Genomic DNA, 108,268 nt, shown 5'->3' with positions numbered 1-108,268 from the left:
GCGCATGCGGGGGGCCAGGAGCAAGAAGTCATGGCTACTGAAGTCAAAGTCCCCACGCTGGGCGAATCCGTTACCGAGGCAACCGTCGGCGCATGGCTGAAAAAGCCGGGTGATGCCGTCGCGCTCGATGAGCCCATTGCGAGCCTTGAGACAGATAAGGTCGCGGTGGATGTACCCTCGCCGGTCGCAGGTGTTCTGGGCCAGCAGCTTGTGAAGGAAGGCGATACCGTCAACGTTGGCGCGATCATCGCGACGGTGGAGGCGGGTGGCGTTGCTAGTGCTCCGGCACCTGCGGCGGCTTCGGCTGCTTCTGCTCCAGTGGCAGCGTCGGTGCCGGCGCCGGCGCCTGTTTCCTCCAACACCGAAGATGCATCTTCTGTCACCCTCTCACCCGCTGTGCGCCGCCTGGTGCTGGAGCATGGGCTTGACCCCAGCAGCATCAAGGGAACGGGCCGTGATGGCCGCCTGACTAAGGACGATGTGATGGCTGCGGTCGCCGCTGGCACCGCAAAGGCACAGGGGGCTGCTCCGGCTGCCCCCGTTGCGGCAGCCCCAACATCAGCCCCGACCTCATCCGCCCGCGCAGAAGAGCGGGTGAAGATGACCCGTCTGCGCCAGACTGTCGCCAAGCGCCTCAAGAGCGCGCAGGAAACCGCCGCACTGCTCACCACCTTCAACGATGTCGATATGTCGGCCGTGATCGAGGCGCGTAACACGTACAAGGATTTGTTCGAGAAAAAGCACGGTGTGCGCCTTGGCTTCATGGGCTTTTTCACCAAGGCGGTTTGCATGGCGCTGCGTGATATTCCCGCCGTCAACGCGCAAATCGAAGGCGATGAGATCGTCTATCATAATTACGCCGACATCTCGGTCGCGGTGTCCGCACCCAATGGGCTGGTCGTGCCGGTCATCCGCAATGCCGAAACCATGAGCGTCGCCCAGATCGAAAAAACCATCGGCGACTTCGGCAAGAAGGCCAAGGATGGCGCTTTAACAATGGAAGACATGAAGGGCGGCACCTTCACAATTTCCAACGGTGGCGTGTTCGGCAGCCTGATGTCCACCCCCATCATCAACCCGCCGCAGAGCGCAGTGCTGGGCCTTCACCGTATCGAGGATCGACCGGTCGTGCGCGATGGTCAGATCGTGATCCGCCCAATGATGTATCTGGCGCTGAGTTACGACCATCGTCTGATTGACGGGCGCGAGGCTGTGACGTTCCTTGTCGCGGTCAAGAACGCGATCGAGGATCCAACCCGCCTGCTGATTGATCTTTAAGATACGGAGAGCCTGACATGGCCGACTTTGATTATGATGTGTTGGTGATTGGCGCTGGCCCCGGCGGTTATGTCGCGGCGATCCGCGCGGCGCAGCTTGGCCTCAAGACCGCTTGCGTCGAAAGCCGCGAGACGCTGGGCGGCACCTGCCTCAATGTCGGCTGCATCCCTTCCAAGGCGCTGCTGCACGCATCCGAGAAGTTCGAGGAGGTCAACTCCGGCATGCTTGCCAAATTTGGCGTAAAGGTGTCCGGCGCATCGCTCGATCTACCTGTGATGCTGAAGGAAAAGGACAAGGTCGTCTCCGGCCTCACCGGCGGCATCGCGTTTCTGTTCAAGAAGAACAAGGTCGATTGGCTGAAGGGCCACGCCAGCTTCAAGGACGCGCACAGTGTCGAGGTGGCGGGCAAGACCGTGACCGCCAAAAACATCGTCATCGCCACCGGCTCGTCTGTCACGCCGCTGCCGGGCGTGGAGATCGACAACGCCAAGGGCATAATCGTTGACTCCACAGGCGCGCTCGATCTGGCCAAGGTGCCGGGGCACATGGTCGTGATCGGCGGCGGGGTGATCGGGCTGGAGCTGGGCAGCGTGTGGCGCAGGCTTGGCGCGAAAGTGACGGTGGTCGAATATCTCGACCAGATCCTGCCCGGCATGGATGATGATGTCCGCAAGGAAGCGGCGAAGATCTTCAAGAAGCAGGGCTTTGACATCAAGACCAGCACCAAGGTGACGGGCGTTGCCGTGAAGGGCAAGAAGGCGACTGTCAGTGTAGAACCCGCATCTGGTGGAGCGGGGGAGAGCATCGAGGCAGACGTTGTGCTTGTCGCGATTGGCCGCAAGCCGAATACAGACGGCCTCGCCCTCGACACAATCGGCCTCGTCCCCAATGCGCGCGGGCAGATTGAAACCGATCATGAATTCGCGACATCCGTTTCAGGCGTCTGGGCCATTGGCGACGTGATCCCCGGCCCGATGCTGGCGCACAAGGCCGAGGACGAGGGCATCGCGGTGGCGGAGAACATTGCGGGCCTTACCGGCATCGTCAATCATGACGTTATCCCGGCGGTTGTCTATACCCACCCGGAGATCGCCAGCGTCGGCCTCACAGAGGAACAGGCAAAAGCTAAGGGCGCGATCAAGATCGGCAAGTTCCCGATGATGGCGAATAGCCGCGCCAAGGCGAATGACGATACTGACGGCTTCGTCAAGATCATCTCAGAGGCGGACACGGACCGGGTGCTGGGCGTTCATATCGTCGCGTCGCTCGCGGGCACGATGATCGCTCAGGCGGCTCAGGCGATGGAGTTCGGCGCATCGAGCGAGGATATCGCCTATACGTGCCACGCTCATCCCACGCACAGCGAGGCGATGAAAGAGGCGGCGATGGCGGTACAGGGCAAGCCCATCCATATGTAAGGCAGGCGCGGTAGCGCCTCTCAACTTATTGCATCAGCTTGGCGATCAGAGTCATGACGCCTGTGTTCTCATGTGCTGCGGGCGAGGGTGGGGTAAATGCCCCACATTCCAGACACCTGGCCTGAACAGAGCTGCCTTCCGCCATCATCCGCGCGTCTGAGAGGATGCGTAGCAGCATCGCCCGTTGCATCGCCGCCTGATGGCCGAGTAGATCGCGCGCGCCGGAGCGGTAGACTGCTCTCGCCTCGCTCTCGCCAGTCATCCGCGCGAAAAAGGCGGTAAAGGGGTCTGGCTCCGGGTCGATATAAAGCGGGCGGGCCATTTCGGGGTCGATCTTGGCGAGGCGCGCTGCCTCGGCAATCGCGTCCTCCAGCCCGCCAAAGCGATCAATCAGCCCAATCTGCCGCGCGCTGCCGCCATCCCACACCCGTCCCTGTGCTATGCGGTCTATCTCAGCAGGGCTTTTGCCGCGTGCGTCCGCCACCAGCTTCAGAAATCGGCGGTATATGTCTTCCACACCGAGCTGTGTGATCCGGTTGAACTCTGGGCCGATTCCGCCCAACACGTCTGGCTCACCTGTGAGCGGGGTTGTTTTCACCGCGCTGGTGGTGATACCGATCTTGCTCAGCATGCCCTCAAAGCTCGGCAAAATGCCGAATACGCCGATGGAGCCGGTGACGGTAGATGGCTCGGCCAGCACTGTGTCCGCCGCACTCGCCACCCAATAGCCTCCGCTGGCCGCGACATTACCCATAGACGCGACGACTGGAATACCCTTTGCGCGTGCGGCGCCCAGCGCGGCGCGGATCTGCTCAGAGGCCAGTACGGAGCCGCCGGGGGAGTCAATGCGCACCACCAGCGCCTTGATGTCATCGTTCGCCAGCGCGTCCTCGATCAGCATGGCGATGCTATCTCCGCCGGCCGTGCCGGGGCCAGCCTCGCCATCCATGATCGCGCCAGCCACCGTGACGACGCCGATCTGGCCATCGCCTGCAGGGCGGTGGGCGCGGGTGTAATCGTGCAGTGCAATTGCCGCGAACGCCGGGCCATTCTGACCGGATGGTGCCTCCCCCGCCAGCGCAGTTACCCGTTCGTCAAACGCGCGGATGTCGCCCAGCTTGTCCACCAGCCCGGCAGAGAGCGCGGCCTGCGATAGATTGCCCTTTGCCGCCTCAATTTGTTGCACCGGCTTGGTCGCGTAGGTCGCGATTTTCGCGCGCGGGCGCGCCTTGGCCACATCATCCAGCCAATTAGACCAGAGTGTGTTGACCAGCGCCTGGCTCGCGGCCTGCGCCTCTGGCGAGGGACCGCTGAGCATGAATGGCTCGACCGCGCTCTTATATGTCCCGACCCGATAGATGTGTGCCGTTACGCCCAATTTGTCGATCAAGCCCTTGAAATAGGGCATCGAGCCACCGGGGCCGCTGAATACTACGCCTCCGAGCGGATTGAGCCAGACTTCGCTTGCGTGGGCGGCGAGCATATAGCTGTCATCCGTATACAGTGTGGCATAGGCAAGCACAGGCTTTTTCGAAGCGCGCACGCTATCCAGCGCCTTGCCAACGCGCATCAGCGCCACCTGCCCGCCGCCCGCGAAGCCATCAAGATTGAGGACTACGGCTTTGACCTTCGGGTCCGTGCGCGCATTTTCCAGCGCGTGAACGACATCGCGCAACCGATATTCATATAACGGGGCTTCGCTGCCCATCAGCGCAGAAAACGGGTCCGTCTCCTGCGGTTGTTCAACGAGCGTGCCATCCATGTCGATCAGCAGCGCGCCTTCGTGCGTGTGCAGCGGACGCTCACCGGGCGCCATACTGAGCACCGCGTAAAGCCCCCCGAAGAACAGCAGCAGGAAGCACAGCACCAGCACATCCTTTACGCCGATGATGATGCGCCAGATGGCTTTGAGGAAGGTCATGCGGTGGCTCCGGCCGTGATTGAAGTCGGTTGGTCAGGGCTTACCGCGTTGCCACGCCCACGGCAAAGGAAAACCCGCCGACGCCAAGGCGATAACCTTGGGCATCGGCGGGTTTTGAAAGACTGTTTGCGCTGTTTAGAAGCGATAGCCAATTGTGAGCTGCAGGATCGGATAGACCTTGAAGCCGTCGATATCGTCCTGAATTTCCTGGCGTTCGCGCTCAAGATCTGCCGCGATCGTGCCGATCGGGGCAGTACCCGTGTAGGTCAGCGGCTTGATCTTCATCTTGCCCTGAAACATCGCGCCGCCCTCGATGCCGAAGGTGAGGCCCTTGGAGAGGCCACCGCCATAGCCCAGCGTCAGGGTGGGGGCGAGGTTCTTGAGGTCGGTCTCAGTGCGCAGTGTGCCGATGTCCGTTGGTGTGTAGGTGTTGTTGCCAACCTGCACATTCTGGGTCGGGCGGGCCACCACGCGCGCTTCGTTACCGTTGATGCGCAGGCCACCAGACAGGCGGAAGCCGCCGCCGAACGGGTAGACGTCGACCATAACGCCGCCGGACTTCAGCTTGGCCTTGCCGTCATAGTTGATGCCAGACGAGTCGATATCGCGGCTGATGCTGAGGAACGTTGCGTTTGCGCGAACGCCGAACATCTCGGATACGCGATAGCCAACTTCCGGGCCGATGCCCAGTGTGCCGCCGGTGATGCCGACGCTGAGGCGGGCGTTGTCGTCCTCTGCGGCATAGGCCGCAACGGAGGTGGTCGCCGCCAGCGTGGTGACGATAAGCGCAAATGATTTCTTCATGATTTACCCCTTGTTCAAAATATAACGCGGACATTTATTATATTGTGCGCCCCGGCAGGGGAGATAACCGCTGATAGGCCAAAGGTCAAGCGCAGTTTTTAGTACATTTTCGTGACGCAAAACAGTAATATTGCTGTTTTTAATCATATTATTAGATGGGCAGGGTTGCTCACGTCGCTGCCCAAGAAAAAATCATGCCGATCCCCTTGATAGCCCAATAATCGGTCCCATATACGGGCCGCTGGCACTCTCAGGCCGAGAGTGCTGATCGCAGTTTGTCTGGGGGTCCGCTCCGCCCGGCACCGCCAATCGTGCGGGTGAATGGGTTATGGGGGTACGGATCTCCGTTGGAAAGGGAAAGGCAATTATATGGGATTTCGTCCTTTGCATGACCGCGTTCTCGTGCGCCGCGTAGAAGCGGAAGAGAAAACCGCCGGTGGCATCATCATTCCGGATAGCGCCAAGGAAAAGCCGCAGGAAGGTGAAGTCGTCTCCGTTGGTTCGGGCGCCAAGTCCGAAGACGGCAAGGTTACTCCGCTCGACGTGAAGGCGGGCGATCGCATCCTGTTCGGCAAGTGGTCCGGCACCGAGGTTAAGGTCGATGGCGAAGACCTGCTCATCATGAAAGAATCGGATATTCTCGGTATTGTTGGCTAATCAGCCGCACCGGAATTTCCTCCACCCCAAATCAGTTTTCAGAAAGCAGAGGTTATAACCATGGCTGCAAAAGACGTAAAATTTTCGCGTGACGCCCGTGAGCGCATCCTGCGCGGTGTCGATATCCTCGCCGATGCGGTGAAGGTCACGCTTGGCCCCAAAGGCCGCAATGTCGTTATCGACAAGAGCTTCGGTGCTCCCCGCATCACCAAGGACGGCGTCACCGTCGCCAAGGAAATCGAGCTGAAGGACAAGTTCGAGAACATGGGCGCGCAGATGATCCGCGAAGTTGCCAGCAAGGCGAACGACGCGGCAGGCGATGGCACCACCACCGCGACCGTTCTGGCGCAGGCCATTGTCCGCGAGGGCATGAAGTCGGTCGCTGCCGGCATGAACCCGATGGACCTTAAGCGCGGCATCGACCTCGCGGTCAACAAGGTCGTTGAAGACCTCAAGGCCCGTTCGAAGCCCGTTGCCGGCACCAGCGAAATCGCGCAGGTTGGTATCATTTCGGCCAATGGCGACCGTGAAGTCGGCGAGAAGATCGCTGAAGCCATGGAAAAGGTCGGCAAGGAAGGCGTCATCACCGTCGAGGAGGCCAAGGGTCTGGATTTCGAGCTGGATGTCGTTGAGGGCATGCAGTTCGATCGTGGCTATCTCAGCCCCTATTTCATCACCAATCCTGAGAAGATGCAGGTTGAGCTGACGGATCCTTTCATCCTGATCCACGAGAAGAAGCTCTCCAACCTCCAGTCGATGCTGCCGATTTTGGAAGCCGTTGTGCAGTCGGGCCGTCCGCTGCTCATCATCGCTGAAGACATTGAGGGCGAGGCTCTGGCCACGCTCGTCGTCAACAAGCTGCGCGGCGGCCTCAAGGTTGCTGCGGTCAAGGCGCCTGGCTTTGGCGATCGTCGCAAGGCGATGCTGGAAGACATCGCGATCCTCACCAAGGGCGAGATGATCTCTGAAGATCTCGGCATCAAGCTGGAGAACGTTACTGTCGGCATGCTCGGCACCGCCAAGCGCGTCAGCATCGACAAGGACAACACGGTCATCGTCGATGGCGCCGGTGATGCCGCCGCGATCAAGGGCCGCGTTGAAGCGATCCGTGCGCAGATCGAGAACACCACTTCGGACTATGACAAGGAAAAGCTGCAAGAGCGCCTTGCCAAGCTCGCCGGTGGCGTTGCGGTCATCAAGGTTGGCGGTTCGACCGAGGTTGAGGTGAAGGAGCGCAAGGATCGCGTTGACGATGCGCTGCATGCTACCCGCGCTGCGGTTGAGGAAGGCATCGTCCCCGGCGGCGGCACAGCGCTGCTCTATGCCACCAAGGCTCTCGAAGGCCTGAAGGGCGCGAACGACGACCAGACCCGTGGTATCGACATCATCCGCAAGGCGATCACCGCTCCGGTGCGCCAGATCGCGGCAAACGCTGGCCATGACGGCGCGGTCGTTTCGGGCAACCTGCTGCGTGAAGGCGATGAGACCAAGGGTTTCAATGCCGCGACCGACACCTATGAAAACCTCGTCACCGCCGGCGTGATCGACCCGACCAAGGTGGTTCGCACTGCTCTGCAGGATGCGGCATCGGTTGCTGGCCTGCTCATCACCACCGAGGCAGCGATTTCCGAAATGCCGGAAGACAAGGCTGCTGGCGGCATGGGCGGTATGCCCGGCGGCATGGGTGGAATGGGCGGCATGGGCGGCATGGACTTCTGATCCACACCCATTCGCTATAGGTTACAGGAGCCGGGGGCGTTTCATGCGCCTCCGGCTTCTTTTTGTCGGGCTACGCGCCTATCGGCATTGACTGTGCTGCTCTGCTCTCGCATCAGCAAATCGGCAGCCTGCAGGAGTGCGCCATATGAGCCGTCGTTTTGAGGACCGGATGTTTCTCGCGCTGATTGCGGGTGCAACGCTGTTGTTCCTATGGCTGATCGCAACGTTTTTTGATGCGATTTTGTGGGCGGTGGTGGCCGCGATCATTTTTGCTCCGTTGCAGCGAGCCCTGATGCGTTGGCGGCCCGATCATCCCAACAGCATGGCGGTGCTCAGTTTGCTGACGCTCATTGCCGTCGTGATCATACCGCTGATGATCTTGTCCAGCTTTCTGCTGCAGGAAGCCGCACTTCTTTATCAGGGTATCCAGACAGGCAAGATCGATTTTACTCAGTATTTCGATCAGATACGCCATGCATTGCCGCGCTGGGCGCGCCTTCAGCTCAACCGGGTGGGATGGGGCAATCTGGATGGCGTCCGCGAGCAGCTCGGCAGTCTGCTCTCCAGCAGCTTTCAGACACTGGCGGCACATGCGCTTAGCCTGGGTCAACGTGCGGCGTCCTTTCTACTGTCGCTGACGGTAATGCTCTATCTGAGCTATTTCATGATGCGCGACGGGCCTCGTTTGTCTTCCATGGTCATTGGCGCCGTTCCTTTGCATCCTGCCCGCCGTGTCGCGCTGGCAGAGAAATTCGCTGCGGTGGTCCGTGCCACTATCAAGGGCAACATGGTGGTTGCGGTGGTGCAAGGTGCGCTGGGAGGGGCGATATTCTGGGCGCTCGGCATCGGCGGCGCGCTGCTCTGGGGCGTATTAATGGCGTTTCTTTCACTGATACCTGCGGTGGGCACGGGCTTGGTGTGGGTTCCTGTTGCAATTTATCTTTTTGCGTCAGGGGCGGTCGTCAAGGGAGGTATCCTTGTATTTTGCGGCTTCTTTGTGATTGGGCTGGTGGATAATTTCCTCCGCCCGATACTGGTTGGCCGCGATACGCGGATGCCAGACTATATGGTACTGATCTCGACGCTGGGCGGGCTGGAGCTGTTCGGCATGTCCGGGCTGATCGTAGGGCCTGTCATCGCCGCGTTTTTCCTTTCGGTATGGGAAATATTCATCACTGATCGCGCAAGGCTGTCTGCTCCGGCAGTACGGGAGGAGGAGGTCAAACCATGAAGACGGTGTGGGTGCGTATGCTCTCCCCCGTGCTGGCGCTTGGCCTTATCGGTGGCGCAGTTAAGGCACAGACGCCTACAGTTCCTTCACCCACAGTCGCGGCTCCGGCGCAACAGCCCAAACCCGCCACCGTTCGTGTCGTGTTACAAACCAGCGAAGGCGCAATCGTGCTGGAGCTTGAGAAAGATCGGGCCCCCATCACCACCCGCAATTTCCTGCGCTATGTCGACGAGCGGCGTTATGATAATCAGACCTTTTATCGTGCGCTCGACATGGCCGAAAATTTCGGACTGATTCAGGCGGGCGTTACCGTGATGAAGCCGGGGCAAAAGCCCATCCCGCCGATTGCGCATGAACCGACGACGCTCACCGGCCTGTCGCATCAGACCGGCACCGTCTCTATGGCGCGGCGCGCGCTGGGTACGGCGCAGTCAGACTTCTTCATCGCTGTGGGCGATATGTCCAGCCTGGATGCCCAGCCGGACAAGCCGGGTGACAATCAGGGCTTCGCCGCCTTTGGCCGGGTGACGGAAGGACTGGATGTCGTTATGAAGATCATGCGCGGGCCGATCAACCCCGCGCTTGGCGCCAAGGATGGCATGGCGGGGCAGATGCTGGCCAACCCGGTTCGTATTCTTTCCGCGCGGCGCATGGAGCAGAGTGGGAAATGACGGAAAAGTGGCGCACCCAAGAGGATTCGAACCTCTGGCCTCTGCCTTCGGAGGGCAGCGCTCTATCCAGCTGAGCTATGGGTGCATATGCGTCTGTTCTAGGGGCGCTTAGCAAAGCGCAAAGGGGAGCGCCAGACGCAACTGCGGATCGGCGCGCTTTTTATTCGATACGCATCGGCGCGTCTACTTCTTGGCCTTTTCCATTTTCTGGAACTTGCCGAGGCCGCAGCTTGGCCCCTGGCTCAGCCCGCCACCGAAGGATTGCAGCACAGTGATGATGTCGACCGAGCAGAGCTGACTTGTGGAGAGCTTGTAAGAAAAGCGTTCCTCGAAACCGAGGCCGGAGCATTTATAAGGCAGGGTGTTGCGATAGATGGTGTTGCCGTTCATCTCGAAGTCGATCGTCTGGTCATCGCGCACATGCGTGCTGCGGATGAGGCGCGGGTTGATGCAGTCGATGGGCTCGCCAACGGCGACGAGATTGTCGGGCTTTTTATCCTTGGCGATGGCGGGGGTCGCGGCGATCAACAGGGCTGCTGCCGAGGCGGCAAGGCGGGATGGTCTCATGGGCAGGCTCCTTTCCTTTGGTAAATCTAACATCCGCAGCATGAACGCCAGATGACGGGAATCAGGCCGGCGCTGGCGTCTTGGGCTTGAACCGGCACAGATCAGCGACCGGGCAGCGCCAACATTCGGGCCGCCGCGCCTTGCAGATATAGCGGCCGTGCAGGATCAGCCAGTGATGCGCATCGCGGCGGAAGGGGGCGGGGGTGTTTTTCTCTAAGGCTTTTTCCACGTGGAGAGGCGTTTTGCCAGGGGCCAGGCCGGTGCGGTTTCCAACACGGAAGATGTGGGTGTCGACCGCGAAGGTCTCCGCGCCGTAGGCGGTGTTCATCACCACATTGGCGGTTTTCCGCCCGACTCCGGGCAGGGTCGTGAGCACATCCCGGTCTTGCGGCACCTGCCCGCCGAAATCCTGCACCAAAATCTCGGACAGTGCGATCACGTTCTTCGCCTTGGCGTTGAACAGGCCGATGGTCTTGATGTGTTGCTTCAATCCCTCCTCACCGAGCGCGACCATCTGTGCGGGGGTTGTGACGTCGCGGAAGAGGGCGCGGGTGGCCTTGTTGACGCCAATATCGGTCGCCTGGGCGGACAGCACCACGGCGACCAGCAGCTGATAGTCATTGCCATAGTCTAGTTCGGTGCGCGGATCGGGGTTCAGCTCCGCCAGCCTCCGGTAAAACTCGAATATATCAGGCTTTTTCATTGTTGGTCTTTCCGCTGCGCGGAAAGCGCCGCTCCAGCCCACTCCCCCACCCGACCTCCCATAAGAATACCCTGTTGGGAGGTCGGGTGGGGGAGTGGGCCGGCGCCGAAAAGTTTCAGTGAAACTGAAACAGACATCAAAGCCCTAAAACATTTTTCATGTCATAACGCCCCGCGCTTTGCGCCCCAAGCCACAGCGCCGCCTTCACAGCGCCGCGCGCGAAGATGGCGCGGTTTTCGGCGCGATGGCCGATCTCGATGCGCTCGTCATCGGTCGCGAAGATCACCTGATGATCCCCCGCCACAGAGCCACCGCGCAGCGCCGCGAAGCCGATCGCCCCGCGCGCCCGCGCGCCGGTGATACCATCACGCCCGCTCTCCTTATGTTCGGCCAGCGCGATCCCCCGCCCGCGCGCCGCCGCTTCGCCCAGCAACAATGCTGTGCCCGATGGTGCATCGACCTTGTGGCGGTGATGCATCTCGACAATCTCGATGTCCCAGTCATCCCCCAGCCGCGCGGCGGCGCTTTCCACCAGCGCGGCGAGCAGATTGACGCCCAAAGACATATTGCCGGTCTGGAGCACGGGAATGGTGTGGGACGCGGCGTCGATCAGATGATGATGCGCCTCCTCCAGCCCGGTGGTGCCGATGACGACCGGCTTCTTCGCCAGCATGCAGTCCTCCAGCGTGTCTTTCAGCGCAGCGGGCGTGGAGAAATCGATCAGCACGTCGCTGCGCTGGATGAGCGCGGAAAGATCCCCTTCGCCCTTGTCCACACCGCCGGCATATGGAAGGCCTTTTGCCTCCAGCTCCGTGCGGATGGCCCGGCCCATCCGCCCGTTGCACCCGATGATCCCGATTGCCGTCATGGCTTGCGTCCTTCCCCTTCGCGCTGCATCAGTTTCTGATCTGAAATTCCGTTGTTGCGGAATTTCAGGGGTCGGTCCCGGCCCTCTCCCCCTCCCAACCTCCCGATATGGTATCCTATGGGAGGTTGGGAGGGGGAGAGGGCTGGTGCGGCTCTCAAAATTCGCGGTAAAGCGAATTTTGAATCAGAAGTAGGACACGCCGATGCCAGACTATCGCTCGATTGTCATCCTCACAGGCGCGGGAATTTCCGCCGAGAGTGGGCTTGCCACCTTTCGCGGGCCGGATGGTCTATGGGAGGGGCACCGGGTCGAGGATGTGTGCACGCCAGAGGCGCTGGCGCGCAACCCGGCGCTGGTCCACCGCTTTTACGACGAACGGCGGGCGAAGCTGGCCGAGGTAAAGCCCAACCCGGCGCATGCGGCGCTGGCCCGGCTGGAGCGGGAATGGAACGGCGATTTGTTGCTCGTCACGCAGAATGTCGATGATCTGCATGAGCGGGCAGGGTGCAGCCAGGTGCTGCATATGCATGGCGAGCTGTTGTCCGCCCTGTGCGCGCGCTGCGGCGAGAGCTGGCGCTGGGGGACAAGCCTGCCGCCGGGCAGCGTCTGTCCCGCCTGCGGGTCTGGCGCGCTCAGGCCCGACATCGTGTTCTTCGGCGAAATGCCTTATGAGATGGAGCGGATCGACGCGGCGCTGCGCAACTGCGACCTGTTCGTCTCGATCGGCACCTCAGGCGCGGTCTATCCCGCCGCCGGTTTCGTCCAGACCGCGCGCTATGTTGGGGCCGACACGCTGGAGCTGAACCTCGATCCTTCGGCGGGCAGCGTGTATTTTAGCGAGAGCAGGATGGGCAGGGCGGGGGAGCTGGTGCCGCAGTGGGTGGAGGAAGTTTTGGGGGGATGAAAGAACGACTGACGATTAACGGCGGTAGAATAGGTTGATCGTTGCGTTTGGACATGATAGCTGATTTCTATGTGGACTTGGACTATAGCCGCGTTGATCGCTTGTGCTTATTGCATTGCGAAAGCAGTAATTGATATTAGAGCTCGCAGGTTTATTTGGGGAATTGTCGGCTTGGTTAGTGCGGCGATATTTATGTTGTGGCCGACTCAAACTCACGTGGTTAAGGTAGATCTACCTACAACGAACCAATGACTTCTTGCTAAATTGCTTTCTTAATCCCGGTCAATCAAACTTGCCACCTTGGTCTCGCTCATCGCTATGTAGGTGAGCAGCGATACGCCGCAGAGCGCCGAGACATACCAGTAAAACCAGCCTTCCACGCCCAATGTCTTGAGCTGGAGCGCGACATATTCGGCGCTGCCGCCGAACAGCGCGTTGGCGATGGCGTAGGGCAGGGCGACGCCGAGCGCGCGGATGTGGGCGGGGAACAGCTCTGCCTTCACCACCGCGTTGATCGAGGTATAGCCGCTCACGGCAATGAGCGCCGCCATCACGAGGGCGAAGGCGCTGATCGGATCATGCGCTTGTTCGAGCGCGCGGAACAGCGGCACCGTGCCGAATGTGCCCGCCAGCCCGAAGCCGATCATCAACGGCTTCCTGCCGATCCTGTCAGACAGGGCGCCAAAAGCAGGTTGCAGCGCCATGAACACAAACAGCGCCCCGGCCATGATCCAGCTCGCCTGCTGCCGGTCAAAACCCGCTGAATTGACGAGATATTTCTGCATATAGGTGGAGTAGGTATAGAAAGCGAGCGTGCCGCCTGCGGTGAGCGCCACCACCAGCCCCGCCGCGCCGGGGTGGTCCTTCATCAGCGTCAGCACACCGGAGCGGGGCACGTCGGTGCGCTCCTTCGCGGCGAGATAATGCTCCGTCTCCAGCAGGCGTCTGCGCAGCACCAGCACGATGAGCGCCAGCACCGCGCCGAGCACAAACGGGATGCGCCAGCCCCAGCTTTCGAGCGCCGTCTCGCTCATGACCGCCTGCAGCAGCAGCAACAGCGCCAGCGCGACAAGCTGACCCATGATCAGCGTGACATATTGAAAGCTGGACCAGAATCCGCGCCGCTGTACCCCCGCCATTTCGGAGAGATAGGTCGCGCTCGCGCCATATTCGCCGCCGACGGAGAGGCCCTGAATCAGCCGCGCCACCACCAGCAGCGCGGGCGCAGCGACCCCTATCGCGTCATAGCCCGGCGTGACCGCGATCAGCAGCGAACCGGCGCTCATCATCAAAATCGAGAGGGTCAACCCCGCCTTGCGGCCGCGCCGGTCGGCATAGACGCCCATGATCCACGCGCCGATGGGGCGCATCAGGAAGCCGACGGCGAAGATCGCGCCTGCACTCAGGAGCTGTGCGGTCTGATCCTGCGCGGGGAAGAAAACCGGCGCGAAATAGAGGGTGAAGGCGGCATAAGCATACCAGTCATACCATTCGACCAGATTGCCCGCCGAGCCGCCCAGGATGGAGAGCAGGCGGGAGCGGGCGCTGACGTCTCTGCCTGCCTGCGCGCCTTCCCCCGCCGCGCTCATGCGCTCAGCGCCCCTTCCAGACGCCCGCGCGCTTTTCGACAAAGGCGGCCATGCCTTCCTTCTTGTCCTCGGTCGCGGTGAGGATCTGGAACATGCGGCGCTCAGCCACCAGGCCCTGCGTCAGCGTCGATTCGAACGCGAGGTTAACCATTTCCTTGTTAATCATCGCGGCCATCGGTGGCATGGCTGCGATGGTGGCGGCGGTCTTCAAGGCCTCATCCAGCAGATCGGAGGCAGGCACGATCCGCGCGACAAGGCCCGCGCTTTCCGCCTCGGTCGCGTCCATCATCCGCCCGGTGAGGCACATTTCCATCGCCTTCGCCTTGCCGACGGCGCGGGTGAGCCGCTGTGACCCGCCCATGCCGGGGGCAACGCCGAGCTTGATTTCGGGCTGGCCGAACTTGGCCGTATCCGCCGCGATGATGAAATCCGCCATCATCGCCAGTTCGCACCCGCCGCCCAGCGCAAAGCCCGCCACGGCGGCGATCCATGGCTTGCGCGTGGCAGCGACATGGCTGGTCCAGCCGGAGAAAAAATCCTCAAGGAAGAAATCGGCCGCTTCCTTGTCTGCCATCTGCTTGATGTCCGCCCCGGCGGCGAAGGCTTTTTCGCTGCCGGTCACCACCGCGCAATGCTGGGTCGGGTCGGCATCATAGGCGGCGAGCGCGGCGCTCATATCGGCCAGAACCTGCGCGTTCAGGGCGTTGAGTGCCTGCGGGCGGTTGATGGTGATGAGCGTGACGGCGCCACGCTGTTCGACGAGAAGGGTTTCGTAGGACATGAAAGCAGGCTCCTGCATTGGGGCGTGAGATGTGCGCACCGGTAGCCACGCTTTGCCCTGCTTGGCAAGCGATGGATGCGCCCTCAGCTTTTGCAGCGCGAGTAGTGATAGAGCGCAGGTGCGCCCTCTTCGGGCTGCTTGTCCTGACGGATCAGGGTTGTGCCATTATCCTGCACGGTGAGCGTGATATCGTTCTCCCATGTCATTCCTTCGCCTTCAAAGCTAAAATCCGCGCGGATGCGGGTCGGCTCCCGCTCCAATATGCGCTTCAATGTGCCGCGCGATTCGAAGAACATCAGCGTGTTTGGAGAGATTTCGAGCAGGCCCTTCGCGTCGCCATGCAGGCTGGTGCAGTCTTTTGCGGTCAACCCCCAGCGCCCGCGCAGGGCAGGGGGGATGCGCGTTGCGTCGGCTTGCGCAGGAGCCGCAGCGACGGGGGGCGCGCCTGTCGTGTCGTTGGTCGCGGCATTGTCTGGCGCGGCGGGGATGCTCTCGGCATCGGTGATCATCCCGCCATTGTCCGCCATGGATGAGGCATTTTCCTGCCCGCCCGGCGAACAGGCAGCCAGTGCGATCAGCAGGCCAAGAGACAAGAGAGAGGGTCCGCGCACTGTCATGCTCCTTTTACAAGCCCGACCGGCGTTCATGCTATCAATCTCAGCCCGGCGCGGCCAGTGCTGAAACGCCCGACCGGCCCTTTTGTCTCTTAATATCTTGTGTTCCGCGCGCTTCGCCTCCACAAGATCGCAAACCATAATCGGCTCAAAGAGACACGCACCTGATGAACCCAAGACCCAAGCCCGCACGCATCATGGCCCTGCCGAAAAAGGCGGATTTTGCAGAGGCCGCGCGCGAGAATATCGAGTTTTTCAAGGGTTGGCTGCGCAAACCCCGGCAAACGGCGGCTATCGTGCCCTCCAGCCGCTTTCTCGCGCGGGAAATGGTGGCGGGGATAGACCCCGATGCCGGGCGGGTGCTGGAGCTGGGCGGAGGCACAGGCGCCTTCACCCGCGCCATTCTTTCCACGGGTTTGTCGGCGGATAAGCTGGAGGTTGCGGAGATCAACCCGGTGTTCGCGCACGGGCTGGAGCGGCAGTTTCCCGATGTGAGCATCCTGCGCCACCGCGCCGAGACGATCAGCGCCCATGTGGCAGGCGAGGCAGGCACGTATCAGTGCGTGGTGAGCGGCCTGCCGATGCTGGCCTTCAACCAGAATACGCAGAAAGCGATTCTTGAGGATGCCTTCCGGCTGCTGATGCCCGGTGGCGTATTCGTGCAGTTCACCTATTCCGCGCTGTCTCCGGTTGGCAAGCCGGTGCTGGATCAGGCGGGGCTGGTGGCGGTGCCGGCGGGCCGGGTGCTGCTCAATATCCCGCCCGCAACCGTGTTTCACTTCAGGCGACGCGAGGAATAGCGCATAGGGTTAACGCCCCATAAGGGGACGGTTGCATTTTAACCATCTATTTACCTTCTCCACCGGTAAACAAAACGTTAACCGGAGGGGATGAAGCGCAGAGCCCTTGTCCTCACCAGCGAATCCGCCCGGCATCCGTTCCGGCAGACTCTGCCGCCGCATGTGCTGAAGCCGCTGCCCGATCCGGCCAAGCGCAACGACGAGGATATAAGGCTGTTCTTCACCAGCTTTGCCGCGTTCTTCGTTGCGACATACAGCTTTATTGCGTGACAGTTTGATCCGAAACAGGTCGCTTTGCGACGTTTCGGATTTCTACAAATCAGTCACACGCCAGATGCAGCTTCTGCGCCAGCCAGGCGGAGAGCAGCGACATAGAGGCGGTGAACAGCAGCTGATTGACGACATTCACCCCCGCAGCGCTCATCCCCAATGTAATCAGCGCGCCGATCACCATCGCGCCGGCGTTGACGATATTGTTCGCGGCAACGGTGCGCGCGGCCTGAGACTTGTCGACCGTGGTGGTGAGGAAGGCATAGAGCGGCACCACGAACATGCCGCCAGACACCGCAATGCCCAGCAGCGAGAGCACCAGAATGAACGCGTGATCGTGCGCGATGAAATCGGCCATCGACATGAACTGGCCCGGCGGCATGCCGCTATCCCACATGCGACAGATGAAGTGGAAGGCGACGACAAACCCGCCCATCGCCAGCACAGAGGAGGGCGCGAACTTTGCCGAGACTTTGCCCTGCAACAGCCGGTTGATAACGATAGACCCTATCGCGACACCAACAGAGAAAATAGCCAGAAACAGGCTGGCGATCGCTTTATCCGCGCTCAGCACATTTTTTACCAGCGGCGGGAACTGGATGAACAGCACCGTGCCGATCGTCCAGAAAAAGCTGATCGAAACGATGGCAAGGAACAGGCGCGGGATGTGCATGGTCGCGCTCACGAGGTTGACCGACGCGCGTATGATGTGGAAATCGAGCTTGGCGGGTGGGCCTATCGGCGGGGCGGGCGGCACCATCCGCCCGGTGATATAGCCAAGGCACGCTATCGCCAGCACCGCAACCGCCGCCACCTGAACCGAGATCAGCCCGGCGAGGATCGTGCCGGCGAGGATCGCGATATAGGTGCCCGCCTCCACGAGGCCGGTGCCGCCCAATATCTCGTCATCTTCCAGATGCTGCGGCAGGATCGCGTATTTGATCGGCCCGAAAAAAGTGGAGTGGATGCCCATCGCCAGCATCGCCAGCATCATCAGCGGGATCGCGACGATCTCGACCGCATAGCCCTGCCACGCCATCAACAGCCCCGCCGCGCCCGCAATCATGATCGGGATCTCGGCGAGCTTGACGAGGCGGATGATCCCCGCCTTGTCGCGCTGATCCGCGAGCTGGCCCGATAGCGCGGAGAGCAGAAAGAACGGCACCGTCGCCGCCGCCGTCGCCAGCGCGCTGAACCAGGTTTCGGCTTTCGGGTCGCTATAGACGCTGAACACCACGAACAGCACCATCGCGTTTTTGAACAGATTGTCGTTGAAGGCACCAAGAAGCTGGGTGACGAACAGCGGCGCGAAACGTCGCTTCGTCAGCAGGCGCAGCGAGGCTTTCATATGGAGCGGAAGATTCCCGTTGTTGTCGACTGGACTGCGCTTTAGCGGGTGCGCGGGGGTGTGTCCAACAGGGAAAGCAGCCGAGATGTAAAACCCTCTGGCCCGCCATGCCATCCCGCCGCTCGGCTCTTGCCAGCGCGGGTGCGCTATGGCAGGCGGAAAACCATGCTGACGCTGCCCAATCTGCTGACCCTGTCGCGCATCTTCGCGGTGCCGATCCTCGTCGCGCTGCTGTGGCCGGCAGAGCAGGGGCATGAGTGGCGCACCGGCTACAGCCTCGCGTTTCTGCTCTATTGCCTGATGGGCATCACGGACTATTTCGATGGTTATCTGGCGCGGGCCAAGGGAACAGTGTCGCGCCTCGGTGTCTTCCTTGATCCGATAGCCGACAAGATCATGGTCGGCGCCGTCATTTTGATGCTGGCCGCCACGCACGATATCGAGGGGGTGCACATCATCGCCGCGATGGTGATATTGCTGCGTGAAATTGCGGTGTCCGGCTTGCGCGAGTTTCTGGCCGGCATCCAGGTGTCGGTCCCCGTCTCGCGCCTTGCCAAGTGGAAGACGACGTTTCAGCTGGTTGCGCTCGGCGCGCTGATATTGGGTGGTGCGCTTCCCCACTGGGCGTTCGTGCATCAGGTCGGGCTGATAACCCTGTGGGCGGCGGCGATTTTGACGCTGCTGACCGGGTGGGATTATCTGCGCGTCGGCCTCAAGCATATGGATTAGGCGGATGGTGGCGCTCGATATCCTCTATTTCGCGTGGGTGCGCGAAGGCGTCGGCAAGGATGGCGAGACGATCGACCATCCCGGTGCCGAGATGACAGTGGCAGAACTGATCGGTCAATTGGCGGAGCGCGGTGGCGGCTATGCGCAGGCCTTCGCGGAGACGGGGCGGCTGCGCGCCGCGCTGGATCAGAATTTCGTTTCGCTCGACACAAAGCTCGGCGAGGCGAGGGAGCTGGCGCTGTTTCCGCCGGTTACGGGCGGATGACCGAAGCGCATATCGCGGTAGGTGAGGCGGATTTCGACCCCGCAGCGCAGCTCTCGCGGCTCGAAGCCCTGGGCGGCGGCGCGGTGGCGAGCTTCACCGGCATCGTGCGCGGCGGAGACGGGCTGCAGGCGATGCGGCTCGATCATTATCCCGCGATGACGCAGGCGCAGATCGCGCGGATCGTGGCGGAGGCGCAAGCCCGCTGGCCGCTGCTTGGCGTGGTGGTGATCCACCGCGTAGGGGACCTTACGCCGGGAGAGCGCATCGTCTTCGTCGGCACAGCCTCGTCCCATCGGGCCGCCGCGCTGGAAAGCTGCGCCTTCCTCATCGACTGGCTCAAGACCTCCGCGCCGTTCTGGAAAAAGGAGCGGTTTGCCGATGGCCGCGCGGAATGGGTGGAGGCGCGGGCCGAGGACGATGCCGCGCGGGAGCGGTGGGGGTAGGGCTATTCCGCTGCGACGGGCGCCATATCCTGAGACAGGTCCCTAAGAATATCTGACAACATGTTGAATTCCTTGTCACGCGGGCTGCCCTTGCGCCATACCAGCGCGATTTCGCGCGCGGCATTAATGGCAGAAAGCGGGCGGGCGCTTATCTGCGTATGCTCCAATATCCCGCCCATTATCGCCATCTCAGGCAGGATCGTCAGGCCCAGCCCGTTATCGACCATCTGCACCAGCGTATGGAGCGATGTGCCCATCATCGTCGCCTCGGCGCGCAGCTCCGGCCGGTTGCAGGCGGCGAGCGCGTGGTCCTTGAGGCAGTGTCCGTCCTCCAGCAGCAGCAGCCGCGCCTCATCGATCATTTCCGGGCGGATGCTGGGCGGCGGATCGCGCGGGTCGTCTTTCGGGAAGGCGACATAGAGCCGGTCGTCAAACAGGTGCGCGCGCTCCACCTCGCCGGTGGCATAGGGCAGGGCCATCAGCACGCAATCGACATGCCCGTGGCGCAGCGATTCCATCGCGGACTGGCTGGTTTCCTCGCGCAGATAGAGCTTCAGCTCCGGCTTCTCCCGCCGCAGATGGGGCAGCAGGCGCGGCAGCAAGAACGGCGCGATCGTAGGGATCACGCTCATGCGCAGATCGCCGGTCAGCGGCTTGCCCGATGCCTGCGCCAGCGCCGCCAGCTCCTCCGCCTCGCGCAGCACACGGTATGCCTTCTCGACGATGCGGTCGCCCAGCGCCGTAAAGCGCACGACGCGACGGGTGCGCTCCACCAGCGTCACGCCGATCAGGCTCTCCAGCTCGCGGATGCCAGCGGAGAGGGTGGACTGCGTGACGTAGCAGCTATCCGCCGCGCGGCCGAAATGCCCCTGCTCCTTGAGGCTGACAAGGTAGTGGAGCTGCTTGAGGGTAGGGATATGAGCCGACAATGATCGCTCCTTCAGATTACAGGATCGATATTAATCGCTTCGGGCGATTTTTCAATCGAACGACACTCTACCGCGCCCCTGCTTCACAGAGGAGCGCGCCTTTTTGGCGTCCACCCGCCGCGCCTTGGCCGCCTTGCCCGGTTTGGTGGGGATGCGCCGGGCGTCGCGCTGGTGCGCCTTTTCGAGGAGGTCCATCAGGCGGGCACGGGCATCCTGCCGGTTGGCGTCCTGTGTGCGATAATTTTGCGCTAGGATGAGCAGCACGCCGTCCGCCGTCATGCGCGATCCGGCCAGCGCGCGCAGCTTGCGATAGGCATAGAGCGGCAGACCGAGGCGGGTGGCGTCGATGCGCAATTGCACTGCGGTCGCGACCTTGTTGACATTTTGCCCGCCCGGCCCGCTCGCGGTGATGAACCGCTCCTCCAGCGCATCGGCCGGGATTACGAAGCTGTCCCGATCAAAGCCCGGCATTATCTGTTCCGTCGGCGGCGGTTCCGGCCCACTCCCCCTCCCAACCTCCCGATATGGTATCCTATGGGAGGTTGGGAGGGGGAGTGGGCTGGCACCGCACATCCAAAACGCAGCGAAGCTGCCTGTTTTGGATCAGACATTGAGCAAGCCTTCTGTAAACCCCGCCGTAGCAAACCGTTCCGGCAGCGGCGCGGTCGCTTCCACTGGCGGTTTGCCGGTGCGGGGCATGGAAAGGCTGCGCGCGTGGAGCAGCATCGGCACGCCCGGCGCTATCGCCTCTGCGCCATAAACCGGATCGCCGATGATCCCCAGGCCCAGCCCCTCGGCCAGATGGACGCGGATCTGATGCGTGCGCCCGGTTTCGGGGAAGCAGGCGATCAGCGAGCGTCCATGCTTCACCGCGATCAGTCGCCAGCGGGTCAGCGCCGCCTTGCCCTTGGGGCTGACGACCATGCGCCAGCCCTGCTCCGCGCTGCTCGTCTTGGCGAGGGGCAGATCGATCACGCCCTCGCGCGCCTGCGGCTCGCCCGCCACCACCGCGACATAGACCTTCTCAACCGTCCCGGCCTCGAACGCGGCGGTAAAGCGCTTGTGCGCCTTGGGATTGCGCGCCAGCAGCAGGCAGCCGGACGTGTCTCGATCCAGCCGATGCACCGCGAGCGGCCAGCGCTGAAAGCCGAAAGTGAGCGAGGCGAGATGGTTCTCAAGGCTCAGCGACCCGTCGCGCGGCGCATCGACCGGCAGGCCGGCGGGCTTGTCGAGGATGATCGCCTCGCCGTCGATCATCAGCACGCGCTCGGTCAAAGGGGAAATCGTTGGGGTTTTCACAGTTGTCTCTTGCGCGAGGGGTAAGGATGGGGATGCTATAGGCGTATACATCCGGGGGGCAAGCATAATGGAAAAGCGGGCAGGCGGCAGGATGGAATGGCTCGATGCCGCCAAGGGCATCGGCATTGTGCTGGTGGTCATCGGCCACGCATGGAAAAGCATTGCGGTGCGCGATCCGATCTACGCCTTCCACATGCCGTTCTTCTTCATCGCGGCGGGTTATGTGGCAAAGCCCGCGCCGCTCCGGGACTTCGCGGTGAAGCAATGGCGCGCGCTGGGCGTGCCCTATATCGCGTTCCTCGTCTGCCTGATGGCCGCGGACCCTCTGATCGAGGGCGCGCGCGGCTGGCGGCCGATGTTCCGGGATTGGGGCAGCGCGGTGCAGGCCGGGCTGATGGGCGGCACATCGCTGCACGGGCCGCTGACCGTCTTCTGGTTCGTGCCCTGTCTGATGATCGCGCGGCTGGCGCAGGTGATGCTCTATAAGCTGTGGCCCGATGCGCGGGACTGGCGCTGGGCCTTGAGCATGGCGGCGGTGATGGCGCTGGGCGTGTGGTGGGGCAGGGAGAGCAACTTCTCGCCGCTGGGCGTGCTCGCCGCGCCGGTCGCGCTCGCTTTCCTCTGGCTTGGCGCGTTGTGGCGCACGGTGAAGCAGGACCGGTGGCTGCTGCTGGTGTGCGCTGCGCTGTCTGTGGCTGCGATAGTCTTCTACGTCCCGCTCGCGCCGCTCAATATGAAATATGGAGACTATGGCGCGCGCCCTTATGTCACCCTGCCGCTGGCGCTCGTCCTCTCGCTCGGCCTGTGCTGGCTGATGCGGTGGATGCCGTGGCGGCCGTTTGTGGCGCTGGGGCGCATGTCGCTGGTCATCATGTTTTTGCATGTGCCGGTGATCCACTATCTGCGCCCCTATTTCGGCGTCTGGAGCCTCAGCGCCCTTGCGGTGATCCTTCCTGTCGCGGTGTATTTTCTTCTCAGCCGCTTCAAAATGGGACGACGTTTGTTCCTCGGTACGGCCTGATTTTATCGAAAATCCGAGTCGATTCATCTAAATTTCCATGCTGTTAAGGCTTTGAAATCAGATTCAATTCGTCGCGACTCGTGGAAAAATGGGGCTTAGGGAAAAATTAACCTTTTGCATTGATGATGTTTTTAGTTAATATCATCGTGCGTCTGCCGTTCTGAGGGCGGAACAAGGCGGACGTTTTTGTCAAGCCTTTAATTGGGCAAAGGGAACAAGGGGCTTCGTATGCGGGTGCTGCTCATTGAGGATGAACCAACCACGGCTAAGGCGATTGAGCTGATGCTGACCACGGAAGGGTTCAACGTTTACACCACCGATCTGGGCGAAGAAGGCCTCGATCTGGGCAAGCTCTATGATTATGACATCATCTGCCTTGACCTCAACCTGCCGGATATGCACGGCTATGACGTGCTCAAGAAGCTGCGCAACGCCAAGGTGCAGACCCCGGTTCTCATCCTCTCCGGCATTTCCGAGATGGACAGCAAGGTCCGCTCCTTCGGCTTCGGCGCCGATGATTATGTGACCAAGCCGTTCCACCGTGAAGAGCTGATCGCCCGCATCCATGCGGTTGTCCGTCGCTCCAAGGGCCATTCGCAAAGCGTTATCAAGACCGGCAAGCTCTCGGTCAATCTGGATGCCAAGACCGTGGAGGTTGATGGCAACCGCGTCCACCTCACCGGCAAGGAATATGCGATGCTGGAGCTGCTGTCGCTCCGCAAGGGCACCACGCTCACCAAGGAAATGTTCCTCAACCACCTCTATGGCGGCATGGACGAGCCGGAACTCAAGATCATCGACGTGTTCATCTGCAAGCTGCGCAAGAAGCTGGCGCTGGCCTGCGGCGGCGAGAATTATATCGAGACGGTCTGGGGCCGCGGCTATGTGCTGCGTGATCCCGAAGTGGAAGGCGGCGCAGTCCGCGCGGCCTGACCGGCACGATCCCACATACTCGATAGCGGGGCTATAGGCTGGCGCAGCAATGCGCCGGCCTTTTTGTTGGGAGGGGAGGCGCGCCCTTGCTCCAGTCTACCCGTTGTAGCCAGGTTGAATGGAAATGCTTCGTGCGAGCGTTTTCATTCTTCCGTCGTCGTGCTGTCCAAGGTTGATAATGATAGCTTGGCCCCTGTCTATAAGGCTCCGCAATCATCCATAAACCGTTGAAATATTTGGTCGGCCTTCGTGCGATCCTATAGAACTTTGTGCGAAGCTCCTAGTGCTGAACTCGCTGTCAGATTTGAGGAAATCCGGCGGGATGAGTGGGGATGGTTGCGGGCAGCATAGACGCTGTGATGGCCAGATGACCGCCTCCAAGAAGCGGCTGATTTCGGTGCATTCCGCTGAAACGAGCGGCGGCCGCCGAGCCGCTCGTTTCTCGAATGTCAGTCCGGTATGCCCATGCTATGCGATGTCGATGACGGACGCAGGGAACTCCTTTTCAGAACGCTTCAACTACAACGCGCCAGACGCGGAGATCACAATCCGCGAGGATGCGCCTGACGTTCTCCGCGTCGGCCTCACGCAGCTCGCCTATGCCGCGGACTTTGGCGGCAAGGCATTGCGCGAACTCGTCTGCGCCGTGCTACTGAAGCGGCCGGACTACGCGCATAACTGGGGCCCGGAGAATGTCGCGCGCGAGGTCGACGACCTCATGAGCGAGGCGCCTTGGTTCAAGGTCTATGACATCGCCGAGCGGCTCCACACGGAGATCGGCAAGCACGATTATACGGGAACCCGGCAAGACGACTTTACGCGCCGGCTCAACCAGCTCTTCCGCGAAAACGGTATTGGCTGGCAGATCGAGGACGGCAAGATCATGGCGCGCGGGTCAGAAGCCTTCGCCCTCTCAACGCGCGATGCCGTCGAGACGATGCGCGCCGCAGGGACGCCGACCGCCGCCAACGAAGTCCATGAGGCGCTGCGCGACATCTCGCGGCGGCCCCACGCCGACACCACTGGCGCGATCCAGCACGCGATGGCGGCCCTGGAGTGCGTCGCGCGCGAGGTTTCCGGCAGCTCGGACACGCTTGGTCCCATCATCAATCGGCTGCCCTTGCCGCCGCCACTCGACGCCGCGCTACATAAGCTCTGGGGCTTCACCTCGCAGGAGGGCCGGCACCTCCAGGAAGGCCGCGATCCGCAGTTCGCCGAGGCCGAGCTGGTCGTAACGGTGGCGTCGGCCATCAGCGTGTATTTGCTCCGGCATCGGGCGCGGTCGCAACAGGGCTGATTTCGCCGGCTTGGCTCTCCGTGCCCAGGTTCACTTCGCCGGCGGCTCGACATCGGGTGGATTCATATATTGCCGAAAACTCTCCAAATCCTCGTCGCTGGGGTTGGGTGCCTCGGGGATGAAGCGGATCGTCTCGGCGAGGTCGCGACGCGTGACAAAGCCGATGATCGCGCCGCCATTGCTCATCTCATACTCCATTGAGCCGCAATGCCGGTTTATCAACGCCAGGCCCGGCGCAAAGGCGATGGGCTTCTTGTTGCCCTTCTTGCTCACCTCATGCTTCGCGATCGCCACCCTGATGAATTCCAGTTGGGTGAAGCCCATTTCGGTCCGACGCAGGTCGATGCGCATCTGCTCGACCAATTCCGGTCGCTCTTCCGCATCGCGGACCTGTTTGGCGCGTAGCTCGCGATCATAGTGCCGGTAGCCGAGATCGCGTTCGAGGTTGGTGGCCTTGAGATTGAAGCCGGCGTTCTCGGCCAGCTTGATCACTTCCTCGCAGCGCTGGCGCCAGGTCCGCAGCAACTCATAGGCGGTGAAGATCCACATCGGCGAGAGCGACTGGATCAGCGCGATCTTCCCGCGCGGCGGATCATCATCGAGCTGGTGGGCCATCACCTCCTGCTCGATGCCGTTCAGCATATTGTCGACTAGGCAGAGCTGGCTGGCTTGCATGACCAGCATCGGGTTCTCGGAAAACCCGGCTAACGTCATCAGCGATAGGTAAAGGTCCGCCCGGCCTATTTCGGCGACGTCGCGGTAGCGCGGCGCGTCGGGATCGGCGTATCCATCGCTATCTTCGTCCGACATACCTCAGTCCTCTCGATAGGGTGGATCGGCTACCGCCATCGGCAACCGGTCGGCGAGGCCCCAGAAGCATGTGGCCGCGCGGATGTAGCGAATCAGGTCGCGTCTTCGCATCCTGAGATGCTCGCTGACCACCGCCTCGCCTGGCAGGAGATCGAGATAATCCGGCGCGTCCGTCTCCCAAAGCTCCGGCGCCGCGGCCCGGAGGGCCTCGCAGGAGCGGCCGTCACCATGCCGCACGACATTGGCGACCAGGAACATCTGGCTGAGGTCCGACCCCAACCGATCCCGCTGCAGGTCAATCCCCGCCTGATCCGCGCAGGCGGTCAGGAGCGCTTCAAAGCCGCGAATCCGCGAGAAGTGGCCCCGGCCTTCGGTCTGGCGGGCGCGCGCCCACACGCTCAACTGGCGCTCGAACATGGCCGCCAGCGTCAAGACATAGGCCTTCGCCGCCTCGTTCGCGGTGTAGTTGTCGACCTGGGCCGCGGCACGGTCGAGAAACGCGTCCAGCGTCGCCGCCTCGCCGCGCTCGAGCCGGGGATGGACGGCCAGCGCGTCAAGCCCGGGTAGAATGATGCGGTCGAACAGACGGGCGAGATTGGCCTGAAAGACGCGCGGCAACTGATCTGTATTCGAGCTCAATCGTCCTTCTCCTCAAGCGCCATGCCATCGCCTCGCCGCTGCCGCTGAAATACTGTAGGGCGTTCAAGAGCGGAACAAGTTGAACGGGGGGCGCATGAGCAAGTCGAAAAGCGATGCGCATCGCAAGACGTCGAAGAAGCCGTATAACGAGCGCACTGATCTCGAAAAGCTCCAATCCCAATGGACCAAGCTTTCCGGACTTCACACCCGCGACGAACCTTCGGCCGCGATCGTGCGCTGCGCCACCGCGGCCGAAATCGCCGCGAATTACGCGGTGCGGACCGAATGGTCGCAAAAGACACAGTTCGACGCCGCGACCGTCGACCAGTTCCTCCGTTGGGCCAACGGCCTGCCGTTGAAGGTCGAGCGCCTGTTCGTGCCGGTCTATTTCGCAACGCCCAAGACGAGCCCGACCGCCAAGGCCCTCATCAAATCGGCCGCGACGATCAACGCGGTCCGCAACGCCGTCGTCCACCAGGGCTCGTTCAGCAACACTAAGGAGGCCGAGGCGATCATCGCGGAGGCCAAGGCGTTCATCAACATGATCGTCGGCCTGTCGATCGACGGCTTCGACATTGATGACAAGACGCGTTCGGCCGAGGCGCCGGCGTCCCGCGAGGCGGCGGCGGAATGAGCGAAGGCCACCCCAAGAGGCATCACTATGTCCCGCAATTCTACCTGCGGCGCTTTGCGTGCCCGGACGATCCGAACAAGGTCCGCATCCTCGAACGGCACGGGGATATTCTCGCCACCGATCGCAAGTCCATCGACCGTATCGGCTACGAGGAGTCGATGCACGATTTCGTCGCGGAGGGCGTAGCCGGCTCGATCGAAGGTCCGATCAATCGGGTGATCGAGACGCCCTTCTCCAACAGCCCGACCTGGCAGAAGATCACCGACGGCGCCTGCGCGCGCCTTGACGAGACGGACAAGATCCCGATTTACGGCTTTGCCCGCCACCTCCAGCGGCGCAATCTCGAGACACTGCGCTTCATCGAGGCGGAATCCTCGCGCTTCAAGGCCGGCGCGCTCGACGCTGATCTGAGCGAAGAGGAGCGCGAGATGCACGAATGGATCGCCGCAGCCGCCGACAACGCACATGCCCTCTTTCGCGATGGCGCGATGGACACGACCATCCCGGAGGATGCGGCCGCCATCAACGTGATGGTCTGCCAGTCACCGATCCCCCTGCGCACCTCGACCAGCCCGACGCTGCTGATTTTGGTGCCCGAACAGCAGGCCGCTTTCGGCGCCTTCTTCAACAATCTGAGGACCTGGTGGCTGACGCTCGATCGCCATTGCGGCGCTTTCATCGTCGCCGGTGGGCCGCCCGGGTTCACCAACTCGGCCATGCCCGCGGACGCAGCCCGGATGGTCAACCGGCAATTTCTGGTTCAGCACGGCAACAGCCTGACGGTCCGCTACATGATTGCCGACGATGCCCATCTCGACGGCGATCTCGAATGGGCCGGATTCAGTTTCGACCAACTTACCACGCATGGAGCTCGCTAGCGGAAAACCGACGAAAACTCCTAGGTTCACGTAGGCGGCCAGTTGTGGGTTTCGCCCTGACAGGACTGACACCAGGCATAGAGCGCATCGTAGATGACAAGACTGTGGCTCAGCATCTCGTGATCGTCGGAGTAGCGGGCTGACAGCCCGAGCGAGATGGCGAACAGGCCGGCCGACTGCGGGGCGAGGTCAAGCCGGGACGTATCGGCCCCGCGCACGATGACCGCAAGTTGCCGTAGCGCAGGATTATCGAGCGCATATTTGGCGAGAAATGCATCGAAGCTGCATAGCTCGCCGACGTGGCTGAACTCGACGTCCGGAATATCGTAGGGCGTCGCTCCCTCCTTGGCCGCGACAGCAAGAACCTCGTTGGCAGGAACATAGAGAAACTCCGCCTCCCGATCGATGAAGCGCGCGATCAACCAGGGGCAGGCGATCCGGTCGATCTTGGGGCGTTCGCGGGTGACCCACTTCATCGTCGTCAGCCCTTCGCGCTCGTTGCCGAACGGAACCGGCCCTCGACGACCTCCCAGTCGAGATTGCGCATGAATGCGTCGACATATTTCGCGGCCGCCGCGCCGTAATCCATGTGGAAGGCGTGCTCGTACATGTCGAGTACGAGCAGCGGGGTGCCGGTTGCGGGACCATTGGTATGGTCCCAGCACCAGTAGTTGTGCAATGACGCCGTGTGGTGGTTCCAGGCCAGGATGCACCAGCCCGAACCACCTGCCAGCGCCATCGCGGTGCGGCGAAACTCAGCCTCCCATGCCTCGAACGAACCGTGCGACGCGGTCAGCGCCTGGCGGATGCTTCCCGCTGCCTGCCCATTGCCGCCCAGCGCGTCGAAATAGAGTTCATGAAGCACCACCGACCCGGTGCGATGAAGTTCCTCGCGCTTGAGGCCGCCATAAGCGACCGGCGGGAAGTCCTTGTCGGCCATGGCGGCGGCGAGCCGTCCCTCGATCATGTTGAGCGCGCGGATCGAGCCCTGATAGTTGTTCTCCCAATGGGAGCGGATCAGCCGCTCGGACAGACCGTCGAGTTTGGCCGGATCGAAAGGCAGCGGCTTGGGCTGGTGCTGGCCGGCGAATGCGGGCGAGAGGGTGGGGGATGTCATGGTCTGGGCCTCACTGGCTGCCGCTGTATTGGCGATGGCAAGACCGGCCGCTCCGGCGGCAAGACTTCCCATCGCCGTGCGGCGTGAAACTTCACTCATCGGGCATTTCCTTTCAGGCGATTCGGCCAAGCAGCAGTCCGCCAATGGCGGTGATGCCGAGCACTTTGATGACATTCCATTTGAACCGAAAGAGGAGGACGGCGGACAAGGCCGCAAGCAGGCCTGCCCGCCAGTCGAGGCTCGTCCAGTCCGGAACGTAGAGCCGAAAGGGGCCGGTCTCGACTTCGCTGACGCGGGCGAACAGGACATGGATGAAGAACCAGACCGTGAGGTTGGCGATAACCCCGACGACGGCGGCGGTTAGTGCCGCGAGACCGCCCTTTAGGCGCTTTGCGTTCTCCATCCGCTCGATCCAGGGGGCGAAGGTGAAAATCCACAGAAAGCAGGGAGCGAACGTCACCCAGGTGGTCAGTGCCGCGCCGAGCAGGCCCGCGACCAGCGGAGTGAACGGTTCCGGGGAGCGGAAAGCGGCAAGGTAACCGACGAACTGCGTCACCATGATGAGCGGTCCTGGCGTGGTCTCGGCAAGCCCGAGGCCGTCGGCCATTTCACCCGGCGAGAGCCAGCCGTAACTCTGCACGGCTTGCTGCGCCATGTAGGCAAGGACCGCATAGGCTCCGCCGAAGGTGACGACAGCGAGTTGGGAGAAAAAGCTGCCGATCTCCCACAGCACATGGCCGCGCCCAAGCGTTACAAGGACCACAGCCATCGGCGCCGCCCAGATGGCGCCCCAGATCGCGATCGTCCGCATGGTCAGGCCCCACGGGCGAGGCCCGGAAACCGGTGTTGCGCCGCCAAGCTTGATTCCCAGCCAATCGGGTCTAGACGCGGCGACCAGCATACCGATCCCTCCCGCTCCAAGGACGACCAACGGAAAAGGCAGGTCGAGGAAGAAGAGGGCGGCGAAGGCGACTACTGCCAGCGCCTTCTTGAAGCCGGTATTGAGCGATCGTCCTGCTATGCGCAGAAGCGCCTGCACGACGATCGCCAGGACAGCGGCCTTGATTCCGAGGAACAGAGCCGCAAACCAGTCGAGATTGGCCGCAAAGGCATAGAGCATCGACAATGCGAGCATAACCAGCGCGCCGGGAACGACGAATAGCAGCCCGGCGGCGAGCCCACCGCGTAGTCCGTGCAGTTTCCAGCCGATCCAGGTGGCAAGCTGCTGTGCCTCAGGGCCGGGAAGCAGGTGGCAGAAGTTCAGGGCATGGAGATATTGGTCCTCGCTGACCCATTGGCGCTCATCCACCAGTTCGCGGTGCATGAGCGCGATCTGGCCGGCAGGCCCCCCGAAGCTCAGGAACCCGATGCGCGTGAACACGCGGAGCAACTCGCCGAAATCAGGCCGGTTGGTCGAAACAGTCGATCCGGAAAATTCAGTCACTCGTCCCCATGCCTTTCCATCCGCGCGAGTGCGGACAAACAAGGCAACGCTTGGGCGGTGACGCCTGACCGGGAGGTTGCATTGCCCCGGCGCTGCCAGATTAGACGGCCGTCCCTGAAATCGCAACGCCTGCCGAAGCAGTTCGGTGCACATTCTCGAAAATGGGAACGCAGATCGCCACGGCGCGAAGGGGAGGTGGCACTGGGTGGTGTTTCCAAGGAGGCATCATGCCTGCAACCCCCTGCTTACATCGCAATATCGATCTCGAAGCCCAGGCATCCGATCTGGTCAAACGCCTCGGCGGCTTGTGGTCGCCAAACGGCGCGATGTGCCACTGTCCCGCGCATGACGATCATACGCCCAGCCTCTCAGTTCGCGTGGGTGAGAAGGCATTGCTCTTCAAATGTTTTGCGGGCTGCGAGACGATCGACGTGATCCGCGCGATCCATCGGCTTGATCACAACACCGCTCTGATCGGTCCGTCAGAAGCACGTTCGCCCAACGCTACGCTCAGCCCCGCATGGTTGCGGCAACGGGCAGTAGATCTTTGGGACGACGCGCGCTCGCTGGTTGGAACACCTGCCGAACACTACTTGCAGCGACGCGCCATTGCTCTATTGCCTCCGACCTTGCGCTATCATTCGCGCGCACCTCTGGGCCGAGGCAAACTAGCTGTGTTCCGGCCAGCAATGATCGCGGCGCTGCATGAACGACAGCACCTTGTCGCGCTCCAGCGGACATTCCTGGATCCGCATCAACCGCGCCGCGCGCGCGACCTCGCCAACCCCCGGCGAATGCTGGGGCGTCCCGGTCAAGGTGCGGTCATGCTTGCGCCGGCAACCGAGACGTTGGGCCTTGCCGAAGGCATCGAAACCGCCCTCTCGGCGATCCTCCTGCTCGACATCCCGGTCTGGGCGACGCTTGGCAACGAACGCCTCGCCCATATTGCCATTCCCGACACCGTCTCCCGCCTGATCCTGCTTCCCGACAACGACCGCGGCGGGCGGATCGGCGCCGCCAAGGCCATGGACGCCTATGCGATGCCGGGCCGGACGATCGATGTGCTCTGGCCGCACCGGGGCTTCAACGACTGGAACGACCTGCTGCGGGCAAAAGGAAAGGGGGTGGGGGACTGGATGCGGCAAGCGGCCTGAATGGTCGGGCCTCGTCCGCGCGGAGAATATCCATGTCCCAGCCTATCATCCTTGTACCGGCCGGCAAGCTCGCCAAGTCGCCGAGCAATGTGCGCAAGAGTAGCGACGCCGAGGCCGACGCCCAGCTCGAAGCCAGCATCGTCGCGCATGGCGTGCTCCAGAACCTGATCGGCCTGCCGGTCGCGCGCAAGAAGGGGTGCTATCGCATCACCGCCGGCGGCCGCCGCCTCGACGCCGTCCATCGCGCGATCGAGAAGGGCGAGCTGCCCGCCGACTACGAACTGCCGGTCAAGGTCCTCGCCGACGCCAACGACGCGGTCGAGATCAGCCTGTCGGAGAATTTCTTCAAATTGGCGATGAATCCTGCTGATGCCTGCCGCGCGTTCCAGGATATCATCGAAACCGAGAACAAGACGCCCGCCGACATCGCCAAGCGCTTCGGGCTCACCGAGCGGTTCGTGCTCGGTCGCCTGCGGCTCGCCAATCTCGCCGAACCGGTGTTCGAGGCGCTGCGCGAAGGCGCGATCACGCTCGACATCGCCATGGCCTATGCCAGCACATCCGACACCGCGCGCCAGGCTTCGGTGTTCGAGCAGCTCGGTCAGGGCTACTACCGCGCCAATGTCGGCGAGATCCGTCGTCAGCTCGCATCCGGCGGTTATCGCGGCAGCGACCCCAAGGCGCTGCTGGTCGGGCGCGAGGCCTATGTCGCCGCTGGTGGCCGGATCGATGCCGATCTCTTCTCCGACGATGCCAGCGAGATGTGGATCGATGGCGACATCCTCGATCACCTTGCCGAGGAACAGCTCGCTGCCGCCGCCGAAGCGATCCGCGAACGCGAGGGCTATGCCCAGATCCGCACGGTTGTTGCGTCCCACATCCCCTACACCGAGACCTATGGCCTGCGGCAGGTGCAGGGCGATCTCCCGCCGCTGACCGACGAAGAGGAAGCGCGCTGCGAGGCGATCCAGGACGAGCTCGAAGCGATCGAAGAAGCCGCTTCCGATGAGACCGGCGAGGGCTACACCGAAAACGACGAAGCCCGGGTCCAGGCGCTCGAGGCCGAATACGACGCGATCCAGTCGCGCACGCCGGTGCTCACTGACGAGCAAAAGGCTTCCGCGCTCGCCTATGTCGTGATCGGCCGCGACGGCCAGCCCCGCATCCACGAGCAGCTCTATATCGCGCCGGTCGAAACGCCTGCGGACGACGGCGACGACAGCGACGGTGAGGATGGCGAGAATGGGCTCGACCATCCCGACGAAACCGACGGTCCGAGCAAACCCGTCGTCAGCCAGCGTCTGGCCGACGAACTGGCGATGATGAAGACTGAGCTGCTCGCCGTCCATGTCGCGAGCGATCCGCGCTTCGCGCTCGATGTCGGCACCTTCATCATGGCCGACGCCGCGACCCGGCACTACGGCAGCATGGATCTGGCCAGCGAACTGCGCGCTCGCTCGCCAAGTCCGCGCGTCGCCAATTTCGAGAGTGGCACGCCGGCCGCCGAGGAATGGGCGAAGCTCGACGGCGCGCTCGACCGCAGCTGGATCGATCATGACGATGTGCGGGACCGCTACGACGCGTTCTGCGCGTTGTCCGACGAAGCGCGCGCTGCCTGGCTGGGCTGGGCGATCGCGCGGACTTTCGATGCGGTGCCTGCCGGCCGGACGGGCAGTGCCTTCATCGATCATCTCGGTTCCAAGCTTGCAATCGATGTTGCCGCGTGGTGGCGGCCGAGCGCGAAGAACTACTTCGATCGGATCACCAAGCCCGCCATCCTCGACCTGTTCGAGGCGGTCGGCGGCGTCGAACTGCGGCACCGCTACGGCGCGTCGAAGAAGCACGATCTCGCCGCGTCGGCGGAGAAGCTCTTCGCGGGCGACATCCTCGTCGAGGCCGAGACCAAGGAACGGGCGCTGAGCTGGCTGCCCGATGCCATGCGGTTCGTACCGCTCGATGACGCCGCGAGGCCGATGATCGAGCCGGACGGCGAGGCGGCGGACGAGTCCGACATCGTCATCGATCTTGATGCCGATCCGGTGGCCGAACCTTTGGATGATAACGGCACGGGATCGCTCGCCGTCGCAGCCTGACCGACAAGCCAATCCTCCCGACGGGGCCGCGGCGCGCCTGCCGTGGCCCCGTTTCCTTGTGCTCGCCCAACGGGGAGCAAGGGGGAGGGCGATTGGCGACGGGGCGGAAGGCCGCCCGATTTCGCGAGGATCACCTGCTATGAACATGCCGCTTCTCAAACTCGCCGAGCCGCTCTTCGACGCTGGCGCCACCAAGGCCGAAAAGCTGTTTTCGGTGGCCACGATCGTCGCGGAGGCGCTCGTCCGTTCCAACACCATTACCCGCCAGTTTCTCACTCGGCTGATGACGGAGACATTCGGCGCGTCCGATGCCAATGGGGCCTGGTCGTTGCGCGACGCCTATGACGCGCTGGAGACGGCGCAGGTGTTGCTGCTCGGCCGCGCCGACTGGCAGGGCGAGCATCCACAGACCACCTTCGCGGGGCTGGTCGCCTTCCAGAATAGCCTACCGACCCAGACCTACCGCTCCGAACGGCAGGTCGATCTCCAGCAGTTCAGCACGCCGCTGGCGCTCGCCTGGCTTGCTGCGCGGGCCGCCATGATCGCAGCATCTGATAGCATCCTTGAACCCTCGGCCGGGACCGGGATGCTGGCAGCCCATGCCGCGAGGGCGGGAGCGCGCCTGCTGCTCAACGAACGCGACAATCAGCGTGCCGCGCTGCTCGCACTCGCACTGCGTCATGACGTCACCACTCATGACGCCGAGTTCATCCACGACAAGCTGGCAACTGGCGTCGCCCCGAGCGTGGTCCTGATCAACCCGCCCTTCAGCCGCAGCGAGGGGCGGGGCCGGGATCGTCATGCCGGTGCGCGCCATCTGCGCTCGGCGCTGCTCCGGCTCGCCCATGGCGGCCGCTGCGTCGCGATCATGTCGCCGGGCTTCGCCTCCGACGGCAGTGCGGCGACCGGATACACGGCGGTTGCCGAGGTGGTGCCGCCGCGCGCCGAAATCACCATCCTCGGCAATCCCTACGCCAAGCACGGCACCAGCATTGCGGTGCGGCTGATCGTCTACGACAAGGGCTGGGCGGGCCAGACGGCGCGCCATACGGTCGACAGCATCGAGGCGGCATTGCCGATTGTGCTCGGCCTGCCGGATCGCCTCGATCCCTCACAATCGCCGCCGCCCGCGCCTGCTATGGCGCAGCCGCATGTGCGGCTTGCTCCCAAGCCCTCGCCATCGGCACTGTTCGCGGGTCTGGCAGGTTCGCGCCTGGTTACGCCCAAGCGCGAACCGCGCGTCGACGATGTGCCGTGTCCGCTCGACTATAGCGTCCGCGACATGCCGCTGCCCGCAGGCGATCCCGTCGGCATCTATGTCCCCTGGCGGCTTTCACGTATCGAAATTTCCGGCGCCAAGCCCCATCCCGACCAACTGGTTGAATCGGTCGCGATGGCCTCGGTCTTGCCGCCGGCGCCGAGCTATCACCCCTTGTTGCAGCAGCGCGCAATTTCGGCCCTATCCGATGCCCAGCTCGAAACAGTGATCCATGCTGGCGAGGCCTTCGAGCGCGATCTTCCCGGAACCTTCCTCCCCAACGATGCTGGCGACCAACTGGGTGAGACGCCGGGCGGTCATGTCTACCGCACCGGCTATTTCATCGGCGACGGCACCGGCGTCGGCAAGGGGCGCGAGGTCGCCGCCTGCATCCTCGACCAGTGGAACCGGGGCCGCCGCAAGGCGGTGTGGATCTCGGTCGCCTCTGGCCTCGTCGAGGACGCGCGGCGCGACTGGGCGGCACTCGGCGGCCTTCCCATCGACATCCAACCGCTCGACGCTTTCCCGCTGGGCAGCCCCATCAGCATGGACAGCGGCATCCTGTTCCTGACCTATGCGACGCTGCGCTCGTCTCGGCACGACGAGGCCTCGCGGCTCCAGCAGATCCGCGCCTGGCTGGGTGAGGATTTCGATGGCATGCTGGTGTTCGACGAGGCCCATGCGCTCGCCAACGCCGCCGGCACCGAGACCGAATTCGGCGCAGCCAGGGGTTCCGAACAGGGCCTGGCAGGCGTGCGTCTGCAACATGCCCTGCCACGAGCGCGGGTGCTCTATGTCTCGGCGACGGGCGCCACCGATCCTGCCAACCTCTGTTATGCCGCGCGCCTGGGGCTATGGGGACCGGGCACGGCGTTCCGCGACCGCGCGGCGTTCATGGCGGCGATGGACAATGGCGGTATCGCCGCGATGGAAATCGTCGCCCGCGATCTCAAGGCCATGGGACTTTACACCGCCCGGGCCCTGAGCTTCGCCGGCGTTGAATATGAGGCGCTCGAACATCGGCTGACCCCGGACCAGATCACCATCTATGACACCTATAGCGATGCGTGGAGCATTATACACGGGCGGCTCGAGGAGGCGCTGAAAGCGGCGAACATCGTCGATCGCATGTCGGGCGAGACGCTCAACGCGCAGGCGAAAGGATCGGCGCTGTCTCGGTTCGAGAGCTCGAAACAGCGCTTCTATTCAGGCGTCCTTCTATCGATGAAGATGCCGAGCCTGATCCGCGCGATCGAAGCGGAACTGGCGGCGGGCCACGCGGCAGTCGTGCAACTGGTCAGTACTGGCGAAGCGGTCCTCGGTCGCAGGCTTGCCGCTCTTTCCCCTCAGGAGCGGGCGCAACTGCTCGTGGACACCTCGCCTCTCGACGGACTCATCGATTACCTCAAGAACGCCTTTCCCACGCGGCAGATGCGTGCCTTTCGGGCGAGCGACGGGACGATGCGCTCGGAAATGATGATGGGCGATGACGGTAAGCCGGTTCATTGCCAGGAGGCGCTCGCCGCGCGCGATGCCCTCGTCGAACAGCTCTGCGGCATGCCGCCGATCCCCGCCGCGCTCGACGCGCTGATTGCGCATTTCGGCAGCGATGCGGTCGCCGAAGTCACCGGGCGGACCAAGCGCCTCGTGCTCGATCCACGCGGCAACCAGAAGCTCGAATCCCGCAGCGTGGGTGCCCGCAAGGCCGACAGCGACGATTTCATGGCGGGGCGCAAGACGATTCTCGCCTTCTCCGATGCGGGCGGGACCGGGCGTTCCTACCATGCGGATCTGAACTGCGGCAGCGCCGACCGCCGTCGCATCCACTTCCTGCTCGAACCGGGCTGGAAGGCGGCAACCGCGATCCAGGGGCTGGGCCGCACCCATCGTACCAATCAGGCGAGCCCGCCAGTGTTCCGCCCGGTCACCACCGACTGCAAGGGAGAGCGCCGCTTCATCAGCACCATCGCGCGGCGGCTCGACAGCCTCGGCGCCCTGACCCGCGGTCAACGCCAGACTGGCGGGCAAAACCTGTTTGACCCCGCCGACAATCTGGAAAGCGACTATGCCCGCGAGGCGCTGACGCAGTGGTATCACCTGCTCCACGCCGGCAAGCTATCCAGCACGAACCTCGATTATTTCCAGGCGATGACAGGGCTAAAGCTGGTCGAGGATCAGGGCGGCGGCCTGCTCGAGCGGCTGCCGCCAATCCAGCGCTGGCTCAATCGTATCCTGGCGCCTCGGATCGCGACGCAAAATGCGATCTTCGAGGAATATATCGGCCTGATCCAGGCCCGCGTCGATGCCGCGCGCGAGGCGGGCACGCTCGATCTCGGCGTCGAGACCATCCGGGCCGAGCGGATCGTGCCGCTGTCCGACCAGGTCTTGCGCACCGATCCCCTGACAGGCGCCGAGACCCGGCTGCTTCGCCTCGAACTGCATATGCGCCCCTGGACGACCTCGTGGAACCGGTTGGTGCATATCTGGGAGGGCACCGACGACATCGCCTTCCTGCGCAATGGCCGTTCGGGCCGGGTGGCACTGCGTGTGCCGTCCTGGTCGGTCACCGATGATGAGGGCAAGCCGGTGCCGATGTGCCAGCTCGTCCGTCCGACCGGCACCGACCGCATGTCGATGGGCACGCTCTGGACCAGCCATTGGAAGCCGATCGAGCGCGAGGATTTTCGCAAAGCTTGGGAAACCGAAGTGGCCGAAGCTTCCGCGAGGCTCGACGTCGAAACGATCAGCGTGGCGACCGGCCTGCTGCTGCCCGTGTGGCACAAACTCCCCGCTGACGATGTGCGGGTCTGGCGGATCGGCGATGCGTCGGGGGAGGCTCTGCTCGGCCGTATCGTCATGCCCGCCGCCGTCGAAAACCTCGAAGCCGAGTTCGGGCTCGCCGCTTCTGTCCGCTTGACCCCGTCCGAACTGATCGTGGCGGCGCGTAACGACGAGGGCGTGTCCGTGCCGGGCCTGGAGGGCGTGCGCCTGGTGTCGGTCTTCGTTAACAACAGTCGCCGCCTTGAACTGCGCGGGCAGAACCCGCTGGACCGCGAATGGCTGAAGGCGCGGGGCTGCTTTACCGAGGTCATCGCCTATTCGACGCGAACGTTTGTGCCGATGGACCGGGCTGAAATTGTTCTCGCGGCCATATCGTCAGCTTTGGTGGAGGGGCGAGCGTGAGGCTTGCGGAACCCGCTGCCGCTGCCGCTGATACGTCGCTGTCCAGCTCAAATCGCTTGCCTTCCTCCGGGCCACTTGGCAATAATTGCGAGCCATTCGCAATAGTGGATGAGTCGCCCGGAGAGCGCCCGATGACCACTCTATCAGCGCCCATTGAACATGGCGCGATCTCCGTTCTGGGTCTCATTCTGTCCTCCGCCCGGCGCTGGCGCGAGGCCCGCGATACGGGGCTCGCAGTCCAGCCTCACTTGTTCAGCGAGCTCGCGTTCGAAGGTTTCGACATCATGGCGCCGGTGCTCGATAGCCTGATGCACCTCTATGAGGTCGTCTTGCGCCGCCCAATGCGCGTGGGCCGCGGCGGGGGCGCTTCCCAGGACGAGGATCTGCTGCTCGATCTCCTCACAGGCACGAAGCAGAGCCGGGACTCCTTCGGGAACACCGGTGCCATGGGCCGCACGTTCGAGACGGCACTGCTGTCTACCCGGATCATGCTGCGCAAGGCCTTTCCGATTCCGGCCGCCTACTGAGCGGTGTGGCGGCATGGCAATCAAGCTCAGCGTCTGTCGAACGTCGAAGCTTTCTCGTACATTTCCTGCCAGGCCGCTGCGGCGCGCAAACAGCGTTCCCGTACCTGGGGCAGGGAGGTTTCCTCGGCTTCTGCCAGGCATTCCTTGAGGCGCTGCAGATAGAATTCGCTGTTGCGCGGCGTGAGCCGAGGAGAACTGGATGAAAGCATGGCAATGACCTGTGGGGCGTTCTCTGGAGGTGCGACGGCGGGGCTTGGGACAGGTCAGGACTTACCCGATTTGGTGCCCCGTATCACCGCCGGTCGGATGCTTTGCGACCGTGATCGGCCAAGTCTGCGGTAGAATAGGCGAAAGCTGTCCTCTTCGTAGCCGATGGCCTCGTAGAAGCGTGCAGCGGCGTCGTTCTCGCTCCGCACCATCAGCTGGATCTTGGGCGCACCGAACTGCCCGAGCCATTCCTCGCAATGCAGGATCAGCTTGCGCCCGATGCCCCAGCGCCGGAAATCCTTGTCGACCCCGAGGTAGTAGATCCACCCGCGATGGCCATCCCATCCGGTCATGGCGGTTCCGATCAGATGCCCGGCCGCGAAAGCTCCGATGATGGTCGAACACGGTCCACCGAGCGCACGCTCGGCATCCGCGACCGGATCGTTCCATGGCCGGGTTAGCTCGCACGCCTCCCAAAGCTTCACAGCCTCACCGATGTCGGACGAGACAAGCGGACGAAATTCGATCACGTATCCGCCTCACTCTGCGTCATGTCGGGCCGTTCTTTGCGGAACCCGTGCATGCCGAACCACCACTGTAGGGCGATGATCGCGCCCTTGGCGGGCTGGAGCAACCCGATCATCAGGATCATCGCCAACGGCAGAATGATCATCATCAGTGCGGGCACGGACAGTTGCGCATCCCGAAGCAAAGCGATGATCAGCGGCGCCATCAAATGGCCGGTCAGGAAGATCGAGACATAGGCAGGAAAATCGTCCGCCTGGTGATGCATCCAGTCCTGTCCGCAATGCGGGCAGGACTGGATGGGTTTGAGGAAGCGGAGAAACAGTTTCGCTTCGTTGCACCGCGGGCATCGACCGCACAGGCCGCGCAACATGGCCTTCCAACCTGAGGCGGGGAGCACAGGGCTCCCCGTCAGGTCGCCAGCCTCATGCGCGGGTATCGGATCGGGACTGACCGGTATCCGGTCGAAGGGCGTCACCATGAAATCAGGCATCGAGCATGCCGGGCGGGGCTGCGGCCCGGATGGCATCATCGACATGCGCGGCAAACTGCATGAAATTGCGCCGGAAGCGGTCGGCGAGGGAACGCGCGGTCAGGTCATATGCATCGCGGTCGACCCAGGTGGAGCGAGGATCGAGTATCCCCCTGTCGACGCCGTTCACCGCGACGGGGACTTCAAAGCCGAAATTCGGATCGGTGCGGAAGTCGGATTTCTTGAGCGTTCCGGACAAGGCGGCGTTCAGCAATGCCCGCGTCACCTTGATCGGCATGCGTGAGCCCGTGCCATACTGACCGCCAGTCCAGCCGGTATTGACCAGCCAGCAATCGACTCCGCCGCTCGCGATGCGCTCACGCAGCAGATTGCCGTAGACGCTGGGGTGACGCGGCATGAAGGGTGCGCCGAAGCAGGTCGAGAAGGTCGCCTCGGGCTCGGTCACGCCAATCTCCGTACCGGCCACGCGCGCCGTGTAGCCCGATAGGAAGTGATACATCGCCTGTTCGGGTGTGAGCCTGGCGATCGGGGGTAGCACGCCGAAGGCGTCGGCTGTCAGCATGATGATGTTCTTGGGGACCGGCCCCATGTTTTCGCCCGAAGCGTTGGGGATGAAGTGGATCGGATAGGCGCCGCGGCTATTCTCGGCGAGCGAGGCGTCGTCGAGATCGAGCGCGCGGGTTTCCGGATCCATCACGACATTTTCGAGTATTGTCCCGAAGCGCTGCGTGGTGGCATGGATTTCCGGCTCGGCCTCGGCCGAGAGTCGGATCATCTTGGCATAACAACCGCCTTCGAAATTGAAGACGGCGGTATCCGACCAGCCATGTTCGTCGTCACCGATCAGCGTGCGCGAGGCATCGGCCGAGAGCGTGGTCTTGCCGGTTCCCGAAAGCCCGAAGAAGATCGCGGTATCGCCGTCAGGGCCTATGTTGGCCGAGCAGTGCATCGGCATGACGCCTTTTTCGGGCAGGACGTAATTGAGAACCGAAAAAACGGCCTTCTTCATCTCGCCGGCATAGCCGGTGCCGCCGATCAGGATCAGGCGCTGCGTGAAATCGACTGCGACGACCGTCTCCGAACGGCAGCCGTGACGCTCGGGATCGGCGCGGAAGCTTGGCAGGTCGATGATCATATAGTCAGCGCCGAAGGCCGCCAGCTCGTCGGTGCTGGGACGAACGAGCATGGTGCGCACGAAAGCGGAGTGCCAGGCGAGTTCGGTGACCACCCGCACCCCGACGCGATATTCCGCCTGCGAGCCGCCAAACAGATCCTGCACGAACACCGTGTCGAGCGAGGCGAGATGCTTGAAGAAATCCTCGCGCAGGTTGGCGAAGGCTTCGCCGCTCATCGGTTTGTTGGTCGCGCCCCACCAGACCGCCGTTTCGGTCTCGGCGTCCCTGACGATGAACTTGTCCTGGGCGGAGCGGCCCGTGTGCTTGCCTGTCTCGACTACCAGAGCGCCATGCTCGGACATGCGGCCTTCACTGCGGCGCAGTGCTATTTCGACGAGTTGGGGCGTGTTGAGGTTGCGATGCAGGGCACCGCCCGATTTGACAGCGATTTCGGGAAAGCTCGGGGTGAGCATCATGGCATTGTCCTCTCAACGTCGGAATTTGAATTGAAACAGATCAGCTTTCACGATCGTCCGGGGACGACCCGAACCTGAGCGAAAGCTTGCGGCGGTGCGGCTTCTCGGGTGCGAGCATGGGCGCCGGGGATGGAGCCGTCTCGTCTCGGCGTTTTCGGCGCGGCCGATATCGCTGCCGCTCGTTCGTGTTGCGATCGTCATCGCTCATCGCCTGAACCTCTGGTCGAAGCGACGATCTGCCGGTCGCCTTCCGCCAGGGCGTTGGCAATTTCAGAAACCAGGATCGAAGCTTCAATCGGGGTAAGTGCGGCTTCGTAAAGCGAACCATCGGCCTCGTGGAGTGTCAGCACGACCCGGAAGTTCTGCAGAGCCTGCGAAATCGGGCTCAATTGGGCCGTCACCCTGCTGACGGGCAAGCGCGAATGCGCTTCGCCGACAGCGGGATCGCTCCCCACAGTACCTGATTCAGCGGATGGCATAAGTCATATATACAAATAGCCTTCTGATTTGATAAGACTGCTATTTGATGTATTAAACATCATGGAGTTCGCATGATCACTTCGCAGCAGATGCGGGCCGCGCGTGCCCTTCTTGGGCTGGACCAGCGCCAGCTGGCCGAACTGGCGGGGCTGTCGCTGCCCACGATCCAGCGGATGGAATCCTCCGATGGGCAGGTGCGCGGCGTGGTCGACACGCTGGTCAAGGTGATCACCGCGTTCGAGAGCGCTGGCATCGAACTGCTTGGCGAAAATGCGCCGAGCACCGGCGTGGGACGCGGCGTGCGGCTGCGTGAAACTGCCAGCAGCCGATCGCGCAATCCTGTGCCGTCGATGCTCTACGACAAGGCTCCCATCGAGCAGGCAGCCTCCGAGGACGCCGAGCGGTGACGACGACGTCCTATACGCCCAAGCTCATCACGGCACTGCGCGAAGGCTATTCGGCGACGACGTTCCGCGCCGACGCCATTGCCGGACTGACTGTCGCCATCGTTGCCCTGCCGCTCGCCATGGCGCTTGGCATTGCGAGCGGCGCATCGCCCGACAAGGGGCTGGTGACCGCCGTTGTCGCCGGTTTCCTGATCTCGGCGCTTGGCGGATCGCGGGTGCAAGTGGGCGGGCCCACGGGCGCCTTCGTCGTCGTCGTCTTCAACGTCATTGCCCAGCATGGCTATGACGGGTTGCTGATCGCAACATTGCTTGCCGGTGCAATCCTGATCGTGGCCGGGGCCGCCCGCCTCGGGCAGATGATCAAATATATCCCGCATCCGGTGGTCACCGGCTTTACCGCCGGGATCGCGGTGATCATCGCCTCGAGCCAGGTGAAGGACTTTCTCGGGCTGGCGATCAATTCGGTGCCTGCGGATTTCCTCCCCAAATGGCAGGCCTATTTCGGCGCCATTTCGACCATCCAGTGGACGACGGTTGCTGTCGGGACGGGGGCGTTAGCTATCATTGTCGGGCTTCGCCGTTACGCGCCGAAACTGCCTGGCTTCCTCATCGCGGTGGTCGTGAGTTCCGTCGTCGTGGCGCTCTTGAAGCTGCCGGTCGATACCATCGGTTCGCGCTTCCCGCATCTCCCTGCCGGACTGCCGATGCCATCGCTTCCAGCATTTTCCCTCGCCAAGGTGAACGAGGTTCTGCCCTCGGCCTTCACCATTGCTTTCCTCGCCGGAATCGAAGCGCTGCTCTCCGCCGTTGTGGCCGATGGCATGGCAGGAACGCGCCATCGGTCCAATCAGGAGCTGATCGGACAAGGCATCGCCAATGTCGCATCCGCGCTGTTTGGCGGCCTGCCGGCGACCGGCGCCATTGCCCGTACCGCGACCAATATTCGATCCGGCGCCAGGACACCGATTGCGGGCATGATGCATGCGGCCTTCCTGCTGATCTTCGTTCTCTTCGCCACCGATCTCATGGCTTATGTGCCGATGGCCGCGCTTGCCGCGATCCTGTTCATGGTCGCCTGGGGAATGAGCGAATACGAACGTTTCCTGGCGCTGCTGCGGATGCCGGGCACCGATCGGGCCGTGCTGCTGCTGACCTTCGGCCTAACAGTGCTGGTCGACCTGACAGTTGCGATCGGGGTTGGGGTCACGCTCGCCTCCTTGCTGTTCATGGCGCGCATGGCCGAGGCGGTCGAGGTCGATGCGGGCGTGACGAACGATCCCGAACTCGACGCCGAGGACATGCACCAGCGCGATGCGCTGCCACCCGGCGTCGAGGTCTTCCGGATCAACGGGCCGTTCTTCTTCGGCGTGGCCGGAGAGCTCCTCGACACGCTGCGCCGGGTCGGTGAGCCGCCCAAGGCCATCATCTTGCGCATGCGCCTCGTGCCGCTGCTCGATACCAGCGGGGTGCAGGCGCTCGAAAAGTTCGTCGAGCAGGCCCGTATTGCCGGCGCTCGGGTCATCCTGTCGGGTGTCAGGCCGCAGCCATTCAGCATGCTTAAGCGCGCGCGTCTTGGCAGATCCTCGGGCAAGCTCACCTATGCTCCGGACTATGCCAAAGCGATTGCCGCCGCAGCAAAGGTCGTTGGAGAAGCCTGACATGGCCGGATCGCCAAAATCGAGGCATTTACGCCTCCATGTGGGTCGGGTCGCGGATCGCCGCATGTTCAGGCTCGCTCTCGGTCTGGCCTTTCTGGCGGGATTTATTGACGCGACCGGATTTATCCTTCTCGGCGGGATTTTCGTCGCCTCGCCAGAAACCTTTGCCACGATGTTCGCAGTGAACCTGGGAAGTGGTTGGGGCAGGGCCGCCCTGATTGGCCTGCTGGTCATTGGCGTAGTGTCCGGCGCCATGGCGGGAACGCGCATCGTTCACCGCAGCGGCCAGAACCGCCGGGCCGCAATCATCGCGATCGTGGCTTGCTTGCTCGCCATTGCCTTCGGTTTGGTCTTGCGGGGAATTGCCTATTGGCCGGGCCTCTTCCTCTCCGCCGCCATTGGCATGGCGCACTGCGCGCTCGATGGTTCCGATGACCTTGTCGCCCAAGCCATGTCGGCAACGCATCAACTGGTCCGGCTCGGTGAAGGACTGGCCGATCTGTGCCTTGGGCGTAAAGCGGCGAATCTGTCCACGCCGTTGTGGTTTGGCCTTACGTTCCTCGGCGGTGCCATCGTAGCAGTGCTGAGCCACTTTGTCCTTGCGAGCGCCAGCCTCGGCCTGGGAACGGTTGCCGCCGCAATTCTTATCCCGATTGCCCTTGCCGCGGATCGCGCAGGCAGTCGCAGAGCGTAACGCACAATCTGGAGAGCCAAGTGAACGACGAAGACTATGTCTATGACGACGAATCCGGCGAATGGATGCCGGCGGCCGAACTGGCTACGCGCCGCGCCGAGGCCGAACGGGTCGAGGTGCGCGATGCCGTGGGCAACGTGCTGGCCGATGGAGATCAGGTCACATTGATCAAGGATCTCGAGGTCAAGGGCGCGGGGCAGACGCTGCGGCGCGGCACCCTCATCAAGTCGATCCGGCTCACCGGCGACCCCCAGGAAATCGATTGTAGATATGACGGCATCAAGGGCCTGGTACTGCGCGCCGAATTCGTCCGGAAACGCTGAACTTCTGAACTACCAGACCTGAATCTGCAGCCCGGCGGACAGTCTGTCTGTCGGCCGGGGTTTGCGCGGCCGACGTTGGCCGAAATGTCATGGAGGAAGTGGGGAAGGGAGAGTGCGCCCGGACGATCGGGTGCGATCCCTGGAGACCCTCATGACGCAGCACGATCCCATTCTTGACCCGCTCTTTGTCGAGAGCTTTAACGCCGACCTCGAGGCGCTGAACAGCCCGGCGCGTATCGCGATGACCAAATTGTCGTCCGGCGCCGTTGTGTTCGAACTGCTCGATGACGAGGGCCAGTTCGTCACCTTGTTCCCGGCGTCCGCCACGCCCGAAGTTACCGCCGCCGCCTATCGGCTCTATGGCCAGGGTCTCAATCGCGGCCTTCGCGCGGGCGAGGATCTTGCCTGGTCCAAGCTGCGCCACCTTATCGGTGCGGCCGCCGCCGAACGCTGACCCGCGCCGGAAACGGCAAACATCGCTCAACCGGCGACCGCGCTTCTCAATTCCATTCCGCCCCCCTCAGGCCAGGTTCCCAGAACCGGCGACCACGATGGCTGCCTAAATATTGGGCAGTCGAGACAAGGGCCGGGGTGGGCGATAGCGGCAGGTGGTCGCCCACTTTTTCAAGGAGATCGACTATGGCTGATCGAGCCAGTGCATCCATCATGATCGGCGGCGCCATCGCTCGGGGCTGCATTCCGGGTCTCATCGCCGCGATCGCGGCGGATGGTGGCCGCGCCGACGGGGAGGGCGAGGCCGTGGACGACATGTCCATCCGCGACGGCAAGACCTTGGAAGCCTTTGCCTACGAATTGCCCGGCGGCATTTTCCAGGAGGCCGAGAGCTTCTGCGAACAACACCGGCTGCCGTTCGTGCGCTCTTCGGCAAGCTGTGCCGGTGCCTTCGGACCCGAGCGGGTCATCTATACCGGCGAGATGCCCACCGTTCAGTTCGACACGACCGAGTATGACGAGGTCGTTTTGACGCGGTTCGGTTATCGTAATCTTGGCTCGCTTGAGGCGGTCGAAGACTGGTTCGCTTCGGCGGAGTTTTCGCCGCCGCCGTTCTCGATCATAGAGGGCGGGGAGGCTTCCGCCCCGGGATGCGAGGCCTGCCATGGCTGACTACCATACGCAGGGCAGCTTTGCGTTCACCTGCAACCATGCGGAAATGGCGCTGATCGAAGAAGCCTTCCAGGCGAGTTGCGATCTGCAGGACAGGAATGGTCAGAGCGCGCCGTCACCTGAGTTTATCGCGGCCTTCCCGCCGGTAACACCGGACGCCCCCTGGAGCGGATTCCTCGCCATCTTTCCCGATCCGGATTTTCCGAACTTCGGGGTCGAGTTCGAGGGTGGCAACACGCTTGACCGGCCGGAGGTCAGCACGGTTCATCTCTATAGCACGACCGACTTCCAGCCCGATGCCCTCGCACACCTCATCCAGCATTGCTGCCAGTGCAGGCCCCGATCGGCTTCGAGTGGGCCTGTAGCTGCTCACGTGCCCGGATCGGCGAATTTTCCGGCGGTTGGTGCGCGGTCTTTGCCGATCGGATCGAGATCGAGACGACCGGCGAGGCGCTTTCCCGCGCGATCGAGGGCGGGATCGTCTGATGGACGCCGACCTCTCCCTGGGTGATCCGTGGGGCGAGCATCCCGATCATCCCGTTGCCGATTGGCAGGCCGAGGTTGCGGCCAGCGACACAAGGCTTGGCTACTGGGCCTGGGTCGCCGCGCGGCTCGACTGAATCTCTCAAAACAAGGAAAACATCATGACACAGGCTTTGCCCGTGGGCGCACCCGCGCGCCTCTACAGCGAGACCGCGCACGACGAGCGGGGTAATTTTCACTATCAGGGCGATCTCTATCGCCCGGCCGACGATTTGCCGACCCTGTGTCGCCGGATCGAAAAGCACCTTGTCAGCCAGTTCCCCGAAATCCGCTTCACTATTCGTAGCGAGCGTTTTTCCGGCGGTCGCAAGATCTCTGCCGAAGTCCTCGACGCGCCGGACGATTTGTCCACACGGGAAGCGCAAGAAGCCTTCATCGTCAGGGTGCGCGACCAGATCGAGCGCTTCGGCTTCTGTCGCACCAATCCCCTGCAGGACTACTGGAACTGCTCATTTTACTCGGAAGTCGCCATTCGGCAGGCCTATTGGGGAGCGCTTGCAGCCCGGCGCGGCAAGGCCAATCCCGTCGACGATCTGGTATCCCTGGCGAGCTTCAAAAAGCGCCTGAAACCTGGTGACAGCCTGACCCTGCTGCACGCGCCCTACAAGCATCGGGCACTGGGTACGGCCCGCAGGGTCATCCAGATTCGCTCGAAGGATTTCGTGTTCGAGGGGCGCAGCTATTGCGACTTTCCGCGCGCCGCCAACTTTGCCTGCGACGGACGCCTGGTGCGGATCGCCGTCGGCAACGAGCACGAGCCAGACGCTCATTTGCTCTATGAATGGCAACCTATCGCAGCCTGAGGACCGCAGCGCTGGAGGGAGGGGGGTGGGAGAGGGTGAGCGCGGATGCGGCGATGCACCGGCTCTTCCACCTCAGTTCCCAGGAGCAGCTTCATGGCCAGTCTTGCCCGTATAATCGACCGCGATGTCCTCGACCATCCGGCGCCTGCCGGCTTCTCTAGCGACCGCCCAGTCAACACCGGCTACCGGGTCGATATCTCCCGTGGCCGCAATGTCAGCCGGGTCTCGTCCGAATGGTTCTCCCGGCCCGACGACGAACGTTTCCTTTCGCTCACCGAACTGCACGACAGCGTCCGCAGGCGCGCCGACCGCGCCACCACCCGCATCGTTGAAAGCAAGGCAGTGCGGGTCGAGGCGCGCAGCGACAATCCCGAACGCCTGTCGCTGATCGTGCCCGACGACGATCGGCCGATCGCGCCCACCAACTGGTCATTCGGCCAGCTCGCCAGCTTGGTCGGCGCGCCCGCATCCTATCTGCGCACGCTGCCCGCTGCGCTCGCTGGCATCAATATGCAACACGGCCTCCTTTCCCATCGCGGCGAGCAGGTCAAACTGCTCCAGACCGATGACAGCCGCACCGAACTGCGCGCCGTGACCGGTCCGGATTACGGTCGTATCTGGGATCACGAACTCGTGAGTGCCGTCATGCGGATCGCCGGGGACGGCGTCGGAGACACCCGCTGGAAGGTTCCCGGCGTGTTGGACTGGGGTAGCATGGTCTACAACCCGCATGTTGATGTCAGCCTGGAGACGACCACCCTTTATGCCTCGGACCGTGACGTGTTTTTGTTCCTCGTCGATGACACCCATCCGATCGAGGCGGGCAAGCTCCCCAATGGCGAACCCGATCTCTACTTCCGCGGCTTTTACTGTTGGAACTCAGAAGTCGGTTCCAAGTCGCTGGGAATAGCAACATTTTACCTGCGCGCGGTGTGTATGAATCGAAACCTCTGGGGCGTCGAGAATTTCGAGGAAATCAACATCCGTCACTCGAAATTCGCGGCAAACCGCTTCGCGCACGAAGCCGCGCCCGCGCTCGAACATTTTGCCGACTCCTCGCCGCAGAGCTTCATCCATGGGATCAAGCAAGCCCGCGAGCGGATCGTCGCCCGCAAGGACGATGACCGCGAGGACTTCCTGCGGAAACGCGGTTTCTCCAAGGCGGAGACCTCGAAGATCATCACCGCCGTGTTGGTCGAAGAAGGCCACCCGCCGGAAAGCCTCTATGATTTCGTGCAGGGAATTACCGCCCATGCCCGGACCAAGACCAATCAGGACACGAGGCTGGAGCTGGAAGGCAAGGCGCGCAAGCTGCTCGAACGGGTGAGCTGAGTGGACCGGCACCATGCCGGTGTCACACCTTTGGTGGCGGCACACCGGCATGGTGCTTTCCTTTTTTCAACAAGGAGACGTCCATGGAATTCGGGCGCTATCTCGTGCTCAGCACTGTCCATATCTGCATGAAGACCGCCGACCTGCTCGACGCCTGGGCTGTGCTCGAGCCGTCCAGCCGCCCGCTTGCCGTCGCCTCGACGCATTATGGCTGGTTCATTCCCACCCGTGAGCCCGAGGAATCTGATCGTCAGCTGATCCCCGAGGAGGTGCTGGCCGCCATGCGACTCGGGCGCGAGCAGGCCTGCGATTATCTGCTGTTCGACTGCGATGCCGGCGAAATCACCGACCTGACCATATTTCCCTGGTAGCGCCGCGCGGGGGCATGGGTCTTGGCAGCGCGGGCCAGGCTGTCGCCGCTGGCAAGGCTCATGCGGATCAGAATTTTACGGTCGCTAGCCATTATGCGCTATGGTTGAGCGACCATCGCGCAGGGAGCCGTGCGGTTCGTGGGACTTCCCTCACCATGGGGTTCCATCCTTGTGGTTGAAGCGCCAGCCGCCCTCGGACCATGCGGCGGCCAGGTCATCCTCGGGATATTCGCCCTGGTCGGTGGCACTCCGGTCGCCCACTTCTAGATAGTGGACGTCCTCCCCGGTAAGATTGACCAGATGATGGGCCATGCCTCCCGCCGGGAACCCTATGCACATCCCCGGTGCCAGCGGAACCTCGCCTGCGTCGGTGCGCAAAGTGGGGCGACCGGAGAGGATGTAGATAAACTCTTCCTGCTCTGTATGCCGATGCAGCAGGGCGGATTGCGCGCCCGGCGGCAGCACGGTGAGGTTCACCCCAAAGCGCGACAGGCCAAAGGCATCGCCAAGCTGGCGCTTGACCCGACCAGATACGCGCGCGGCAAACTGCGGCGGGTAGTTGGAGGGCTTCGCGCGTGGCGCGATGTCCATGGCGCGGCGTGGCACCGGGGGAGAAGTGGTCATGCGATTTGCCTCCGCGTGATCGTCAAGAATTGTCGGCCTGATGACAGACAATGCATATCTTGTTGCCGTCGAGATCCCGGAAATAGGCACCGTAGTAATGGGCGTGATACTGTGGTCGTAAACCCGGGGCGCCCTCGCTCGTTGCGCCGGCTGCTATTGCGATCGCGTAGGTGTGGTCGACCGTGGCGCGATCAGGCGCCAGCAGGGCCACCATGCCGCCGTTGCCCGGATCGGCCGCTTGCCCGTCGAAAGGCGGACCAAGTACGAAAAGCGGGCGGGTCGACTCCGCCGGGTTCCAGATCACCAGATGCGAGGGGGCTTCGGAATGCCGACGGCGCCACCCCAGTTCACCCATGATCGGGGCATAGAAGTCGCTCGCCCGATCAAGGTCATTCGCGCCGACAAAGACATGGGAAATCATCGCTGCACTCCTTGAAGAGAGTTTGACACGTTCACGCGCGTCAGAGGATTTTTGCTTCGATTTCGTTGAGATAGAGGAATTCCGGCGCGCAAACGCCCGCGACACGCCGGATCTCGACCAACCTCGGGGATTCGAAGAAAGCGCGCGCCGCGTCCAGCGAGGTCCAGCGAGAAAAGTGGACGACGCGCCTTGCATCCGTGTCATAGGCCAGAAGCTGATAGGCTATCTCGCCCGCCTCCCGCCGGATCGTCGCGGCATCATCGAAGATCGCCTTCCACCTCTCGTAGTCCTCGACCTCATGGATGATGAGGACATGGAATCCATCTACGCCTTCCAAAGGGGTGGTCACATCCGGACTCCAGTGTGGGCTAGGATATCCACGACGAAGCCCAGCCACATGGCGAACAACGCGACGCTCGAGGCAATATAGACGCGAGCACGGGTCCTGATCGTATTGGGGCCGATGTGGATGATGCTATGCACCAGCCGAAGGGCGACAAAGACCCAGGCCAGCGCAACCTGTATGCCCGACGCGTTGCCCGTCACGATCAGCAGGGGCACCAGAGCAAAATAGAGCACGGGCATTTCGAACAGGTTGGCCAGGTTCTGCGCGGGCCGTTCGACGGGGCGAAAATAGTGCCCAACGGCTTCCGCGCTAGCGAAGTCGGCAGCCGTCGGCCGGTTGGCGGCAATATGGGCGAAGCGCTGCCGCAGAAGCACCGACCAGACCGAGAATATCACTGCAGCCATCGCCACTGTTGGCCAGATAATGGCCAGATTCGTGTCCCTCATCGCTGCGCGCCTCCTCGCTTATCAACCTATTCTGAGTCCATTTTACATACTTAGATATAGACGCTGGATTTGCTTTTGCAACCCAGATATTCTCCAACGCATGCCCACACCCCCGTTTCGACGTCAGTCCCCGATCCACATCAGCCGCTGCACGCTCGCAGCAAGCTTCGATTTCCTAGGGGATCGCTGGTCCTTGCTCATCCTGCGCAGCGCCCTCTTTGGTGTGCGTCGCTATGATGATTTCCACACCGAGATCGGCATACCGCGGACCGTCCTTGCCGATCGCCTCAAGCGCCTCGTCGCCTCGGGGCTGATGGTCCAGCAGGACTACAAGGCGGACGGGAGCCGACCGCGAAAGGAATATCTCCTCACCGAAATGGGCGAGGCGCTGAGGCTACCTTTTCTGGCGATGCGCCAGTGGTCGGACCAGTGGGTCGGTCAGGGCAGGACGCCGCCAATGACCATCATACGCAAGTCGGACGGATCGGAGATACGCGTCGCCTTTGTCGATACGGAGGGGCGCGTCGTTCCAGGAGATGACCTGGCCGCCCGGTTCGAGGATTGGGCCCCGTTTCCCATGGAAGGAGCTGAGTAGCGCTGGAATGCAGGTTTCACCGCAGTTACGAATGCTGAAGCCCGAGCACCTACGCCATGTCCACGCCGCCAGCGATCCCTCCTGTTCCAACCGTTCGGCAGCAATTTCGGCGACACGCGCCCTGACAGCGAGGCCTTCCTTCGCCAGACCTCGGCAAGCTCGCGGGCCATCGCGATCAGCGATTCGGTTGCCTGCGCCTTTTGCGTTCTCGCATCCGCGCACGATCTTGCCGCTGCCTCCGATGCCGCCGACAATCGCGATCTCTATCGTCATTTGGCCGGCATGGAGGCGGCTTCGAGCTTCTCGTTCCAGCCTGGGCGCTGGCCGCGCCTGCTCACGCCGTCGCTGCACCGGGAGATAGTGCAGGCCAAACGCGATGCCGCATAGCGCCGTGCGATCGAGGCGGTAATGTCGCCCGGCCTGCGCTTTGTGAAGCGCAAGCCGCCACGGCTGCCGACCCTGGTCGAGGCGCAGGTTGTTGCAGTTGCACGGGCTGGGATATTGCGCCGCCACGGCCTCGACAACCGCTTTCCCGATGCGGTTTCAGTGCGCCGGAGGTTCGCCGGCCTTATCGACGCGCATGCGGCATGAAGGCGGCGGTCTGGTGCCTGCGCGAAAAAGGGGAGGCGGGAAGATCGGATGAGGCGAGGGGAATAGTCCTACCGCCCCATCCGGAGTGCGCTCATGTCCCTTCCCGCCACCATCCAGACTGCCGTTGGCCAGTCCATCCTCGGAAAAATTACGAGGCTGTACAATAACAGCGTCGCCGACGTTTTGAGCGAGATGCTGCAGAATTGCCGCCGGGCCGGTGCGACGCGCGTCGATATCGACAGTTTCGAGCTGGCTGACCGGCAGATTCTTGTCATCCGCGACGACGGCAGCGGCATCGACGATCCAGCCAAGCTTGTGACGCTCGGCGATTCCGGTTGGGACAACGCGATCGTGCACCGCGAGGATCCCGCCGGCATGGGCGTGTTCAGTCTTGCCGGTCACCGCGTCGAAATCCGCTCCTTCTCGCCAGCGGCAGGCAAGGGCTGGTGCGTGACCGTTGCTCCCGATGCCTGGGAGAGCGGGGTTCCGCTGGCAATCGAGCCCTGTTCCATTGCGCGCGGCACCGAGATTCTGATCGATATGCCTGCGGCCTGGGCCAGCGCCCTGCCTGCTGCCGCGGCCACGGCGGCCACATTTTATCCGCTTCCCGTCCACTTCCAGGGAGAACGATGTGCGCAGCGGGACTTTCTTGCCGAGGCACGCCGGGTCGAGCCGTGGAACGGCTGCCGGATCGGTATCTTCCGGGGGCGGAACTACCGTTCGCCAACCGAAGTCTCGATCAATTTTCACGGGCTTACCGTGTCGTGTCCGTTGCCCAGCGTAAGCGAGGTCGACGGTGACGGGTGCTGGTATGTCCGGGTCGATATCATGGACGCCCCTGCGTTGCAGCTCGTTCTGCCCGCCCGCAAGGAGATGGTACAGAATGCTGCCCTCGACGAACTGCGCGAAGCCGCCGAAGCGGCGATCTACAGAGCTATCGCCATCAGCGGCAGCCATCGCCTTGCCCATGAGCAATGGCAGCGCGCCCATGCCTTGGGCGTGATCCTCCCCGAAGCTGCGCCCTGGTTATCGGGCTGGTTGCCGCGCACTGCCGATGCCGACGGCACTTTACTCGGTGATCCTGTCGCCGGTACTGCCATGATACTGGTTCCATGCGAGGAGCCTCCTATCGAACAATGTGCGGGCCGTATCCTGTGCGAGGGGCTGCCGCTTGGCGGGACTCTCGTTCGCGAAGTCGCCGGGTTCGAAGGCTATGGATGGTATGACGCGCTGCCGCGTGTCTCGGATATCTCGTTCAACGTTGAGAGCGATGCCGGCATCTATGTCTATCGCGGCGGCGAGAGCCCTCCTCCCGGCATTGAATCGGGCCGGGTCACCCGCATCACCCTCGACGTTGCGGTCAAGCCGTCAGCAAGCGCGACCGGGGACGATAATCGCCATAGCTTTACGGCCGACGTTCTGATCGCACCGGATGATGGCTGGTACAGCGATCTCGATCAGACGGTGATCCTGCTGACGCAGGACAGCGTCATTACGCCGCATGAACTGGCTTCGCTGATCGAGGATGCGTGCTTCACGCCGGGCGACGATAGCGGAGACGACAGCTGGGACACCCAGCACAGCTATTTCGAGAAGCGCGCACGCCATGTCGCCAATGAACTGCTGCTCGGGGAAGAGACCGCGATCCTCGAGCGTATCCGCGATGTTCTCCTCGACGAGGTGAGCTGGCTTGTTCCCGAAGGGCGCCGCGTGACGATCCTCGCCGAACGCGGCCAAATGACCCTCTCCTATGTGCCGGGCGAAGATGCGGTCATGTCTGCCTGACGAGCGGGGCAAGCTATCTACCACCCCATTGCCAATGGAAGGAACCCTGCCATGCGCCGGACCTCGCTGCATATCTACTCCACGGTGCATCTGCCCGAGGCGGAGCGCGAAGCCATCGAAAGGCTGATCCTCGCTGCGCCCCGCAATGTCGGAGGACGCCTCATCGTCGAGCATCTCGATCTGATAATCGAGCCCTACCAGTTCGGTTTTTTCGTCCATACCGGGGTTTGCGAGGACGAGGCCGAGCGACCCGACAGCATCTCGCCCGAATTCTGGGCGATCCTGCGCGCGGCTGCCCTGGCGGGCGCAGCGTGGTTGTTGTTCGACCGGGATGAGCCGCCGACGCAAGGCCTGCCGATATTTGGCGCGCGGCCGACCTCCCGATCCTTGCCATAGCCCTCGTCAACGGGAGTATCACCATGACTGACCGATATCTGCCGTCGGCCTTGTCACCCCGGCTCAGACACCTCTCGACGTTCGAGAATGCCTACAGGGTTGCAGTCCAACGGCGACGAAGCAGCGGCCGAGATCAATTCATCGTCAGTACGGGCGATCCGGTCCAACCGTTTCGCGCGACCAGCCGCTGGCCCGAGTCGCCGGAGCGCCTTCTCGCGCGGGTTGCCTGATCGCCCCGTCCTGGTCCGAAATCTGACTGGGCCGCATTGACCCGGCTCAGTCGACGACCTCCTCAATCCTGTTTCGGAGTGGCCCATGGCACGCCCTCAACAGAATGCGCGTTTACGCGCCGTGCTTTCGCACCCGCCGGTCATTGCCGCCTGGGGTGCCGGCGTCGATTCCACCGCGATGATCATCGAACTCGTCGAGCGCGGCGAAACCCCGGACATGGTACTGATTGCCCAGATGCCGGAAAAGCCGCAAACCCTGTCCTTCATTCCGATATTTCAGGCGTGGATGGATACCCATCGGGTTCCGTACGCCGTGGTTCGTTATGAACCGCGGCGCTTCAAGCATTGGCCGCCTTATGCGGATCTTCTCGAAAACTGCCTGACCAACGGCACCCTGCCGTCGATCGCTTTTTCCAGGTCGAGCTGCAGCTTGAAATGGAAGGTCGAACCGCAGGATCGCTGGGTCAAGGCGTGGGAGCCCGTCAGGCAGGCCTGGAAGCGCGGGCAAAAGGTCGTCCGCCTGATCGGTTATGACTGCTCGCCGCGCGACAATCAGCGGTATGCGCATCAGGACGGTCATGTCAGCGACCTGTTCGACTATCGCTTCCCCTTGCGCGAATGGGGTTGGACGCGCGACGACTGTATCCGCCGGATCGAATGGGCTGGACTTCCGCAGCCTGCCAAGAGTTCCTGCTTCTTCTGTACCGGCATGAAGCCCAATGAGGTTCGCGCGCTTCCGCGCGGCTACCTGCGCCTCATCATATTGATGGAAGCGCGCGCGGCTCCCCGGCTTCGTACCGTCGAGGGGCTATGGCGCAAGGGCACAAAGGGCATGCGCGGGCGTGAGGCCCGTCCCGGCTCGATGACCGAATTCATCCGGACCGAGCGGTTGCTCCCGTTCGGCGAAATCGACGACATCGTCGCGCATGCCCCCGCCGATCTGATCGCATTTCTGGACGCCGCGGCCTCGGTGCCGCTGGTTGAACGGGAGCCGTTGCGCACTTGGCTCGACCGCTTCAATTCGGCAGCCGATCGTCTCGCCGCCTGACCCATGCTCCCTGCTGGTAATCGGGCCATTCCTGCCTCATTTTGCCTTGACCGGGCGCGCAGCCCAGCGTGACAGCATCGTCATGCGCCTCGCCGATCATCTTGCCGCAAGACGATGCCTCTATGCACGGCCGCTTGCCACAATGCCCGATGTGCTGCTGATCGATATTCCGCCGGTCTTTGCGTCACCCAGTCTGCCACTTGGGCGCTATTATCCAGTCATCATCGAGACCGATGCCGAATATGCTGAAATGGAGGCTTTCCTTGATCGGGATCGCCCGGAGTTGATTGTCCCGGACTTGCTGGATCGCCGTCCGTCTGCACTGCACGGCGGCGACATCGTCATTGCGCGCTATGCACCGTCCGCACCGGGCTGGCCCTGGCTGCTGATATGCCGCTGGCCCGCCGACTATGCGGCCATGGTGCCGAGGCGGGGCGACTATTTTGCCCGGCGTACCTATACCAGCGAGGTCTTCGAGACGGTCGATGATCTTGCGGATGCCGAAGGCCGCTTGCTCGGCGATCTGGGATCGCATCGCCCCGTGCGGTTGGCAGCGCTGCCCGAGATCATGGGGCATGCCTAATCCGGTATTCGCCGGTGGCAATAGATGCCTTGAGAGTGGGCCTACCCGGACGAATTTGCTGCTGCATCGAATTCCCTGATCGCGCCGATCTGCTCCTCGACCAGTGATTGCAGCGCCTCGAACGCCGTGTAGCAATGCTGGCATTCGGTAGTGAGGAGGCCGATAATATCCGCCAAGGCCAGCGGCTCCCGGCCGCCGAACCCATAGTAGAACCCGCCGGTTTTCTCATTCCTGTTGCGCGTGACCATGCCGGTCATGCCGATGACAAAACGCGGCGAAAACCGGTGATTATAGGCGTTGCGAAAATCCCCCGTCGCATCCCGAAACGCTTTGGCGCCAATCGCTTCGACCGCCCGCTTGAAGCGATTGTATGTCTTGCCCCAACCCCGGCCGTAAATGCCGCTCGTGTTCAGATCGATCTCGACATCGAGCGGCAGATCGTCCTGCCATGACGCAAAATCGCGGGTCATATTGGCTTGGTGGCACAGATGAGCCGCAGTAAAGGCCAAGCGCGACTTGATCGCGTAGGGCAGGTTCACTGCGTTGGTCGCCAGAATGTCTATGAATTCATGGGTGGCCGCCATCTTCGCATCGTCATCCATCCTTTCGATGACAATGGCCCAGGCTTTGAGGCGCTGCACATGGTTGGTGAGATCGTTAAGTGTATTCGCCAGCTCGGTCGAGAACTCATCCAGCATCTGCGCGTAGGGCATCCAGACCGCGTTCAATTTGTCCGGCAATTCGTACCAACGATAGGGCATGAAGCGTCCGATCAGCGGCAGTCCGGCACGGGCCTCCCGATAGGCGCGATATAGCCGGACGTCGTCTTCAACCTCGTTGCCAGTGATCGCCGAAGAGTCCGACATGGTCATCCCAGCCTGCTGAACATGCTGCGCTGACGGGGCAGGATCAGCCGATCGTCCCAGGCGATGGTTTTGGCCCGCGGCTTCTCCTTGCCCTCGTTGGAGACGATCATGAGTTCGCCTTCGTCGCGCAGCAGCCGCAACTGGCTGGACAGGATTTCGGAGGTGACGGGCGTGTCGTTGCAGTTGCCGGCGAAGAGCTGCTCAACCACGAGTCCACCCAGGTCGCCCTGATTAGCCGCATGGATCATGCGCGGCAGTTGATCGATCACGGCCGCCTCGGACCTGGCACGCGCGTCGTCATCGAACATGAACTGCATCAGATCCTGCCGCAGATCCTTCGCCGGATTGAACCCGAGGGCATGGAACCCCGCGCCACCATGATGCTGGAAGTGGTTATTGATCCGCCAATGGAGCTTGCCCATTTCGTCCCGCGCCTGGCGGTGGCCCGAAAGGTGGAGGAGCCAATAAGACCGATGGCTCTCCACAGAGTGGATGAAGAAGGGCGTATAGAACAGAGCGCCCGTGCGGGACTGGACATGGCGGTAGAGCCCGTTCTGGATCAGAAATCGCCAGCCGTCCCCATTCTTGAGTTCGAGAAGCGCACGGACATCTTCCCGCTGAAGGTCGAGGCCGAGCAGGGCTTCCGATTCCGCGCGCTTTTCGGTCAGGAAGTCGATCAGCGCATCGACGGCGAAAGTCAGCAGGATTTCTGGGTTCTTGATCTCGTTCAGGATCGACCGGATCGTCGTGAAACGGACATCACTCCAGCCATACTGGTCGAGGAAGAACAACGAGCGCTGCGCGGTTCCCTTGGCCCGTATCCGCGCGACAATGTCCGGGCATGCCTCCTCGAAGGTCGAACACTGCAGGAAGATGTCCGTGCCGAGGCGCGAGCCATAGCCACGCTTGATCAGGAGATCGCGCAGGAAGGCGATGTGATCGGCATTCTCGTCGACGAAAACGAAATCGGCGCGAACCTCAAATCCCTTGATCCGCGCGGCATTGAGGGTCTTGTCTGCCTCCTCGACCGCGCGGAGCAACCGCAAGGGGGAGCCCTCGGCATCGCCGCCGCGGTGCCGATAGAGGCCGCCGCCGCAAAACCCGTCGACTATCGTCAGGTTCAACATCGTCTGGCTGAACGTGCGCGTCAGCCGTTCGACGTAGATGCCGAGATACTGCTCGAAGATCTCGTGCTTGGCGACACTGTGGTCGCCGAGGATCGGCAGCGCTTCGCCAAGGCGCCAGTCGTAGTGCTTCCTCGTCACGAAGCGGCGGACTTTCGTCGCTTGGGGCCGAGATTCTCGCCCATGCTCAGGATATAGTCGGCGCCCTGCAGCCCTTTGGAATGCGGCCCCGCCCAGAGCAGATAATAGAGCGGCGCGCCTTTCGAATTGCGGATCAGCCGCGGGGTGGAAACGTGACCGAACGCGGATTTGAGCCGTGCCCGGTAGAGCTGCAGCAGACGCTCGGCATAATCCTCGCGCTTCTCGTAGCCCCCGCTGTTGAAAAGGCCGCGACTGCGTTCGCGGTACACCTCGTCAAACCATGCACGCGATCCGAAATAGGCATCCAGCGTCTTCGCCCAGGCGTCTGGGATTTCGCCCGAATTGGGCAACATCCGCTGGATCGCCATGCTCAGCGCGAAATTGACAACCACCTCGAAAATGCCGGTATCTGCAAGTTTCTGGACGCTGGCCCATTCCAGATGCGCGCCGAAGGGATCGAGGAAAGCGACGCCGCGATGGCTCGATCGGGAGATCGGCTTGGCCGCTACCCACTCGATGCCTTCGGCAGCGCCCATGGGAAGGATATCGATTTCACGGGATCCCTCGAACTCTCGCCTGACCGCCTCCAGTTCCGCGCATCGCTTCGGATCGTTTTCGATGAAGACATAGCGCGAGAACGGATTGGCGACGTTGAGCGCGATCCGGGGCGAGCCGTCGATCAGCTCGGCCTGGTCCGCGTCCGCCTCGGTATCCAGCTCGAACAGCGGGATGACCTCGCTGGCCGGCGCGGCATCCTTGCGGATCCGCGCCTGGCCGCCGCCCGCGAAGGCATCGACATAGATCGTGCGCCAGGGCTGGTTCTTGAGAACCTTGGTGTAGAAGTCGAGATAGCGGGCGAGGGCATCCAGCTTCTCCCGGGCCCAGGGGCCGACAACCGCAATGTCCGGCATTACAGCGCCTCCAACCGCGTTTCGGGGAACTGGTTCCATTCCTGACCGTCAAGCTCCCGGCCTCCGGACTTGGGCCGCAGCCCGCCCCATTGCTTGAAGAAGAAGGCGACATTTTGCGCGAGGCACTGATCGCGCACTTCGCGGACCCATTCGAGATGAATCGGCCTGGCGCCGGGGCCGGATTCGCCGCCGGCGATGACCCAGTCGATGCCAGTCAGATCCATCTCGCCGACAGCCCCGATGAGCGGCTCGACTGAAAGGAACCGGACTCCGGCGGGGCTGTCGCGCAGATGGGTTATCCGGGGGACGCCGCTGGTGTCTTCGACCGACACGCCGCACCAGATGTGGCTGGGGCCGCGCTCTTCGCCATATCGCGCGCGCAGGTAATTGCGCATCGGCGAACTGCGCTTGGTCAGGACCTGGAACGTGTGCCAGTGCGCCGCTTCCATGGTGTCGAACACGCTGTCGATGAAATGGCGCGGCACCTTTTTGTGAAAGAGGTCGCTCATGGAATTCACGAAGATCATGCGCGGACGCTTCCAGCGCAGCGGCTGTCCCACCCGCTCTGGCCGCAACGTCAGGTCGAAGCCGTTCTCGAACGGGTGGCCGGGTACTCCCCGCCAGCGCTCCGCAAAACGGGCAGCGTAGCAATTATCGCAACCGCGTGTGATCTTCGTGCAGCCCGTAACCGGATTCCACGTTGCATCCGTCCATTCGATTGCCGTTCCGTCAGACATTGCGCAGCCTAATATGAGGCCTGCACACTAGCAATGGAACGAATGGAGAACAATCCTCGGCCATCAATTTCAATTCTCTCTTCCGATCGCTTTTTGTGCGGCTTCGCGCTCCTCGTGCTCGAACGCGTCGGCAAAATCATCCAGTTCGGCCGCGCTGATGCCAAGCCGGGCGCCTTCTTCGCGCCAGGCCGCGACCGCGGCCTCGACTTCGGCGAGAATGGCACGCGCCTGATCCGCCGCTATCCTGAAATAGGGTATCACCGAGAGGAGCGCTTCGATCGTCGCTTCCGGCCCGGTGTCTTCCGATATCCAGGTCTTGAGCTCGCGCAGGCGCTCCGGGAACGGATTGATGTCGAACGCTGGCGCCAGCCGCCATAGTCCGCGCTCGACATGCAGGAAGCCATGGTTGAGCAGATGATCGTCGACGTTGGTGATGAGGATCGAGAATGCCATCCGGCGCCACAGCTCCTCGCTGTCAGCCTGCGGTGCCGCGCCGTTCTGGCGCAACGCATCGACGATTTCCGTATAGGCATGTTCGCCATGATCGCCGGGCTCAGCCCCCAGCATTGTCGCTGCTGAAATATACATGAGCCGTCCGCCTGTCGCAGGACGGTCGAACCGCCGGATCAACGCAACGGGTGTCCCGTCGCTGTCGATGATGCGCGCGTGCGCAGCATCGATGCCAGCGCGGCGAGCCAGACGCATGGCCAGCACCTCACCCTTGGTCACCGCACGTTCGTCGCTGATGCTCGGAAACTTGCCGATAGCCAGCCGGCCATCCTCGTCGAGCACCGTGCACTTTGGGCGCAGGCCTCCGAGAGAAGTTCCACGCCCGCGCAAATAGGCAAGGTCGGCTTCGGTTTCCGTACCGCGCTCGACCGCATGGCTGGCAGCAAGCAGTTGTCCGATTTCGATCAGGGGCGGCGTCGTTCGTCGCCCGTCCTCCTGTGCCCGCTGAAAGACCCCGTCTTCATCCTGGAGCCGCAGCGCGCCGACACGGCTGACGTCATCGACCGCGAGCAGATAGTCGAGCGAATTGAGCGCCTGTCCGGCGACAGGCGCGCCGCGCCGCCTTGCCTCCTGCCGGCGCTTGGCGTGATCGCGCTGGATCACGCGTCGCCCCCATCCATCGGGCTCGGTGTCCGCTATGGCGGGATGGAAGACCGAGCCGTTGCCCTGCTTGCGATGAAACTGTGGACCCGCGACGAGTCGCAGCCCCGGCTCGATGGCGAACCTGTCCGGGCTGGTAAGCCAGGCCTCGTCATATTCGAACGAGGCGCTTTCGCGGGCGCCCTGCTGATCATAACGCAGAACGCCGACGGGACGGGCCTCGTCGCCCATGAATATACGGATGGTGCGGTTCACAGGGGTCTCGCGGTCTTGGGCGGACGCACGCGCTTCGGGATGCGCTGCTGGTCGAGCAGCAGTCCCTGCTCGTCGTGGCGCGCATCGAGCACGTCGCCGAGCACGTCGTTGAAGCCGAGCACGAAAAAGGCCATGGCATAAGTGCCGAGTGCCACCGAAGGATCGCCCTTTTCGATCTTGAGATATGTGCTCTTGGCGACGCCCAGACGCTCCGCCATCATCTGAACCGTGAGGCTGCGCTTGCGCCGGGCGAGCGCAATGTCCGCCCCTAGCTTGGCAAGGGAGCGCCTGACACGCATCGGCAGAGTTTCAGCGACAGTCGACTTCACTTCAAGGCCTCATATATACGACCATAATCATAATTTGGTAGCGTATATAAGCCCTAAAGATGAGGATGTCGATGCATCTTCTCCCTATGCCGACCTGTCGAACCTTCATTTGCGTCCGCGCTCGCGGTGTAATTTCCGATGTGGACTGAGGTTCCGCAGGGGGTGGAGCTTGATAGCTGCGCTGAGCAGTGGACGGTTCAGGCGAGGGGCGATAACCGGTGGAGGCAATCGTCGATCAGCCTGTCCAAGTTCACCAACGTAGTAGCTGCGGAACTACAATACGACCGATCAGGCCGCCCACCAACACCGGAAGCGCGTGCCAGATGCCGAGGTGGTAGATGGTTTCCGCCGGGCAGGACAGCCCATAGACGGCGGTTCCCAGCGCGGTCGCGGCGACCCCGAGGTGTATCCCAGCGGTTCGCGGTGAAACCGGCGCCCCGCGCCTGAGCCACAGCAGGAGTGCGCCTGCCACGACAAGCGAGGATAGCAGCGCCTCGACCAGGCAGTGCCAGCCCGCGGCGACGTCGAGCAGATGGGGCAGGTCCGCACGGTGGGCCGCGAGCAGCGCCAGGGTAACCGCGGGAAAGACGGCCGCCATGGCCAGGGCCCAGCCGGTACCGTCATGCCGGTTGCCCACGCGCGGGCTTGCCATGGCGATCGTGCTCGCGCTGGCCGCCACACCCAACAGCAGAAGAAGGCCGTTCGCCAGCAGGAACATCGGCGAGACGGCGCCAGCCAGCACATTGCCGGCAATCCCGTTGATGGCCAGAACCAACAGCCCGGTCAGCACTGTGGCCGCCAGAACCAGCGCGCCGCCTTCGGCGCGGCGCAGCGGACGCACGGGAACGAGCTCGTCCACCAGCGCATCGATGAGACTGTTGCTGTCGTGCTTCATGTCAGTCCGCTTTCTCGATCAGCGCGGCCAGCCTCTTGAGGCCGCGATGGATATTCACCTTTACCGAGGGCTCGCTCTGCCCGCAGCGGGCGGCGGCCTCGCTGATCGAATGGCCTTCGATCTTCACCAGCTCGATAGCCCGCGCCTGTGCGCGTGGCAGGCTGCCGAACAGCCGATCGAGGCTGATCCGCGCCATGACGGCATCGGCGTCGCCTTCATGCGCGGCGTCGGACTCGCCCAGTTCGACTTCCGCTCGCCGGTAGCTGCGGCGCAGGTGATCCACCCAGCGATAGCGTGCGATCGCGGCAAGCCAGGGCAGAAAGGGCCGGCCCGGATCATAACTGGCGCGCTTGGCGTGGAGCGAGACCAGCACTTCCTGCACGAGATCGTCGAGGTGGGCGGGCGGCACCTTGCGCGCAAGGTAGCGCAGCAGCCAGCGCCGCGCCTCGGCGAGCAGCACCGCATAGGCCTGCCGGTCGCCGGCCTGCGCGGCGGCCATCAGGCGGGAAAGGGTCTGCTCGTCGGCCATCATGCGGATTTGCTCGCTCGAGGGATCATCCTGCCAGCTGCCGCATCAAGCGAAAAGAGCCCGCCGCCCCGCGCGATCAGGACAAGGCACAGCGCCACCCAGATGCTGTGGACACTCCACCAGGCTTCGGGAAACACGAAGATCTGGATCACCATCGTCATGCCCAGCAGCGCCAGCGCCGAAAGCCGCGTCGCCAGCCCCAGGACCAGCAATATCGGGAACAGGTGCTCAGACCATGCCGCCAGCGGCGCTGCCAGTTCGGGCGGCAACGGTACGCCCTTATAGTCCTCGGCGAAGAGGAAACGCGTGGCGTCGCTGATCTCCAGCCAGGTTCCTTCGACCACCTTGCTGCGGCCCGATCGCCAGAAGATGCCGGCAAGCGCGATGCGCGTGGCGAGCAGAGCGACAGCTCCCGGGATGCGGCCGGAAAGCAGGCGAACGATCCGGTCGTGCCAGTCGATCAGACGGCGCATGGCGTTACCCTCCCGAAGGATCAGCGGTTGATCGGCGTCAGCGAGCCTGGCCCCTTCGGCGTTTGGGTGCGGACGCAGCTGCCCTTGGGCACCAACTTCCAGGCGTTGCCCTGGTAATCGCGGGTTGCGGTGCCGGCGCAGCTTGTGCCCGGTCCGGCGGCGCATTCGTTCTTCCCGGCCTTGGCCACGCCATAGCATTTTTCCATTTCGGGCTTGGCGGCATCGGCAGGAGTGGCGGCAAGGCTGGCGGCGATGCCCGCCGACAGGGCGATACCGGCGATTGCCAGCGATGCGTTTCTGTTCATCGTGAACGTCCTTTCGTCATGGCGTTGCGCCACGGCCTGGCCATGGCTGCCCTGTGGTTCGCGAAAATCGGGGCAATGGTTACACGTCCATGAATTTTCGGGCGATGTAACCTCGCACGGCGTTCCGGCGAACCCTGTCATGCCCAGCGGGCAAGACCATTCGCTTGAAAGGACATTCCATGACGATCACCCGCAAGACCGCCAGCATCGCTTCGGCCGCCGCCGCGCTCGCGCTTTCGGCCGCCAGCGCCTTTGCGGCCGAGCCGCCCGCCGGCAGCACCGGCCGCGCCATCGGCAAGGACGATGCCGTCCATTGTTATGGCGTCAACAGTTGCAAGGGCAGCGCTGACTGCAAGACCACCACGCACGAATGTAAGGGCATGAACAGCTGCAAGGGGCAGGGCTTCAAGGCTATGGCGGCGGGGCAGTGCCTGACGCGCGGCGGCACCATCGGCGACCTCGGCTAAGCAGAGCGGGCCGGTTCCAGCTGGAGCCGGCCCGCTGCCACGGAGTATCGCATGAGCGGGATCCCTTCCTTTCACGGCTTCGGGCTCGGCCTTCGCCGTCCCCATTATTCCGCCTTCATGGCAGGCGATGTGCCGGTCGATTTCATCGAGATCATCTCGGAAAACTACATGGTCGACGGCGGCCGCCCGCTCGCGGTGCTTGATGCCGTGCGTGAGCGCTATCCGGTAGCGATGCATGGGGTTTCGCTGTCCGTAGGTTCGGCGCAGGGGGTAGATTGGGACTACCTTGCCCGGTTGAAGGCGCTGGCAGAGCGGATCGAGCCGCTATGGATGTCCGACCACCTGTGCTGGACGCGCACCAGCGCCCACAACAGCCACGACTTGCTGCCGCTTCCCTATACGGCGGAAGCACTCGACGTGGTCTGCGCCAACCTCGCTCGCGCGCAGGATGCACTGGGGCGGGAACTGTTGCTGGAGAACCCCTCCAGCTATTGTAGCTTTCCCGATGACGAGATGGCCGAATGGGAGTTCCTCTCCGAAGTCTGCCGCCGCACCGGCTGCCATCTGCTGCTCGACGTGAACAACGTCTATGTCAGCGCGCGAAACCACGGCTTTGCCGCGGATGACTTTCTCGCCGGCATACCGATGGAGCGCGTGCGCCAGATCCATCTTGCCGGCCACACGCCGGGCGCCATCCTGATCGACACGCATGATCGGGAAGTCTGCGACGATGTCTGGGCGCTCTATGCCGAGGCCATCGCCATGACGGGGCCGGTCGCCACCATGATCGAGCGGGACGATGCGATCCCGCCGCTTCCCGTACTGCTGGCGGAACTGGACGTCGCGCGGGACATCGCCGCCCAGACGGAAAGGCGGGCGGCATGAGCCTCGCCGCGCTCCAGCAGGAGTTCATGGGCCATGTGCTCGACGAGGAGCGCCCGCTGCCGCGGCATTGGGATGCGCGCATGGGCGAGGGGCTTGCGATCTATCGCAACGCCTATCGCACCCGGCTGATCGATGCCCTGCGCGAAACCTCCCCAAAGACGGCGCTATGGGTTGGCGACGAGGCCTTCGCGCAGGCCGCCGCGCACCGCCTGATCCTCCATCCGCCGCAGGGCTGGACCTTGGACCTGATCGGCGAGGGCTTCGTCGAAACGCTGGAGGAACTGTTCGCCGCCGATCCCGACGTGGCCGATCTCGCCTGGCTTGAATGGGCGATGCATCTGGCCTTCACCGCGCCCGATTGCCCGCCGATGGACGCGGCCGGCTTTGCCGAAGCGACGAGCGATTTCGGCGAGGAGGATTGGGCGACGATGCGGCTCGCCTTCATGCCCTCGCTCCATGTGCGAGCGGTGTCGCGCGACTGCGGCGCCCTGTGGCGGGCGCTGGAGCGTGAGGAACCGCCGGCCAATGCTCCTCTGCCAGAATCTCCGATGCATTGCATCGTCTGGCGCGAGGGGCTGGAACCCGTGTTTGCCCAAGTTCCGGCGCGCGACGGCAACCACCTCGCCGCGATGCGGGCCGGTTCCTCGTTCGGAGAGATCTGCGCCGCGTTGGCGGAGGAACTGCCGGCCGATCAGGCGGCCGCCGAAGCCGGAGCCATGCTCGGTGACTGGATCGGGAGAGGCATCGTGCAGGGCGTCTCGTCCGGCTTGCCGGTAGCCGGATAATCCGCGTGTCAGAATTCCAAGGCCAATTCCACCCTGTCCCCTTCGCCGATCTCTTCGGCGCACCGGATCGAGGCCTTCACGGGCAGCAGCCAGCCGCCCTCCTTCTGCGGGAAGACGGATGTGCTCCAACGGCTTTCGCCGATCCGGGCGAATACCCTCATCGAACCGAAGCCGCGCACGGTCCCGGTTTCGAGCCGCCGCATCAGCCTGGTCGCCGAAAGCATCTCGCCCGCTTCGCCGTCGATAGTGATAAAGAACCAGTTTCCGCCGCTACTGCCCGACCAGCGCCACAGCGGCGCGGTATGTCGTATCGTTTCCATTCGCATTCCATGCCCGCCTGCGATGAGGAAGGGCAAGGGTCAAGCTCGACGCAGCTCGATCATCCTGACATAATGCTGTCAGGAGCCTTGCGCTAATCCAGGGATGCCCAATCCGACAAAAGGACAACGCCAATGTACACGCTCCACATGAATCCCTGGTCGTTCTATGCGCGCCGCGTGATCGCGCTGCTGGCCCAGTGCGATCTGCCCCACGATCTGCGCGAGGTGAACATGATGGCGGGCGAGCATCGCAGTGACGCCTTCCTCGCGCTCAACCCCAACGGGCAGGTGCCCGTGCTGGTCGACGGCGACCTAGCGCTGGCTGAAAGCAACGCGATCCTGCGTTACCTGTGCAACAGGCATGGCCTCGACGACTGGTATCCCGGCGACCCGTGGGCACGCGCCGAGGTAGACCGCTGGCTGGACTGGACGCAATGCAGGCTTGCGCCCGCGACCCGCGACATCGTGTTCAACACCGTGTTTCTGAGGGAACAAGGAAACAAAGCGGAGGTTGCGAAAGGGCACGAAACGCTCGCCGGCCTAGCGCCCATCCTTGAGGAGCGGCTGAGCAAGTCCGCTCATGTCGCCGGCCCAACGCCCACCATCGCCGATCTCGCGGTCTTCTCCTGTCTGTCGCAATTGGTGCTTGCGCAGGCACGCCCAGCGACGCCCTCGATTTCCGCATGGTATGATGGCATGGGGGCGATGAAGGGCGTGGCCGTTGCTGAAGGACTGATGGCGCACGCCATGGCGACCTGACGGGAGACGCAATGCGCCGGGCGGACCGCCTGTTCCAGATCATCCAGATCCTGCGCGGCGCGCGGCGGCCGATGACCGCGCGGGAATTGGCGGACGAGATGGAGCGCGACCCGCGCACCATCTATCGCGACATGGCAGACCTCGTCGCCAGCGGCGTGCCGGTGCGCGGCGAAGCCGGGGTCGGCTACATTCTGGAAGCGGGGTATGAGTTGCCGCCGCTGATGCTGACCGCGGACGAACTGGAAGCCGCGTTGCTCGGTGCCCAATGGGTCATGGAGCGCGGCGATCCTGCGCTGGCCCGTGGCGCCCGAGATCTTCTCGCCAAGCTCGAGGCCGTCCTGCCCGGCGACATGCGGCATCTGACCGACAGTTCGGGGCTGCTCGCGGCGGGGTGCGTACGCGACATGGCGTGCGACGCCATCGATATGCAGGCCCTGCGCCGCGCGATCCCGGAGCGGCGCAAGCTGAGCCTCACCTATCGCGACGAGCAGGGACGGGCGAGCACCCGCATCATCTGGCCAATCCATATCGGCTATTTCGAACGGGTACGGCTCATCGTCGGCTGGTGCGAACTGCGCGGCGCGTTCCGCAACTTCCGCTCCGATCGGATCGCATCCGCGACGATCCAGACCGAACGATTTGCCCCCACACTTCGCCAGCTCCGCAAGCAGTGGAGAGAATCCGAAGTTCGCGCTCCGCAAGCTGTCGCTGGCTCACCGGCCTGACCCGGCAAGGGACCATTGTCCAGCGAGCCCAACTGCCTGCCCGTTCCCTCTACCTATCGAAAGACCGGTGCGCGCCGCGCCGCGAATGCTTGCACCCCCTCTATGCCTTGAGGTGCGCCAGCGGCACGGGCGATCGCCCGGCCCTCGATTTCCATTTGCACCTCAAGGGCGTTACCGGACGAGCAGAGCAGCAGCTTCTTCACCATGGCCTGCGCACCGCGCGGACCGGCGGCTAGCCGACGACACAGGTCCATGGCCGCCTCGTCGAGTTCGGCCGCGGGAACCACCCGCGTCACAAGGCCCCAGTCCAGCGCTTCGCTTGCGTTCAGGCTGCGGTTGGTGAAGGCCATTTCCTGCGCGCGGCGCAGGCCGATCAGGCGCGGCAGATACCAGGTCGAACTGCCGTCCGGGCTCATGCCCACTGCGGTGTAGCCCATGGTGAATTTGGCATTGTCGGCGGAAATGACGATATCACCCGCGATCGACAGGCTGAACCCGGCGCCCGCTGCGGCTCCGTTGACCGCGACGACGAGCGGGGCATCCATGCGCGCGAACAGCGATATCGCCTTGTGCAGATCGTCGGCGAGTTGCTTGACGCACCGTGTGGCCTCATCGCCGAAGCCGGCAAAGGCCTTGAGGTCGCCGCCCGCGCAGAACATCTTGCCGCGCCCGGTCAGCAGCACGGCTCTCACCGAGGGATCGAGATCGCAGGCGAGCGCGGCTTCGGCCAGTTCGCGCGCCAGCTGCGCATTGAAGGCATTGCCCGCGTCCGGCCGGTTGAGGACGATCCGGGCAATGCCTTCGCTCACTTCGAACTCGATCGCATTGCCCATGATTGCCCTCCGCTCATTGCGCCACGGCGGCATGTATCATGGCTATGCATTGCCGGCGCAAGAACGCGGCAGCGATGCGACCGCTGATGCTAAACGAAATAGGGTGAGGCCATCGCGCGGCTGGCATCCGCTACTGGTCCGGCATCGAACAGGCGGGTGGTATAGGCGGCATTGAGCCCGGCAGCTTCGGTCGGGAAATAGTCGGTCGCGAACCGGGCGGCGTGCTCGATGGTGTCGAAGGCATAGAACCCGCCAGCCGAATGATTGTCCGCACCGCTGAGCCAGGTCTTGTGGAGCAGGCCGGGCTGCGCCTTCAGGACTGGGTTCATCGTGCGCCAGGGGACGGCATCGAAGGGCGCGGAGACCTGCACTTCGGTATAGAGGAATGCCGCCGGCTGCGTCCCCAGCGTTCCGCCGAAATGCAGCGAGTTCAGGAACCGGCTGGCCTCCACCACCACCGAGCCGTCGAACACGCGGGTCGTCTGCGCGACGCCGAACTTGCGGGCTTCCCCGGGGAAGTAGCCGGTGACGAAGCGCTTGGCGTTCTCCACGCTGTCGAATTCGTAGAAACCGCCGACCGAACCCGTGCCGATGCCCGAAAGCCAGGTCTTGTTGACGAAGCCCGGCTGCTTGCGGATTTCCGCGTTGAGCTCGGCCCAGGGAACATCGCCGAAGGGAAGCGCAATCTGGAGTTCGGTGTAGACGAAGGCCTTGGCGTCAGAGGGCATGGGATGCTCCTTGCGTGCAGGATAGCCGCCAGCGGTTGCCAGCGGACACGACCTTTCATATAACGGTCGTTATCCATCCATTAGATAGCGATCGTTATGCGTGGCAAACGCAAAATAACGACCGTGATGCAAAGGCCTGCCCATGCGTTATTCCGCCGAACAAAAGCTTGAAGCCCGCGCCCGTATCGTCGAGGCATCGGGCCGTGCCTTCCGCCGCCACGGCTACGGCGGCATCGGCGTGGATGGTCTTGCGAAGGAAGCCGGCGTCACTTCGGGAGCCTTCTACGGACACTTCAAATCCAAGGATGAGGCGTTCCGCGGAATCGCCGTTGGCGGCCTCAAGGATCTGGCCACCGCGATAGAGGCATTGCAGGCGGAGCATGGGGCGGCCTGGATCGATCCCTTCATCGACTTCTATCTGGGCGAGCGCCGGACCTGCGATCTCGGTCAGAGCTGTGCGCTGCAAAGCCTTACCCCGGACGTCATGCGCGCGGACGAAACGGTGCGCGCCGAATATGAAGCGGCCTTCTTGGCCGTCGTTCAGGCCGTGGCGCAGGGCTTGACCGGGCTCGAACGCGGCACGACACATGACCGGGCACTCGCCCTGCTGGCATTGCTGTCGGGCGGGGTTACGCTGGCTCGCAGCATGGCGTCGCCGCGGATGTCGGATGATATCGCGGAAGCTCTCCGGGCGGGAGCGATGGCACTCTTGCACCAGAGCTAGGGTGCGCCCAGCGCGATGCGCAGCCTCGCCTTGATGCCCCTTGCAGCGCGCATGTCGGTGAACATCCTGCTCCATTCATGCAGCGCGATGCGCACCGGGTTCCGCGAATCCATGCCGTGGACGAGACCGTAGGTCAGCCCGCCGCCTTCGGGCTCGGCGCGGAATGTGCCGAACAGGCGGTCGAACACGATCAGTACGCCGCCGAAGTTGCAGTCGAGAAAGGCCTTGTCGCGGCTGTGGTGGGCACGGTGGTGCGAAGGGGTGTTGAGCACCCATTCGAGCGCCCCGAGCCGTCCGATCGCCTCTGTGTGCAGCGGGACCTGGTAGATCAGGTTGAGGCCGAGCAGTGTCACCACGACGAGTGGCGGAAAGCCGACCAGGATCACCGCCGCGAAGAACATCCAGCCCAGCGAGAAGAACTCAGTCCAACCAAGCCGGATGGCGGAAGGCAGCACCAGTTCGCAGGCGCTATGGTGGACCGCATGGGTCGCCCAGAGCCAGCGGACGCGGTGGCTGGCGCGGTGGAACCAGTAGTAGGCGAACTCCAGGGCGACGAAACCCGCCGCCCAGGTGCGCCAGTCGTCCGCCGCCAGCTTGAGCGGGGCCAGATCGAACACAGCGCGGAAAATAGCGATCAGCGCCACGCCGGTCACCGGGCGGATCACCGCCTGGCCAAGCGCCACGCCGAAGCTGGCCGAGGCCCCGCCAAGGTCGTAGCCGCCGCGACGGCGCCGCCAGAGAAATTCGGCAGCGACCGCCAGCAGCATCACGAGCAGCACCCAGGGATGCTTCATCGCCAGTTGCATGGCGCTCAGTTCCTCATCTTTGCGGATAGCGCGCGCAGTTCGTCCTCGCTGACCAGTCCGTCGCGATTGGCATCGGCCATGTCGAAAGCCGGGGTCGGGCCGTTCACGAATTCGGCGCGGCTGATCATGCCATCGCCGTCGCGGTCATAGGCGTGGCGCAGTCCGGCCAGCTTTTCGCCGTCCCATCGCGATTGCGCGAAGCCGGGAAGATCGTCGCGGCTGAAATGGCCGTCGCCGTTGCGGTCGAAGCGCGACCATTGCGTGGCGCGGTAGCCGACCAGTTCGGCCCGGCTTACCTGGCCATCGTGATTGCGGTCCGCGGAGCGGAGCTGCTCGATGGCATTGTCGGGAATGCCGCGCGCCGGGGCGGCGGTGGCCGGCAGGGCGAGCGCAACCGTCAGCGCGGCTGCGGAAAGAACTGTCAGGCGGATCATGCGGTTCGGGCCTTTGAAGCGGCGGACGCGGGAAAGGCACCCGCGTCCGCCGGCGGGGGGCTCAGTTACAGGAAATGACGTTTCCGGCGGCATCGGTGCAGGTGCCAGAATGCACCGGTTTGCCGGTCGCGGGATCGATCGTGGTCGAGCCGGAATAGCTGTTGCCGGTCGCGGCATTGGTGGCACTGGTGGAACGCCCGCCCGACCAAGTGCCGTCGGCACCGCGAGTGAAGCTGCCCGAGCTGGCCGCGCTGCCCTTGGCGCCGCTGACGGCAGCCTGACCGGCACGGGTTACCGAACCGTCGGTATTGGCGGTAGTCGTCGAAGCGCGGTAGCCCGAGCTGCCGTTGGCACCGCGGAATGCGCCGCCGCTGGCGCGAGTGGTCGAACCGTCGGCATTGGTCGTGGTGCCGCGGGCACGCACGGCCCTGCCGTTGGCGCCGGTCGCGCCGGCGACCACGCCGTTGGCGCCGCGTGCCCGGAACGAGCCCTGGCGGGCCTCGGCGGTGGTGGCGAGGGTGATGGCGAGAAGGGCGGCAAGCGCCGTGAGGGTCTTGGTGGACTTGAGCATCGAAAAATCTCCTGGGCAGAAAGGACTTGTCCGTTGGACGCCCTGTGAATGCCCAGAAGATGCATCGCGGCGATGTCGCGCCAGCTCCATGTTGCGGCAAGCCATGACAAAACGCCGACTTTGTCACGGCTTGTCACATTTTCGACTCTGGCCGCGCCGTTGCCGCGCTGCCAAAGTCCTGCCATGAGCGAAAAGCCCGCCCGGATACTTGTCGTCGATGACGATCCCGAACTGCGCGCGCTGTTGCAGCGCTTCCTGGCCGAGCACGGCTACCAGGTACGCAGCGTCGATGGCGGCAAGGCGATGGACGGCGCGCTCCAGCGCCAGCCCGCCGATGTCGTGGTGCTCGACCTGATGATGCCGGGCGAGGACGGCTTGGCGATCCTGCGCCGTTTGCGCGCGGGCGGCGACCAGGTGCCGGTGATCATGCTCACCGCGCGCGGCGATCCGGTGGACCGCGTGCTCGGGCTGGAAATGGGCGCGGACGACTATCTCGCAAAACCGTTCCTGCCGCGTGAGCTGGTGGCGCGCATCGCCTCGCTGCTGCGGCGTTTGGGTCCGGAACGGAACATGTCCCGCGACGAGACGGTGAAGGTCGGGCCGCTCACCATCAACTTCTCCACTATGACTGCCTCGCGCGGCGGTACGGTGCTGCCGCTCTCCTCGCGCGAATATGCGCTGCTGGCCGCGCTCGCCCGCAGCATCGGCCGGCCCCTGAGCCGCGCGCAGCTGATCGACCGGGCACTGGGCCGCGATGCCGAAGTGACCGACCGTGCGATCGATGTCGCCGTCGCCCGCTTGCGCCGTGCGATCGGCGACGATGCCGCGAGCCCGCGCCATATCCGCACGGTGTGGGGAGTGGGCTATGTGCTCACCGAAGGCGACGATGGTTAGGCGCCTGATCCACCGTAACATCGCCCTGCTGGTTGGCGTCGTGCTCGCCGGGCAGCTGCTCGCGGGCCTGCTCGTCATGGCTCTGGTGGTACAGCCCCAGACCGCACGCGTTGCCAGTGTCACCGCCGACATGATCGAGGCGCTGTCCTCCGCCATGGACGGCTTGCCGCCGGCACGCCGTGCCGCGCTCATCGCCCAGATCAACCGGCGCGGCGCCATGGCGATCCGCCGGGCGCATGACGTGCCCGGCGATGGCCCGCGCTTTCCCTCGTTCATCGAACGGCAGTTCACCCGCGCGCTCGCCGATCGCCTCGCCACCCAGCGTGACCTGGTCTGGCGCACCGATGCCGGGCGTCGCCTTTGGGTCAGCCTGACGTTGGGCGGGCAGGACTACTGGGTCAGCGTGACCCCGCCGCGCAGCCGGGGGGCGATGACCAGCCTCCTGATGGCCAGCTTCATTGCCTTCCTCGTTTCTGCGGTCGGCGGGTTGCTGTTGCAGCGCCGTCTCGACCAACCGCTGCGCCGCCTGGCCGCGGCGGTCGATGGTTATACGCCCGAGCAGGCACACGCGCCGCTCGATACGTCGGGACCGCAGGAAGTGGCGGCGGTCGCGACCGCGTTCAACCGGATGACCGAGCGGCTCGCCGCGCACGAGGCCGAGCGCGCGGTGATGCTGGGCGGGGTCAGCCACGATTTGCGCACCCCGCTCACCCGCCTGCGGCTGTGCCTGGAGATGATGCGCGGTGGCGACGCCGAACTGGAAGCGACCGCGCTGCGCCAGGTGGAGAGAATCGAGGCCATGCTCGGCCAGTTCCTGGACTTTGCGCGGGGGTTCGAGGCGGAAGAATTTCAGCGCTGTGATATCGCCGCATTGCTCGAACAGGTTGTGGCCGACCACGCGGCCTTGCCCCCGGTCGCGCTCGCGGCGGCGCCCGGCCTGACCGCGAAGGTCCGGCCCCTCGCCTTGTCACGGGCGGTCGGCAATCTCCTTGCCAATGCATTGAGGCACGGCGCTGCGCCGGTGCGGGTCGAGGCGCGCATGGACGACAAGAGCCTGATCATTGCCGTAACCGATGCCGGGGCCGGGTTCGAGGCCGTCAGCAGCGGGGATCTGATGCGTCCCTTCGCGCGGGGCGATGCCGCGCGCGGCGGCGATGGCACCGGGCTCGGTCTTGCTATCGTCGAGCGCGCCGTCACCGCACAGGGGGGGCATGTTGCCTTCGCGCGAACCGCCGGAGGATTCGAGGCCTGCATCACTATCAATTGCGCTTGATGTGGCTGCTGCGAAACCAGCCTCAAGTCCCCTCACCAAAATAGACGAAGCTCATCTTGTTGCCGTCGAGATCGCGGACATAGGCACCGTAGAAATCCGGGCCGTATTGCGGACGTGGGCCGGGATCGCCTTCATTGTTGCCGCCATTGGCGAGCGCGGCGGCATGCGCCGCCTGCACCTCCGCCTCGCTGCCGCACAATAGGCCGACCATGTTGCCATTGCCCGGCGCAGCAGCCTGTTTGTCATAAGGCGGCGCCACCCAGATCCGCCCGCCGCCGCGCAGCTCGTAGCAAAAGCCGTGGGGCATGAAATCGGCGCCGATCATGCCGCCTATCAGCGGGAGCACGGCATCGAAATAGGAACGAGCCCTGACGACATCGTTCGAACCGATCATCACATAGCTCAACGACATCGACCACTCCTGCGAAAACGATAAGAACATTTAATGAACGCTTGCCGCCCAAGCAACCCGTTTCAGAGTGTTCGGCTACGCAAACGATCAGGCTATCGAGTGAATCCGGTCAGGAACAGGAAATTGCCTATGCGCCTGGACGATGCGAATTCGAAATGACCGGTGAAGGCATCCGTCACCGCCGCCTCGGTTTCCGGGGCCGCCAGTTCGCCTTTGCGATGCAGCATGCCGAGCATGTATTCTCCCAGCCACCGATCACCCCGAACCAGCGTGGAAAGCGCCACCCTGCCGCCCGGCATGGCCACGCGGCGCAATTCAGCGATCAGGCCCGAAGGCGTGCCCAGAACATGCAGCGTGCCCCAGCACAGCACTTGGGAAAAGGTTCCGTCTCGAAAGGGCAGGTCGAGGGCACTGCCTTGCAGGAAATGGTCGTCTGGCCGGCGCCGCTGCCCGCGCCGCAGCATGGCCAGCGACCTGTCGAGGAAGGTTATCCGGGCTGTGGGAAGCGTCCGATAGATGTCCGCGGTGAACAGCAGCGAACCGCAGCCGCAATCGAGGATCGGTCCCGCTTGCGCGCCGGCCATGGCATCGCGGGCGGCTGCGGCGTGGCACGACGGCCAGGCCCCCCATGCTGGGCGATGGTAGAGCGGACTACCGATCAGCATGTCATAGCCCGCGGCGTGACGATCATTTGGCGCGGTCTGCTGGTCAGGTGGCAGGCTGCTCCACAGGCCGGGCGCGATGCGCACCGGGGCTTCCCGCAGACCCGGAAATGGCAGCCTATCGGATTCAAATCCGGTCACGCGATCTTGAATCCCTCCGGAGGATCGCCTGGCCCGAGCCACCCCAGCTTGTCCGGATTGCGCACCACATAGACCGTCTCGATCCGGTCATCACGAATAGCCAGTTGCAGCATCTGGTCGATGTCCTCGCCAGCCCGGACAACAATGGCCGGAATGCCGTTGATCTTGGCCAACTCGATCCGAAGAGGCGGCATATCCGAACCATACTTGCGCACCGTGCCGATGAAGAAACGCGCAATCCTGTCCGCCCCGGTGATTGCATTGCGTGCGGCCAGCACCTTGCCGCCGCCATCGGCAAGCAGCACCGCATCCTCGTGGAACAGCGCGGTCAGGGCGGCGACATCGCCGCTGGTGACGGCCATCCCGTATGCGGCCAGCAGCCGCTGGTGAGCCTCGACCGGCGGTCTTGCCATCGGACCACCTGCCTGCACGGCCTTCCGGGCGCGGGCGGCGAGTTGACGACAGGCCGGCTCGCTCCTGCCCAGCGTTGCCGCGACCTGAGTGAACGGCATGTCGAATACATCGTGCAGTAGAAAGGCAGCGCGCTCGGCCGGTTTTAGCCGTTCGAGCGTCAGCAGCAGCGCGAAGGACAGGTCGTCGGCCAGTTCGGTTGCCGCGTCGGGCGCGAGCGCCTGCGTATCGGCAACGGGCTCGGGCAGCCACGGGCCGACATAGGCCTCACGCCGGACCCGCGCGCTCTTGAGCCGGTCGAGGCACAGCCGGGTGACGATGGTAGTGAGCAGGGCATCGCGGTTATCCACCTCACGCACCGCGTTGAACCGCAGCCAGGCATCCTGGAGCACATCCTCCGCCTCGCTGCGACTGCCGAGCATCCGGTAGGCGAGGCCGAGCAGGCGCCCCCGCGAAGGTCCGAAGGGGTCAGCTTGCATGCGCGGTCTTATGGATCGCGGGCGCGACCAAAGTCGAGCCGATGCGGATCGGGCCGCAGCTCCTGACGAAGCCCAGCCCGGCCTTGATCATCGGATAGGTCCGCGACATCTGTGCCCCCAGCGTCAGATCGAGCACACCCTTGTCACCCCAGCGCGCGCGCACTTCCTCGCGCAGATCGTCGGCTTCGGGCAGGCGGGCGATGATGGCGCGGGCGAAGCGATAGCCGAGCGCGGTGTCCGCACTCATCGCAGCGACATCGCCCGCCACGATGGCGGCGATCTGATCATCAGGCATGTCTTTCTCGCGCGCCATGTCGGCAACGAGCTGGGTACAGGGGCCGCAATCCTCCGCGAGGGTGCCGGCCAGCCGCGCCGCCTCGCTGGCTTCCACCGGCACTGCCTCGCGGTGCCGGGCAAGCGCGGCGACTTTGTTGAACCGCATGCAGGCCTTGGGCGAGGCCGCATACATCGCGTGCATGTAGGACACGTCGTAGTCATAGCGTCGGCCCAAGGCATCGAACATCCGGTTGACCAGCCAGCGCATCATGCCGCGTCCTCCCGCACCGCCGCCTGCCACGGCCAGCACAGGGCAAGCCCGGCAAAGGCGAGCAATGCGATCTGGAGATCGACAGCAGCGTAAGCGTGATGGCCGGACGCCAGGGTGGTGAGGTGGAACAGTGCATGGAACACCACAAAGCCCGAAGCGCCCAGCGCCAGCAGCCGGTAGCGCGGCCGCCATGCATAGGCGAGGAACGCGATCCCCGCCGCGGTGAAGCCAAGGCCGATGTCGATCACGAAATGGGGATTGAACGGGCCGGTGGCGCTGGCTCCGGGCGCATGCAGAAACCAGCGATCTGGCAGCAGAGCGGCGAACAGGCCGTTGCCCAGATTGAACAGTCCGATCAGGGCAGAGAGAATGCGAACAGGCATGACAGGCCTCCTTTCGCATCCATGACGAGGCAGGCTGGCGGAATGTGACAGGTGACCGGTGAAAATGCACTTCGCGAACGAAGCCTTGTCTTGCGCAGTATGAGACCAGCGTTTCGAAGCTAGCCAAGATCACCCGGCTTTCCGGGTGACAAGGCAGCTATTGCCGGAAAGATCGTATCAGCCCGACGACGAACAGCGCCCATCCGGCGGTCAGAACACCGCTGCTTCCCAGCACGACAAATGAGACGAGCTTCTCGGTCTCCAGGCCTGCGCTGTGCCCCGCCCCCGCGATCGGCAGGGCTTGGCTTGCACCGGTCGCGGCGGACAGAGTCAAGCCCGTCCACAGGCCGAACATGCCCAGCAGGATCGCCGTTCGGGCAATGCCATCGACAGGTTTCCGTAGGGACACAGAGGTCCAGACCGCCCCGGCGACCATCAGCGCCGTACCGCTCTGCACCGCGGTGAGGTGGGCGGACAGTGCCATGCGCGGGTTCGCGAACATTTGAACCGCCGCCCCTTGCAGCAACCCCAGGAGAAACAGCAGAGTTCCCGCTACAATCAATGTTCTTTGTGGTGCGGTCAGCGTCACGGCAACTCTCCAATTCGTCGATATTAGCAGCTGCGATAGCAGCAGTCAGGTGGCCACCGCGAGGCACCATGCGAACAGCAGCGTCGATATCAGCCCCAGCACGCTCCTGACATGGTGGAGTTTGCCCCACGCGATCAGCAATGTCCGGCTCTCCGGTCCTGCCGGGTCGGGTCGAATGGCTTTCAACCGCTTGTTCGTCGGCATGATCGCCAGCAGGGTGAACGGCCAATTGCCAAGCAGCGCCACGCTGCCGGCAATCCAGCGCCAATCGCGTGAAAGATACCACGCGGCCAAGCCGCAGACGCCGCCGGCAATGGCGAGGCCTGACTGGATTGGCAGCGCCCTGCCATAACTCGGCTGCCACTGCGCGAGCAGCGGTCCATCCTCAAGTCGGAGCCGGGCGGGATGTTCGACGAGGGAGATGTATGCCGCTGCTCCGGTGAAGAAAGCAGCGCAGATCAGCGCGGTGGTCTTTGCCTCGGTATCAGCCGGGATGACACAGAACACAGCCAGCGTCTCCCCAAGCAGGTTGGCTCAACGCCGCGGCTGGGAAGAACCCGTGCTACGGGCGCAGGAGCTACCGAACTGCCACTCTATTTTCGGCATTTGCTGGATAGGCTGACGGCGGGCATTCAAGCTCGACGCTTCCATGTCGCGATTGTCCTGCCCGGACCCGTTCAACCTGTCGCAGGAAATTTTGCGTTTTCCCTGACAGCAGCGAACCAGCGAAACAGCACAATGCCGATCGCGACGGGGGTGAAGACCAAACCGGTCCAGAAATACTCCGCCCGGAACAGGCGACCGATGTAGCCGAACGCAAACCCCGCCCACAGTGCGGACAGCCCGACCAGGTGCAGTCGCCGCCACCAGCGCCCCATCCGGCGCTGAACGCGGTCATTTGAGGTAAGCGCCATGGCGAGAAGCAGCAGATAGACCAGCCCTCCGGCCGCCAGCGCACCCACACGGCGCGGCCGGAACAGACCGACATTGACCGCCAGCGCAGCCAGGTGCGCGGTCATGACAAAGGTCAGTGCAAGGCCGAGTTGGCGCCGGTTGCGCATGAGACCGGACAGGGCGGCATTGGGCCAGATGCGTGTCACAGGCCCCGCGAGGAACACTGCCGTGAAAATGATGAAGGCGGCGCGTGCAGTGTACCGGGCGGCGAGCAAAGCCCGCCCGGAAGCATCGTCCGCCAGCATGAATGCGCAGGCAAGGGCAGCCGCCACCAGCAGCAGCGCCGTGGCCTGGATGTGCCATGATAAGTCAGTGGATCGCGCCTATTTCATGGTGCCGGGAAATGGAACAGGCTGGCCTGCAAGACAAGTCCACGAACCGCCGTGCTTCAGTCAACAGCCCTTTCGGCAAGTGATCGAACCATGTGAACGGCGACCGTTCCATGATCGTGCAGGGTTTCCTTCTCGAACGCATAGCCCAGTGACCGGTAGAGAGCGATATTCGAGGGCATCAGCTTGTTTGTGTACAGGCGTGTCCCGCGCAGGCCCGCCTGTATGGCAAGCGTTTCGGCATGGCGCATCAACATGACACCCAGATCGCGCCCCTGGAGCCCCGCTCATGATCTCGGCGGCAACCGTTGGCGACAGAGAAACGGCGGGCGAGGCGCAAATCGATCAGATGACGGCTACGAATATGGCGGGACGTCCTTTCGTCGGGCGGCAGACTTGAAGACGGGGCGGTTTGCATGTGGTGAGCGAAGCCCCGTGTCTGCAATCGTTGGTGCTTGAACTCGCTGAAAATCAAGCCGGTCAACCGTTGTCCAATGAAAGAACTTTGCAGTATAAAGTTATTGGCATTATATGAACCCATGAATGACGTCGAATCGGCCCTCCACGATATTGCAAGGCTGCGCGATCAGTTGGCGGCGAGCAGTCGTTTCCAGGGCCTTGCGCCGGGTATCGTCGCACTCACTGGAGGCTTCGCGCTGGCGCTTGGCGGATGGCAGTATCTGGCCGGTGAGGACGATCTTCTTGCCTGGATTCTCCTTGCGGCGGTCTGTGCCGTGATGATCGGCACCGAAGCCGTCGCAAGGGCACGCAGACTTCACCGATCCATGGCAGACCGGCTGCTCGGCGCGACTCTAAACCGATTTCTTCCTGTCGCGGCCGCGGGCGCAATCATGGGAATCGTGGTACTGGCTCGCGCGCCCGAGCATAGCCGGCTGCTCCCGGGGATCTGGCAATTGCTCATAGGAGTCGGCATCTTCGCCGTCCTCTCCAATCTGCCGCGACAGATGGTGATTGCGGCCATATTCTATTTCGCCGCCGGCACGCTGACGCTCGCGCTGGGTGGATCGCCGTGGCCGTCGATATCGTGGCTTATGGCGCTGCCCTTTGGCTTGGGCCAACTGCTTGTGGCGGCCATTCTCCACCACGCATCATCGGAGACTTTGCATGGCTGATCGCCCCAAGGCGCCGTTTGCTTTCGACGGGTTGGATCGTATCCTCCATGAGAGGGCGCGGCTCAGCATCATGACTTCGCTTGCGGATCACCCTAAGGGACTGAGCTTCACCGAACTGCGCGAATTGTCTGGCCTGACTGACGGCAACCTCAGCCGTCATGTGCAGATTCTGGAGGAAGCCGGCATGGTTCTGGTGACCAAGGGTTTCGAGGGGCGGCGACCTTTGACCACTTGCGCCCTGACCGATGATGGACGGGTACGGTTCTCCGATTATCTTGCAGTCCTGGAACAGGTTTTGAGCAGCGCTCGCCGCAAGGGCGAGGCCGGCGGCAATCTCAAGGAGAAGTTCATATGAGCCCGTCGATGTTGCGGACATCGGTGCGGATTGCCCTTTCCGGGCGCGGTTCCGTGTCCCCCTTTTTGCCCATAAACTTTACAACCCCAAGTTCTTTGTATTTTGCAGATATACCGGTTCATCGCGCCCGGCAGGCGCGTGTGCTGTTCATCTACGCAATTTTGGCGATCGTGGCGGAGGGAATAGGGCTGAGCGGGCTCTGCTCCAGCGAAACCAGCGCTGCTCTGCTCGGACTGGCTTTTCCCGGTGCCGGGTTCTTGCACTGGGTGTCTGGCGGGCAAACGGTATTTGCCCTGGGCTTGTTTGCCGGTGCCTTCAGTCTGTTCGGAATCGCGCTCCTGCTCTGGTTTGGCACCGGCAATGTGCTGGCTCCGGTCACGGCGTGGATGGGGCTCGCAGTCCTCGCCGCATCTCCCCGCGTATTAAACCTGGCACCGCCTCAAGACGGCGGTGGGCATTGGCCCTGGCTGCTCGCCCCCATGGTGCTTTTGTTGGCCGCGATTGGCTGGTGTCGCGCGGCCACTGCGGCATCGTCGGCGGAAGCGCCCGCGACACCATGCTTTGCATCCCCCGGGCCTGTCGATACGATACCGAACGAGCTTTCGCACGATGACAGCAAACGCCTGCGCCTACTGCTCGATCGCGCGCTGCAGCCGGTCGAAAGGTTCGACGGGTTCGAACGGCGCGATCCGTTCCAGACCGCCGCGCTACGCTACCAGGTGAACTTCATGGCCTATGCTCTGGCATTTGCCCGGGAGCGCCATGCCCCTGCCGCCCGGGCGTGCTTTGGCGATGCACAACAGCACCTGCTGACCAAGATCGGCGACCGGCGGCTGTGGTCCTATTGGCGTCTGGAGAACGCCTGGGGCAATCTGCGGCTCGATGGCGATCCCGTGACGCGTCAGAACATCATGTATTCGGGCTTCACGGCCCTGCAGATGGCCCTGGGCGGCGGCGAGGCGCTTCACCTCCACACGAGGGGCAGACAGTGGCGCAGCTACGGGCTGGATGATGTTTCGGAACGGCTTGCCCGGCAATATCGGACGTCCTCCTATGGCCTGCTCGACTGTGAACCGAACTGGATTTATCCGCTCTGCAACCTGATCACCATGGCGGGCATCAAGGCGGCCGACGCGCGCCTTGGAACCGGCAGATGGGAAGGGCTAGCGACGCCGTTCCTTGCGTCGCTCGAACGCGAGGGCATGCGGGCGGACGGCACGTTCATCGCCTTTCGCTCGTCGCTGACAGGTTTTGCTCCGCCTGCACCCGGCGGCATCGTGATGCAGGCGTTCCCTTGCCTGTTCCTAAATGCTCTATCGCCCGGCATGGCGCAGCAGCAGTGGCACCGTGTCCGCCAGCGCCTCGACCGCGGCTCATGGCGGCGGCTGTTCTGGCCGGTCGATGTCGGCAACTACGGTTTCAGCAGAGCTTCCAGTTATGCGGCCACGGCTGCGGCCGCAGTCGAAATGGGCGATCACGAAGTGGCGGCAGAGTGCCTGCGACGATTGGAAGCCGAATGTCCGTCCCGCGAAAGTGTCGGCGTCGTCCACCGCGAGAACACCTCGCTTTGGGCACATGCGCTGGAACTGGTCGCGCGGTGCAATCGCGCCGACGGGTTGCGCGAGCTGACCACGCGCCGGTGTGAGCCCGGCGGGCCGTACCTCTCTTCCGCTCCATATCCCGACGTGGTCGTCGCCCGCGCTGTCCAGCGCGACCGGGGTCTGGACCTGACCCTCGATCCGGGACGGCCCGAGGCATCGCCCCTTCTCGAATTTGGCGGTCTGCTGCCCGAACGGCACTACCGGACGGGAATGTCGGAGCACCCGTTTCTCAGATCCGACAGCCAAGGCCGAGGCCTGCTGCGTATCGCACCGGCTGAACGCACCCGCATCACGCTCGATCCGGTCATCTGAGGGAACTCCCATGGTTTGTTGCACAATCATCGCGGCCTTGCTTGGCCTCCTCATGCGTCCGCTTCTGGCGCGGAGATCGAGCCCGCTGGCGTGGCGGCCGAGCAGCGCGAATCCTGTATCCGGCTCTTTTGCCATACGAGCAGCGGGCCGGCTGGAAAGCTTTGCGCATGCCTTCGACGGCTGGCGTTTCCTCGTCCGCAACGAACCCAATATGCGCATCCATCTCGGCATTGCCACGCTGGCCACCCTGATGGGGACCTGGTTGCGGATCGGCCCATCGGAATGGCGCTGGCTGATCGTGGCAATGACAACGGTTCTGGCTATAGAGGCCCTGAACACAGCTGTCGAACAAGCCTGCAATGCGATCAGCCGCAGCTACAATCCAGCGATCAAGGCGGCAAAGGATGTGGCGGCCGGCGCGGTATTGATCGCCGCCCTGGCGGCAGCGCTGATCGGCGCGAGCGTGTTCCTGCCGCATCTTCGATCGGCGGACCACGAGCGCATTATCCTTCCCACCACAATCTGCGGAGAGACAGGATGACCACCGCGGTGCATGCCTCGCTGAAATTGGCCAGATTTCTGCTCAAGCTTCTGGCAGCTCTGCTTGTCACTTTGATCGGCTTTATCCTGTTCCTCGCGATTCTGGGTCTGGGCGGCTGTCAATTGCTCGAATGGTCGGCGCAAAGCCGCACGCGCGATGCGCTGCCAGCCCAACTCGAAGCGGGCTCGTTCGCCTATTACAAGACGTGCGACCCGTTTTTCGGAGGGCACGCATTCGCTATCGAAATGGCGCCGGAGGCGGCTAAGCGCCTCCGGCGCGGAGGTATGGCGTTTCTCACGCCCCACAATAGCCCTTCGGAGCCGAAAAAGCCGATCGAGTGGATTGCGTCCCAGACATCCAGCTGGAACTATGACGGCGGCACGCCTGGCATGTATTGCTATGATCACTTCGATCATGATGGCCAGGATGTACTCCGGCACATGTTCCGGAAAGGAGGATATTACGCCCAGATCGGCGGTTCCACCTATTACCTCGTCCCGAGCTTGAACCTGATCGTCGGCGGCGCGCCGCCGGGGCACTGAATGCGCATTATTCTAACGGACGGAATACAGCTCCAAGGCTGCTACTGCACTGGCTCGAGTGTTCCCTTGTACGAGACGATCAGCCCGACCAACGGAAGGGAAATTTCGACATCGAACATGAAGCGGTTCGCTTCTTCTGTCTCGAAGCTGGTGCCCACCGGAAGCAAGGCCTGCGGCATCGGAATCCCCAGAACCGACCACCGGCGCGGGATTAGCAGCAGCTTTCCATGATCGATCACCAGTGCGAGAGAAACCGTGACCGCTCCGAACCGTTCGACCAGCAAGTAGTCATCCTTGCCTATTCCGCATGACTGATGCGAATCGAAGCGTTTGCCGTCGAAGTTTCGCGTCCAGCGTTCCCCGCCTCGGTCTGGACTGAAGGTGACGACAACAGGGATGCCATCGCCGGCCTTGGGGAAGCGGAACAGCAACGCGGCAAGCCTGGCCAGCAATCCGGGGCCCCGGCGTACCTGGGCAATACCGCTCCATTTCCTCCGGCCTTGGCTGGCATGCAACGCCCGCACGCTGAGGGGAAGCCGGTCGAAGGCCGGGCCAAGCACCCTCTGGTAGATCGACGACGTTGCGTCATCCTCACGAAAACCGGTGAAGATTGACCTCCCATCAAACAGCTTGTCGTAGTCGGCAAGGTTCAGCGCGCGCGTGGCTGGCCGGGCTCCGGGTTCCGGTTTCGCGCCCGCCAACACCTTGCGGATGATGGCCTCGATCGCCATCGACGGGATCAAGGGGCCGTCATCACCCTCGGCCAATAGGTGCCAGCTCATCTCGACCAGGCGACCATCGCGAAGGCCACGGGCGCGCACGAACATCCCACCGCGATGCTCGCCGAATTTCATGAGGTTGAGGACGGTGTAGAACGGGCGGGAAAATGGCTCCAGCGAAGGCAGCCGAAATCTGGCCCTGGCCTTGGCAAGCAGATTGAGGGTGCGGTGAAGGATTTCCGGAACCGGCCCGGCGCCCATCCAGATATCCGTCATCGTTGCATGCTCGGGCGGGATCACTTGCAGGTCGGGAACATCGACGAGCGAAAAATGGATGTTGCGCAGCGGCAACCGCCCCGGAACGGCGATGGTATATCGAAGGCTCTCCGCGAGGCCGATCCCGTGTGTCTGAACGCCGCCACGCAACAGTTTTACCGGCGCCCCCGCGTATCCCACCACGGCTCGCATGACATTCAGGCCGATGCCGGCATAGGGCGACGGCGCAATGCCGCCATGCACGGAGACGATATCCATGCTTTTTGCCATCTCGCGCAAGACCGCAGCCGTGAGCACGGGAAAGCTGCTGACCCCTGACAGCGCATAGACTCCGGCCTTTCTGGCCGCCTCGTCGAATTGCGACACGCCGAACACGAAATCGGCGGCATCGGCAAAATCGAGATAGTCGATGCCTGCGGCAATGCAGGCTTCGATCACGCCATAACGATGATCTCCATAGTCCTGGAACGGTCCAGAAGCATCGACGACAAGGTGAGGTCGGTATCTGTGCAGGCTCTCGGCAATGGTGCGCCGGTCGAGCTTTACCGGCTGAACGCTTGGTTGCCCGAGATAGGCCCCACAGAAGTATTGCGCCCTGGCCAGATCTCGCCCGCCTATGAGGAGTTCGACTTCCGGAAGATCGGCGAGCAAGTGAGCGAGGCGGCCGCCGAAAACGCCATAGCCACCTAGGATCAGGATCTTCATCGAACTGCTGGTACCCATATCCATCATAGCACGCGTGAACGAAATTCTTCAGGCGGAATCCAGCAGGTCGGCCGTTTTCCGAAGATCCAATACCGATTCCGTGCGATCCAGGCATAGATTGGGTCACGTAGGCGACCAGGAATCAGGCGGAACAGCGAGGCAAACCGCCAGGGAAATCCAAGGGCTTCGTAGATGCAGAGGACAGCATCGCTGTTTTTCCGGACATTTACGCCATCGACTACGATTATGGTGCTGGGGTCTGCCGGATCCACTCCATGCTCACGAAAGAGCATGGAGCCAACTTCGCCCTGCATCGACGCCAGATGAAAACGTGCTCCTTTATCGTGCTTCAGAATGAAATGCGCATTGGCCGAGCAAAGCACGCATTCGGCGTCGAACAGGATGACCGGACCATCGGGCAGTCGTGCGCTAGAAACATTTCGCGAGGCGGGATCATCTTCCATTGCCTGAATCATAGATGACCGATCGGCCGTATGCCAAGCGCAAGCGCGCCAGATCTCATCCGCAATCGATGAAGTAATCAGATCGCAAGGGGTTGTAGCCATCTGGTTTTCCGACACTATCATGCATTGTTTTCAGGAGAGGCGGAATGCAAGGCGGGGCAAGGTATCGTTTCTTCTGGATGCTGGGCGGCGCGCTGGCGATTTCATCGTCTGCGGCATCGGCCCAGACCAGTCAGGGTGACCTGAGCCTGACGATTTACAACAACGATCAAGCACTGATTCAGGACATCCGCCAGATCGATCTTCCGGGCGGTCGCAGCAGGCAGGAGTTTCCCGGCGTCTCCGCGGCGATTCGACCCGAGACGGTAACCCTCTCCGCCAGCGGCACGACGATCGTCGAGCAGAACTTCGACTACGATCTGCTCAGCCCGGCCGCGCTGATGGCCAAGGCCGTGGGGCAGACTGTCACCGTGGTTCGCACCAACCCGGCGACCGGTGCCGAGACGATCGAGACCGCGCAGATCCTCGCGATCAACCAAGGCACGCTCATGCGGATCGGCAACCGGATCGAGACGCTCGAGAACTATGGCGCACGCGTGGTATTCGCCGATCTGCCCAAGACCCTGCGCGCGTCGCCGACGTTGTCGGTGACGCTCGAGACGAAGGCTGGCGGCATGCGTCCGGTCACGCTCAACTATTTGTCGCGCGGGCTCGGCTGGAAGGCGGACTATGTCGCGCTGTTCGATGAGAAATCGGGCAAGCTCGACATGCAGGGCTGGATCACGCTGACCAACAACAGCGGTAGCAGTTTTCCGGGCGCGCGGGTCTATCTGGTGGCAGGATCGCCGGGACCCAATCCTAACGATCCCAACCGCTACAACAACAATTATGGGTACGACCAGCGCGTATCGGGCAACCGGCCCGGCACGGAGAGCGCGCGGCGGGAGCGGCTGGGCGATTTCTACGTTTACCCGCTCGCTGACCGCACCACCGTCGCCGCCGCGCAGCAGAAGCAGGCGAGCTTCCTCGACGTGACCGGGGCTTCAGCCGCCAAAGGCTATTTTTTCCGAAACGACTGGCTCGGCAAACTCGACGAGCCTGTCAGCTTCTCCACCGTCCTGCGCTTCTCCAACACGGCCGCCGCCGGAGGGCTTGGCGATGCGCTGCCGGCGGGAACGGTACGCGTTTACATGCGCGATGCGCGCGGCCAGCCGCAGTTCATCGGCGAAAATCGGATCGATCACACGCCGATGGGATCGCAGGTCGCGATCAAGACGGGCGAAGCCTTCGACGTCAAGGTTCTGCCGATGGTTGAGAAGCGCGACCGGATCACCACCGACGAATGGGAACAGACAAGCCGCTATCGCATTCGCATCAATGGCGGAACCTATATTGAAGTTCAGCGCGACGATACGAAGACTTACTATCGCACGAGCATGGCCTATCGGATTACCAATGCCCGGCCTGAACCAGTGACGGTTGAAGTGGTGCAGAACGGGCTCGACGATGGCCGCTGGCACGAGACGCGGGTTCCGTTCGAATCCACACCCGGCGAGCAGCGTTCGCTGGACGAGCGCGCCTGGCTCGTCACTGTGCCGGCCAGCGGCGAGACGACGCTGAAAGCACAGTTTGATACGCGCTACTGAGTGTGAGGGCGCTACTCCTCCTCGCAGCGTTCCTGGCGCTTGGATTGAGGCCGGCTTCTGCGCAGGTCGCGGTCACGTCGGCCGCCCCGGAATCGCTAGGCGTGACGATCTACCGCGACCCTGACCGCGAAGGCGAGGAACTGGAACTGGAATGGTTGCGCGGATACGCTCTGATCACGGAACGCCGCACCATCGACCTGCCGGCGGGCGAGGCCGTCGTCCGCTTCGAGGGCGTCGCCGGCGGCATGCTTCCCGAAAGCGCAATCGTGCTCGGTTTGCCAGGCGGCGTGCATGAGAAAAACCTCGACGCCGATTTGCTGTCACCGGGCAGCCTCTATGCCCGCAGCCTTGGCAGACCCGTCGCCCTGCGGCGACGACATCCCAAAACCGGCGAGGTCCGCGAGGAGCCTGCTGTCGTCCGCTCCGGTCCCGCAGGCAGCGTGATCGTCCAGACGCGTGCGGGGTTCGAAGCGGCCAACTGCGGTTCGCTTAAGGATTCGCTGGTCTATGACGGTGTGCCGCTGGAGCTCATGGCCAAACCTACGCTGTCGGTTGAGGTCGATTCTCCCAAGGCCATGCGCGCGACCGTGGCGCTGTCCTACCTTGCCTGGGGTTTCGACTGGTTGACCAACTACGTCGTCCACATGAAGCCCGATGGCCGGCACGCCGACATTCTGGCCTGGGTTACGCTCGCCAGTAGCGATCCGATGAGTTTCGCCGATGCCCAGGCGGCGGTGGTCGGCGGCAAGCTTAATCGCGAAAGTCGATCGTCCTGGGGCAATTCCAAGGGAGAGGAACTGACCTATCACTGCTATCTCGGTCCCTACGAAAGCAACCCTTACTCCGCCCTCAAATACTATGGCCAGATCGGCGAAGGTGGTGGCGAGGGCGAGATCATCGTCACCGCGCGGCGGCGTTCGGAGAGTCTGCAGGACGTGCCCGTATCCATGGTCGCCAGCGAGGAAGGCCTGGGCGACCTCAAACTCTATCGCCTGCCCGTGCCAACGACGATAGCCTCGAACGCCCAGAAGCAGGTCGCGATGTTCGTGAAACCGAACGTCAGGCTGGCGATCTACTATCAGGCGAATATCGGTCCTGACATCGACACGCCGCCGGCCACTCAGATGCTGCGGATGCGGAACACCAAGAGCGATGGACTAGGCATCTCGATGCCGGCCGGCAGGCTAGCTTTGTTCGAAGTGCATGGCGGCCGACCGGTTCTCGCTGGCGAAGGCGTGCTGGTCGACTCCGCGCTTGCCGAGAACATCCTGGTCGAGCTTGGCAGCGCGACGCAAGTCACCGTCCGGCAGGAAGAGGTCGCTGACAGCACCGATACGGACGATGAGCACTATTGGGAAGATCGCGAGGTGGCGGTGCAAAACGCCAATCCATGGCCCGTCGATTTCGAAGGCCTGATCTCGATCGATGACGAAGGCCATCGAATCGCACGGGCTTCAGTGAAGCTGGGGAAGAGATACGGCAAACCTGTGTGGAGGGTCCGGGTGCCGGCAAACGGCGCGGCGCGTCTTCGTTACCGGGTGATCGACATCGATTGATAACCGTGCCGGCTGGCCACGCATCACAGTGGCGCTCGGTGAGCCTGATACATCCGGCGCACCCATTCCAAGGTCGGCCGATCCGACCAGCCCGCAAGGAAAGGGGCAAGCGAATGCGGCCACCGAATTCCTGCGGAGAGGCTTTTCACCGGTTCCACATGCGGCAGGGCGAGGGGGGCCAGCAGGCTGGCGGCGGTCAGGTCGGCGCGGCCAAATTCTCGGCCGACCAGATGATCGCCGCGCTCGGCGAGCACTCGATCGAACCAGTCGAGTTCGCGGTCCACTTGCGCGATCAGGTCCGGCAGGAGACGCGGCCGCGCATTCATGCCTGCGGCCATCATTCGCCGCAGCAGCGGCCAGGTTAGCCGTCCGATTGTCGCTTGGTGGGCATTCGTGCCGCGCAGCAGCACGTCACGAATGCCTGATTTCGGATCGGACAGCAGCCCGGCGTAGAGGCACTGGCGAATGAGCGGTGCCGTCGTCTGCTCAAGCCGGCGCTCAATTTCCGGGTCTCCGCCTCGCAAGCCCGTCCAGTCTAAAATTCGGTCGCTTCCCTGGCATAGCGAACCGTCGCCGAGCAGGAGCAATGGAAGCGACGTGGCTGAGGCGCCCAAGCGCTTGACGCGCAGCGCGTGAGTGCCAGGTGCCAGTCGCTCCTCATCATAGACAATTCCCTGCAGATCGAGCGCCCAGCGCGCCCGCTCGCAATAGTGCGAAGGCGCCAGGGTCAGGAGGAGCAGACGGCGGTCCTCGTTTGCGGTCACAGATGAATCTTCAGGGCAGCCACTGCAGGAGCTTCGTTGCGGTGAGTTCCGCTGCGAAGGCCCTGATTTCAGTCTGATACTGCAGGATATGGTAGATCATGAATATGGAGAAGACGAAGAAGCCCAGCAGCGTCAGTTGAACGAATATGACGATGAATGCCGGGCTGAGGTTGAATTTGGAAACGATCCCGTTGGAAATGGCGAAAATCGGCCGGAGAAAGTGCGACTGCGGTTTTCCAAAGATCGGCGGCTCTTCCCAGTCCTTCGTCACGATGTTGAACAGCAATATGGCGAACAGCACGGAACACGCGAAAAATGTCATCGGCGAGTCTACGATAAGCGAGATCATGAACGCCGAATTTCGCGCTTGCAGTTCGAGGCAGATGTCGACTCCCTGCTTGCACAGGGTTTCCCGGATCGACACGAAGCCGTACCAAAGTCCGGCGCTGGCGAACAGGATGGTGATCGCCAGCGCATAGATCTGCGTCGCAACCGTTGCCTTGAACGAGTGATATTCGATGAGGGCATTGACCGAGTCCCGGCGATGCTTGTTGTCGTAGAGGGCGACGTTGACATCCTCTTCGAACACATCTTCCTCGCCCGGAGTCCGCATCACCCGCGAAAGGGATGCCTGGAACGCATCGGCATAGGCGAGAACACCGAGCGACCGGCGCTGGGACATGAGTCCCGTCTTGCGATGCAATTGTTCGAAGACACGCGAGAGGCCCCACTGGGTTTCGTTACGCCAGCCAGTTTCGTTGCTTTTCGGGTCTTGGTGGAGGCCTGGCTTGGTCCGCGCCAGATGGATCATCTGGTCGGCTTCTTCCCCATGGTGGGAATGCGCGTGCGCGATCGCCTTCAGAAAGTAGAATATCTGCCGTGCGATCTCGTGCAGGGCTTCGACGTCGACATGGTTGTGGTCGTACCAGAGACGGCATTCTCCCGTTCGGAACAGTGCAAATTCGAATTTCAGCGCCCGGCGGATTTTGGTGCCGTCCTCTGCTTTCAATTCAGCAACAAAGGGATCGAACCTTGCTCTTGTCCAAGGCTCGATCTCGTCCAAGGCTGCCTGGGCCTGTGCCTCAAACAGACGTCCGATGCGCTGAGATTCCGCTGCGAGATCGGAGAGCGCCGTCCGCAGTTGGTTGCGGTGCTCTTTGTCCTCATCATAGGGGAGCCAGTATATCGTCCCCCGCAGGCAGCCTCGCGCGTCGGAGATGGAGGTGAGCCTGCCGGTTCTTGGATCGAACTCGGGGCGCGCTGCAGCTTCCGTATGCCCAATCAGCACATAGTCCTGGGCGGTGTCCTTGAGAACCTGCTCGGCGATCCAGGACCAGTAGCCGAAGTCCTTGTTACGCCGGTGCTGCTTGACCAAGACCACGCGGCCATCAGGGCGAGGCTTGTCGCCGTTCAGGACAACATGTCCCGCTTCATCCGCGTGGTTGCCGATGAGACTGAAGGACAGGTGCCCGGATACAGTCGGTATCCAGCCGACCCAAGCGGCTTCAGCCGTTTCCCATGGATACACGGGCGCACTCCCCTCAGTGCGGGTGCGAACCCGTTAAAGAATTTCGCGTGAAAGCGTTCTGGTCGGCACTACCTTGAGGCCGGTTTTCGTTGCGCGTGCGCGCACACCCGCAGCGACCGATATGGTCGAGCCAGGTCCCTGAGGCGGAAGCGCGCCGTTCCACCAGGCGCGGCGGTCGAAGCCCGACTTCGCAACATCGTCCGCAACCCGAGAGCCACTCTTCCACACGCGAAGAATGCTGAGCAGCGAGAAGACTGCGAGACCCCCAAAGACCGTCACCCCGACGGCCGTGATGAAATCAGTCATGTCATTCCAATCGTATCCGTTGTCTGGACGTACTGGAAGCTTTGCCCCCTTCCGGCTGCGGATTTTGCCGCTCGCCGTCCGCGACCTTCGCTTACCGACCAGAGTTCGGTGCCTGACGCAAGAAAGAACGCCCAAAACAAGCCATTGTTCCTTTTTCGTTCGCGGATTTGGTGTGGAAACCGCGATTTTCAAGACGAGCTTGGTCGATGGGGATAGCGAATTGAGGGTGGGCGGCTGCCCGCTGCGCGGGCACCGCGCTCTATCTCCGCAGCGCGTTGCGCCGCTCCGACCGAGCTTCGGCTACGCCGAATCTCGGCCCTTCGGGTTCGCAAGGAGGTGAGGGACGCGCGCTCGCGCGTGGCGACGGTGCCGGGATCAGGCGCGGGAGCGTCGGGAGGTGGGGCGGGGGTCGCATGCACTCGCGCTGGCTTCAAGATCGGCGGCGAGCTGGTTGAGGGCGCGCGCAGCGCCCAGCCGCATCATGCCATCGCCTTGCGCGCCCGAGCAGCCGCGTGCGGCGCGCTTGCGCGCGAGCTCGGCCACGGTGCGGAGCGTTGTCGAGTCCATGACCGCATCATATCCATGGCGCGGTTTGAACGCCAGCCAATCGCGGCCGCGCGGGCGGTGGGATGAGGAGCGGCGCATGCGGAAAGGGGAGCGCGCCTGGCCACGCGCGGTGCGGGCCGCGGGGGCGGGATACCAGAGAAGAGGGGGTTTGAAGATGGTGTCGCGAAGAAATGGTTCGAGAGCGACATCGTCTAGGAGTGAAGATCATGAACATTGGTGAAATCCGCAACGTCAACGGCCGCCTCACGGGCTCGATCGCCACGCGCACCATCGACCTGCCGCGCATTGGCCTGCGCAAGGTCGACAGCGCGAGCGACCGAGCGCCGGTCTATGAGATCCTCGCGCTCAACGTCGCCCGGCGCTGGGTGCAGATCGGGGCGCTGTGGGAAGCCTTCTCGAAGAAGACCGGCGAAACCTTCCTCGCGGGCTCGGTCGACGATCCGGGCCTGCCCGAGCCGCTGCCCGTCGCGCTGTTCCCGACCGAGGATGGCGGTTACACCATCGCATGGCGGCGCGAGACCGTTCGCGCCGAGTTCGCGGGCGGGTTCGGCACCTCGCAGCGTTCGTATGACGAGCGCACACAGGAAGGCTTTGGCGGCAGCACCGCAGGCGCCGACGGCGCGCTGATGGGCGCGGGAGCCGAGGAAGGCGAAGACCTGCCGTTCTGATCCGCAACGGCAAGCCGGGAAGGGCCGGGGGTGCGCATGCGCCTCCGGCCTTTTTCTTTTCTTCTCCCAGATTCTGAAAGGCCGTCACCGTGACCAGCACCGTCAAATCCCCCAGCGTCGGGCGCTTCGCCGACCTCAAGACCCTCTATGCCGAAATGACCGCCACTCCTGAATTCCAGGCGGCGTTCGGCGATCCGCTTGCCCTGTCCATTGTCGAACCGGGTGAACAGCCCGGGGAATATGAGATGCCCGAGCCCTTCGCGGCGCAGGCCGAATGCGGCGGCATCGTCGCCACCATCTTCGACCTGTTCACCGGCACGCGGCTCGAACCGCTCGCCGCCGAAATTGCCTGGGGCTTCGTCAACAGCTTCCATTTCGTCGCGGGCAAGCTGGAACGCCGCGAGGATGCGCTGGCGATGGAAGTCGGCGATCTCGCGCGCAATCCCGACATGAGCGAGATCTACAACAACGAGCTCGAGGAGAAACAGTTGCTCTGTCAGTCGACCGCCGAACAGCGTGCAGCCGTCGAATGCATGCGCGACTATGCCGCCGAGATGTACCGGGTGCAGTCGGGCTGGCCCTGGTCGCCGGCGCGCGGCAGCAAGGCGTCTTCGGCATCGAGCGCCAGCCAGATCGCCGCGCTCGATTTCCTGCGGGCACGGGAACTCGCCGCCCGTGAGAAGCATTCGCCGCGCGGCCCCATCGTGGTCTTTTCGGGGCCTGCCCAATGGCACGACTGGGAAACGCTCTGGGCCAAGCTCGACGAGATCAAGGTGCGCATTCCGCATATGACCTTGGTGACGACCGGGCAGCGCAAGGGGGCGGACGCGATCGCGGCGGCCTGGGCGGCGCGGGCGGAGAACAATGTGCCACTGGTTGCCTATGGGCTCTACGGCAACGGCCGCAAGACCGCCTTTACGCGCAACCGAAAGCTCGCCGAATTGCAGCCGGTCGAGGCGCTGCTCTGCGAAGGATCGGGATTGCAGGCCAATCTCTACCAGACGCTGCGGCAAGCCAATGTCCCGATCCATGCCTTCCGCAAGGTCGACCAGGTGGCCGATACGGCGGTGCGGCGTATGCGCGCCTGATCGTTCCTTATTGGTGCGGGGTGGGAAGGAGCGACTCCACCACCGTTTAAGTTTGATTATGATGGTCCTGGGCCGGGCGCGATCACCGCGCGCCGGCCTATTTTTGTTTGAGGGATCCCCCGTGCCGCCGCATGGATTGCACAGATGAATATCGGTGGCTGGGAACACTCCAATCTGGAATTCAGTCCCCTCCATTTGCGATAATGGGCCGAAATGCTATTCGTGCCGACGAAGGATGTTTGAATGGCACAGATAGTTATCGGCTTAATCGCAACCGCGATCCTGATGCGGATGTCGTTCCTTGCCAACGACCGATTTGCCGACCAACCGCGTCTGCCTATGCAATGGTTTTTGGACGGCAAAGTGACCTGGACCGCACCTCGCCGTTTTGCTTTGGCGTTCATTCCTGCACTGGCGATTCCCATCATTTGGGTCACGGTCGCCCTGACGCTCTTCGTGTCACCACGCCCCGGCCAGGAAGGCTTTGAAATTCCGGTCACCCTCTTCATGGGGGGGATATTCGTCGCGGTCTACATGCTGCACCTCTGGCTTATCAATAATCACCTGAAGCGAAACGGCGGCTAACCACCCAAAGCGGTAGTCCTGACCGGCGCGTCCGGTCTGTGGTTTGTGGCGGTGCGTTATTCCAGCCCATGTTGCGCGGTGCCAACAGGGACGACACGGGCATCGAGCCCGCGTTGTCCCTCGGGTGCGTGGGGCGAGGGTGGTGTATAATTCTCTCTACAACAAGTCCGAGTGTGGCACGGGGACAGCACCGGCCTCAAGGACGACGGGGCCCCACCATTTTCTTTGGCGGATCGGGCGACAGTGCGTCCTCTCCAGCCTTGGTGGCCGCCAAAGAAAATCGTGACCCCCATCGCCGCTGACGCGGTCGCTTCGCGATCCTTGACCCCGGCGCTCACAGCCCGTGCCTTTGGAAATGCCTCTTTTCAGTCAATTCAAGGAGGCAGGCATGACCAAGGTAAACCGCACAATCCGTGACTTTTCAGAAATCGCCGACCTCATCGCGGCCGAGACGATGACGACCAGCGACAGCTTCAGCTCGGCGTTCGAGGCGGGGCTCGATACGAGCCGGATCGGGATGGGCGAGGAGGAGCTGACCTCGGATATGCCGGACGCGACCGAAGCCCAGCTTGCTACCGAGATGCTGGTGCGCACCATGTTCGACGTGCTGCGCGACACCCGGATGGAAAGCATTGCCGGACGGCTTGCCTGGGGGATCGTCCACAGCTTCCACAAGGTCGCGGAGCAGCTCGACGGGGAAGCCGACAAAGCCACGCTCAAGATCAAGGAGCTGATCCGCAGCGCCGACGGGAGCGAGGTGATGATGGCCGAACTGGAGGAAGCCCAGCTCCTCTGCCAGTCGCTCGACGAAGCGCGCGAGGCGGTCGCCTGCATGCGGGACCATGCTGCGGATACCTACCTTGCCGAGACCGGCCAGCCCTGGTCCAGCCCACGCGGATCGCTGGTCTCCTCCAAGCGCACCGCTTCGGTGATCGCGGCGCAGGATTTCCTCGCCGCGCGCAGGCAGCGCCGGGCCGATGCGCATAGCCCGCAAGGCCCGGTGGTGATCTTTTCGGGCGGACAGGTCTGGGAGGACCACGCGCTCATCACCGAACGGCTCGATGCGGTGAAGGCCCGGATCCCGGCGATGGTGCTGGCGACGACCGCGCAGGACAAGGGCTGCGACGCGATCGCGGCAGCCTGGGCGGCGCGGACCGGCACCATGCTCATCGCCTTCACGCTGGACCGGCGCCTGGGCAAGCGGGCTGGGTTCGCGCGCAACGAACAGCTCCTCGCGCTGCGTCCGGTGGAAGCGATCGTTTGCGAAGGTTCGGGGCTTCAGTCTCATCTCGCCCGCGAGGTGAGGGCGAAGGGGGTGCCGGCGCATTTCTTTGCCCTGAAGGATCAGCGGACGGGGCGGGAGGCAGCGTGAGCAGGTGAGGAAAGCGGGACCGGTCGGGCTTCGGCTCGGCCGGTCCTTCTTTTTTGCTGGCGTTGATGTCGTCCCCGCTCAGGGATGCGGCGAGCCTTCGGCTCGGCACCCGTCGCGGGGCCGATGCGCTGCCATTGATGATGGCAGCGGCCTCCTGCGCGTGGCTACGCCATGCTCGTCGCAGGGACCCGCTTCGCGGGCGGTTTTGGAGTGTCGGTGCTTTCGGGCAGGGGTTTGAGCGCGGCAATCGCGGCGGCGCCTCCCACCCGGATTGCGGCGACAACGAGATCGCGGAATTCGCGCTCGGTGAGGGTCTCCACCGCCAGCTCGGGAACGATCGCGGCATATTTGCCGCGCAGCGCGCGGCGGGCCTTTTCCACCTCTTCGCCCATCTTGCGCTGGCGCGCTTCGAGGTCGGCGAGGCGTTCTCTGTCGGTCATCTTGGGCATGTCCATCGTCCTTCGAGATGGTCTGCCCGCCGTCCCCAATATCGGGGGATTTGAAGTCGTTCGCAATCCCCGGATCGGGGTGCAAATCAAGGAGGCATCATGACGTCATCGCTGATAATTTTGCGGCACCGGAATGAGCTCACCGGCGTGCCGCCGGTGGGAAGAACAGAGCCTTCCCCGTGCCGGGTAAGGGCCGCGCCCCTTCCGGGTCGAGGCGACGCAGCGATCAAGTCGCTGCGCAAGAAAGGACGCACGGCCGTGGCCGTATTGTAATGCACCGTACGCACGGGTGCTGCGCGGATTTACCGCGCGTAATCAGAGGCTTGATATGGGTGCCATGGCACCCGCTGGACACGGCTTCTGGCACCCATGTCACCCCGGACGAGAAAGGGCTCGGCCGAAGTCGCGGATTTCCGCGGCTTTGACCCGGGTGCCATGGCGGACAACCGATTTTCTTGAGTTTTGCAGGGCTTTGCGCTATTAAGGCCCTGCTTCATGACATTCTGTCGCCGGGCTCCTCACTGGAGCAACGGCATGCACAGAATATCAGTCCGGGTGGACGACACCCTTTACTTGGCGCTGCAGCGCCGCGCCCAGGGCGCCAATCTCTCCCTCTCCGACTTTGTCCGGTCGATCCTCGTCCAGGCCGCCGATCCGCGCGGGCGTTATATCTATTCCTCGCAGGATGAGTTGCTCGGCATCTGCATCCAGATACTGACGCTGGTTGCAACCTCGATCGGCGAACGCTCTCCGAAGGTGCTCGAGCGGGGGATGGCGGATGCCACGGCAGTCCTAAAGGAGCGGGGCCTGCTCGGACCGGAGCAGGACCGGGAGGTGCGGTCATGAGCATCTTCCGCAACGACACGCTGGGAAGCTGGACGCGCGGTGGCCAGTCGATCGTTCACAATGTCCGCATGACCACCCAGGTCTTCTTCCAGACTGTCACCGCCGGGCTGGTGATCTGGGTGATCGGGATCATCTGGTATGCCCTCGAAAAGTCCACCGACTACGAACGCTATGTCCTCACCAAACTGGTCGAGGCGAGCTTCAAGGCCGACGCCGCGCCCGGCACCAACGATCCGGTGCTGTTCAAGACCCCGGCGGGGCAACAATACTGGACCTCGGCCGACTGGCTGGTCGCCTCCGATCTCGCGAAGAAGACCCTCCACAGCTTCGAGCTCTACCTGATCCACGGTGCGATCCTGTCGGGGGCCTTCGCGCTTGTCGCACTCGGCATCGCCTGGTTCTCGTTCACCCGGACGGGGAGAGGCCTGGGCTCCAACGAATATATCCGTGGGGCCCATTTCGGCACCGTGAGTCAAGTCAAACGCGCGCTCTGGCGGCAGAAGAAGGGGAGCTTCAAGATCGGCGGCGTACCCGTTCCCGACGCCTTCGAGCCCGAACACATCCTCCTGTGCGGCGCGCCCGGCACCGGCAAGACCAACCTCATCATCAAGATGCTCGAAGGCATCCGGAAGAAGGGCAAGCGGGCGATCGTCTATGATACCGCCGGCACCTTCGTCGAAAAATTCTACCGCCCCGGCAAGGACATCATCCTCAATCCGCTCGACTGCCGCACTGCGGAGTGGTCGCCCTGGGGCGACGTGCCGCGCGACTATCATTATGACCAGATCGCGGAATCGACGATCCCTGAAAAGCACGGCGATCCCTTCTGGGCCAAGGCCTCGCGCGGCACGCTGGTCGCTGTCCTGCGCAAGCTCGCGCGCGAGGGAGAGATGCTGGTCTCGGTGCTATTGGATCGCCTGCTGCGTTCCAAATTGAAGGACTTGGCCGCCTTCGCCGCGGGCACCGATGCGGCAGCCTTCATCAGCCTCGAAGGCGAGCGCACCTCGGCCGGCATCCAGGCCGAGCTCGCTTCGGTGATGAGGAGCTTCTCCTATCTCGACGACACCACGAAAGGCCTGTCGATCCGCGATTGGGTGGCAAACGAGGACGGTGACAACTGGCTGTTCATCACGGTCAAGGCCGACCAGCTGCCCTCGCTGCGTCCCTTGATCACCGTCTGGCTCGACATCGCCATCTCGGCGATCATGAGCCTCGCGCCCGATCGCAAGCGGCGGCTCTATTGCGTCATCGACGAACTGCCGACGCTCCAGAAACTGCCCTCGTTGTCGGACTTTCTCGCCCGCGCGCGCAAATATGGCGGCTGCGGCATATTGGGGTTTCAGTCTTACCCGCAACTGGAAGCGACCTACGGCATCCAGGATGCGGCCGCGATCACCGGCTATTGCTCGACCTGGGTGGCACTACGCGCCAACGACACCCCCACCGCCAAGCATGTCTCGGAGAATCTCGGCCAGGTCGAGCAGGTCGAGGCAAACGAAGGCATGTCCTACGGCGTCAACGACATGCGCGACGGGGTGAACCTCAGCCGCATGCAGGTGACCCGGCCGTTGGTCATGCACACAGAGGTCACCAATCTTCCCAATCTCTGCGGCTATCTCAGGTTCGGGCGCAGCCTCCCCGTGGTGCGGTTCGAGGACAGGTTCAACACCGTCGATACTGTCGCCGAAGCCTTTATCGAGCGCGACACGCCGCCGGTTCGCAATACCGAAGGCCGTGCGATCATCGCGGCGATCAATGGTGAGGGAGAAGGGGGAGCAGCTACCGAGCCGAGCACGAAAGCACCAACTCCTCGATCGAAGCCAAAGCGCAAGGTCAGCGGGAAATCGGACGAACCCGCGCCGCAGACCGACCTGTTTGCGCCGCCGCCTGAGGGAGCTGAGGATACAGGCGGTGCCGGGGAAGCTCCGCAAAATGAGTCGTCTTCCACCCATCCACCGGAACCGCCGCGGCCGGTGCAGGACTTCACGCTTGGGGCTCGTCGCGGCCATCGCCGCATTGAGCTCGATGTCTATGATCGGACCGACGGTCCCGCCCGCAAGGCGAAACCGGCATGATCCACCCGCGCCGCCTCAAGGGCACCTCCGCCAATATCGCCCGCTACTATACGGTGGGCGACTATTACACCAAGGGCGGGGATGAACCGAGCCTATGGGGCGGTGCTCTCGCGCCCGAGCTGGGGCTTGAAGGCAAGGTCGATCCCCGGATCTTCGCCGAACTACTCGCCGGCCGCGTTGCCGGCCAGCAACTCGGCCGTCACCGTGTGGGCGGCGAAATCCAGCATCACCCCGGTTGGGACTTCGCCGTCAATGCCCCCAAGTCGGTGTCGATCATGGCGCTGGTCGCGGGCGACGATCGGATCATCGCAGCGCATGAGCGCGCGGTCACAACCGCTCTGTCCTATCTCGAGGAGCATGCCGCGCTGCGTCGACGCGACAATGGCGAGATCGTCCACGAGACGACCGGGCGGTTGCTGTTCGCGCGCTTCACCGAGCATGCGAGCCGCGAGCTTGACCCGCATCTCCACACCCATGTCGTCGTTCTCAACATGACCAACGGGGAAGCGGGGGCGCCGATGGCGAGCCTGGAAACCCGGGCCATGTACGCCGAGCAGATTGTAGCGGGGCAGGTCTACCGGAACGAGCTGGCGGGTGATTTGCGGGAACAGGGCTTCGAAATCGACTTTGATCCCCGTCGAGGACTGTTCGAGATCACCGGCGTGCCCAAGGATTTCATTCGCGAAACCTCCCAGCGCGCCGAGCAGATCGAGGACCATGCGAAGGAACATGGCCTCTCCGGGCAGGCGGCGCGCCGTGCGTCGTTCTACGAAACGCGCGGGGCCAAAGTGAAGGTCGGGCTCGATGAACTCAAAGGCCAATGGACCGAACGCGCCCGCCCCTATGCCGAGGATCTCACCAAGGTCCAGCTAAAGGCAGCCGACCGGGAAGGGGAGGGGATCGCACTTGCCCCCCTTACGACAAACCGAGCCGCCCTGTTCGGCATCCGCCATGCCGAAACCCGCGAAGCGGTGTCGAACCTCGGCACGCTCTATCGCCATGCTCTGGCGAGCCATGTCGGTGAAGTGCGACTTGGCGACGTCCGCCCCCTGATCGACGGCCATGAAGCGCGCCGGAAACTCCTCGTCACCCGCGAGCCGACAGGCGATCGCACCCTGACCCGGGGCCGCACGACGCGGCGCAGCGCCCGGCTCGAACAGTCGCTGGTCCGCGAACTGGCCCTGGCGCTGGGCGATGCCCGGCCGATCGCTTCGTCCGATCGGCTGCTGGCCGTGCTGGAAGGTGCCGGACTCACCCCGGCGCAGGAGGCAGCGCTGGTCACGCTCGCCACAGCGACGGATCGGGCGACCGGGCTTCACGGCGTCGCCGGTGCGGGCAAATCGATGCTGATGCGGGTTCTGGCGGAAGCTGCGGGATCGGGCAGGGAGTTCCTCGCGCTTGCGCCAACTTCGTCCGCCGCCGCCAATCTCGGGGAGGGGGCGGGTGTCCCGTCGCGCACCGTTGCCAGCCTGCTCGCCGGCGGCGGACATGGCATCACCGGGTCCCATGTCCTGCTGGTCGATGAGGCCGGGCAATTGGGCAACCGCCAGGCACAGCGCCTCCTGGAAATCAGCCGCGAGACCGGCGCGCGGATGATCCTGCTTGGTGACAACCGGCAGACCGGCGCGATCGAGCAGGGCAAACCCTTCTGGCTGATGCAGAAGTTGGGACTGCCGACCGCAGAGCTCACCGAATCGATGCGTCAGGAAACTCGCGCGATGAAGGCCGCGGTCACCGAGGCACGCGCTGAAAACTATACCGCGTCATTGGCCAGGCTCGACAAGGTGACAAGTGGTGCAGACGCCGAAACGCTGGCGAAGGGACTCGTCGCCGAATGGACCCGCCTCAAGCCAGAGACGCGCGCGACCACCAATATCCTTGTCCTTGAGAATGCCACCCGGCTCATCGTCAACACGAAAATCCGCGAAACGCTCAAATCCGAGAGCGCGATCGCCGCCGAGGATACGCGCCTTTCCGTACTGACGCCCGCCGGCATGAGCGCCGAGGAAAAGCAGTTCGCGCGGTTCTACTCGGGTGGGCAGGTTGTGACGTTTTCGCGCGATCTCGCCGGGGCGGGGTTGGTACGTGACACCGAATATCGCGTAGTCGGTGTCGGCCGTGATGCCAATGGCCGCCAGATTGTCCGCCTTGCCGACGAGCATGGCCGGATCATCCGTTGGGACCCGAGGCTCGGCAGCGCGCGCCATATCAATGTGTTCAACCGCGAAGAACGCGATTTGGCCGAGGGCGATCGTATTCAGTGGCGGCTAGTAAACAAGGACCTCGACCTCAAGAATGCCGAGCGCGGGACGGTCGAGAAGCTCGAGGGAACCCTTGCCGCGATCCGCTGGGACCGGGGCGAGCGGGTGCAGACTGTCGATCTCGCCGAGCACAAGACCTGGGATCATGGCTATTCCGAGACGGTCTATTCGGCGCAGTCGAAGACCTATGCCCGCGTCTATGTGCTGGCGCCGGTCAATTCTTCGTTGGTCAACGGCCAGAATTACTACACCGCGATCACCCGCGCCCGGCTCGGAGTGAAGCTCTGGACCGAGGACGAGAAGCGCCTCGTCGAAAAGCTGGAATCGCGCTCGGGCGAGAAGACCTCGGCGCTCGAAGGGCTGGGGCGGCTCACGAAGGATTCTGCGCGCGCCTATGCCGATCGCCATGCCGACCGGCTGGACCAGGAGCGGGACGAGCAGCAGCATCTCCGTCAGGAACGACGCGAACGCGTGATGGAGCGCCAATTCGATCGCAATCGGCCGCCGGACGGTCTGGGCGAGCGCCTTGCCGAAAGCGCGCGCGGCATCGGCGATTTTCTCGACCGTATTCTGCGGTCCGCTTTGGATCGCCGGACCGAACCCGAAGTGGCGCGCCCGTCAAAGTCGGCAAGTCAACCCGAGCCGGTTCCCGATCGACAGGAACATCAACCCCAACCCCACCATCAAACCGATCACGGCCCGGAACGGTGATCGGTCTTCACCACTGCAAAAGGCATATCGCGATGAAGACTTCTCCCTCAATGCCCGAATTTGCGTCTCGCGGACGAACGATCATTCCCATCATCTGTGCCGGCCTTTCCTTCATGATGCCGATCCAGGCACAGGCACGTGGCGGCACGCAGGGGGAAGTGCGGCTGGCCGAGTGCATTCGTCAGGCGGCTGACGGCCATCCCTGGCTTGAAAAGACGCTCTGGGGCCTGCGCGACCAGGAAGGAGGGTGGATCGGCGCCCAGGTGCGCAACACCAATGGTTCGCACGACCTGGGGCCATTGCAGATCAACAGCTGGTGGGTGCCGAAGCTTTCCGCCCTTGTCGGGCGTTCGCAGGTGGAAGTCCGCACCTGGCTGACGTCCGATCCCTGCTTCAATGCAGGGGCCGCGCGATGGATATTCCTGTCGGCGCTGCGGACAACGGGGGATTTCTGGAAGGCGGTCGGCGTCTACCACAGCCCGACCGCTTGGCGGCAGCGCCGCTACGCCCTGAGCGTCGCCCGGCATATGCAGCGGCGGTTCGGGCGCGGCCTGTTCGTTAGGCCGGTTGCTCGTGATCAGGCTTCAGCGAATGTTCCGCTGAAACCCGCACAAGACGAACGCCGGGCTACCGACCCCAAAGTGCAATATCATGGCTTTGGTACTGTTTCGGGCGGATCAAGTTGAGACTGTGTCCCCGGCCATCAGGCTCGGGCAGCTACAACCTGATCCAGCGAATCCGACAGGAGCAGGGCCAGGGCCGCTGCCCGGTCGAGTGGTCTTGAGAAATAATAGCCTTGCCCGAATGAACATCCAAGCTGGGCCAACTGCGCTGCCTGGGTCTCGTTTTCGATACCCTCGGCCACAACGACAACATTCAGTTCCCGTGCGGTGTGCAGAAGACCGCCGATCACGGCTGAACCCGCCCCTTGCGGGGCCAGCCTGTCCACGAGAATCTTGTCAATCTTGATCATATCGACCGGCATCGTCAGCAGCGGCATCAACTGGCCCCCGCCTGTGCCGAAATCGTCCAGCGCGATGCGCAGCCCCTTTTCGCGCAGCGTCTGAATAGCGCCAATCACTGCCCTGTCGCGGAGTGCTGGATAGGCGCTTTCTGTGATTTCGATCACGAGATGCTCAAGCGGCAGCCCATGCAACGAGTGGGCTGCGGCAATCTGCTGATCGAGCCGACCACCGTGAAAATCGGCCAACGAAACGTTGACGCCAATATGGTCGATCGGTGCGCCTTGCCTTGACCAATCCCGGACATCCTGCGCCACGATCTCCAGCATCCGCTCGGTAAGTTCGCTGGCGATGTGGACATCCGAAGTCGCCTCGCGAAACGCCGCTGCCGCCAGCGTACCGCCGTTGGCCATCCTCAGCCGGCAAAGCGCTTCCATCGCGACGACCCTGCGCGTGTCGAAGCGAACGATCGGCTGATAGTGCGCTTCGATCCGCGCCTCGCGCAGCGCTGCATCGACATCGCGGATGGCTGCGATCCGGTGGATGATGCGGGTGTCGATACCAGGCCAGTAACGTACGAAACCGCCGCGGCCGGTCTCTTTTGCGTGATAGAGCGCAAAGTCGGCGTTCTGCCGGACTTCTTCCGCACTACGATCCCCCGGAGCGAGCACCGCACCACCTATCGTTGCCTTGGGGACAACAGCATGGCCGTTGCAGTCCAGTGGCTCTCCGAGGTCATTCAGGATCATACGGGCAAAGGCATCGAGATCGCGCAATGCGGAAGGTGACTGCACGAGGATCGCGAATTCATCGCCACCGATCCGGTAGACCCGGTCAGGTGATGCTGCCGCATTCGTCCGCGAAGCGGCAGCCTGGATCAGCAAGTCGCCTGCATGATGACCGAAGCCGTCGTTGATCACCTTGAGGTTGTCGAGGTCGAGGATGAGGAGTGCCCAGCTTCCAGGATTGTCGCAGCCCAGCTGAGCCAGAGTCTGCGCGAAAGCGGAACGATTGCCCAGGTCCGTCAGCAGGTCGACATTTGCCCGGCGCTCGCGGTCCAGCACTCTCTCGTGCCGATCGATTGCGATGGCGCAAAGATGGATGCAGGCCTCGACCATTGCAGCTTCGTCTTTGGTCGGTCCTCTTTCCTCGCGGAAGTAGAGAGCGAATGTGCCGGTGACGCGCCCGCTTTCACCGATGATCGGTGTCGACCAGCAGGCACGCAGCCCCAAGGCGAGAGGGGTGCCCTTATAGCCGGCCCAGCGAGGATCGTTCGCGATGCTGGTGACGGTCACCGCTTCGCCGAGCCATGCAGCGGTTCCGCATGAGCCAACTTCGGGACCGATCGCCAGGCCATCAAGCGCAGCGCAATAGTCCTGGGGCAAGCTTGGCGCGGAGAGGGGACGCAGCAATCCCTGGCTGTCGACGGTAAGAACAGAGCAGACTATTCCCGGCGCGCGCGTCTCGATCTCGATGCATAGCCGATCGGTCGACGACTTGAGGTCGGCTCCCTTGGCTATCAGCTCGAGAATGGTGTTGCGTAGGTCGAGCAAGCGGCTTCCTGTCCCTGCAAATGTCAAGCGCAATTGGATTGATGCTGATTCAAGACGGTCATAGGTATTTGCGATTAAGTCTTTGCTAAATGGTGGCTATCGTTCGCCACTACCGGCACTGGAAAAGGAACATCGGGAAGCCAGAAGTCTAAAACTCTGACGGTTCTGCGGACGCGCGGGCATCTTCAAGGCTGCATCAGGCCTTTCCAGGGGTGCAAAAACTGAGTGTCGCCCCGTTTTCCGAATTCTGCGACTGGTACGGTTTTAAGGAACCAGTTCGCGAATCATGGAACGCAGGCCACAATTGTTGTGCCTGCGGAATAGGTGTTCGGGGTTAAATGATACTTAAAACCCGTCGCCTTATAACCATCGAGGGAGGACATATGCGGCGTGAAGCGCACGCATCCTGGTCTGCTCCGGAGCATCGTGGCGACGAATGTTCGCCGCTACCGGCAGGCGCGCGGGCTCAGTCAGCAGGACTTCGCCAACGAGATCGACATGGACCGGACCTATTATGGCGGTGTCGAGCGAGGGGAACGCAATGTCTCGATCGATAATATCGAGCGGATTGCCAAGGGTCTTGAAATCAGTCCCCATCAATTGCTGATCGCGCGTGAGTGAGAGGAAAAATGCTGAGCGTTTTCAATCGACTAATGCTCATCTTAGTGCGAACGACTCGGCGGGGCTTAACACGGGTTTGTGCATCCCGGCACCATGCAAAAATAGTGATGCGAGTCCAAAAATCTCAGGTGGCGAGACTGGCGGCCGAGGTTTGAGGCACCTTGGTAGCGGCCCAAATGCTGTCTCCGGGTATCGACCGAGCTCGGCGCTTTGCGGCCCTCCCCGCCACAATCAGCAGGCAGCCAAGGATAACGGCGGTGGCGTCTACGCCCAGGACTTGCGCCGGATGTAGACCGCGCAGCAATAGCGTTGCTATGGGAACGCAAAAGGTCATGGTGGCAGCAGCGTAGGTGAGCTCATGACCTGATCGGGCCGCGCCGCGCAGAAGCGCGACAACTATAAAGCCCAGAAGCAGTGCGTAAAAGATTGCGCTGTGGAGACCTTCGGTCGCACTCGCACCGAGCGGCTTTGCCGCAGCCAAGGTGACCGCGATGCCAGCGATCGTGCCGGTCGGTACGCCAACCGTCAGCGCACCGAGCACCTTTGTCGCTCGCGTCTGTTCCACTGCACCTGCCTTGCGTTCGCGCTTGCGGCGGCTTTCGATCCACAACAGGTTGCCGGTGTAGAAGATGAACGCTCCGGCAAGGCCGAGCAGGAAGTAGGACCAGCGGATCGGCTCGCCACCAAAGGCGCCGAAGTGCAATGTAAAGAAGCTGGTGACAGCAGCCGACCAGCCATCCTGATGGCCGGGCATATAATCCTTGCCGGTGAGATCGCCCGTAACCGGATCGATCGAGCCATAGCCCATAGTCGGTCCGCGCATCGCGTGGCGTTCACTCAGGCCACCGACGCGGACGAAGCGCGAGCCGTCAGGGCGCTGGCTGATGTCAAGTACGAGCGGCGTGAAGTCCGGAGCCTGCTGGCGCAGACGCGCGACCATCTGCACCGGTGTCAGCATCGGCGGTGCATCGCCTTGCGCGACGGCGGCGGGACGTTGCCGCTCCGCGCCGCCGAAAGCCAGCCCCTGAGCTCCGTAAAACTGGTCGTGGAAAGCAAATACCAGCGCCGTCACTGCCATGATGATATGGAAGGGCAGACTGAAGATGCCGAGCAGATTGTGCGCATCCAGCCACATGCGCTTCACGTTCTTGCCAAGGCGCATGGCGAAGAGATCGCTCACCAGGCTGGGCAGAAGCACGATCAGGCCGGAAACGATTGCCACGAAATATAGCATGGCGATTGCGCCCATGATCGGCATCGCCACTTCATGGTCCAGCGGCAGGCCGACCTGCTGGTGCAGCACGTCAATGAACTGCGCCACCGGAGAGGGACCCTTGGTTTCGACCTGAAGACTTCCGTCCGGTCTAAGAGCCCGATTCAAAAGTTCCTCAAGCGTAGCAATACCTTGCGGTTCTGCGGATGAGCATGCGGATAGATGCGATCATGGCCCAGGCGGTTGACGAAGCGATGGTCGCTTCCCAGTCCTTTGCGAGGCGGCGGCACCGCCCCAGCCATGCGAACGTGCGCTCGACGACCCAACGGCGCGGCAGAACTTCGAAGCCCTTGGCCTTGTCGGAACGCTTGATGATCTCGATTACCCAATTCCCGGCTCTGGCGAGTGCTCTCCTGAGCTTGTCACCAGCGTAGCCACCATCGGCGAAGATATGGCGCAGCCAGGGAAAGCGCTGGCAAATCCTTTTGAGCACGTCGACGGCGCCATCACGATCCTGAATATCGGCGGTGTGCACGAGGATGGAGATCAGAAAACCGGAGGTGTCGGTCAGGATATGACGCTTGCGGCCTTTGACCTTCTTGCCCGCGTCATATCCACTCGGACCGCCGCTCTCGGTCGTTTTCACGCTCTGGCTATCGATGATGCCCGCACTGGGAGAGGCCTCGCGCCCCTCGATCTCTCGCAGGTTCATGACCAGCAGCGTGTTCATCACCTCGAACAGTCCCGCATTACGCCAGGCGTAGAAATAGCGCCGAACCGTCGAGACCGGTGGAAAGCACTTGGGCAGCAGGCGCCAGGCACATCCGGCCGAGGCCAGGTAGAGCAGAGCGTTGGCCACTTCGCGCATATTCGTGCTGCGGCGCCGACCGCCGTGTTTTGCCGGGGGAATGAAAGGCGCCACCAGCGCCCACTCCCTGTCCGTCATGTCGCTTGGATACCGCAACCCTTTGCGGCTATGCTCCTCTCGAGCAATGCCAGTCCATGCCATTGATCACTCCATCTCTCGCAAGGACGGCGTGAATCATAACATGCTGGTATTGCTCAACAACTTTTGGATCGGGCTCTAAGCGATGCATAATGGGTGATCGCGGGCGCATGTTCGTCTTTGCCCTGCCGCACGTCCCAACTGACGCGTGCCGGGCGGGCGGTGTCGGTGACGAGATGGACTTCGTATCCCTTCTTCGCTTCCGGATGGACCGCCAGAACCTTTGCGACCAATTCCGGCGTTTGCTCCAGCGAGGGCGGAGCAGCGAGCGTGGTCGGCGGCGAGGCCCAGCGCTGGATGTGGTCCTCAAACATCGTTAGCGCGCCGGCGAAGAAGGCGATGAACAGGGCAAGGCCGGATATGATGCCGACCCAGCCGTGAATCTCCTTGTACATCTTGATCAGATCGGTCGGCATTTTCACGGGCGTAACCCTCCCAGAACGGCGATCAGGCCCCACAGAACAATATTGGCGAGCGCCAGCCAGCCCCATGCCCGCAGGCTCGTCCTGAACAGAAAGACCAGCGAGACGACCAGAGCCCAAACCGGCGACATCAACCACATCGAAAACTGGCCCTTGGTCGAGAAGAATGCCTCCTGGACGCCGCCCAGCGTGCGGAACAGGCCGCTTACGCCCAGCGCGATC

125 protein-coding genes and 1 tRNA gene (1 of these 126 cut by a window edge) are annotated in these 108,268 nt (G+C 63.1%); 62 read left to right on the top strand and 64 right to left on the bottom strand.

The annotated features are described in order from the left end of the window. The first annotated feature begins 30 nt into the window (after positions 1-30). Together odhB and lpdA are read left to right on the top strand one after the other, a co-directional pair. Positions 31-1,278 (top strand): 2-oxoglutarate dehydrogenase complex dihydrolipoyllysine-residue succinyltransferase, encoded by a 1,248-nt coding sequence (odhB, locus tag EQG66_RS01230; RefSeq protein WP_129402707.1) that lies wholly within the window; start codon positions 31-33, stop codon positions 1,276-1,278. A gap of 17 nt (positions 1,279-1,295) precedes the next feature. Beyond that, on the top strand, positions 1,296-2,696 hold the full coding sequence (gene lpdA / locus EQG66_RS01225; RefSeq protein WP_129402706.1) for a dihydrolipoyl dehydrogenase: 1,401 nt from the start codon (positions 1,296-1,298) through the stop codon (positions 2,694-2,696). A 25-nt stretch (positions 2,697-2,721) separates the two neighbouring features. Here the strand turns inward: lpdA and sppA are convergent, their stop codons facing one another. Both sppA and EQG66_RS01215 read right to left on the bottom strand, forming a co-directional pair. Beyond that, positions 2,722-4,617 (bottom strand): signal peptide peptidase SppA, encoded by a 1,896-nt coding sequence (sppA, locus tag EQG66_RS01220; RefSeq protein WP_129402705.1) that lies wholly within the window; start codon positions 4,615-4,617, stop codon positions 2,722-2,724. A 135-nt stretch (positions 4,618-4,752) separates the two neighbouring features. Further along, complete coding sequence (locus EQG66_RS01215; protein ID WP_129402704.1) at positions 4,753-5,421, bottom strand: hypothetical protein; 669 nt, start codon at positions 5,419-5,421, stop codon at positions 4,753-4,755. A gap of 369 nt (positions 5,422-5,790) precedes the next feature. Here EQG66_RS01215 and groES point away from each other — a divergent pair, with 369 nt between their 5' ends. The 4 genes from groES (at position 5,791) to EQG66_RS01195 (ending at position 9,699) form a co-directional block, all read left to right on the top strand. Continuing rightward, positions 5,791-6,078 (top strand): co-chaperone GroES, encoded by a 288-nt coding sequence (gene groES / locus EQG66_RS01210; RefSeq protein WP_129402703.1) that lies wholly within the window; start codon positions 5,791-5,793, stop codon positions 6,076-6,078. A 60-nt stretch (positions 6,079-6,138) separates the two neighbouring features. Beyond that, positions 6,139-7,797, top strand: a complete 1,659-nt coding sequence (gene groL, locus EQG66_RS01205) for a chaperonin GroEL (RefSeq protein WP_129402702.1) — start codon at positions 6,139-6,141, stop codon at positions 7,795-7,797. A gap of 145 nt (positions 7,798-7,942) precedes the next feature. Continuing rightward, a complete protein-coding gene (locus EQG66_RS01200; RefSeq protein ID WP_129402701.1) occupies positions 7,943-9,028 on the top strand; it encodes an AI-2E family transporter in 1,086 nt (361 codons plus the stop codon). Continuing rightward, positions 9,025-9,699, top strand: a complete 675-nt coding sequence (locus tag EQG66_RS01195; protein ID WP_129402700.1) for a peptidylprolyl isomerase — start codon at positions 9,025-9,027, stop codon at positions 9,697-9,699. The genes EQG66_RS01200 and EQG66_RS01195 overlap by 4 nt, the downstream gene beginning before the upstream one ends. Before the next feature lie 8 nt (positions 9,700-9,707). On the opposite strand, the gene EQG66_RS01190 is transcribed toward EQG66_RS01195, so the two are convergent. The 4 genes from EQG66_RS01190 to dapB form a co-directional block, all read right to left on the bottom strand. After that, a tRNA-Arg gene (locus EQG66_RS01190) sits at positions 9,708-9,784 on the bottom strand. Between the two features lie 98 nt (positions 9,785-9,882). Then, positions 9,883-10,266, bottom strand: coding sequence for a hypothetical protein (locus EQG66_RS01185; RefSeq protein WP_129402699.1), 384 nt, complete (start codon positions 10,264-10,266; stop codon positions 9,883-9,885). A 61-nt stretch (positions 10,267-10,327) separates the two neighbouring features. Beyond that, on the bottom strand, positions 10,328-10,969 hold the full coding sequence (nth, locus tag EQG66_RS01180) for an endonuclease III (RefSeq protein ID WP_129402698.1): 642 nt from the start codon (positions 10,967-10,969) through the stop codon (positions 10,328-10,330). Positions 10,970-11,105: 136 nt separating this feature from the next. After that, positions 11,106-11,837, bottom strand: a complete 732-nt coding sequence (dapB, locus tag EQG66_RS01175; RefSeq protein WP_129402697.1) for a 4-hydroxy-tetrahydrodipicolinate reductase — start codon at positions 11,835-11,837, stop codon at positions 11,106-11,108. Positions 11,838-12,039: 202 nt separating this feature from the next. Here dapB and EQG66_RS01170 point away from each other — a divergent pair, with 202 nt between their 5' ends. Then, entirely contained in the window at positions 12,040-12,741 is a 702-nt protein-coding gene (locus tag EQG66_RS01170) for an NAD-dependent deacylase (RefSeq protein ID WP_129402696.1), read from the top strand. 272 nt (positions 12,742-13,013) lie between these two features. On the opposite strand, the gene EQG66_RS01160 is transcribed toward EQG66_RS01170, so the two are convergent. The 3 genes from EQG66_RS01160 to EQG66_RS01150 form a co-directional block, all read right to left on the bottom strand. Further along, positions 13,014-14,330, bottom strand: a complete 1,317-nt coding sequence (locus EQG66_RS01160) for an MFS transporter (RefSeq protein WP_129402694.1) — start codon at positions 14,328-14,330, stop codon at positions 13,014-13,016. Positions 14,331-14,334: 4 nt separating this feature from the next. After that, on the bottom strand, positions 14,335-15,111 hold the full coding sequence (locus EQG66_RS01155; protein ID WP_129402693.1) for an enoyl-CoA hydratase-related protein: 777 nt from the start codon (positions 15,109-15,111) through the stop codon (positions 14,335-14,337). A gap of 83 nt (positions 15,112-15,194) precedes the next feature. Continuing rightward, positions 15,195-15,722 (bottom strand): hypothetical protein, encoded by a 528-nt coding sequence (locus tag EQG66_RS01150; protein WP_129402692.1) that lies wholly within the window; start codon positions 15,720-15,722, stop codon positions 15,195-15,197. A gap of 170 nt (positions 15,723-15,892) precedes the next feature. Here EQG66_RS01150 and EQG66_RS01145 point away from each other — a divergent pair, with 170 nt between their 5' ends. Further along, the gene (locus EQG66_RS01145) at positions 15,893-16,525 is read left to right on the top strand and encodes a class I SAM-dependent methyltransferase (protein ID WP_129402691.1); all 633 of its coding nucleotides are present in this window, start codon (positions 15,893-15,895) and stop codon (positions 16,523-16,525) included. A 90-nt stretch (positions 16,526-16,615) separates the two neighbouring features. Then, positions 16,616-16,795, top strand: a complete 180-nt coding sequence (locus EQG66_RS01140) for a hypothetical protein (protein WP_129402690.1) — start codon at positions 16,616-16,618, stop codon at positions 16,793-16,795. Between the two features lie 49 nt (positions 16,796-16,844). On the opposite strand, the gene EQG66_RS01135 is transcribed toward EQG66_RS01140, so the two are convergent. Next, positions 16,845-18,143, bottom strand: a complete 1,299-nt coding sequence (locus EQG66_RS01135) for an MFS transporter (RefSeq protein ID WP_129402689.1) — start codon at positions 18,141-18,143, stop codon at positions 16,845-16,847. A gap of 165 nt (positions 18,144-18,308) precedes the next feature. Between EQG66_RS01135 and pgsA the strand changes: the two genes are divergently transcribed. From pgsA to EQG66_RS01120, 3 genes are read left to right on the top strand one after another with little or no spacing between them, the layout of a single operon-like run. Continuing rightward, the gene (gene pgsA / locus EQG66_RS01130) at positions 18,309-18,872 is read left to right on the top strand and encodes a CDP-diacylglycerol--glycerol-3-phosphate 3-phosphatidyltransferase (protein ID WP_129402688.1); all 564 of its coding nucleotides are present in this window, start codon (positions 18,309-18,311) and stop codon (positions 18,870-18,872) included. Positions 18,873-18,876: 4 nt separating this feature from the next. Further along, the gene (gene moaD / locus EQG66_RS01125) at positions 18,877-19,137 is read left to right on the top strand and encodes a molybdopterin converting factor subunit 1 (RefSeq protein ID WP_129402687.1); all 261 of its coding nucleotides are present in this window, start codon (positions 18,877-18,879) and stop codon (positions 19,135-19,137) included. Then, positions 19,134-19,580, top strand: coding sequence for a molybdenum cofactor biosynthesis protein MoaE (locus EQG66_RS01120; RefSeq protein ID WP_129402686.1), 447 nt, complete (start codon positions 19,134-19,136; stop codon positions 19,578-19,580). Before moaD ends, EQG66_RS01120 begins: the two co-directional genes overlap by 4 nt. Before the next feature lie 2 nt (positions 19,581-19,582). Here EQG66_RS01120 and EQG66_RS01115 read toward each other — a convergent pair whose 3' ends face one another. From EQG66_RS01115 to EQG66_RS01105, 3 genes are all read right to left on the bottom strand, one after another. Beyond that, the gene (locus EQG66_RS01115; protein ID WP_129402685.1) at positions 19,583-20,509 is read right to left on the bottom strand and encodes a hydrogen peroxide-inducible genes activator; all 927 of its coding nucleotides are present in this window, start codon (positions 20,507-20,509) and stop codon (positions 19,583-19,585) included. Positions 20,510-20,560: 51 nt separating this feature from the next. After that, positions 20,561-20,980, bottom strand: coding sequence for an alternative ribosome rescue aminoacyl-tRNA hydrolase ArfB (gene arfB, locus EQG66_RS01110; protein ID WP_129402684.1), 420 nt, complete (start codon positions 20,978-20,980; stop codon positions 20,561-20,563). A gap of 132 nt (positions 20,981-21,112) precedes the next feature. Further along, on the bottom strand, positions 21,113-21,766 hold the full coding sequence (locus EQG66_RS01105) for an RluA family pseudouridine synthase (RefSeq protein ID WP_425470202.1): 654 nt from the start codon (positions 21,764-21,766) through the stop codon (positions 21,113-21,115). A gap of 109 nt (positions 21,767-21,875) precedes the next feature. Between EQG66_RS01105 and EQG66_RS01100 the strand changes: the two genes are divergently transcribed. From EQG66_RS01100 to EQG66_RS01090, 3 genes are all read left to right on the top strand, one after another. Next, positions 21,876-22,829, top strand: coding sequence for an acyltransferase family protein (locus tag EQG66_RS01100; protein ID WP_164975555.1), 954 nt, complete (start codon positions 21,876-21,878; stop codon positions 22,827-22,829). Between the two features lie 228 nt (positions 22,830-23,057). Continuing rightward, positions 23,058-23,762: a response regulator transcription factor CtrA gene (gene ctrA / locus EQG66_RS01095; protein ID WP_129402682.1), complete on the top strand. Its 705-nt coding sequence runs from the start codon at positions 23,058-23,060 to the stop codon at positions 23,760-23,762. Between the two features lie 367 nt (positions 23,763-24,129). Continuing rightward, the gene (locus tag EQG66_RS01090) at positions 24,130-25,059 is read left to right on the top strand and encodes an AbiJ-NTD4 domain-containing protein (protein ID WP_066765429.1); all 930 of its coding nucleotides are present in this window, start codon (positions 24,130-24,132) and stop codon (positions 25,057-25,059) included. A gap of 30 nt (positions 25,060-25,089) precedes the next feature. Here EQG66_RS01090 and EQG66_RS01085 read toward each other — a convergent pair whose 3' ends face one another. Both EQG66_RS01085 and EQG66_RS01080 read right to left on the bottom strand, forming a co-directional pair. Beyond that, the gene (locus EQG66_RS01085; RefSeq protein WP_129402681.1) at positions 25,090-25,869 is read right to left on the bottom strand and encodes a hypothetical protein; all 780 of its coding nucleotides are present in this window, start codon (positions 25,867-25,869) and stop codon (positions 25,090-25,092) included. Between the two features lie 3 nt (positions 25,870-25,872). Then, the gene (locus EQG66_RS01080) at positions 25,873-26,508 is read right to left on the bottom strand and encodes a hypothetical protein (protein ID WP_066765433.1); all 636 of its coding nucleotides are present in this window, start codon (positions 26,506-26,508) and stop codon (positions 25,873-25,875) included. A gap of 94 nt (positions 26,509-26,602) precedes the next feature. Between EQG66_RS01080 and EQG66_RS01075 the strand changes: the two genes are divergently transcribed. Together EQG66_RS01075 and EQG66_RS01070 are read left to right on the top strand one after the other, a co-directional pair. After that, on the top strand, positions 26,603-27,142 hold the full coding sequence (locus tag EQG66_RS01075) for a hypothetical protein (protein ID WP_066765435.1): 540 nt from the start codon (positions 26,603-26,605) through the stop codon (positions 27,140-27,142). Continuing rightward, a complete protein-coding gene (locus EQG66_RS01070; RefSeq protein ID WP_129402680.1) occupies positions 27,139-28,020 on the top strand; it encodes a DUF4238 domain-containing protein in 882 nt (293 codons plus the stop codon). Before EQG66_RS01075 ends, EQG66_RS01070 begins: the two co-directional genes overlap by 4 nt. 26 nt (positions 28,021-28,046) lie before the next feature. Here EQG66_RS01070 and EQG66_RS01065 read toward each other — a convergent pair whose 3' ends face one another. From EQG66_RS01065 to chrA, 3 genes are read right to left on the bottom strand one after another with little or no spacing between them, the layout of a single operon-like run. Then, positions 28,047-28,496, bottom strand: coding sequence for a chromate resistance protein ChrB domain-containing protein (locus tag EQG66_RS01065; protein WP_129402679.1), 450 nt, complete (start codon positions 28,494-28,496; stop codon positions 28,047-28,049). Positions 28,497-28,501: 5 nt separating this feature from the next. Further along, on the bottom strand, positions 28,502-29,236 hold the full coding sequence (locus EQG66_RS01060) for a superoxide dismutase (protein ID WP_129402678.1): 735 nt from the start codon (positions 29,234-29,236) through the stop codon (positions 28,502-28,504). 13 nt (positions 29,237-29,249) lie between these two features. Further along, positions 29,250-30,581: a chromate efflux transporter gene (gene chrA / locus EQG66_RS01055; protein WP_129402677.1), complete on the bottom strand. Its 1,332-nt coding sequence runs from the start codon at positions 30,579-30,581 to the stop codon at positions 29,250-29,252. Between the two features lie 227 nt (positions 30,582-30,808). Between chrA and EQG66_RS01050 the strand changes: the two genes are divergently transcribed. From EQG66_RS01050 to EQG66_RS01035, 4 genes are all read left to right on the top strand, one after another. Continuing rightward, complete coding sequence (locus EQG66_RS01050) at positions 30,809-31,735, top strand: DUF7146 domain-containing protein (RefSeq protein WP_129402676.1); 927 nt, start codon at positions 30,809-30,811, stop codon at positions 31,733-31,735. 32 nt (positions 31,736-31,767) lie between these two features. Then, positions 31,768-33,828: a ParB/RepB/Spo0J family partition protein gene (locus EQG66_RS01045; protein WP_129402675.1), complete on the top strand. Its 2,061-nt coding sequence runs from the start codon at positions 31,768-31,770 to the stop codon at positions 33,826-33,828. 139 nt (positions 33,829-33,967) lie between these two features. Then, a complete protein-coding gene (locus EQG66_RS01040; RefSeq protein WP_129402674.1) occupies positions 33,968-38,269 on the top strand; it encodes a strawberry notch family protein in 4,302 nt (1,433 codons plus the stop codon). 131 nt (positions 38,270-38,400) lie between these two features. Beyond that, entirely contained in the window at positions 38,401-38,796 is a 396-nt protein-coding gene (locus EQG66_RS01035; RefSeq protein ID WP_066765447.1) for a hypothetical protein, read from the top strand. Between the two features lie 26 nt (positions 38,797-38,822). Here EQG66_RS01035 and EQG66_RS01030 read toward each other — a convergent pair whose 3' ends face one another. The 5 genes from EQG66_RS01030 to EQG66_RS01010 all read right to left on the bottom strand — a co-directional run bounded on the left by EQG66_RS01030 (position 38,823) and on the right by EQG66_RS01010 (position 42,001). Beyond that, positions 38,823-39,005 (bottom strand): hypothetical protein, encoded by a 183-nt coding sequence (locus EQG66_RS01030; RefSeq protein ID WP_066765449.1) that lies wholly within the window; start codon positions 39,003-39,005, stop codon positions 38,823-38,825. A 54-nt stretch (positions 39,006-39,059) separates the two neighbouring features. After that, the gene (locus EQG66_RS01025; protein WP_082733461.1) at positions 39,060-39,533 is read right to left on the bottom strand and encodes a GNAT family acetyltransferase; all 474 of its coding nucleotides are present in this window, start codon (positions 39,531-39,533) and stop codon (positions 39,060-39,062) included. Further along, entirely contained in the window at positions 39,530-39,901 is a 372-nt protein-coding gene (locus EQG66_RS01020; protein WP_245987789.1) for a DUF983 domain-containing protein, read from the bottom strand. The genes EQG66_RS01025 and EQG66_RS01020 overlap by 4 nt, the downstream gene beginning before the upstream one ends. 112 nt (positions 39,902-40,013) lie before the next feature. Beyond that, positions 40,014-41,612 carry a phosphoenolpyruvate carboxykinase gene (locus EQG66_RS01015; RefSeq protein WP_066765451.1) on the bottom strand — a complete coding sequence of 533 codons (1,599 nt, stop codon included), beginning with the start codon at positions 41,610-41,612 and terminating at the stop codon, positions 40,014-40,016. A gap of 197 nt (positions 41,613-41,809) precedes the next feature. Then, positions 41,810-42,001: a hypothetical protein gene (locus EQG66_RS01010; protein WP_164975554.1), complete on the bottom strand. Its 192-nt coding sequence runs from the start codon at positions 41,999-42,001 to the stop codon at positions 41,810-41,812. A 162-nt stretch (positions 42,002-42,163) separates the two neighbouring features. Between EQG66_RS01010 and EQG66_RS01005 the strand changes: the two genes are divergently transcribed. The 11 genes from EQG66_RS01005 to EQG66_RS00960 all read left to right on the top strand — a co-directional run bounded on the left by EQG66_RS01005 (position 42,164) and on the right by EQG66_RS00960 (position 49,348). Further along, complete coding sequence (locus tag EQG66_RS01005) at positions 42,164-42,499, top strand: helix-turn-helix domain-containing protein (RefSeq protein WP_129402673.1); 336 nt, start codon at positions 42,164-42,166, stop codon at positions 42,497-42,499. Continuing rightward, a complete protein-coding gene (locus EQG66_RS01000; protein ID WP_129402672.1) occupies positions 42,496-44,157 on the top strand; it encodes a SulP family inorganic anion transporter in 1,662 nt (553 codons plus the stop codon). Before EQG66_RS01005 ends, EQG66_RS01000 begins: the two co-directional genes overlap by 4 nt. 64 nt (positions 44,158-44,221) lie before the next feature. Next, positions 44,222-44,851, top strand: coding sequence for a DUF1275 family protein (locus tag EQG66_RS00995; protein ID WP_164975553.1), 630 nt, complete (start codon positions 44,222-44,224; stop codon positions 44,849-44,851). A 65-nt stretch (positions 44,852-44,916) separates the two neighbouring features. Beyond that, complete coding sequence (locus EQG66_RS00990; RefSeq protein ID WP_066765563.1) at positions 44,917-45,174, top strand: alkylphosphonate utilization protein; 258 nt, start codon at positions 44,917-44,919, stop codon at positions 45,172-45,174. Between the two features lie 151 nt (positions 45,175-45,325). Then, positions 45,326-45,628, top strand: coding sequence for a hypothetical protein (locus EQG66_RS00985; RefSeq protein WP_129402670.1), 303 nt, complete (start codon positions 45,326-45,328; stop codon positions 45,626-45,628). Between the two features lie 185 nt (positions 45,629-45,813). After that, the gene (locus EQG66_RS00980) at positions 45,814-46,299 is read left to right on the top strand and encodes a hypothetical protein (protein WP_129402669.1); all 486 of its coding nucleotides are present in this window, start codon (positions 45,814-45,816) and stop codon (positions 46,297-46,299) included. A 330-nt stretch (positions 46,300-46,629) separates the two neighbouring features. Next, positions 46,630-46,785 (top strand): hypothetical protein, encoded by a 156-nt coding sequence (locus EQG66_RS15490; protein WP_245987765.1) that lies wholly within the window; start codon positions 46,630-46,632, stop codon positions 46,783-46,785. Then, positions 46,785-46,919, top strand: a complete 135-nt coding sequence (locus EQG66_RS15685) for a hypothetical protein (RefSeq protein ID WP_281273881.1) — start codon at positions 46,785-46,787, stop codon at positions 46,917-46,919. The genes EQG66_RS15490 and EQG66_RS15685 overlap by 1 nt, the downstream gene beginning before the upstream one ends. Before the next feature lie 24 nt (positions 46,920-46,943). Beyond that, positions 46,944-47,645 carry a hypothetical protein gene (locus EQG66_RS00970; RefSeq protein ID WP_129402668.1) on the top strand — a complete coding sequence of 234 codons (702 nt, stop codon included), beginning with the start codon at positions 46,944-46,946 and terminating at the stop codon, positions 47,643-47,645. A gap of 93 nt (positions 47,646-47,738) precedes the next feature. Further along, positions 47,739-48,977, top strand: a complete 1,239-nt coding sequence (locus EQG66_RS00965) for a DUF932 domain-containing protein (RefSeq protein ID WP_342775088.1) — start codon at positions 47,739-47,741, stop codon at positions 48,975-48,977. 83 nt (positions 48,978-49,060) lie between these two features. Next, complete coding sequence (locus EQG66_RS00960; protein ID WP_129402667.1) at positions 49,061-49,348, top strand: DUF5983 family protein; 288 nt, start codon at positions 49,061-49,063, stop codon at positions 49,346-49,348. A gap of 150 nt (positions 49,349-49,498) precedes the next feature. Here EQG66_RS00960 and EQG66_RS00955 read toward each other — a convergent pair whose 3' ends face one another. Genes EQG66_RS00955 through EQG66_RS00940 form a run of 4 tightly spaced genes read right to left on the bottom strand, consistent with a single transcriptional unit; the run spans position 49,499 to position 51,185 of the window. Next, positions 49,499-49,972 carry a cupin domain-containing protein gene (locus tag EQG66_RS00955; protein ID WP_129402666.1) on the bottom strand — a complete coding sequence of 158 codons (474 nt, stop codon included), beginning with the start codon at positions 49,970-49,972 and terminating at the stop codon, positions 49,499-49,501. 22 nt (positions 49,973-49,994) lie between these two features. Beyond that, positions 49,995-50,393, bottom strand: a complete 399-nt coding sequence (locus EQG66_RS00950) for a VOC family protein (RefSeq protein ID WP_129402665.1) — start codon at positions 50,391-50,393, stop codon at positions 49,995-49,997. A 40-nt stretch (positions 50,394-50,433) separates the two neighbouring features. Then, complete coding sequence (locus EQG66_RS00945; protein WP_220428616.1) at positions 50,434-50,742, bottom strand: antibiotic biosynthesis monooxygenase; 309 nt, start codon at positions 50,740-50,742, stop codon at positions 50,434-50,436. Then, positions 50,739-51,185, bottom strand: coding sequence for an MAPEG family protein (locus EQG66_RS00940; protein WP_129402664.1), 447 nt, complete (start codon positions 51,183-51,185; stop codon positions 50,739-50,741). The genes EQG66_RS00945 and EQG66_RS00940 overlap by 4 nt, the downstream gene beginning before the upstream one ends. Before the next feature lie 100 nt (positions 51,186-51,285). Here EQG66_RS00940 and EQG66_RS00935 point away from each other — a divergent pair, with 100 nt between their 5' ends. From EQG66_RS00935 to EQG66_RS00905, 6 genes are all read left to right on the top strand, one after another. Continuing rightward, positions 51,286-51,780: a winged helix-turn-helix transcriptional regulator gene (locus EQG66_RS00935; RefSeq protein WP_164975552.1), complete on the top strand. Its 495-nt coding sequence runs from the start codon at positions 51,286-51,288 to the stop codon at positions 51,778-51,780. Between the two features lie 408 nt (positions 51,781-52,188). Beyond that, a complete protein-coding gene (locus EQG66_RS00930) occupies positions 52,189-52,371 on the top strand; it encodes a hypothetical protein (protein WP_129402662.1) in 183 nt (60 codons plus the stop codon). 93 nt (positions 52,372-52,464) lie between these two features. Then, positions 52,465-54,156: an ATP-binding protein gene (locus EQG66_RS00925; protein ID WP_129402661.1), complete on the top strand. Its 1,692-nt coding sequence runs from the start codon at positions 52,465-52,467 to the stop codon at positions 54,154-54,156. A 51-nt stretch (positions 54,157-54,207) separates the two neighbouring features. Then, the gene (locus EQG66_RS00920; RefSeq protein ID WP_129402660.1) at positions 54,208-54,552 is read left to right on the top strand and encodes a DUF5983 family protein; all 345 of its coding nucleotides are present in this window, start codon (positions 54,208-54,210) and stop codon (positions 54,550-54,552) included. A gap of 315 nt (positions 54,553-54,867) precedes the next feature. Beyond that, complete coding sequence (locus tag EQG66_RS00910; protein ID WP_129402658.1) at positions 54,868-55,830, top strand: hypothetical protein; 963 nt, start codon at positions 54,868-54,870, stop codon at positions 55,828-55,830. 46 nt (positions 55,831-55,876) lie between these two features. Then, a complete protein-coding gene (locus EQG66_RS00905; RefSeq protein ID WP_245987764.1) occupies positions 55,877-56,413 on the top strand; it encodes a hypothetical protein in 537 nt (178 codons plus the stop codon). A 41-nt stretch (positions 56,414-56,454) separates the two neighbouring features. Here EQG66_RS00905 and EQG66_RS00900 read toward each other — a convergent pair whose 3' ends face one another. From EQG66_RS00900 to EQG66_RS00855, 10 genes are all read right to left on the bottom strand, one after another. Continuing rightward, positions 56,455-57,285, bottom strand: a complete 831-nt coding sequence (locus tag EQG66_RS00900) for an integrase (protein ID WP_129402657.1) — start codon at positions 57,283-57,285, stop codon at positions 56,455-56,457. Next, positions 57,282-58,544, bottom strand: coding sequence for a three-Cys-motif partner protein TcmP (locus EQG66_RS00895; RefSeq protein WP_066765497.1), 1,263 nt, complete (start codon positions 58,542-58,544; stop codon positions 57,282-57,284). The genes EQG66_RS00900 and EQG66_RS00895 overlap by 4 nt, the downstream gene beginning before the upstream one ends. Then, entirely contained in the window at positions 58,541-59,455 is a 915-nt protein-coding gene (locus EQG66_RS00890; RefSeq protein WP_129402656.1) for a three-Cys-motif partner protein TcmP, read from the bottom strand. Before EQG66_RS00890 ends, EQG66_RS00895 begins: the two co-directional genes overlap by 4 nt. Beyond that, positions 59,455-60,192, bottom strand: coding sequence for a DUF5131 family protein (locus tag EQG66_RS00885; RefSeq protein ID WP_129402655.1), 738 nt, complete (start codon positions 60,190-60,192; stop codon positions 59,455-59,457). Before EQG66_RS00885 ends, EQG66_RS00890 begins: the two co-directional genes overlap by 1 nt. 69 nt (positions 60,193-60,261) lie before the next feature. Further along, positions 60,262-61,557: a type II toxin-antitoxin system HipA family toxin gene (locus EQG66_RS00880; protein WP_066765502.1), complete on the bottom strand. Its 1,296-nt coding sequence runs from the start codon at positions 61,555-61,557 to the stop codon at positions 60,262-60,264. Continuing rightward, positions 61,554-61,886: a helix-turn-helix domain-containing protein gene (locus EQG66_RS00875; RefSeq protein WP_066765503.1), complete on the bottom strand. Its 333-nt coding sequence runs from the start codon at positions 61,884-61,886 to the stop codon at positions 61,554-61,556. The genes EQG66_RS00880 and EQG66_RS00875 overlap by 4 nt, the downstream gene beginning before the upstream one ends. A 250-nt stretch (positions 61,887-62,136) precedes the next feature. Then, entirely contained in the window at positions 62,137-62,781 is a 645-nt protein-coding gene (locus EQG66_RS00870) for an NrsF family protein (RefSeq protein WP_129402654.1), read from the bottom strand. Position 62,782: 1 nt separating this feature from the next. Then, positions 62,783-63,313 (bottom strand): sigma-70 family RNA polymerase sigma factor, encoded by a 531-nt coding sequence (locus tag EQG66_RS00865; RefSeq protein WP_129402653.1) that lies wholly within the window; start codon positions 63,311-63,313, stop codon positions 62,783-62,785. Beyond that, entirely contained in the window at positions 63,310-63,783 is a 474-nt protein-coding gene (locus EQG66_RS00860; protein ID WP_066765508.1) for a DoxX family protein, read from the bottom strand. The genes EQG66_RS00865 and EQG66_RS00860 overlap by 4 nt, the downstream gene beginning before the upstream one ends. A gap of 20 nt (positions 63,784-63,803) precedes the next feature. After that, complete coding sequence (locus tag EQG66_RS00855; protein ID WP_066765510.1) at positions 63,804-64,088, bottom strand: BufA1 family periplasmic bufferin-type metallophore; 285 nt, start codon at positions 64,086-64,088, stop codon at positions 63,804-63,806. A 179-nt stretch (positions 64,089-64,267) separates the two neighbouring features. Between EQG66_RS00855 and bufA2 the strand changes: the two genes are divergently transcribed. From bufA2 to EQG66_RS00840, 3 genes are read left to right on the top strand one after another with little or no spacing between them, the layout of a single operon-like run. After that, positions 64,268-64,555: a BufA2 family periplasmic bufferin-type metallophore gene (bufA2, locus tag EQG66_RS00850; RefSeq protein ID WP_066765512.1), complete on the top strand. Its 288-nt coding sequence runs from the start codon at positions 64,268-64,270 to the stop codon at positions 64,553-64,555. A gap of 51 nt (positions 64,556-64,606) precedes the next feature. Beyond that, positions 64,607-65,440: an MNIO family bufferin maturase gene (gene bufB, locus EQG66_RS00845; protein WP_066765514.1), complete on the top strand. Its 834-nt coding sequence runs from the start codon at positions 64,607-64,609 to the stop codon at positions 65,438-65,440. Next, entirely contained in the window at positions 65,437-66,225 is a 789-nt protein-coding gene (locus tag EQG66_RS00840) for an HvfC/BufC N-terminal domain-containing protein (protein WP_066765515.1), read from the top strand. Before bufB ends, EQG66_RS00840 begins: the two co-directional genes overlap by 4 nt. 8 nt (positions 66,226-66,233) lie before the next feature. On the opposite strand, the gene EQG66_RS00835 is transcribed toward EQG66_RS00840, so the two are convergent. After that, complete coding sequence (locus tag EQG66_RS00835; RefSeq protein ID WP_066765517.1) at positions 66,234-66,551, bottom strand: DUF1905 domain-containing protein; 318 nt, start codon at positions 66,549-66,551, stop codon at positions 66,234-66,236. Positions 66,552-66,677: 126 nt separating this feature from the next. Between EQG66_RS00835 and EQG66_RS00830 the strand changes: the two genes are divergently transcribed. Further along, positions 66,678-67,304, top strand: coding sequence for a glutathione S-transferase family protein (locus EQG66_RS00830; RefSeq protein ID WP_066765520.1), 627 nt, complete (start codon positions 66,678-66,680; stop codon positions 67,302-67,304). Between the two features lie 11 nt (positions 67,305-67,315). Further along, positions 67,316-68,029, top strand: coding sequence for a helix-turn-helix transcriptional regulator (locus EQG66_RS00825; RefSeq protein ID WP_129402652.1), 714 nt, complete (start codon positions 67,316-67,318; stop codon positions 68,027-68,029). A 53-nt stretch (positions 68,030-68,082) separates the two neighbouring features. Here EQG66_RS00825 and EQG66_RS00820 read toward each other — a convergent pair whose 3' ends face one another. Continuing rightward, a complete protein-coding gene (locus EQG66_RS00820; RefSeq protein ID WP_129402651.1) occupies positions 68,083-68,862 on the bottom strand; it encodes an enoyl-CoA hydratase/isomerase family protein in 780 nt (259 codons plus the stop codon). An 89-nt stretch (positions 68,863-68,951) separates the two neighbouring features. Next, positions 68,952-69,590, bottom strand: coding sequence for a YdhR family protein (locus EQG66_RS00815; RefSeq protein WP_129402650.1), 639 nt, complete (start codon positions 69,588-69,590; stop codon positions 68,952-68,954). A gap of 142 nt (positions 69,591-69,732) precedes the next feature. On the opposite strand from EQG66_RS00815, the gene EQG66_RS00810 reads away from it, so the two are divergent. After that, a complete protein-coding gene (locus tag EQG66_RS00810) occupies positions 69,733-70,314 on the top strand; it encodes a TetR/AcrR family transcriptional regulator (protein ID WP_129402649.1) in 582 nt (193 codons plus the stop codon). Here the strand turns inward: EQG66_RS00810 and EQG66_RS00805 are convergent. The 3 genes from EQG66_RS00805 to EQG66_RS00795 form a co-directional block, all read right to left on the bottom strand. Beyond that, positions 70,311-71,120 (bottom strand): sterol desaturase family protein, encoded by an 810-nt coding sequence (locus EQG66_RS00805; RefSeq protein ID WP_129402648.1) that lies wholly within the window; start codon positions 71,118-71,120, stop codon positions 70,311-70,313. The genes EQG66_RS00810 and EQG66_RS00805 overlap by 4 nt on opposite strands. A gap of 5 nt (positions 71,121-71,125) precedes the next feature. Continuing rightward, on the bottom strand, positions 71,126-71,554 hold the full coding sequence (locus tag EQG66_RS00800; RefSeq protein WP_164975551.1) for an EF-hand domain-containing protein: 429 nt from the start codon (positions 71,552-71,554) through the stop codon (positions 71,126-71,128). A gap of 61 nt (positions 71,555-71,615) precedes the next feature. After that, positions 71,616-72,125, bottom strand: a complete 510-nt coding sequence (locus tag EQG66_RS00795) for a hypothetical protein (RefSeq protein WP_129402646.1) — start codon at positions 72,123-72,125, stop codon at positions 71,616-71,618. 48 nt (positions 72,126-72,173) lie between these two features. On the opposite strand from EQG66_RS00795, the gene EQG66_RS00790 reads away from it, so the two are divergent. Both EQG66_RS00790 and EQG66_RS00785 read left to right on the top strand, forming a co-directional pair. Next, positions 72,174-73,019, top strand: a complete 846-nt coding sequence (locus EQG66_RS00790; protein WP_245987762.1) for a response regulator — start codon at positions 72,174-72,176, stop codon at positions 73,017-73,019. Then, positions 73,012-74,292, top strand: coding sequence for an ATP-binding protein (locus EQG66_RS00785; RefSeq protein ID WP_245987760.1), 1,281 nt, complete (start codon positions 73,012-73,014; stop codon positions 74,290-74,292). The genes EQG66_RS00790 and EQG66_RS00785 overlap by 8 nt, the downstream gene beginning before the upstream one ends. Positions 74,293-74,314: 22 nt before the next feature. Here EQG66_RS00785 and EQG66_RS00780 read toward each other — a convergent pair whose 3' ends face one another. The 9 genes from EQG66_RS00780 to EQG66_RS00740 all read right to left on the bottom strand — a co-directional run bounded on the left by EQG66_RS00780 (position 74,315) and on the right by EQG66_RS00740 (position 79,450). After that, the gene (locus EQG66_RS00780) at positions 74,315-74,704 is read right to left on the bottom strand and encodes a VOC family protein (RefSeq protein WP_129402644.1); all 390 of its coding nucleotides are present in this window, start codon (positions 74,702-74,704) and stop codon (positions 74,315-74,317) included. A gap of 92 nt (positions 74,705-74,796) precedes the next feature. Further along, entirely contained in the window at positions 74,797-75,453 is a 657-nt protein-coding gene (locus tag EQG66_RS00775) for a class I SAM-dependent methyltransferase (protein WP_129402643.1), read from the bottom strand. 50 nt (positions 75,454-75,503) lie between these two features. Then, positions 75,504-76,397 carry an RNA polymerase sigma factor SigJ gene (sigJ, locus tag EQG66_RS00770; protein ID WP_129402642.1) on the bottom strand — a complete coding sequence of 298 codons (894 nt, stop codon included), beginning with the start codon at positions 76,395-76,397 and terminating at the stop codon, positions 75,504-75,506. After that, positions 76,387-76,944 carry a hypothetical protein gene (locus tag EQG66_RS00765; protein WP_129402641.1) on the bottom strand — a complete coding sequence of 186 codons (558 nt, stop codon included), beginning with the start codon at positions 76,942-76,944 and terminating at the stop codon, positions 76,387-76,389. The genes sigJ and EQG66_RS00765 overlap by 11 nt, the downstream gene beginning before the upstream one ends. Beyond that, positions 76,941-77,327: a hypothetical protein gene (locus EQG66_RS00760; protein ID WP_129402640.1), complete on the bottom strand. Its 387-nt coding sequence runs from the start codon at positions 77,325-77,327 to the stop codon at positions 76,941-76,943. The genes EQG66_RS00765 and EQG66_RS00760 overlap by 4 nt, the downstream gene beginning before the upstream one ends. 157 nt (positions 77,328-77,484) lie before the next feature. Continuing rightward, positions 77,485-77,916 carry a hypothetical protein gene (locus tag EQG66_RS00755; protein ID WP_129402639.1) on the bottom strand — a complete coding sequence of 144 codons (432 nt, stop codon included), beginning with the start codon at positions 77,914-77,916 and terminating at the stop codon, positions 77,485-77,487. A 45-nt stretch (positions 77,917-77,961) separates the two neighbouring features. Next, positions 77,962-78,423 (bottom strand): anthrone oxygenase family protein, encoded by a 462-nt coding sequence (locus tag EQG66_RS00750; protein ID WP_245987759.1) that lies wholly within the window; start codon positions 78,421-78,423, stop codon positions 77,962-77,964. Positions 78,424-78,593: 170 nt separating this feature from the next. Continuing rightward, positions 78,594-79,115 (bottom strand): cytochrome b family protein, encoded by a 522-nt coding sequence (locus tag EQG66_RS00745; protein WP_129402638.1) that lies wholly within the window; start codon positions 79,113-79,115, stop codon positions 78,594-78,596. 143 nt (positions 79,116-79,258) lie between these two features. Next, positions 79,259-79,450 carry an N-acetyltransferase gene (locus EQG66_RS00740; RefSeq protein WP_129402637.1) on the bottom strand — a complete coding sequence of 64 codons (192 nt, stop codon included), beginning with the start codon at positions 79,448-79,450 and terminating at the stop codon, positions 79,259-79,261. A gap of 288 nt (positions 79,451-79,738) precedes the next feature. Here EQG66_RS00740 and EQG66_RS00735 point away from each other — a divergent pair, with 288 nt between their 5' ends. From EQG66_RS00735 to EQG66_RS00715, 5 genes are read left to right on the top strand one after another with little or no spacing between them, the layout of a single operon-like run. After that, entirely contained in the window at positions 79,739-80,332 is a 594-nt protein-coding gene (locus EQG66_RS00735) for a hypothetical protein (RefSeq protein WP_129402636.1), read from the top strand. After that, complete coding sequence (locus EQG66_RS00730) at positions 80,325-80,687, top strand: winged helix-turn-helix domain-containing protein (protein WP_129402635.1); 363 nt, start codon at positions 80,325-80,327, stop codon at positions 80,685-80,687. Before EQG66_RS00735 ends, EQG66_RS00730 begins: the two co-directional genes overlap by 8 nt. Next, a complete protein-coding gene (locus EQG66_RS00725) occupies positions 80,684-82,600 on the top strand; it encodes a linalool dehydratase/isomerase domain-containing protein (protein ID WP_129402634.1) in 1,917 nt (638 codons plus the stop codon). Before EQG66_RS00730 ends, EQG66_RS00725 begins: the two co-directional genes overlap by 4 nt. Positions 82,601-82,652: 52 nt before the next feature. Then, positions 82,653-83,141 carry a diacylglycerol kinase family protein gene (locus EQG66_RS00720; protein ID WP_164975550.1) on the top strand — a complete coding sequence of 163 codons (489 nt, stop codon included), beginning with the start codon at positions 82,653-82,655 and terminating at the stop codon, positions 83,139-83,141. Beyond that, positions 83,138-83,683 (top strand): hypothetical protein, encoded by a 546-nt coding sequence (locus tag EQG66_RS00715; RefSeq protein WP_129402632.1) that lies wholly within the window; start codon positions 83,138-83,140, stop codon positions 83,681-83,683. Before EQG66_RS00720 ends, EQG66_RS00715 begins: the two co-directional genes overlap by 4 nt. Before the next feature lie 41 nt (positions 83,684-83,724). Here EQG66_RS00715 and EQG66_RS00710 read toward each other — a convergent pair whose 3' ends face one another. Beyond that, complete coding sequence (locus EQG66_RS00710) at positions 83,725-85,383, bottom strand: saccharopine dehydrogenase family protein (protein WP_129402631.1); 1,659 nt, start codon at positions 85,381-85,383, stop codon at positions 83,725-83,727. Between the two features lie 23 nt (positions 85,384-85,406). Beyond that, positions 85,407-85,949 carry a thiol-disulfide oxidoreductase DCC family protein gene (locus tag EQG66_RS00705; protein WP_245987756.1) on the bottom strand — a complete coding sequence of 181 codons (543 nt, stop codon included), beginning with the start codon at positions 85,947-85,949 and terminating at the stop codon, positions 85,407-85,409. Positions 85,950-85,993: 44 nt separating this feature from the next. On the opposite strand from EQG66_RS00705, the gene EQG66_RS00700 reads away from it, so the two are divergent. Together EQG66_RS00700 and EQG66_RS00695 are read left to right on the top strand one after the other, a co-directional pair. Then, on the top strand, positions 85,994-87,493 hold the full coding sequence (locus EQG66_RS00700; protein ID WP_245987755.1) for a DUF4139 domain-containing protein: 1,500 nt from the start codon (positions 85,994-85,996) through the stop codon (positions 87,491-87,493). Between the two features lie 101 nt (positions 87,494-87,594). After that, the gene (locus tag EQG66_RS00695) at positions 87,595-89,049 is read left to right on the top strand and encodes a DUF4139 domain-containing protein (protein WP_129402629.1); all 1,455 of its coding nucleotides are present in this window, start codon (positions 87,595-87,597) and stop codon (positions 89,047-89,049) included. Positions 89,050-89,072: 23 nt separating this feature from the next. Here the strand turns inward: EQG66_RS00695 and EQG66_RS00690 are convergent, their stop codons facing one another. The 4 genes from EQG66_RS00690 to EQG66_RS00675 form a co-directional block, all read right to left on the bottom strand. Further along, on the bottom strand, positions 89,073-89,813 hold the full coding sequence (locus EQG66_RS00690; RefSeq protein WP_164975549.1) for a glutathione S-transferase N-terminal domain-containing protein: 741 nt from the start codon (positions 89,811-89,813) through the stop codon (positions 89,073-89,075). Between the two features lie 10 nt (positions 89,814-89,823). Next, on the bottom strand, positions 89,824-91,341 hold the full coding sequence (locus EQG66_RS00685) for a hypothetical protein (RefSeq protein ID WP_129402627.1): 1,518 nt from the start codon (positions 91,339-91,341) through the stop codon (positions 89,824-89,826). Positions 91,342-91,374: 33 nt separating this feature from the next. Further along, complete coding sequence (locus EQG66_RS00680) at positions 91,375-91,647, bottom strand: hypothetical protein (protein ID WP_129402626.1); 273 nt, start codon at positions 91,645-91,647, stop codon at positions 91,375-91,377. 375 nt (positions 91,648-92,022) lie between these two features. Next, complete coding sequence (locus tag EQG66_RS00675) at positions 92,023-92,214, bottom strand: hypothetical protein (protein ID WP_129402625.1); 192 nt, start codon at positions 92,212-92,214, stop codon at positions 92,023-92,025. A 206-nt stretch (positions 92,215-92,420) separates the two neighbouring features. Here EQG66_RS00675 and EQG66_RS00670 point away from each other — a divergent pair, with 206 nt between their 5' ends. The 4 genes from EQG66_RS00670 to EQG66_RS00655 all read left to right on the top strand — a co-directional run bounded on the left by EQG66_RS00670 (position 92,421) and on the right by EQG66_RS00655 (position 95,927). Further along, positions 92,421-92,882 carry a DUF736 domain-containing protein gene (locus tag EQG66_RS00670; protein ID WP_129402624.1) on the top strand — a complete coding sequence of 154 codons (462 nt, stop codon included), beginning with the start codon at positions 92,421-92,423 and terminating at the stop codon, positions 92,880-92,882. 89 nt (positions 92,883-92,971) lie between these two features. Then, positions 92,972-93,970: an SLOG family protein gene (locus tag EQG66_RS00665; RefSeq protein WP_129402623.1), complete on the top strand. Its 999-nt coding sequence runs from the start codon at positions 92,972-92,974 to the stop codon at positions 93,968-93,970. A 243-nt stretch (positions 93,971-94,213) separates the two neighbouring features. Then, positions 94,214-94,555: a hypothetical protein gene (locus EQG66_RS00660; protein WP_129402622.1), complete on the top strand. Its 342-nt coding sequence runs from the start codon at positions 94,214-94,216 to the stop codon at positions 94,553-94,555. A gap of 388 nt (positions 94,556-94,943) precedes the next feature. Continuing rightward, positions 94,944-95,927 carry a DUF2493 domain-containing protein gene (locus EQG66_RS00655; RefSeq protein WP_129402621.1) on the top strand — a complete coding sequence of 328 codons (984 nt, stop codon included), beginning with the start codon at positions 94,944-94,946 and terminating at the stop codon, positions 95,925-95,927. Positions 95,928-96,091: 164 nt separating this feature from the next. Here the strand turns inward: EQG66_RS00655 and EQG66_RS00650 are convergent, their stop codons facing one another. Beyond that, complete coding sequence (locus EQG66_RS00650; RefSeq protein ID WP_129402620.1) at positions 96,092-96,376, bottom strand: hypothetical protein; 285 nt, start codon at positions 96,374-96,376, stop codon at positions 96,092-96,094. A 534-nt stretch (positions 96,377-96,910) separates the two neighbouring features. Here EQG66_RS00650 and EQG66_RS00645 point away from each other — a divergent pair. Genes EQG66_RS00645 through EQG66_RS00630 form a run of 4 tightly spaced genes read left to right on the top strand, consistent with a single transcriptional unit; the run spans position 96,911 to position 102,955 of the window. After that, positions 96,911-97,222 (top strand): CopG family transcriptional regulator, encoded by a 312-nt coding sequence (locus EQG66_RS00645; protein ID WP_245987753.1) that lies wholly within the window; start codon positions 96,911-96,913, stop codon positions 97,220-97,222. Further along, positions 97,219-99,297 (top strand): type IV secretion system DNA-binding domain-containing protein, encoded by a 2,079-nt coding sequence (locus tag EQG66_RS00640; RefSeq protein ID WP_129402618.1) that lies wholly within the window; start codon positions 97,219-97,221, stop codon positions 99,295-99,297. The genes EQG66_RS00645 and EQG66_RS00640 overlap by 4 nt, the downstream gene beginning before the upstream one ends. Continuing rightward, the gene (mobF, locus tag EQG66_RS00635) at positions 99,294-102,269 is read left to right on the top strand and encodes a MobF family relaxase (protein WP_129402617.1); all 2,976 of its coding nucleotides are present in this window, start codon (positions 99,294-99,296) and stop codon (positions 102,267-102,269) included. The genes EQG66_RS00640 and mobF overlap by 4 nt, the downstream gene beginning before the upstream one ends. A gap of 32 nt (positions 102,270-102,301) precedes the next feature. After that, positions 102,302-102,955: a lytic transglycosylase domain-containing protein gene (locus tag EQG66_RS00630; protein ID WP_342775085.1), complete on the top strand. Its 654-nt coding sequence runs from the start codon at positions 102,302-102,304 to the stop codon at positions 102,953-102,955. Between the two features lie 17 nt (positions 102,956-102,972). Here EQG66_RS00630 and EQG66_RS00625 read toward each other — a convergent pair whose 3' ends face one another. Next, entirely contained in the window at positions 102,973-104,784 is a 1,812-nt protein-coding gene (locus EQG66_RS00625) for a putative bifunctional diguanylate cyclase/phosphodiesterase (RefSeq protein WP_129402616.1), read from the bottom strand. A gap of 390 nt (positions 104,785-105,174) precedes the next feature. Between EQG66_RS00625 and EQG66_RS00620 the strand changes: the two genes are divergently transcribed. Next, positions 105,175-105,405, top strand: coding sequence for a helix-turn-helix domain-containing protein (locus EQG66_RS00620; RefSeq protein WP_129402615.1), 231 nt, complete (start codon positions 105,175-105,177; stop codon positions 105,403-105,405). Positions 105,406-105,529: 124 nt separating this feature from the next. On the opposite strand, the gene EQG66_RS00615 is transcribed toward EQG66_RS00620, so the two are convergent. The 4 genes in view from EQG66_RS00615 to EQG66_RS00600 are tightly spaced (at most 53 nt apart) and all read right to left on the bottom strand, a layout consistent with a single transcriptional unit that may run on beyond the window. Beyond that, complete coding sequence (locus EQG66_RS00615; protein ID WP_281273878.1) at positions 105,530-106,786, bottom strand: PepSY-associated TM helix domain-containing protein; 1,257 nt, start codon at positions 106,784-106,786, stop codon at positions 105,530-105,532. Positions 106,787-106,793: 7 nt separating this feature from the next. Next, positions 106,794-107,627 (bottom strand): IS5 family transposase, encoded by an 834-nt coding sequence (locus EQG66_RS00610; protein WP_129402613.1) that lies wholly within the window; start codon positions 107,625-107,627, stop codon positions 106,794-106,796. A gap of 53 nt (positions 107,628-107,680) precedes the next feature. Further along, positions 107,681-108,040 carry a PepSY-associated TM helix domain-containing protein gene (locus EQG66_RS00605; protein ID WP_245987785.1) on the bottom strand — a complete coding sequence of 120 codons (360 nt, stop codon included), beginning with the start codon at positions 108,038-108,040 and terminating at the stop codon, positions 107,681-107,683. Between the two features lie 2 nt (positions 108,041-108,042). Further along, on the bottom strand, positions 108,043-108,268 hold the 3' portion of the coding sequence (locus EQG66_RS00600; RefSeq protein ID WP_129402611.1) for a hypothetical protein. The gene runs 68 nt beyond the window's last position; only the last 226 of its 294 coding nucleotides appear in the window; its start codon lies off the right edge, out of view; its stop codon occupies positions 108,043-108,045.

Source organism: Sphingobium fluviale, assembly GCF_004122115.1.
Classification (GTDB): Bacteria; Pseudomonadota; Alphaproteobacteria; order Sphingomonadales; family Sphingomonadaceae; genus Sphingobium; species Sphingobium fluviale.
This window is presented reverse-complemented; position numbering and strand designations above follow the sequence as displayed.

What these genes read in the sequence shown, in the direction of transcription:
- EQG66_RS00740 (WP_129402637.1), bottom strand. Translation starts at nt 79,450, where the DNA reads ATGCGCCATGCCGAAACGCTTGCCATACAGGCGGGCCTGCGCGGGACA.
- EQG66_RS00790 (WP_245987762.1), top strand. Translation starts at nt 72,174, where the DNA reads ATGCCCAGAAGATGCATCGCGGCGATGTCGCGCCAGCTCCATGTTGCG.
- EQG66_RS00800 (WP_164975551.1), bottom strand. Translation starts at nt 71,554, where the DNA reads ATGATCCGCCTGACAGTTCTTTCCGCAGCCGCGCTGACGGTTGCGCTC.
- EQG66_RS00680 (WP_129402626.1), bottom strand. Translation starts at nt 91,647, where the DNA reads ATGACTGATTTCATCACGGCCGTCGGGGTGACGGTCTTTGGGGGTCTC.
- ctrA (WP_129402682.1), top strand. Translation starts at nt 23,058, where the DNA reads ATGCGGGTGCTGCTCATTGAGGATGAACCAACCACGGCTAAGGCGATT.
- EQG66_RS01015 (WP_066765451.1), bottom strand. Translation starts at nt 41,612, where the DNA reads ATGATGCTCACCCCGAGCTTTCCCGAAATCGCTGTCAAATCGGGCGGT.
- EQG66_RS00720 (WP_164975550.1), top strand. Translation starts at nt 82,653, where the DNA reads ATGCGTCCGCTTCTGGCGCGGAGATCGAGCCCGCTGGCGTGGCGGCCG.
- EQG66_RS00965 (WP_342775088.1), top strand. Translation starts at nt 47,739, where the DNA reads ATGGCCAGTCTTGCCCGTATAATCGACCGCGATGTCCTCGACCATCCG.
- EQG66_RS00745 (WP_129402638.1), bottom strand. Translation starts at nt 79,115, where the DNA reads ATGCTGGCGGACGATGCTTCCGGGCGGGCTTTGCTCGCCGCCCGGTAC.
- EQG66_RS00835 (WP_066765517.1), bottom strand. Translation starts at nt 66,551, where the DNA reads ATGCGAATGGAAACGATACGACATACCGCGCCGCTGTGGCGCTGGTCG.
- mobF (WP_129402617.1), top strand. Translation starts at nt 99,294, where the DNA reads ATGATCCACCCGCGCCGCCTCAAGGGCACCTCCGCCAATATCGCCCGC.
- EQG66_RS01050 (WP_129402676.1), top strand. Translation starts at nt 30,809, where the DNA reads ATGCCTGCAACCCCCTGCTTACATCGCAATATCGATCTCGAAGCCCAG.
- EQG66_RS00655 (WP_129402621.1), top strand. Translation starts at nt 94,944, where the DNA reads ATGACCAAGGTAAACCGCACAATCCGTGACTTTTCAGAAATCGCCGAC.
- lpdA (WP_129402706.1), top strand. Translation starts at nt 1,296, where the DNA reads ATGGCCGACTTTGATTATGATGTGTTGGTGATTGGCGCTGGCCCCGGC.
- EQG66_RS01070 (WP_129402680.1), top strand. Translation starts at nt 27,139, where the DNA reads ATGAGCGAAGGCCACCCCAAGAGGCATCACTATGTCCCGCAATTCTAC.
- bufA2 (WP_066765512.1), top strand. Translation starts at nt 64,268, where the DNA reads ATGACGATCACCCGCAAGACCGCCAGCATCGCTTCGGCCGCCGCCGCG.
- dapB (WP_129402697.1), bottom strand. Translation starts at nt 11,837, where the DNA reads ATGACGGCAATCGGGATCATCGGGTGCAACGGGCGGATGGGCCGGGCC.
- EQG66_RS00985 (WP_129402670.1), top strand. Translation starts at nt 45,326, where the DNA reads ATGACGCAGCACGATCCCATTCTTGACCCGCTCTTTGTCGAGAGCTTT.
- EQG66_RS00645 (WP_245987753.1), top strand. Translation starts at nt 96,911, where the DNA reads ATGCACAGAATATCAGTCCGGGTGGACGACACCCTTTACTTGGCGCTG.
- EQG66_RS01065 (WP_129402679.1), bottom strand. Translation starts at nt 28,496, where the DNA reads ATGAAGTGGGTCACCCGCGAACGCCCCAAGATCGACCGGATCGCCTGC.
- EQG66_RS00855 (WP_066765510.1), bottom strand. Translation starts at nt 64,088, where the DNA reads ATGAACAGAAACGCATCGCTGGCAATCGCCGGTATCGCCCTGTCGGCG.
- EQG66_RS00785 (WP_245987760.1), top strand. Translation starts at nt 73,012, where the DNA reads ATGGTTAGGCGCCTGATCCACCGTAACATCGCCCTGCTGGTTGGCGTC.
- EQG66_RS00995 (WP_164975553.1), top strand. Translation starts at nt 44,222, where the DNA reads ATGTTCAGGCTCGCTCTCGGTCTGGCCTTTCTGGCGGGATTTATTGAC.
- EQG66_RS00990 (WP_066765563.1), top strand. Translation starts at nt 44,917, where the DNA reads ATGCCGGCGGCCGAACTGGCTACGCGCCGCGCCGAGGCCGAACGGGTC.
- EQG66_RS00925 (WP_129402661.1), top strand. Translation starts at nt 52,465, where the DNA reads ATGTCCCTTCCCGCCACCATCCAGACTGCCGTTGGCCAGTCCATCCTC.
- EQG66_RS00820 (WP_129402651.1), bottom strand. Translation starts at nt 68,862, where the DNA reads ATGGGCAATGCGATCGAGTTCGAAGTGAGCGAAGGCATTGCCCGGATC.
- EQG66_RS00675 (WP_129402625.1), bottom strand. Translation starts at nt 92,214, where the DNA reads ATGGACTCGACAACGCTCCGCACCGTGGCCGAGCTCGCGCGCAAGCGC.
- EQG66_RS00760 (WP_129402640.1), bottom strand. Translation starts at nt 77,327, where the DNA reads ATGCCTGTTCGCATTCTCTCTGCCCTGATCGGACTGTTCAATCTGGGC.
- EQG66_RS01215 (WP_129402704.1), bottom strand. Translation starts at nt 5,421, where the DNA reads ATGAAGAAATCATTTGCGCTTATCGTCACCACGCTGGCGGCGACCACC.
- EQG66_RS01045 (WP_129402675.1), top strand. Translation starts at nt 31,768, where the DNA reads ATGTCCCAGCCTATCATCCTTGTACCGGCCGGCAAGCTCGCCAAGTCG.
- EQG66_RS01155 (WP_129402693.1), bottom strand. Translation starts at nt 15,111, where the DNA reads ATGTCCTACGAAACCCTTCTCGTCGAACAGCGTGGCGCCGTCACGCTC.
- EQG66_RS01160 (WP_129402694.1), bottom strand. Translation starts at nt 14,330, where the DNA reads ATGAGCGCGGCGGGGGAAGGCGCGCAGGCAGGCAGAGACGTCAGCGCC.
- pgsA (WP_129402688.1), top strand. Translation starts at nt 18,309, where the DNA reads ATGCTGACGCTGCCCAATCTGCTGACCCTGTCGCGCATCTTCGCGGTG.
- EQG66_RS01105 (WP_425470202.1), bottom strand. Translation starts at nt 21,766, where the DNA reads ATGATCGACGGCGAGGCGATCATCCTCGACAAGCCCGCCGGCCTGCCG.
- EQG66_RS00950 (WP_129402665.1), bottom strand. Translation starts at nt 50,393, where the DNA reads ATGATTTCCCATGTCTTTGTCGGCGCGAATGACCTTGATCGGGCGAGC.
- EQG66_RS00935 (WP_164975552.1), top strand. Translation starts at nt 51,286, where the DNA reads ATGCCCACACCCCCGTTTCGACGTCAGTCCCCGATCCACATCAGCCGC.
- EQG66_RS00605 (WP_245987785.1), bottom strand. Translation starts at nt 108,040, where the DNA reads ATGCCGACCGATCTGATCAAGATGTACAAGGAGATTCACGGCTGGGTC.
- EQG66_RS00725 (WP_129402634.1), top strand. Translation starts at nt 80,684, where the DNA reads ATGAGCCCGTCGATGTTGCGGACATCGGTGCGGATTGCCCTTTCCGGG.
- EQG66_RS01200 (WP_129402701.1), top strand. Translation starts at nt 7,943, where the DNA reads ATGAGCCGTCGTTTTGAGGACCGGATGTTTCTCGCGCTGATTGCGGGT.
- EQG66_RS00670 (WP_129402624.1), top strand. Translation starts at nt 92,421, where the DNA reads ATGAACATTGGTGAAATCCGCAACGTCAACGGCCGCCTCACGGGCTCG.
- sigJ (WP_129402642.1), bottom strand. Translation starts at nt 76,397, where the DNA reads ATGCAAGCTGACCCCTTCGGACCTTCGCGGGGGCGCCTGCTCGGCCTC.
- EQG66_RS00730 (WP_129402635.1), top strand. Translation starts at nt 80,325, where the DNA reads ATGGCTGATCGCCCCAAGGCGCCGTTTGCTTTCGACGGGTTGGATCGT.
- EQG66_RS00710 (WP_129402631.1), bottom strand. Translation starts at nt 85,383, where the DNA reads ATGAAGATCCTGATCCTAGGTGGCTATGGCGTTTTCGGCGGCCGCCTC.
- moaD (WP_129402687.1), top strand. Translation starts at nt 18,877, where the DNA reads ATGGTGGCGCTCGATATCCTCTATTTCGCGTGGGTGCGCGAAGGCGTC.
- EQG66_RS00860 (WP_066765508.1), bottom strand. Translation starts at nt 63,783, where the DNA reads ATGCGCCGTCTGATCGACTGGCACGACCGGATCGTTCGCCTGCTTTCC.
- EQG66_RS01040 (WP_129402674.1), top strand. Translation starts at nt 33,968, where the DNA reads ATGAACATGCCGCTTCTCAAACTCGCCGAGCCGCTCTTCGACGCTGGC.
- arfB (WP_129402684.1), bottom strand. Translation starts at nt 20,980, where the DNA reads ATGCCGGGCTTTGATCGGGACAGCTTCGTAATCCCGGCCGATGCGCTG.
- EQG66_RS00940 (WP_129402664.1), bottom strand. Translation starts at nt 51,185, where the DNA reads ATGAGGGACACGAATCTGGCCATTATCTGGCCAACAGTGGCGATGGCT.
- EQG66_RS01195 (WP_129402700.1), top strand. Translation starts at nt 9,025, where the DNA reads ATGAAGACGGTGTGGGTGCGTATGCTCTCCCCCGTGCTGGCGCTTGGC.
- sppA (WP_129402705.1), bottom strand. Translation starts at nt 4,617, where the DNA reads ATGACCTTCCTCAAAGCCATCTGGCGCATCATCATCGGCGTAAAGGAT.
- EQG66_RS01090 (WP_066765429.1), top strand. Translation starts at nt 24,130, where the DNA reads ATGACCGCCTCCAAGAAGCGGCTGATTTCGGTGCATTCCGCTGAAACG.
- EQG66_RS01035 (WP_066765447.1), top strand. Translation starts at nt 38,401, where the DNA reads ATGACCACTCTATCAGCGCCCATTGAACATGGCGCGATCTCCGTTCTG.
- bufB (WP_066765514.1), top strand. Translation starts at nt 64,607, where the DNA reads ATGAGCGGGATCCCTTCCTTTCACGGCTTCGGGCTCGGCCTTCGCCGT.
- EQG66_RS00805 (WP_129402648.1), bottom strand. Translation starts at nt 71,120, where the DNA reads ATGCAACTGGCGATGAAGCATCCCTGGGTGCTGCTCGTGATGCTGCTG.
- EQG66_RS00705 (WP_245987756.1), bottom strand. Translation starts at nt 85,949, where the DNA reads ATGGCTACAACCCCTTGCGATCTGATTACTTCATCGATTGCGGATGAG.
- EQG66_RS00610 (WP_129402613.1), bottom strand. Translation starts at nt 107,627, where the DNA reads ATGGCATGGACTGGCATTGCTCGAGAGGAGCATAGCCGCAAAGGGTTG.
- EQG66_RS00650 (WP_129402620.1), bottom strand. Translation starts at nt 96,376, where the DNA reads ATGCCCAAGATGACCGACAGAGAACGCCTCGCCGACCTCGAAGCGCGC.
- EQG66_RS00735 (WP_129402636.1), top strand. Translation starts at nt 79,739, where the DNA reads ATGAATGACGTCGAATCGGCCCTCCACGATATTGCAAGGCTGCGCGAT.
- EQG66_RS00810 (WP_129402649.1), top strand. Translation starts at nt 69,733, where the DNA reads ATGCGTTATTCCGCCGAACAAAAGCTTGAAGCCCGCGCCCGTATCGTC.
- EQG66_RS00815 (WP_129402650.1), bottom strand. Translation starts at nt 69,590, where the DNA reads ATGCCCTCTGACGCCAAGGCCTTCGTCTACACCGAACTCCAGATTGCG.
- EQG66_RS00885 (WP_129402655.1), bottom strand. Translation starts at nt 60,192, where the DNA reads ATGTCTGACGGAACGGCAATCGAATGGACGGATGCAACGTGGAATCCG.
- EQG66_RS00795 (WP_129402646.1), bottom strand. Translation starts at nt 72,125, where the DNA reads ATGCTCAAGTCCACCAAGACCCTCACGGCGCTTGCCGCCCTTCTCGCC.
- EQG66_RS15685 (WP_281273881.1), top strand. Translation starts at nt 46,785, where the DNA reads ATGGACGCCGACCTCTCCCTGGGTGATCCGTGGGGCGAGCATCCCGAT.
- EQG66_RS01140 (WP_129402690.1), top strand. Translation starts at nt 16,616, where the DNA reads ATGAAGCGCAGAGCCCTTGTCCTCACCAGCGAATCCGCCCGGCATCCG.
- nth (WP_129402698.1), bottom strand. Translation starts at nt 10,969, where the DNA reads ATGAAAAAGCCTGATATATTCGAGTTTTACCGGAGGCTGGCGGAGCTG.
- EQG66_RS01145 (WP_129402691.1), top strand. Translation starts at nt 15,893, where the DNA reads ATGAACCCAAGACCCAAGCCCGCACGCATCATGGCCCTGCCGAAAAAG.
- EQG66_RS01005 (WP_129402673.1), top strand. Translation starts at nt 42,164, where the DNA reads ATGATCACTTCGCAGCAGATGCGGGCCGCGCGTGCCCTTCTTGGGCTG.
- EQG66_RS00830 (WP_066765520.1), top strand. Translation starts at nt 66,678, where the DNA reads ATGTACACGCTCCACATGAATCCCTGGTCGTTCTATGCGCGCCGCGTG.
- EQG66_RS01030 (WP_066765449.1), bottom strand. Translation starts at nt 39,005, where the DNA reads ATGCTTTCATCCAGTTCTCCTCGGCTCACGCCGCGCAACAGCGAATTC.
- EQG66_RS00930 (WP_129402662.1), top strand. Translation starts at nt 52,189, where the DNA reads ATGTCGCCCGGCCTGCGCTTTGTGAAGCGCAAGCCGCCACGGCTGCCG.
- EQG66_RS01100 (WP_164975555.1), top strand. Translation starts at nt 21,876, where the DNA reads ATGGAAAAGCGGGCAGGCGGCAGGATGGAATGGCTCGATGCCGCCAAG.
- EQG66_RS01075 (WP_066765435.1), top strand. Translation starts at nt 26,603, where the DNA reads ATGAGCAAGTCGAAAAGCGATGCGCATCGCAAGACGTCGAAGAAGCCG.
- EQG66_RS00660 (WP_129402622.1), top strand. Translation starts at nt 94,214, where the DNA reads ATGGCACAGATAGTTATCGGCTTAATCGCAACCGCGATCCTGATGCGG.
- EQG66_RS01185 (WP_129402699.1), bottom strand. Translation starts at nt 10,266, where the DNA reads ATGAGACCATCCCGCCTTGCCGCCTCGGCAGCAGCCCTGTTGATCGCC.
- groL (WP_129402702.1), top strand. Translation starts at nt 6,139, where the DNA reads ATGGCTGCAAAAGACGTAAAATTTTCGCGTGACGCCCGTGAGCGCATC.
- EQG66_RS01135 (WP_129402689.1), bottom strand. Translation starts at nt 18,143, where the DNA reads ATGAAAGCCTCGCTGCGCCTGCTGACGAAGCGACGTTTCGCGCCGCTG.
- EQG66_RS00900 (WP_129402657.1), bottom strand. Translation starts at nt 57,285, where the DNA reads ATGACCATGTCGGACTCTTCGGCGATCACTGGCAACGAGGTTGAAGAC.
- EQG66_RS00640 (WP_129402618.1), top strand. Translation starts at nt 97,219, where the DNA reads ATGAGCATCTTCCGCAACGACACGCTGGGAAGCTGGACGCGCGGTGGC.
- EQG66_RS00715 (WP_129402632.1), top strand. Translation starts at nt 83,138, where the DNA reads ATGACCACCGCGGTGCATGCCTCGCTGAAATTGGCCAGATTTCTGCTC.
- EQG66_RS00865 (WP_129402653.1), bottom strand. Translation starts at nt 63,313, where the DNA reads ATGATGGCCGACGAGCAGACCCTTTCCCGCCTGATGGCCGCCGCGCAG.
- EQG66_RS00780 (WP_129402644.1), bottom strand. Translation starts at nt 74,704, where the DNA reads ATGTCGTTGAGCTATGTGATGATCGGTTCGAACGATGTCGTCAGGGCT.
- EQG66_RS00890 (WP_129402656.1), bottom strand. Translation starts at nt 59,455, where the DNA reads ATGCCGGACATTGCGGTTGTCGGCCCCTGGGCCCGGGAGAAGCTGGAT.
- EQG66_RS00910 (WP_129402658.1), top strand. Translation starts at nt 54,868, where the DNA reads ATGGCACGCCCTCAACAGAATGCGCGTTTACGCGCCGTGCTTTCGCAC.
- EQG66_RS01085 (WP_129402681.1), bottom strand. Translation starts at nt 25,869, where the DNA reads ATGTCGGACGAAGATAGCGATGGATACGCCGATCCCGACGCGCCGCGC.
- EQG66_RS00765 (WP_129402641.1), bottom strand. Translation starts at nt 76,944, where the DNA reads ATGATGCGCTGGCTGGTCAACCGGATGTTCGATGCCTTGGGCCGACGC.
- EQG66_RS00840 (WP_066765515.1), top strand. Translation starts at nt 65,437, where the DNA reads ATGAGCCTCGCCGCGCTCCAGCAGGAGTTCATGGGCCATGTGCTCGAC.
- EQG66_RS00700 (WP_245987755.1), top strand. Translation starts at nt 85,994, where the DNA reads ATGCAAGGCGGGGCAAGGTATCGTTTCTTCTGGATGCTGGGCGGCGCG.
- EQG66_RS00825 (WP_129402652.1), top strand. Translation starts at nt 67,316, where the DNA reads ATGCGCCGGGCGGACCGCCTGTTCCAGATCATCCAGATCCTGCGCGGC.
- EQG66_RS00980 (WP_129402669.1), top strand. Translation starts at nt 45,814, where the DNA reads ATGGCTGATCGAGCCAGTGCATCCATCATGATCGGCGGCGCCATCGCT.
- EQG66_RS01060 (WP_129402678.1), bottom strand. Translation starts at nt 29,236, where the DNA reads ATGAGTGAAGTTTCACGCCGCACGGCGATGGGAAGTCTTGCCGCCGGA.
- EQG66_RS01020 (WP_245987789.1), bottom strand. Translation starts at nt 39,901, where the DNA reads ATGTTGCGCGGCCTGTGCGGTCGATGCCCGCGGTGCAACGAAGCGAAA.
- groES (WP_129402703.1), top strand. Translation starts at nt 5,791, where the DNA reads ATGGGATTTCGTCCTTTGCATGACCGCGTTCTCGTGCGCCGCGTAGAA.
- EQG66_RS00955 (WP_129402666.1), bottom strand. Translation starts at nt 49,972, where the DNA reads ATGACCACTTCTCCCCCGGTGCCACGCCGCGCCATGGACATCGCGCCA.
- EQG66_RS00630 (WP_342775085.1), top strand. Translation starts at nt 102,302, where the DNA reads ATGAAGACTTCTCCCTCAATGCCCGAATTTGCGTCTCGCGGACGAACG.
- EQG66_RS01120 (WP_129402686.1), top strand. Translation starts at nt 19,134, where the DNA reads ATGACCGAAGCGCATATCGCGGTAGGTGAGGCGGATTTCGACCCCGCA.
- EQG66_RS00960 (WP_129402667.1), top strand. Translation starts at nt 49,061, where the DNA reads ATGGAATTCGGGCGCTATCTCGTGCTCAGCACTGTCCATATCTGCATG.
- EQG66_RS00870 (WP_129402654.1), bottom strand. Translation starts at nt 62,781, where the DNA reads ATGAAGCACGACAGCAACAGTCTCATCGATGCGCTGGTGGACGAGCTC.
- odhB (WP_129402707.1), top strand. Translation starts at nt 31, where the DNA reads ATGGCTACTGAAGTCAAAGTCCCCACGCTGGGCGAATCCGTTACCGAG.
- EQG66_RS01170 (WP_129402696.1), top strand. Translation starts at nt 12,040, where the DNA reads ATGCCAGACTATCGCTCGATTGTCATCCTCACAGGCGCGGGAATTTCC.
- EQG66_RS00920 (WP_129402660.1), top strand. Translation starts at nt 54,208, where the DNA reads ATGCGCCGGACCTCGCTGCATATCTACTCCACGGTGCATCTGCCCGAG.
- EQG66_RS00970 (WP_129402668.1), top strand. Translation starts at nt 46,944, where the DNA reads ATGACACAGGCTTTGCCCGTGGGCGCACCCGCGCGCCTCTACAGCGAG.